Raw genomic sequence first — 111,813 nt, 5'->3', positions numbered from 1 at the left:
GCCACGCCGGGGACGTGCCCGGGTACAACACGTGGAGCATGAGCGACGAAGCCGGCACGCGCGGGATCACGGTCGCGTCCAGCCCCGACCTGAGCGCTTCACCCGCCGCGGCCGCCGGCCGGGTCCTGGCGATGGTGACGGAGTTCTGCACGCCCGCTTCGCCCAGCGCCCAGGCACGCGCTTCGCAGCTCCAGTCCGCGTTGCGCTGACGTACCGCCGGGTGCCGTGAAGACGGCAGGTCGGTGCCCGATCGGCGCGGAAAGTGCCGTCATCGGTCGCGGCGCGCGTCGTCCAGGCGGCGGGCCTCGGCTGCTTGCTCGAACGGGGTGTCGCCCGCCGGGTGGCGGTCGCCGAGGGCCGCGAACAACGCGGCCACCCGGACCGAGTCGTGGTGGGTGGCCAGCTCGGCCAGCTCGGGGTCGGTGGCCCCCAGCACCTGGCGGAACCGCAGCTCCGCCAGCGGGCCGAGCCGGTCGTAGATCTGCAGGAACACCTTCTGGGCCCGGTCGCGCGCCCAGTCCGCGGGCAGCAGCTCGGCGGGCAGGTCGGGGTCGGTCTCGGGGAACCGGCGCCAGTCCACACGCAGCTCGGTGCGGGTGCGCAGGGCCTGCGCCGGGCTGATCAGGCCGGCCGCCAGCCCGGTCAGCACCTGCTCGTAGCGCTCGACGAACTGCTCGTACTCCCGCGCCAGCGGGCCGAGGTCGAACGCCGTGACCGCCGGCGCCGGGCCGGGGGCTTCGGTCGCGCGGAAGACCGTCGCACTGCGGAGGCCGAGCTCGTCCAGCGCCGTGAGGGCGGGCCCGGCCAGGTCGTGCGGGCTGACCCACACGCCGTCGTAGAGGGCGGCGAACCGCAGGACCCGCAGCCGTGACCGCAAAGCCGTGCGCAGTCCCCGGTCCTGTTCCGGCACCGAGAACGTGACCACCGTCCACTGCCCGTCCCATTCGGGCGCGCTGGCGCCGAAGGTCAGCATCCGGTGCGTGCGCTCGATGATCACCTCGGACGTGCGTGCCGGGATGCCGTAGGCCGTGGTCCGGCCGCTGCGCGAGACGGTGAGCAGGCCGCGGGCGGCGAGCCGGCGGATCGCTGCCCGCGCGCTCGCCGGGCTGATGTCGAACTCGCCGAGCAGCTGCACCAGCGCGGCCGAGGGGATGTGCTCGTCGCGCCAGTACCAGAAGTCGCCGAGCAGGGACGTCAGCAGCAGCTGCGGCTCGGCTCCCTGCTGCGAGCGGGGCAGTGGGCCCGAGGACGTCGCTGTCATCGCGCGCCCACCGCGGGTGTCCATGGCCTCCATGGTGTCAGTGCGGTCCGGCCGGTCGCATCGAGGGGTTGAATCACGCGACACATCATGCGACGATCGGCGCTCACTTAGCAACCTATCGCCTTCCGTAGGAAGTAACCGACATGGTTTCCTCACTTCGCCAATGGCGTCGAAGCACGCTCGCCGCGGTTGCCGCGGGACTCGCGCTGGCCGGGTGCACGGTCGACGACGGCGCGGCCTCCGTCCCCACGGCCGCGGCGCTCAGCGCCGACCAGGCGCTGCACGACCAGCTGCCGCAGGCGGTCAAGGATGCGGGCGTCCTCCGGTTCGCCGGCGACTCCCACCCGCCGTACCGCACCGTCGGCCCGGACGGGAAGACGGTCACCGGCATCGACCACGACTTCCAGCAGGCGCTCGGCCAGCTCCTGGGCGTGCGCACGGAAACCACCGTCGTCAGCGGGCTGCCGGCCGCGCTGCAAGGCATGCTCAGCGGCCGGTACGAAGCCTTCAACGGTCCGGTCAAGGCGACCGCCGAACGCGAGAAGCAGTTCGACACCGTCACCTGGATGACCACCCGCACCTCCTACGTGATCCCCGAGGGCTCGGCGGCCGGGGTGAAGGAGGCCGCCGACCTGTGCGGCAAGCGCGTCGCGGTGGTCACCGCGAGCGTGGTGGAGGACCAGCTCGGCAAGCTGTCCGCCTTCTGCGAGAAGGAGAAGCGGCCGGCGGTGCAGGTGGTCGGGCTCGACGACACGAACGCCACCCTGCTGGCCGCGAAGTCCGGCCGGGCCGAGGCTGCCGGCATGACCCAGGCGGCCGCGATCGACGTGACCACCCAGCAGAAGGGGCAGTACCAGTACGTGACGCAGACCGAGGAACAGGGCGCCACGAAGGACAACCTCGCGCTGTACACCCCGAAGGCCGGCAAGCTCGGCCCGGTGCTGCAGAAGGCGTTCGAGGAACTCTTCCGCAACGGCACCTACCAGCGCATCATGCACCAGTGGGGCCTGGACGACGTGACGGTCCCGCAGCCGATCTTCGACGCGGCGTCCGCGAAATGACCACGATGTCCACAGTGGAGGAAACGACGGCCGCGCCGGACGACGTCGCCACCGCCCGCGGCCGCTTCCGCCCGCTGCGCTGGCTGTTCGTGCTCGTGCTCGCCGTGCTGCTCGCCCAGCTGGTCGTGTTCCTGGCCGGCAACTCCCGCTTCCAGTGGGACGTCGTGGCGAAGTACCTGTTCGAAAAGAGCGTCCTGGCGGGGCTGGGCACCACGGTGCTGCTCGCGGTCGCGGCGATGGTGCTCGGCTCGCTGGCCGGCGGCGTGGTCGCGGCGATGCAGCTGAGCGGGTTCGCCCCCGCCCGCTGGGTGGCGACGCTGTGGGTGGGCCTGTTCCGCGGCATCCCGCCGCTGGTCCAGCTGATCTTCTGGTTCAACCTCGCCTACCTGCTGCCCAGGCTGTCGCTCGGCATCCCGTTCGGCCCGGTGTTCGGGAGCTGGGACGCCAACACCGTCATCACGCCGCTGACCGCCGCGGTGATCGGCCTGTCGCTGGTCGAATCGGCCTACCTGGCGGAGATCTTCCGCGCCGGGGTGGCGTCGGTCGACCCCGGCCAGCGCGACGCGGCCCGCGCGATGGGCTACCCGCTGGGCCAGACGCTGCGGCGGATCGTGCTGCCCCAGGCGATGCGGGTGATCATCCCGCCCGCGGGCAGCCAGTTCATCAACGTCCTCAAGGGGACCGCGCTCGTGTCGGTCATCGCGATGTCGGACCTGCTGCACGCGGTGCAGGTGATCTACAACCGCACCTACGAGATCGTGCCGATGCTGCTGGTCGCCTGCTTCTGGTACCTGGTCGTGGTCACCGTCCTGACGGCCGGGCAACGCCGGCTGGAGCGCCGGTTCTCCCGCGGTCACCGGGACGTCCGGTGAGCGCGCCGGTGCTGCGGATCAGCGACGTCCGCAAGGAGTTCGGGCCGGTGCACGCGCTGGCCGGCGTCAGCCTCGACGTGCACGAAGGCGAAGCGGTCGTGGTGATCGGGCCGTCGGGCTCGGGCAAGTCGACGCTCGTCCGCTGCGCCCACCAGCTGGAGCCGATCGACGGCGGCGCGATGTACCTCGACGGCGAACTGCTGGGCCACCGGCGGTCCCCGGCCGGGCTGCGGCCGCTGGCCGAGCGGCGGATCGCCGCCCAGCGGCGGCGGATGAGCATGGTCTTCCAGCAGTTCAACCTGTTCCCGCAGTTCACCGTGCTGCGCAACGTGACCGACGCGGCGATCCGCGTCCACGGCCGCGATCGGTCCACTGTGGAGCGGGAAGCACGGGAACTGCTGGCGCGCATCGGCTTGGCCGGGCGCGAGGACCACTACCCGCGGCAGCTCTCGGGCGGCCAGCAGCAGCGGGTCGCCATCGCCCGCGCGGTGCTGGTCCGGCCGCGGATCATGCTGTTCGACGAGCCCACCAGTGCCCTCGACCCGGAGCTGGTCGACGAGGTACTGGCGGTCCTGCGCAACCTCGCCGCGGCCGGGACGACGATGGTCGTCGTCACCCACGAGATGACCTTCGCCCGCGAAGTGGCCGACCGGTGCGTGTTCATGGAAGCCGGCCGGATCGTCGAAGAGGGCCCGCCGGGCGAGCTGTTCACGCGGCCGCGGACCGACCGGCTGCGTGCCTTCCTGTCCCGCCATCTGTCCGAACCGGAAGGTGTCTCGTGATCACTGTCGGCGCCGTCGGCGACCTCATCCTGGACGAGCCCGACCCGGAATTCTTCCTCGCCCCGGCCGCGCCGGTGCTGACGGGGATGGACCTGGCGATCGGCCACATCGAGGTCCCGCATTCGACCACCGCGGTCCAGCAGAGCACCGACGTGCCCGCACCGCCCGCGGACCCGGCGGCGCTGAAGGCGGTGGCCGGGGCCGGGTTCGCGGTCGTCACGCTGGCGGGCAACCACGTCCTCGACGCCGGGGCCGGGGGACTGGCCGACACCATCGCCTACGCCCGCGCGGCGGGGATGGAGCCGACCGGCGCCGGGCCGGACCTCGCGCAGGCCCGGCGTCCGGCGATCGTCGAACGCGGCGGCCTGCGGATCGGCGTGCTGTCGTACAACTGCGTCGGCCCCAGGGAATCCTGGGCCACATCCCGCAAACCCGGCTGCGCGTACGTGCACGTCCTGACCCACTACGAGCTGGACCACGCCAGCCCGGGCGGGCCGCCGAAGATCTACACCTTCGCCGATCCCGACAGCCTGGCGGCGATGGCCGACGACGTGCGCCGCCTGCGAGCCGAGGCCGACGTCGTCCTCGTGGCGCTGCACAAGGGTGTCGGGCACACCCCGGTCGAGGTCGCGATGTACGAGAGCCCGGTCGCCCGCGCGGCGGTCGACGCGGGCGCCGACGCCGTGTTCTCCCACCACCCGCACATCATGCGCGGCATCGAAGTCCACAGAGGACGGCCGATCTTCCACGGGCTCGGCAATTTCGCCACCGTCACCCACGCCCTCACCCCGGGCGCCGGTGTCGGTGCGGAAGAGCTGCAGGCGTGGGCGGAACGCCGGACGAAGCTCTACGGCTTCGCGCCCGACCCGGACATGCCGTTCTTCCCGTTCCACCCGGAAAGCCGCAACACCGTCATCGCCTTCTGCCGCTTCAATGGGGCCGGGCTGCACGAAGCCGGGTTTGTGCCGTGCTGGATCGACGACCGGGGCCGTCCGGTCCCGGTCGGCGGCACGCCGGAAGGCGAGGCCGTGACGAAGTACGTCGAGGACATCACCCGCGGGGCCCGGCTCAACGGCCGGTTCACCACCCGCGGGAGCGAAGTGCTCGTCGATCTCACCGAGGGGGTTCCCGCATGACCGACCAGCCACTGGCCGGCCGCACCGTCATCGACCTGACCACCGCGCTCGCCGGGCCGTACGCGACCCTGCTGCTCGCCGGGCTCGGCGCGACCGTGATCAAGGTCGAAAACCCCGCCACCGGCGGGGATTCCTCCCGCAACAACGCGCCCTACGTCGGCCGCGACGGGCTGAACCTCGCCCGGCGCCACGACGACGACCTGTCGGTGTCGATGCTGCTGCGCGGCCGCAACAAGCTCAGCGTCACCCTCGACCTGAAGAACCCGCGGTCGCGGGCGGTGTTCACCGACCTCGTCCGGGACGCCGACGTGCTGGTCGAGAACTACAGCCCCGGTGTCACCGGCCGGCTCGGCATCTCCTACGACCACGTCCGCGAGATCAACCCGCGGCTCGTCTACACCTCCATCAGCGGGTTCGGCGCCCAGGGCGGCCCGGGCTCCGGCAAGGCGATGGACTCGATCATCCAGGCGCTGAGCGGCGTCATGATGACCGCCGGCGAGCCGGACGAGGGGCCGGTGCGGTTCGGGCTGCCGATCGGCGACCTCCTCGCGCCGCTGTTCGCCGTGGTCGGCACGGTGTCGGCGCTGCTGCAGGCCGAGCACACCGGCGAGGGGCAGCGGGTGGACGTGTCGATGCTCGGCGCACTGACCTCCCTGGTCGCCTGCGAGCCGTTCGACGCCTTCGACGCGGTCGGCCTGCCGCAGCGCACCGGGTCGATGGTGCCGCGGCTGGCGCCGTTCGGGATCCTGCCCGCCGCCGACGGGTACGTCGCCCTCTGCGCGCCGACCGACGCCTTCGCCCACGGCGTGCTGCGGGCCATCGGCCGCCCCGAGCTGGCCGAAGACGACCGCTACCGGACCCGCGATCAGCGGGTCCGCGCGGCCGACGAGCTGCACGCCCTGATCCGCGAGTGGTGCCGGACCCGGCCCCTGGAAGACGTGCTCGCCGCGTTCACCGCCGAGGGCGTCCCCGCGGCGCAGGTGCGCGAGCCGCGCGAGGCCGTCCGCGACCCCCTGGTGCTGGCGCGCGAGGAAGTCGTGCCGCTGCGGCACCCGCGGCACGGGGACGTGGCCGACCTGGCCGGGACCGGCGTGCCGATCCGCTTCTCCGCGGCCCGCGTCGCGCTCGACCGCCCGGCGCCCGGGCTGGGGGAGCACAACGAGCACGTCTACCGCGAACTGCTCGGCTACACCGAAGCGCAGCTGGCGGACCTGATCGCGGAGGCGGTGATTTGACCGCGGTCGGCTACGTCGGCGCGGACGTCCCGGTCGAGCTGATCACCGCGGCGGGGCTGCGGCCGCTGCGGCTGACCGGGAAGCCGGGCCGGGACAGCACCCTCGGCGACCGCTACCTCGGTCGTGGCGTGGACCCGGTGGCCCGGTCGATCCTGACGCGCATCCTCTCCGGGGACTACGGGCCGCTCGAAGCCATTGTGGTCTCCCGCGACTGCGAGGCGTCCTTGCGCCTGTTCTACGCCCTGCGGGAGCTGAACCGGGTCGAGCCGGCGCTGGGGCTGCCGCCGCTGCGGCTGGTGGACGTGCTGCACCTGCCGCACCACACGACCACCCGGTACGTCCACGCGAAGATCGCCCAGCTGCGCGCGTGGCTGGGCCGCTGGCGGCCGATCGGCGACGACGACCTCGCCGCGGCCATCACCGCCCACGACACCCTGCGGCGGTCGCTCGGCCAGGCCGCCGCTCTGCGCCGCGCGAACCGGCTGAGCGGAACGCGGTTCCTCGAACTCGTCGCCGCGACCACCGCCGTGCCGGTCACCGAGGCCATCGCGCTCGTCGATCGGGTGCTCGCCGACCCGCGCGAAGCCGAAGGCGTTCGGCTGTTCCTCACCGGGAGTTCCCACGACTCGCCGGAGGTGTACGAAACGTTGGAGCGCCACGGTTTCCTCGTCGTGGGGGAGGACCACGACTGGGGTGAGCTGCTGTTCGCCCGCACCTGCGCGGCACCGACGGAACTCGCGCTCGCGGAGCGGTACCAGCACAACGGCCCCGCCGCGCCCCGCGCGTCGATCCGGCAACGGGCCGCGCACACCGCCGCGGCCGCCCGCGCCTGCGGTGCCGAGGTCCTGTTCTCCTACGCGCGGGTCCACGACGACGCGCCGCCGTGGGACTTCCCGGCCCAGGGGGCCGCGACGGGTCTGCGCGCGGTCCTGGCCGAGCGCCAGCCGTACGGCGAGCTGACGGCGGAAGCGCTGGCCGCGCTGGTCCCGGCGGGAGCGAGCGCGTGACCGCCCGGCTCGCGTCGGCGACCACCGCGACCGCCCACCAGCGCGAATGGTTCGCCCGGGTGCGCGAAGCGGGCGGTCCCCTGGCGCTGGTCAACGCGGACGCGCCCCAGGAGATCTTCCGCGCGATGGACATCCCGTACGTGGTCAACCAGTGGTGGGCCTCGATCGTCGCGGCGAAACGCCAGACCCAGCGCTACCTCGGCCTCCTGCGCGACCGCGGCTACCCCGACTACATCGAGCAGTACAGCGCCACCTCACTGGCGTCGGCGTTCGAGGACGACCCGGGCCAGGCGCCGTGGGGTGGCCTGCCGGCGCCGTCGATCGTGCTCGGCGAGACGACCGGCGACGCGTCCCGGAAGATCTTCGACGTCTGGGACGCGCAACCCGGCGTCACCTATTACCCGCTGGAGAGCGCGGCGGAGGACACGGTGCCGGAGCGGTGGTGGGAGCTGATGCCGCACCGCTGGGAAGAGGCCATCGGCCGCGACCGGCTGGACCTGCTGACCGGCGAGCTGACCGGGCTCATCCGGTTCCTGGAGCAGACCACCGGCCGCGTGTTCTCCGAGACGCGGTTCCGCGAGGTGCTGGACCTGGTCAACGAGCAGCAGGAGTGGAACCGCCGCACCCGGGACCTGATCGCGGCGGCCCGGCCGTGCCCGATCGCCGTCACCGACGGCATCCCGAGCGTCATGGTGCCCCAGTGGCACCGCGGCACCGAGTGGGCGCGCGACGCCGCCCGCGCGTTCCACGACGAGGTGCGCGACCGGATCGACGCCGGGGTCGCGGTGTGCCCGGACGAGCGGCTGCGGCTGATGTGGATCGGCCGCGGGCTGTGGTTCGACCTCGAGTTCTACCGCCGGTTCCAGGAATCGCACGGCGCGGTCTTCGTGTGGTCGATGTACCTCGCGATCGCCGCCGACGGCTACCTGCGCTACGGCGACGACCCGCTGCGCGCGCTGGCCGCCCGGTTCGCCGCCTTCGGCGACCAGCTGTACACGCCGCCGTGGTCGGCGGAGTGGTACGTCAAGGAGGCCCGGCACCACGGCGTGGACGGCGTCGTGCACCTCGTGTCCGACGACGCACGCGGCGGCTACTTCACCACCCGAGCGTTGCGCGCCGCGGGGATCCCGGTGCTGGAACTGCACGCGGACAACGTCGACGCCCGCACGGGCGGCGACCTGACCGCGCGGATGACCGAATGGCTCGACGACCTGGCCTGACGTCCGGAAAGGAACCCTGTGCGATCTTCACTTCGCCGACGAAGCCGGAGTGCGATCCTCGCGACCGCGGCCCTCGGGCTGGCCACCGCCGGGTGCACGGTGGGCGCCGGCCCGGCGGCACTGGCCACCGGCACGAACCTCCCGGTGGTGCAGTCCCTGCACGACGCCCTGCCGCCGGCGGTCAAGGACGCGGGGGTGATCCGGTTCGCCGGTGACTCCCACCCGCCCTACCGCACGGTCGCCCCGGACGGGACGGTCACCGGCATCGACGCCGACTTCCAGGCGGCGATCGGCCAGGTGCTCGGCGTCCGGACGCAGACCATCGTCGTCGCGGGGCTGCCGGCGGCGCTGCAGGGCATGCTGGCCGGCCGGTACGACGCGTTCAACGGCCCGGTCAAGGCGACCGCCGAGCGCGAGAAGCAGTTCGACACGATCACCTGGATGACCACCCGCACCGCCTACGTGTTCCCCACCGATTCGACGGCCGGGATCGCGCGGGTCGAAGACCTCTGCGGCAAGCGGATCGCGGTGGTCACCGCCAGCGTCGTCGAAGAGCAGCTGAACAAGCTGTCCCGGTTCTGCACCGACAGCAAGCGGAAGGCGACGCAGACCGTCGGCCTCGAGGACACGGACGCGACGCTGGTGGCCACCCGCTCGGGCCGCGCTGACGCCGCGGGCATGACCGAGGCCGCGGCGATCGACGTCACGCAGCGCCAGGGCGGGAACAAGTACGTCACCCAGACCGAAGCGCAGGGGGCGGCCAAGGACGACCTGGCGCTGTACGTCCCCAAGGCGTCCGGGCTGGGCCCGGTGCTGCAGCAGGTGTTCGAGGAACTGTTCGAGAACGGCACGTACGTCGGGATCATGTCGCGCTGGGGGCTGAACCAGGTTTCGGTGCCGAAGCCGGTCTTCGACGCGGCCACGCGGGGATGACGAAGGGACTTCCGATGCCAAGGGCAATCCTCAAGCCGGTGCTCGCCGCCGCGGTGACGGCGCTCGTCGCGGTCACCGCGGCGAGTGTGCCGGGTCCGTCCGATGTGGACACCGCGGCCCCGCCCGCGCCGCCCGCCGCCGCGGTGTTCCACCCGGTGGTCCGCGAAGGCGCGGCCCGCACGGGCGGCTACGCCGCCGAGTACACCGTCTACCGGCCCGCCGACCTGGACCGGGTGCCCGGCCGGCTGCCGGTCGTGGTGTTCGGCAACGGCGCGTGCCGGCACACGAGCAACGACGAGCTGCTGACCCTCGAAACGCTGCTCGCCGCGCACGGGTTCGTCGTCGTGGCCGTCGGCGGGTTCGACGAGCCCGCGCTGACGGAGAACGGCAGTCCTTCACCGGCGGTCGTCACGGACGCGATCACCTGGGCCGAACGGGAGAACGGCCGCCGGGGAAGCGAACTGCGGGACCGGCTCGATCCCCGGCGCATCGGGGTCGCGGGTCACTCCTGCGGCGGTATCGAAGCGCTCGTGGCGGGCGCGGACCCGCGCGTGCGGTCGGTGCTGTCGCTCGACAGCGGGTTCTTCGCCGACGGCACCCTCGGCTACGGCCGCGAAAACCTGCGGAAGCTGCACACACCCACGTTGTTCGCCGACGGCGGCCCGGACGACGTCGCCTACCCCAACAGCGGCGGGAACTACGACCTCGTCACCGTCCCCGCCGTCCGGGTGACCAATCCCGCCGCGGGCCACACCGGGTTCGTCTACGGCCAGCGTGACGGCAGTCCCGACCCGAGCATCCGCGAAGAAGCGGTGAACGTGCTCGTCAACTGGTTCGACTTCACCCTCAACGGCAACCGGGCCGCGCGGGGCTACTTCCTCGGCGCGGGCTGCGGGCTGTGCGCCACCCCGGGCTGGACCGTCACCGCCAAGAACTTCCGGCAGGAGTGATCATGGGAAACCGAACCTGGCGTTGCCTGGCCGTCGCCACGGCCCTCTTCGCGGGGGTACCGGCGGCCGCCCACGCGGCGGAGCCCGGAACACCCTGCCCGAGCTCGGCGAGGTGCGCCGACGGGCAGCTGACCGACGGCACGCCGTACGCGTTCGCGAAACCGTCCCGGTGGAACGGTGCCGTGCTGGTGGACCTCGACTTCGCGGCGGGCGGCCTGGCGAGCCCGCTGACCGCGAGCCTGCTGGCGCGCGGTTACGCGGTCGGCGGCACCACCCGGACGATCAGCGGCTGGAACATCGCGCGGGCCATCGGGAACCAGGCCGAGGCGCTCGGCCGGTTCGAGGGGGCGTTCGGGCGCGCCCGGTACGCGATCGCCGAAGGGCGTTCGATGGGCGGGATGGTCGCCGCCGGTGTCGCGCAGGTGTACCCCGGCCGGTTCGCCGCGGCGATCCCGATGTGCGGCGGACTCGGCGGCGCGGTGGGGCAGTGGAACCAGAAGCTCGACACCGTTTTCGTGCTGAAGTCCCTGCTGTTCCGCGACACGGCTCTTCCGGTGACCGGCATCCCCGCCGACGTCCCCGGCACGCAGCAGCAGTGGCTCTCGGCGGTGACCGCGGCCCAGTCGACCGCCGCGGGCCGGGCCCGGATCGCGCTGGCGGCGGCGATCGGCCAGCTGCCGGGCTGGGGCCTGGCCGCCGGCGGCACGCCGGCCCCGGTCCCGGACGACCGCGACGCCGACGGCGTCGAGCAGGGGATGTACCTGGCCCTCGCCGGTGGCCCGCTGCCGTACCTGGGGCAGGCGGTCAGCAGCAGGCGGGCGATCGAGCAGCTGGCGGGCGGGAACCCGTCGTGGAACACCGGAGTCGACTACGCGCACCAGCTGACGACGGCCGCGCCCGCCCAGCGCGACGCCGTGCGGCGGCTGTACGAACGCGCGGGGCTCGACCTGCGCGCCGACCTCGGCCGGCTCGCCGCCGAACCCCGCGTGACCGCCGACCCGGCCGCCGTCCGCTACCTGGAGCGGGGCATCGTGTTCACCGGCGACCTCCGGATCCCGGTGCTCACCGTGAACGGCACCGGCGACCAGATCTCGACCGTGGCGCAGCAGCAGTCCTACGGCGCACTGGTCCGCCGCGCGGGCCACGAATCCCTGCTGCGCCAGACGTACGTCCAGGCGGCAGGCCACTGCACCTACACCACCGGCGAACAGCAGGCGGCGATCGACCGCATGCTGACCCGGCTGCGGACCGGACACTGGCCCGGCACGGAACCCCGCACGATGAACGCGCAGGCCGTCGCCGTGGACGGCGTGCCCGGGCGGTATCTGGCCTACACGCCGCCGCGGTTCAACCGGACGTACCCGGCCCTGAGCAGGCCGGCCGGGTAGGCCGTCGCGCACCGGGCGGGGTGCGGAGCCCGGTCGTTGACATCAGACGTCATACGACTTACGTTATTCGAATCCCAGGGTCGACGGAGCACCTGGACAGTCCCCGCGGGGGAGTGTGATCAGCCATGATTCAGCGATGTCGGTGGCTTGCCGTCGTGGCGGCCTTGGCGGTGGCGGGGTGTTCCTCCGCCACGGGAACCGCGCCGAGTGCGGGGAACTCTCCGGGGAAGGTCGGGGGTGACCTGACCATCTGGGTGGACGCGGCGCGGCTGCCGGTGGCGCAGGCCTACGCCAAGGAACACCCCGGCGTCCACGCGAACATCGTCACCTTCGACGGCGACGGCAACGGGGCGACCACGCTGCAGACGAAGATCCAGCTGTGGAACCGGACCGGCAAGGGCTGGCCGGACGTCATCTTCAGCGAGCAGGTCAACGATCCGGTGTGGATGGCGCAGAAGCCGTTCGACTTCGCCGCGCCGGTCAAGGACCTCATCCCGGCGGACGTGCTCGCCAAGTGGCCGGCGAGCTCCACCGCCCAGTGCACGGTCAACGGCACGCAGGTCTGCGTGCAGGACAACCTCGCCCAGGTCGTGCTCTGGGTCAACAAGAAGCTGATGGACCAGTTCCACTACACCGTGCCGAAGACCTGGCAGGAGTGGGCGGCCCTCGGCGACCGGGTCGCCAGGGAACACCCGGGCTACATCGTCGGGAACGCCGGCGAGTCGTTCAGCCACTGGATCTACCTGTGGGGCAACCAGTGCCCGCTCGAGCAGGTGAACGGCACGAACGTGCACATCGACGCGACGGACCCGCACTGCACCCGGGTGGCCGGGCTGCTGGACCCGCTGATCAAGAACGGGTCGGTGCCCCCGCTGAGCGTGTTCACCCCGGACTTCGCCCAGAAGTACGGCGGTGCCGACGACAAGGTCCTGCTGATGCCGGGGCCGTCCTGGTACGCCCAGGCCGTCTTCGACCAGGCGCTGCACGTCCCGGCCAAGCAGATCACCGCCGCGCCGCCGCTGCAGTGGGAGAACGAGACGCCGGTGACCACCGGTCAGGTCGGCGGCGGGCCGTGGATCATGTCGAAGCACTCCACCAACCTCGCGACCGCGGCGGACTTCGTCACCTGGGCCACGACCGTCTTCAACCCGGGCGGCGCCGAAGCCCGGCCCGGCTATCCGGCCTACGCCCCGCTGGCCGACAAGTGGCTGGCGCAGCAGGCCGCGAACGCCTACTACGCCGCCGATCCGACCCCGGCGCTCAAGGCCGCCGCGGACCAGATCTGGCCGGGCTGGAACCTGGTGTCCTACCCGGACCAGCCCGTCTGGTCCACCACCGTGGTCACGGAGCTGGTGGCGGGCAAGCCGCTGGGCTCCTTGCTGGAGCCGTTCGGCAAGGCGCTCAAGCAAGCGGCGCAGGCGGCCGGTTATGCCGTCGACTAGGACCGCCGAAGCGGGCGCCCCAGCCGTGAAACCGGCCGGGGCGCCCGCGCCGCGCAAGCGGGGCCGGCACACCTGGGCCGGTCTCGCGTTCGTCGGGCCCTACCTGCCGTTCCTCGTCGCGTTCGGCATCCTCCCGATGCTCTACGCGCTGAGCCTCGCGTTCACCGACGACGCCGGCGGCTGGGCCGGTTTCCGCAACTTCGGCCGCACCTTCGGCGACTACCGCTTCCTGCCGGCTTTCGGGCACGTCCTGCTCTACACCGGGGTGTGGCTCGGCTCCCTCGTCGTGCTCGTCGTCGGGCTGACGCTGCTGCTGCACGGCCGCGCGAACCGGGTCTCCGCGGCCTTCCGGTTCCTGTTCTACATCCCCGGTGCGCTCGCCGGGGCGTCGTCCGTGCTGGTCTGGCTGTTCATGCTCGACCCGGCCGTCAGCCCGGGTTCGTTCCTGGTGCGGGACGTGTTCGGGTCGCACCTGTTCGTCGAGTCGATCGCGCCCGGCAAGCTGCCCTTCCTCTTCGCGATGATCGCGTTCTGGACCGGGGCCGGCGGCTGGATCGTCATCATGTACGGCGCCCTCAACACGATCCCGCAGGAGCTGGAGGACGCCGCGCGCATCGACGGCGCCGGACCGGTGACGATCGCGCTGCGCATCAAGCTGCCGCTGATCCGCAAGTGGATCGCCTACATGGTGATCCTGTCCTTCGCGACCGGAACCCAGCTGTTCGTGGAGCCGCAGCTGGTGAACCAGGCCAGTCTCGGCCTGGTTCCCGACACGTGGTCGGCCAACCAGCTCGCGTTCCAGCTGGCGTTCCGCTACGCCGACTTCAACGCCGCCGCGGCCATCTCCGTCGACCTGCTCGCGATCGGGCTGCTCGCCGCGGCCCTCATCGTGACGCGCACCGGACTGTTCAGGACGGACGACTGATGCGACTCGCCGCCCGTGGCCTCCGGTTCGTGATCCTCGCCGGCTTCGCCGCGTTCTTCGTGGTGCCGCTGGCGTGGCTCGTCCTCGCGCCGACGAAGTCCGACGAAGCCCTCGTCACCGCCGATCCCCTGGCGTTCGGCAGCTTCGGCCGGCTCGCGCAGGCGTGGCGGCACCTGGACGCCTTCAGCGACCACCTCTACCGCCTGTGGATCGGCAACTCGCTGCTGTACGCGGTGAGCGCGACCGCGATCGTCCTGGTCACCGGGATCCCGGCCGGCTACGGCCTCGCGTTCGGGCGGTTCCCCGGCCGGCGGCTGGTGCTGACGCTGACCCTGGTCGTGATGATCATGCCGGCGGCGGCGCTCGTGCTCCCGATCTTCCTGGAGCTCAACGCCGTGCACCTGATCGGCAACGCGCTTTCGGTGATCCTCCCGTTCGCGTTCTACCCGTTCGGGGTCTACCTCGCCTACATCTACTACACGACCGCGGTTCCCCGCGAACTGCTCGACGCGGCGCGCATCGACGGCTGCGACGAGTGGTCCACGTTCCGCCACGTCGCCCTGCCGCTGGCGAAGCCGGTGGTGGCGCTGGTCCTGTTCTTCAGCTTCGTGGCCGACTGGAACAACTTCTTCCTGCCCTACGCCGTGCTCACGGATTCGGCGCAGTACCCGATCCAGGTGGGCCTGTCGGACCTGCTGTCGTCGACGCCCTCGTTCAACCCCGCGGTCGGGGGCGGCGGCCAGCAGGTGAACATCTTCCGGCCGGAACTGGCGCTCGCCACGCTGCTGGCGGTCATCCCGGTGGCGGTCGTGTTCATGCTGTCGCAGCGCGCGCTGGTGCGCGGGCTGGTCGGCGGTGGGGTGAAGGAATGACCCCCGCCGGTGCGGGGTCAGCCCGCCGGGCGGCGCCGCTGCCAGGACGTCGCGATGTGCTCGGCCATCAGCGCGCCCGCCGCGTCCGGATCGCCGGCTTCGATCGCTTCGAAGACAGCCAGGTGCTGCCGGTTCGACTGGCGGCGGTGCTTGAGGGCGGAGTGCCCGACGTAGCGCGGGCTGCGCCGGGCCTCGGCGTGCACCGTGTGCACGATCGCCCGGCCGAGCCGGTTGCCGGACACGAGCATGATCCGCTCGTGGAACGCCACGTCGATGTCGTCGAGCAGGTCCGGTTCCCCGACCGCCGCGTCCAGCCGGGTCATCAGCTCCCGCAGCTCGGCGACGTCCTCCGGGGTGGCGCGGCGCGCCGCTTCCCGCGCCATGCTCGACTCGAGGGAGGTGCGCACGGCGATGAGCTGGTCGAGGATGTCGTACCGCCGGTCGTGGCGCACGATGGCCGCCAGGAGGGCGGGGTCGAGCAGGTTCCACGACTCCTGGGCCGACACCAGCGTGCCGACCCCCTGACGGGCCTTGACCAGTCCCTTGGCTTCCAGGGACTTGATCGCTTCGCGGACGACGGTCCGGCTGACCCCGAACGTCTCGCAGAGCGCGGACTCGACGGGCAGCAGCTGGTCGGGCCGGAGCACGCCGCTCGCGATCAGCTCGATGAGGTGGTCGACGACGGCATCGGCCCGGCGGCCGCGCGGGTACGGCGCGTCGGGCGGCGGAAACGCGGCCGTGCTCATCGATCACCTCCGGGCGGGCACGAGTCAGCAGGTGTTTTCATAATACGTAGTATGACTGACGGTGTCGATCTCCCCGCTGGCCCCGGGATCCCACGATCGGCTGGTGGAGGACGGACATGCGGATCACCGGGTTCAGGAGCCTGACCACGGTCCAGGAATGGGGCCGTCCGGTCGGGGACGCCAACGGCGTCTACGCGGACGGCGTGGTGCGGGTGCCGTTCGTGCTGCTCGACACCGACGAGGGCATCACCGGTGTCGGGCTGGGGCCGCACCCGCAGATCGGCGAGATCTTCCCGGCGATCGAAGGCGAGGATCCGCGGAGCGTGGCCGCGCTGTACGACCGGATGCTGCGCTGGACCTTCAAAGCCGGCCACGCCGGTGCGGTCTTCGGCACGATCGGCGCCCTCGACTCCGCGTTGTGGGACATCAAGGCGAAGGCGTCCGGGCAGCCGCTGTGGCGCCTGCTGGGCGGTCGCGACCGGTGCGTGCCGGCGTACGCGTCGGGTCTCGACATCGCGTTGCCCGACGAGGAACTCGCGGCCACCTACCGGGCCTACGCCGAGCGCGGGCTGCGCGTCGCGAAGGTCAAGGGTGGCCTCGACGTCGACCGGGACCGGCGGCGGCTGAGCCTGGTCCGCGACGTGCTGGCGGAGTTCTCGCGGGGCGTCCGCCCGGGGCTGATGCTCGACGCCAACGAGGCGTGGACGCGCAAGCAGGCGCTGCGCCACGTCGGCGAGCTGGAGCGGACGCTCGACCTGACCTGGGTGGAGGAGCCGGTGCGCCGGTGGGACGCGGAGGGGCTCGCGGCGGTGGGCCGGGGCATCCGGGCCGCGGTGGCGACCGGGGAGAACCTCACCGGGCTGGAGCAGTTCCGCCCGCTGCTGGCGGCCGGCGCGGTGGACGTCGTGCAGACGGCGACGGTCTGGGGTGTCACGCACTTCCTGCGCGTCGCGGCGGTGGCCCACGCCCACGACCTCCCGGTCAGCCCGATCGGCACCACGCCCGCCGGGCTGCTGCACGCGGCGACCGCGGTGCCCAACCACCTCGTCAGCGAGCTGCAGGACCTGCGGCCGCCCGTCGGCCTGACCGTGGACCACGAGATCGAAGACGGCGCGTTCGTGCTCGGTGACCGCGCGGGCCTCGGCATCCGGGTGGACGAAGAGGCCGTCCGCGCGCTCGGCAGCCTGCCGCCCGCCGACGGGCGGACCACGCCCGGCATCCGGCCCGAACGGGCCGGCCGGCGGCTCCTGGCCGAGCCTGCACCGGGCGAAGCACTTGCGACGCCGGTCGGCCCCGCCTGATTCTCTCGAACCGATTCGACGCCGCCTCGCGCGGATGTAAGTTTCCGGGCGCACCCGGTCTTCTGGCTGGCTGTCCACGATTGCGTTGACCGCTCGTGGACGGCGTTCCTACCATGCTGACGGCTGCTCAGGCGAACCGGTTCGATGTCCGGTGGCCCGGCCCGGCCGGAAAGGGAGACCAGCATGGCCAGCGCACCGCACCGGTTCCCGAGGAGGTGGGTGAGCGTGCCGCTCGCCCTGCTCGCCGTCCTGATCTCCGTCCTGGTGCCCGCGCACCCGGCGCAGGGCGCGGCGAACACGTTCACCCTGGGTGCCGTGCGGACCGACACCGGCGGCCGCGCGCTGCAGCTGCACGGCCTCGGCATCGTCAAGGCCGAGGACACCTGGTACGGCTTCGGCGAGGACAAGACCGGCCAGACCACGGCGAACACCGCGTTTCAGGACATCCCCTGCTACACCTCGGGTGATCTGGCGAACTGGACCCACCAGGGGGTCGCGCTGGCGAGGCAGGGCAGCGGCGACCTCGGGCCGAACCGCATCGTCGAACGGCCCAAGGTCCTCCACAACGCCGCCACCGGGCTGTACGTGATGTACCTGCACATCGACAACACGAGCTACTCCGAGCAGCGGGTCGGGGTGGCGACCAGCCCCACGCCCTGCGGGCCGTACAGCTACCGGGGGAGTTTCCAGCCGCTGGGCAACCAGAGCCGCGACATCGGCCTGTACCAGGACACCGACGGGTCGGCGTACCTGCTGAGCGAAAACGCCGGCCGCAGCCTCCGCATCTACCGCCTGGCCGCGGACTACCTGTCGGTGGCGAGCGCGGTGGCGACGCTGCCGAACTACGAGTCGCCCGCCGTGGTCAAGACCGGCGGGACGTACTACCTGCTGGCGTCCCACCTGACCGGGTGGGCCACCAACGACAACGTCTACGCGACCGCGACGTCGCTCGCCGGGCCGTGGTCGCCGTTCCGGAACTTCGCGGCGACCGGCACGAACACCTACAACAGCCAGACCGCGAACATCATCACGGTCCAGGGCAGCGCGGCGACGACCTACGTCTACGCGGGGGACCGCTGGACGGGCAACGCGATGGGCGACTCGCCGCTGATCTGGCTGCCGCTGACGATCCGCGGCACGACGGTCAACCTGGGCCAGTACCCGAGCTGGAACCTCGACACGGCGTCGGGGACCTGGTCGGCGAACGCGGGCCTGCCGAGTGAGACCACGCACGTGCTGAAGAACGCCGGCAGTTCACAGGTGCTGGACGCTTCGGGCGCCTCGACCGCGGCCGGCGGCAAGATCATCCAATGGCCCGCCCACGGCGGCACCAACCAGCAGTGGCGGCTGACGAAGCTCGCCGACAACGTCTTCATGCTGGTCAACGTCAACAGCGGCCTGTGCCTCGACGTCCCGGGCGGGTCCACGGCGAGCGGAACCCAGCTGCAGCAGTGGACGTGCACCGGAGGGCCGGGCCAGCAGTGGGCGGCCGACCTGGTGGGCAGCCTCACCGGCAGCCAGTACGTCCTGGTCAACATCGGCAGCGGCCTGGTGACCGGGGTGGCGGGGTCGTCGACGGCGAGCGGTGCCCAGGTCGTCCAGCTCGGCGGAACGGGCGCCGCGAGCCAGGTGTGGGCGGTCTCCTGAGCCGGCGTCAGTCCGCGAAGCCGTGCACCGGCACCACAAGCCGGAAGCAGGCGCCCTGCCCGATCGCGGTCTCCAGTTCGACGTCCCCGCCGTGGGCGCGGGCCAGGGAACGGGCGATCGCCAGGCCCAGGCCGGCGTCGGCGCCCGGGGTGCGGGTGCGGGAGCGGTCGGCGCGGTAGAAGCGGGTGAACGCGCGGTGCGCCTGCTCGGCCGTCATCCCCGGGCCCTCGTCGGCCACCTCGAGCACGGCGTGGCCGTCCACCGTGCCGACGCCGATGCGGACGCGCGTGCCCGGGGGCGTGTGGGCGGCGGCGTTGCCCACCAGGTTGGTGACGACCTGCCGCAGCCGGGCCTCGTCGGCGTCGACCGGGGCCGGGCCGGGCGGGCCGGCGCCCCCTGGGCCGGTCAGGGCGACGTCGCGGGTGGGGTCGAGGGCCCGCAGGTCGTGCCGGGCGTCGCCGGCCAGGGTGCGCAGGTCCATCGGGGCCCGGTCGAGCTGCTCCTCGGGCGCCTCGTCGAGCCGGGCGAGCAGCAGCAGGTCCTCGGTCAGCGCGGTGAGCCGGGTGGCTTCGCGGTCGATGCGGCGCATCGCGTCGTCCACATCGGACGGTCCGGGCAGCGCCCCCATCCGGTAGAGCTCCGTGGACCCCTTGATGCCGAACAGCGGCGTGCGGAGCTCGTGGCTGACGTCGGAGAGGAAGGTGCGCATCCGCGCCTCCGACGCGGCCCGGTCGGCGAACGCCCGCTCCAGCTGGCCGAGCATGGTGTTGAGGGACGCCGCCAGGTGCCCGATCTCGGTGCCGGGCGGCGCGAGACCCGGCACGCGCCGGGTGAGGTCGCCGCCGGCGATCGCCGCGGCCGTGTGCTCGATCCGGCGCAGCGGCCGCAGGCCGCGGCCGAGGGCGAACCAGCCGGCCGCGGTCAGCACGACGAGCAGCCCGGCGCCGGTGACCAGGCTGCTGGTCCGCAGCTGGCCGATCGTGGCGTCGGCCTCGGCGAGCGGCGCGGCCGAAACGACCGTGCCGCCCCAGCGGACGGCCGGCCGCGCGACGGCCCGCCACCGCTGGGACCCGTCGGCGGCGGCCACGTCGACGGCCGTCCCGTCGGCCGGGACCGCGCGCAGCGCGCCGGCCGGCGGCAGCGCCGCCCCGGCCACCCGGGAGGAGTGCAGGTCGCCCGCCACCGCGCCGCGCGCGTCGAGGTACACGACGTAGGGGGAGCCGAACAGCTCGAGCGCGGGGTCGACGAGATCGGGGCGCACAGCCGGGCTCGCGGACGGCGGCGGCCCCGCCGCCCGCGAGATCAGCTCGGTCATCGAGCGCAGCTGGCCGTCGAGCCGGTCGAGCTGGAACCGTTCCAGCTGCCCGGAAACCAGCGTGCCGGTGAGCGTCAGGCCGGCCAGCAGCAGGCCCGCGGTGAGCAGCAGCAGCCGGGCCCGCAGGGAAAGCCGCTTCACCGGCGGGGCTCGCGCAGCACGTAGCCGACGCCGTGCACGGTGTGGATCAGCTTCGGTTCTCCGGTGTCGGCCTTGCGCCGCAGGTAGGAGATGTAGGTGTCGACGATGCCGGCGTCGCCGCCGAAGTCCTCGCGCCACACCCGGTCCAGGATCTGCGCCTTGGACACCACCCGCCCGGCGTTCTCCATCAGGTAGCGCAGCAGCCGGAACTCCGTGGCGGACAGCCGGATCGCCCGCCCCGCGCGCGTCACGTGGTGGCCCTCGGCGTCGAGCGTGAGCGCGCCCACCGTGAGCACCGCCGCCGGGTGGCCCGCGGTCCGGCGGAGGATCGCGCGGATCCGCGCGATCAGCTCCGCCAGGTCGAACGGCTTCGTGACGTAGTCGTCGGCGCCCAGGGAGAGGCCGGTGACCTTGTCGGACTGGCGGTCCCGCGCGGTGAGGAACAGGACGGGCACCGGCGCGCCGGGGCCGGGGTGGCGCTCGCGCAGCCGCCGGACCACCTCGAAGCCGTCCATGTCCGGCAGCATGACGTCCAGCAGCACCAGGTCGGGCGGCTCCGCGGCGGCCGCGGCGACGGCTTCGCCCGCGGTGGCCGCCGACGTCACCTGGAAACCGGCGAAGCGCAGCGCGGCGGAGAGCAGCTCGCGGACGGTGGCTTCGTCGTCCACCACCAGCAGCCGGGACGTCATCGCTTCCATGCCCGCGAGGATACGGAGATCCCGTCGGCGAGCAGGGAGCCCGCGAAGCCCGCCACCGCGCCGCCCGCGAGCCCGGCCACCAGCGCGAGCAGCGGGTCCGCCGCCAGCCGCGCGCTGAAGACGGGCAGCGACAGCCCGAACGCGCCGACGGTGACGTCGGCGGAAACCCGCGACAGCAGCGCCACGACGGCGAGCACGGCACCGGCCGCCGGGCCGAACCGCACGGCACTCGCCACGGCCCGGCGCACGGGACTGCCGGGCCGGCGGCTTCGCACCGCGATCCCGCAGGCCAGCAGCACCACCGCCGCCACCCAGGCCGCCGGGCCGCCCGGGGTGAGGTGCGGCGCGCAGGGGAGCAGGCCACTGGTGGTGACCGTCCACGGCACGCCGAGCCCCAGCAGCAGGACGCCGGATACGAGCTGCGGCAGGGCGAGCAGCACGGCCCCGGCCGCGGCGGGACCGCCGGCCGCCCACGCGAGGGTCAGGCACAGGGCGGTGACCCCGCCCGCGAGCCACCCCACCGCGCGCACGGTCCTCGTGGGAGCGGGGTACCGGGCGATGCCCCAGCAGGCTCCGAGCACCAGCACCGTCCCGGCCACCGCACCCGCCATCGCCGGCCCCGCGGACACGGAGAACCCGGCGTCCAGCGCGCCGGAGACGGGCAGCCGCGGGGAACCGCCGCTTCGCGCGCAGCCACCGGTCGCGACACCCTCCGGGAGCGCCAGCTTCCCGTGTGCTGCCAACGCGATCGCGCCCACCCCGAGCGGCAACGCCACCGCGGCCGCCGCGCCGCGCACCAGCAGCCCGCCCTCGCGGCGGCGCAGCAGCAGCCGGCCCAGCACCACCGCACCCGCCAGGGAAACCCCGAGCGGCAGCACGTGGAGACTGCCCCGCACGGCGACCGGGAACCCGGCCGCCGGGACGGCGGCGACCTCCGCCGGGCCGCCCACGGCCAGCGTGACGACGGCCGCGGTCAACGCGCCGGGATCGCGGGCCCCCAGCAGGGCCAGACCGGCCGCGGCGACCGCCGTCATGGCGAGCACCGCGGCGGCGGCCGCGAGCAGGCCCCGGCCTGCCTCCCGCATCACACGTCCCGGCGCCGGAAGACGGCGAACGCCACGGCCAGCACCGCGGCGACCCCGGCGCACATCCCCGCCAGGTTCAGCCACGGGTGCGGGAAGTCCGGATCGGGCACCGTCTTGAGAACCGCGGACGCGCCGAGCGTCGGCCAGTAGAGGAACAGCTGCCGCAGCCAAGCCGGGAAGAGGCCGGCGAGGGCGGGGACCAGGAACACGATCCCGACCAGCGTGGCGAGCGCGCCCGCGGTGGCGCGCATGATCGTGCCGAGCCCGGCCGCCAGCAGCGCGATCGCCGCGAGGTAGAGGCCGCCGCCCGTCACCGCGGAGAGCACGCCCGGCTCGCCGAGCCGGGCGTGCGGCACGCTGTGCGCGGCGAGCACGGCTTGGCCGAGGGAGAAGGCGCCGAACATCAGCAGCTGGCCCGCCACCACGGCGACCGCCACCGCCACGACCAGCTTGGCCGCCAGCAGCCGGTGCCGGCGCGGCGTGGCGAGCAGCGACGTCTGCACCAGGCCGGTCGCGTGCTCGGCCGTGACGACCAGGATGCCGAGCACCCCGATGACGAGCTGCGCGACGAGGTACGACCGCAGGCTGCGATCGGTCGGGTCCCACGGCCCTTCGCCGGGGTACTCCTTCGCGGCGGCGTTCATGGCGAGCACGGTGATGCCGAGCCCGGCGGCGAACAGGCACGCGAGGGTGTACCAGGTGGAGCGCAGGCTGCGGAGCTTGATCCACTCCGCGTGGACCGAACGGGCGAAGGACACGCTCACGCGGCAGCTCCCCGGTAGTCGACGCTGCCCTCGGTCAGCGCCATGAAGGCGTCCTCCAGGGAGACGCGCTGCGGGGTGAGCTCGGCGAGCGCGACGCCGTGGTAGGCCGCGAGCTTCCCGATGTCGGCGCCGGTCATGCCGGACACGACGAGCGACGCCTCGGCGCCTTCGCGCACGGCGGCCCCGGCGGTGGCGAGCAGCCGCGCGAAACCCGGGTCCGGCGTGCGGACGAGCACGGTGCCCTCGCCGCGCACGAGCTCGCTCACGGCCGTGTCGGCGACGAGCCTGCCCCGGCCGATGACCACCAGGTGGTCGGCGGTCTGCGCCATCTCGCTCATCAGGTGGCTGGACACCAGCACCGCCCGGCCCTCGGCGGCCAGCGACCGCATGAGGCCCCGGATCCAGCGGATCCCCTCGGGGTCGAGCCCGTTCACCGGCTCGTCGAAGATCAGCACCCCCGGGTCGCCGAGCAACGCCGCCGCGATGCCGAGGCGCTGCCGCATGCCGAGGGAGAACCCGCCCGCGCGCTTGCCGGCCACGCCGTCCAGCCCGGTCCGGGCGAGCACCTCGCCGACCCGGCGCCGGGGGAGGCCGTTGCTCACCGCGAGGGCCTGCAGGTGGTGGTACGCCTTCCGGCCACCGTGGACGGCCCCGGCGTCGAGCAGCGCGCCCACCTCGGTGAGCGGCACGGGCAGGTCCCGGTAGCGGCGCCCGCCGAGGGTGACCGAGCCCCGCGTCGGCGCGGCCAGCCCCACGATCAGCTTCATGGTCGTGGACTTCCCGGCACCGTTGGGCCCGAGGAACCCGGTCACCTGCCCGGGCCGGACGGTGAACGACAGGTCGGCCACCACGGTGTCGGGCCCGTACCGCTTGGTCAGGCCCCGGATTTCGATCGTCATGCGGCGAGCGTGGCCCACCCGCCTGGCCGGTTCCTGGGAAGTTCTGTGCGAATTCCGAGAGCCCGGCGCTCAGGGGCCGGTCCCGGACGGCGACCACTCCGGAAATCGCAACCGTCAGGGGCCCAGGACGGCGCGCAGGCCGGGCTGGAGCCGATCGCCGTGGGCGCGGACCAGGTCGTCGCACAGCTCGAAGATCCGCTCGACCGGCAACGCGGCTGCCGTCGCCGGGTCGGTCATCGCCGCGTGCCGGACGTGGCGGGGGTCGTCCTCGACGGCCGCCCGCACGACCAGGTCGTTGACGCTCAGGTACGTCCGGTTGAGCGCCGCCAGCTGCGGTGGCAGCGCGCCGATCCGGGTCGGCCGGACACCGGTTCCGTCGACCAGGCACGGCACCTCCACCACCCCGCCGGACGGCAGGTTCTCGATCAGGCCCCGGTTGACGACGTTGCCGTACACCGTCCGCGGCGTACCCGTCAGGACACTGTGGACGATCTGCGGCGCGTATTCGCCCGTGCCTTCCACCGGCAGCGGTTCGCCGGCCGCGATCGCCCGCCGGGTCCGTTCGTACTCGGCTTCGTTCTCCGCGACGATGCCGAGGTAGTCCCCGATCGGCAGCCGCAGGCGCTCGACCTCGCTGTCGTGCTTGAGGTACCAGGGCACGTACTCGGCCGAGTGCTCGCTGGTCTCCGTCGGGTAGTAACCGAGCCGCCGCAGCATGTCGAACCGGACGCGCCGCCGCAGCTGCCCGTCGGACGCGGCCAGCTTGCGCAGCCGCGGGTACAGGTCCGCGCCCGCGTGCTCGAACCGCAGCACCCACGCCTGGTGGTTGACGCCGGCCGCGACGTAGGTGACCTCCTCGAACGGCACCCCGGCGAGCCGGGCGAGCCCGTGCACGGTCCAGTACACCGAGTGGCACAGCCCGACGACCCGGGTCAGCCCGGTGGCCTCGCCGAGGTACTGGACGTTCATCGCCATCGGGTTCGTGTAGTTGAGCAGCCACGCCTGAGGGCAGACGTCGGCGACGTCCGCCCCGAGCGCCTTCAGGAACGGGAAGGTCCGCAGCGCGCGGAAGATCCCGCCGATGCCGAGGGTGTCGCCGATGGTCTGGCGCAGGCCGTAGCGCGCCGGGATCTCGAAGTCGGTGCGCGTGGCCGCCGCCATCCCGATCTGGACCATGTTCACGACGAAGTCCGCGCCCGACAACGCTTCCCGGCGGTCCGCGTGCGCGGTGAGCACTGGTTTGACGCCCCGCACGGCGGCGATCCGCTCGGCCGCGGCCAGCGCGGTGGCCAGCCGGTCCGGGTCGATGTCGTGCAGGGCGACGTGCACGCCGTCCAGCTCCGGGTAGGTGAAGAGGTCGGCCAGGAGGCCCTGGGTGAACACGACGCTGCCCGCGCCGACGAAGGTGATCTTGGGAGGCATGGAAATCCGATCCGGGGTAGGCGGGTCAGCCCTTGAGCCCGCTGGCGGTGACCGACTGGATGAACGTCTTCTGCGCGCCGAGGAAGGCCAGCAGCACGGGCAGCACGGTGATGACGTTGCCCGCCATCACCGCGGCCCAGTTCGTGTGGTGCTGGCCCTGGAACGTGGTGAGCCCCAGCTGCAGCGTGTACGTCGTGTCGTGGTTGACCACGATCAGCGGCCAGGTCAGGTCGTTCCACGTGCTCAGGAACGTCAGCACGGCCACCGTGCTCAGCGCGGGCCGCGACAGCGGGAGCACGATGGTGAACAGCACGCGCAGCCGCGAGCAGCCGTCGATCCACGCCGCTTCCTCGAGCTCCCGGGGCAGCGACAGGAAGAACTGCCGCAGCAGGAACACCGCGAACGGCGTCACCAGCGACGGCACGATGAGCGCGCCGAGGGTGTCGATCAGGCCGAGCTCCTTCATCACCAGGAACGTCGGGATCATGGTCAGCTGGAACGGAACGGCCATCGTCGCGACCATCAGGGCGAGCAGCACCCGCGAGCCGGTGAACCGCATCCGCGCGAACGCGTACCCGCCCAGCGTGCCGAACAGCAGGTTCGACACCACGGTCACCGCCGAGACGATGAGCGAGTTCGTGAACCAGCGCACGAACAACGCGTTCTCCAGGACATAGCGGTACCCCGAAAAGTCCACATGGGACGGCCACAGCGCGGGCGGGAACCGGTTGATCTCGGCGTTGCTCATCACCGAGCTGAGCAGCAGCCACCCCAGAGGTGCCGCGAACACCAGCGCCAGCGGCACGAGCAGCAGGTGCCAGGGACTGAACGGCAGCCGGGGGCGGCGCAGCACGGGCAGCGCGGCGCGCGTGGCCGGCACCTCGAGCCGGGCGGGCCGTGTCGTCGTCATCGGAGGGCCTTCCCGGGACGGCGCAGCACGCGGACGACGACCACGACGGCGAGCAGGGCCAGCGCGAGCACGTAGGCCGACGCCGCGCCGTAGCCGGCGGTGAAGTTCTTGAACGCCTGCTCCCAGACGAAGTAGACGATGACCGTGGTCGAGCCGAGCGGGCCGCCCTTGGTCGTCACGTAGACCAGGTCGAACACCTGCAGCGACGTGATCAGCTGCCACACCACGAGGAACGCCGTCACCGGGGTGACCGCGGGCAGCGTCACGTGCCGCAGCACGCGCCACGTCCCGGCGCCGTCCAGCCGCGCGGCCTCGACCAGCGACGGCGGGACGTCCTGCAGCGCGGCCAGGTACACCACGACGCAGAAACCGGTGCCGCTCCACAGCGTGATGCCGACCAGCACCAGCAGCGCCTGCGCCGGGTCGGTGAGGAAGCCCTGCGGCGACACGCCGAGGTGGTGCAGCAGGGAGTTGGCCGCGCCGAACTGCGGGTCGAGGATGAAGGAGAACAGCACGCCCTGCGCCGTCGCCGAGAGCACGAACGGGACGAACACGAGCGTCCGGTAGACGCCGACCAGGCGGATGCGCCGGTTCAGCGCCTGCGCGAGCAGGAAGCCGAACAGGATGCTGAGCGGGACGTAGAGGACCGTGTACAGCACGGTGTTCCCGACGGCCTGGGCGAAGTGCGGGTCCTGGGCCAGTGCGGCGTAGTTGTCCAGGCCGACCCAGCGGCTCGGCGTCACCAGGTCGTCGGCCTGGAAGGACAGCACGAGCGACCAGGCCACGGGCACCACGCCGAGGCCGAGGATGATGAGCACGGCGGGGGAGATGTAGGCCCACGCGGCCGCGGTCTCGCGGCGCTGCCGGTGTTGTGGTGGTGTGACGGTGACGGGCCTCGGCAGTCCGGGCATGGCGGCTCCCTATCGCGGAATGATCAGGGCGGCGTTCGCGGCCGCGGCGCAGTCGCGCATGGCGTCGGCCGGGGTCGCCCGGCCGAGCAGCACCGCGACGATCGCGGTGCCGAGCGCCGCCGACACCTGGGGGTAGGCCGGGTGCACGGGCCGGACGCGGGCGCTCTCCAGCGCGTCGACGAACACCGGCAGGCCCGGTGTGCCCGCGGTTTTCTCCTGCCAGGCCGGGAGTTGCTGCGTCCGGCGGCTCAGCGGGAGGCTGCCCGCGCCGTCGTCCCAGCGGACGTCCTGCGCCGGATCCGCCAGCCAGGACAGGAAGGTGCGGGCCGCGGCCACGCGTTCCTCGCCGTTGTCGAACAGCGTCCAGGTGTCCGGGCCGGAGATGGTCACCGGACGGCCGCTGAAGCTGGGCAGCGGCACGACCGCGTAGTCGATCCCGGCGTCGGCGATGTCGGGCAGCTGCCACGGCCCGGTCGGGACCATGCCGATGTGCCCGGCCTCGAACGCCTGGTACATCTGCTCGCTGCCGGTCTTCGGGTCCAGGTAGACCGACTTCGCCGTGGCGAGGTCGCGGACCACCTCCAGCGCTCGCACGCCCTGGCCGGCGAAGCCGATGCCGCGCCCGTTCGCGCCGATGACGTCGCCGCCGAGGTCCCACACCATCGGCCACAGCCGCCACACGGTGTCTTCGTCGCCGGTGGCGGGCCAGGCGGTGCCGAAGGTGCCGGTGCCCGGGTCGGTGAGTTTCTTCGCCGTCGCGGTGAAATCGGTCCACGTCCAGCCCTCGGCGGGCAGCGGGATCGCGGCCTTGCCGAACAGCTCCTTGTTGCACACCACGGCGAGGGAGTCGAGCAGCGCCGGGACCGCGCGGACGCGGCCGTTCACGGTGACCGCTTCCCGGGCCGGGGCCCAGAAACCGGGGCCCGCGTCGACGAGGCCGGTGACGTCCACGACGCTGGGACTGCGCGCCACGCTGGCGAGGTCCGAACCGAAGACGTAGGCGATGTCCGGGAAGGACCCCGACGCGAGGGCCGCGGTGATCTTCTGGAGCATCGCGTCGGCGAGGACGCCGCCGCCGAGGTCGATCCGGATCCCGGGATGGGTCCGGTGGAAGTCCGCGACGAGCTCGTCGAGGACCTTCTTGCCGGTGTCGGTCTGGCCGTGCCAGACCTCGACCGTGACCGGGCCCCCGGTGGCCCGCGCCGGGCCGCAGCCGGCGAGGGCGGCACCGAGGGCCAGACCACCGGCGCCGCGCAGGAATCCGCGGCGGTCCATCAGCTCGTCTTGCCGGGGTAAGGGAAAGACATCATCGCCGACTCCGGATGATGGTGGGCACGACCCCGCCTCGGACCACCGGGGTCCTGGCGACTCGGTCCGGGCTCGCGGGGGAACCGACATACCGGCTGGGCGTACCTCTGACGACGGGTTTTCGGCCCGGCGTGGACAGCAGTAAAGCGAGTGCTCCCGAACGTGTCAACCGCGGATCAGCAGGTCTTGCGGACGTACCCGCTCGTGCCCTGCGGCACCACGTACAGGTCGCGCCGGACCATGCTGATCTTGGTCTTCCACTCCGGGCAGCCCTTGCTCATGCCCGAAGCGGTGTACTCGACGTCGACCACCCGGTTGTTGAACGGGCCCGCGTAGGCGTCGCACTCCTCGTATTCACCGCATTCTTCGGTGACGGCGAAGTCGAGGCCGTTGGCGACCCGGTTGCCGGCCAGGTCCGGGGTGTTCTTCTGGGCGATGGCGAGGTTCTTGCCGTGCGCGCGGGCGGACAGGAGCTTGATGTACTCCTGCGCGTGCGTCGTGGTGAGGAGGTTCTTGGACCGCGAGTAGCTGTCGAAGTTGTCGGGCTCGATCGCCTGGTACCCCTTCGAGGCGCACGTGTCGATCCAGCCGCCGACCTTGGCCGCGACGCGGGAGCGCTTGTCGGCCGTGCGCAGGTCGAGCAGCGTCTCCTTCCAGTCCGGGTCGACCACCTTGTTGCCGTTCGCGTCGCGCAGCAGCAGGTCGCTCGGCCAGTCGCCGTCCGCACCCTCCTGCGCCTGGAAAGCGTTGAGGTAGCAGATGTTGTACTTGCCGCTCGCCGGTGCCGCGGACAGGTCTCGGCTGACGATCTGCACGCCCGACGGTGGGGTGTAGGCGCCGCCGATCTGGTAGTCGAACCCGGCGGCCAACGGGGGCAGCGTGACCGCGGCCGACGCCGGTGCGGCGACCGCGGCGAGGGTGCCGGCGGCCAGTGCGCCCGCCGCCGCGAAGGAGGCGATCCGCTTGCCGTGGACGGGGAAGGAACGCTTCATCCGGACTCCATCATCGTCGGGGCTGTTGACGGCGAAAGGTAGGCAGGACGGCCACCGCGGTCAACGAAACGCGCATTCGCGGTGCGCGTTTCAGCGCTCCTTCGCGGGGACGGCCTCGACCACGGTGACCCGGACACCGGCCCGGCGGATCGCCGCGATCGCCCCGGTGTCGGCCGAGGCGTCGGTGATGACCTCGTGCACGTCCTGGATGTCACCCATGCGCGCGAGGGTGGTCCGCCCGAGCTTGCTGCCGTCGGCCAGCACGACCACCCGCCGGGCGCGGCCGAGCATGGCGCGGTTGGTCCGGGCCTCGTTCTCGTCGTGGGTGGTGATGCCCGCCGCCGCGTCGATGCCGTCCACGCCGACGAACGCGGTGCCGACGCTGATCGAGGCCAGCACGTGCTCGGCCCACGGCCCGACCAGCTCGTAGGACTGGGGCCGGGCGACCCCGCCGACGACGACCAGCTTCAGCCGGGGGTGCAGGGCCAGGTCCATCGCGATGTTCAGCGCGTTCGTCACCACCGTCAGGTCCGCCCGGCCCGGCAGTTCCCTGGCGAGTTCGCTCGTGGTGGAGCCGCCGGTCAGGGCGATCACGTGCGGCCCGGTCGGCAGCGTGCGGATCGCCGCCTGCACGATCGCGCGTTTGGCTTCCGGGGACCGGCCTTCCCGGTAGGGCGGCGGCACCTCGCTGGTGCGCCCGCGGGGCCGCGCGCCGCCGTGGGTGCGGGTCAGCAGCCGCTGTTCCTCCAGTTTGGCCAGATCGCGCCGCAACGTGGCGGCGGAGACGCCGAGCCGCGCGCTGAGCTCGCCCACCTGCAGCGAGCCGGTGTCCGCGAGCACCCGCAACAGCTCCGAGAGCCGTTCGGCCCGGGTGGTGCGCCGTTTCCGCGTGGACATGGGCGGAGCTTACGACAGCCGGCGAAACGCTCACTCCGAATGCGCACTTGGCCACCGGACCTTGCCTCCGCGCACCGGCGCGGATGACTCTCCCGGAGAACCACCCGGACATCGGAGGCAGCACCTATGCACAGCAGCGGGCGCGGCTTCGGCGACAGCCGGACCGCGCGGGAGATCGGGCAGCAGCCCGCCACCTGGCTCCGGGTGGCGGAGGCCGTGCGGCGGGCCCGGCCGGAGATCGCCGAGCTCCTCGGGCTCCCCGGACGGCGGATCGTGCTCACCGGCGCGGGCACGTCGGCGTTCGTCGGCGAGGTCGTCGCCCGCGATCTCGCGCGTCACCTCGGCCGGCCGGTGGAAGCGATCGCGACCACGGACATCGTCGCCGATCCGCTCGCCGTGGTGGTGGACGAGCGGCCGATCCTGCTGGTGTCCTTCGCCCGCAGCGGCAACAGCCCCGAGTCCGTGGCGGCGGCGGACCTGCTGGACCGGCTGACCCCCGGGCTGCGGCACCTGGTGATCACGTGCGACCCGGCGGGCCGGCTGGCCCGGCGGTGGTCCGGCGCCGCGGGCGCGGTAGTGGTGGCCCTGCCGGACGAGGTGAACGACCGCGGGTTCGCGATGACGTCCTCGTTCACCGGGATGGCGCTGGCCGCCTTGCTCGCGTTCGGGGTGGACGTCGACGTCGAGGCGCTGGCCCGGGCGGGGACGGCGGTGCTCGAGGACGCCGCCGAACACGCGTCGGCCGTTTCCGGCGCCAAGCCGGCCCGGCTGGTGTTCCTGGGCTCCGGACCCCTGCTCGGGCTGGCCCGGGAGGCCGCGCTCAAGTGCCTGGAGCTGACCCGGGGCGAGGTGGTCGGCATCGCCGATTCCGCGCTGGGCTTCCGGCACGGCCCGAAGTCGGTGCTCGACGAGCGCACCGTCGCCGTCGTCTTCCTGTCCGCCGATCCGCACACGCGGCGGTACGACGCCGACATCGCGCGCGAGCTGGTGCAGTCCCTCGGCGAGGAGCGGGTGGTCGTGGTCGGCGACGGCACCGGGACCGGCGGCGCCCGGGTGTGGCCCGTGCCCTCGCCGTCCCGCGTACCCGTGGCCGGTTACGCGTTGCTCGCCGTGCTCGCGGCGCAGACGACGGCGCTGGCTTGCTCGCTCGCGCTGGGCATCACGCCGGACAACCCGTTCCCGGGCGGGGAAGTGAACCGTGTCGTGCAGGGCGTGGTCATCCACGAGTTCGTTCCGCCGGAGGTGAGCTGACGTGTTCCTCGGTGTCGACGGCGGGGGGACGAAGACGGCGTTCTGCCTGATCGATCCGGGCGGCCGGGTCGTCGCGGAAGCCAAGACCGCAAGCGTGTACTACCTGAGCGAAGGCCTGCAGATCGTGGAACCCCTGTTGCGCCAGGGAATCGGCGAGGTCTGCGCCGCCGCGGGCATCCCGGTCTCGGGGATCGCGTACGCCTTCTTCGGCCTGCCCGCCTACGGGGAGATCAGCGCCGACGTGCCGGAGCTCGACGCGGTCCCCGCCCGGATCCTCGGGACCGGCAACTACCGCTGCGGCAACGACATGATCTGCGGCTGGGCCGGGTCGCTGGGGGCGGTCGACGGCATCAACGTCGTGGCCGGTACCGGCTCCATCGCCTACGGCGAGCACGAAGGCAGGCAGTGGCGCGGGGGTGGCTGGAGCGAGCTGTTCGGTGACGAGGGCTCCGGCTACTGGGTCGCGATCCAGGGCCTCAACGCGTTCAGCCGGATGGTCGACGGACGGCTGCCCGCCGGGCCGCTCGTCGAAGAGCTGCGGGCGGCGCTGGGCCTCGCCGTGGACTTCGACGCCATCGACGTCGTCGTGAACCGGTGGCACGGCGACCGCGGGAAGATCGCGAACCTGAGCAAGGTCGTGACCCGGGCCGCGGACGCCGGCGACGCGGTCGCGACCGGGGTGCTCCGGGAGGCCGGGCGCGAGCTCGCGCTGCTCGTGGACGTCGGCCGGGCGGCGCTGGAATTCGATGCCGCGCACCGGGTTCCGGTGTCGTACTCCGGCGGCATGTTCGGGTCGGCGCACGTGCTCTCGTCGTTCCGCGACGCATTGTCCCTCGAATACGACCTGCGGTCGCCCCTCCTGGAACCGCACATCGGTGCCGCGCTCTACGCGGCGCGCCTGCACGGACACCCGTTGCGGGCCGGGCAGGTCCGCCCGGCCGCGTCCCTGCCTCGCTGAGGAGCCGAGATGACCCGAACTGCGGTGGCCACCCGCACCTGGATCCCGTACGCGGGACTGCTGGTGGTCTTCTGGGGCGTGTGGGGGGCCATTTCCAGCCTGCCCACCAAGCTCTACGCCTACCCCGACCCGATGGTGTACGTGGTCTGGGCGCTGACCATGCTCGTGCCCGCGTGGTTTTCCCTGCGGGGGAAGCGGTTCGACCGCGGCCGGGTCGCCGCCGGGTACGGGCTGCTGATCGGGCTCACCGGCGCGGGCGGTCAGCTCGTGCTGTTCAAGGCGCTGACGATCGGGCCGGCCTACGTGATCTTCCCGATCGTCGCGCTCTCGCCCGCGGTCACGGTACTGCTGGCGTTCGTCGCGCTGCGGGAACGGCTCGGCGGGTGGTCGTGGGCCGGGGTGCTGCTCGCGCTCGTCGCGGTCGTCCTGTTCTCGGTGTCCACAGGGGACGGTGGCGACAGCGGCTGGCTCTACCTGCTCCTGGCCGCGGGAGTCTGCGTGGCGTGGGGCGTGCAGGCGTTCTTCATGCGCAAGGCCGCCCTCGCCGGCGTGGACGACGCTTCGACGTTCGGGTGGATGACGGTCAGCGGCCTGCTGCTGGTCCCGGTCGCCGTGCTGATGATGGGTGGGCTCCCGCTGGGGTTCCCGTGGCAGGCGCCCGCGCTCACCGCGGGGACCCAGCTGCTCAACGCGGTCGGCGCGCTGTTCCTCGTGATGGCGATGAGCCGGGGCAAGGCGTCGATCGTGGCACCGGTGACCAACGCCCTCGCGCCCGTGCTGACGATCGTGCTGTCGCTGCTGTTCTTCGGCGCCGCCCCGACTTGGTTCCAGCTCGCGGGCATCGTGCTGGCCCTGGCCGGCTCGACCCTGATGGTGTACCACACGGAAAAGACCGCCGAGTCGTGACGGCTCGCGTCGTCACGGTCACCCTCAACCCCGCCATCGACGTGACCTACCGGGTCGCAGCACTGCACCTCGGCGGGACCACGCGGATCTCCGACGTCCGGTCGCGCGCCGGCGGCAAGGGCGTCAACGTCGCCGCCGTGCTCCGCGAACTGGGCGGCGAAAGCCTCGTGCTGGCCCTGACCACCACCCGGACGCCGGACGAGTTCCGGGACGGCCTGGACGGGCTGGGGCTCGCCCACCGGCTCGTCCCCGCGCTGCCCGCGGTGCGGCGGACCGTGGCGGTGGTGACCCGCACCGACGGCACGACCATGTTGCAGGAGAACGGCTTCCCGGCCGGCGAGACGGCGGAAGCGGGCATCCTCGACGGCCTCGGCGCCGAGCTGGCGGCCGGCGCGGGAGCCGTGGTGATCTCCGGCAGCGTGCCCGAGGGGCTGGACGCCGACGTGCCCGCGAAGCTGGTCCGGCTGTGCACCCGGCACGCCGTGCCGGTCATCGCCGACGTCTCCGGCGCCGCCCTGCGCCAGGTCGCCGGCAGCGGTGCGGTGCTCATGCCGAACGAGGAAGAACTGAAGGAACTGGGCGGGCCCGACGCCGGTCAGGACCTGGTGGCCGGGGGAGCACCCGCGGTCGTGGTCACCTTGGGCCCCGAAGGCGCGATCGCCGTGACCGCCCGGGGCACCTGGCGCGCCCGGCCCGCCGAGGTCGTCACCGGCAACCCGGCCGGCGCCGGGGACGCGGGCGCCGCCGCGCTGGCCCGGCACCTGATCGGAACGTCCGAAGTGGACTGGCCGGCCGCGCTCGCCGACGTGGTCGCCACGTCGGCCGCCGCGGTGCTGCGGCCGGTCGCCGGCGAGGTCGACGTCGCGGCCAGGGACCGGTGGATGAGTGCGGTGGAAGTGGAGAGGATCCGATGAACTGGGCCGGCTTGCTGGACGACCTGCGGACGCGGCGGCGCGCGATCGGGGCGTTCAACGCCATCCTGATCGAGCACGCCGAAGCCGTCGTGGCGGGCGCGGAACGCAGCGGATTCCCGGTGGTCCTGCAGATTTCGCAGAACGCCGTCCGCTACCACGGTTCGCTCGCGCCCTTCGCGCTCGCCTGCCTGCGGCTGGCCGAGACCGCGAGCGTGCCCGTCCTGGTCCACCTCGACCACATCGAGGACGAGGAGCTGATCCGGGAGGGCCTCGACCTGGGCATCACGTCGGTCATGTTCGACGCCGCCGCGCTGCCCTACGCCGAGAACGTGGCCCGGACGAAAGCCGTCGTCGAACGCTGCCACGCCGCGGGCTGCCGGGTCGAGGCGGAACTCGGCGAAATCGGCGGCAAGGACGGCGCCCACGCCCCGGGCGTGCGCACGGACCCGGCCGAGGCCGGCGAGTTCGTCGCCGCAACCGGCGTGGACTCCCTCGCGGTGGCCGTCGGGTCGTCGCACGCCATGGCCGACCGCAGCGCGGTGCTCGACGAGGACCTGATCGCCACCCTCGCCGACCGCGTCCCGGTGCCGCTCGTGCTGCACGGCTCCTCCGGCGTGCCTGACGAGGGCCTGCGCGGGGCGGTCGCCAGCGGCATCGTCAAGGTCAACGTCGGGACGCGGCTCAACCAGGTGCTCACGGCCTCGGTGCGGTCGGCGCTCGGCGAGCACGCCACCGTCACCGACCCCCGCCGCTACCTGGCCCCCGGCCGGGACGCGGTCCGCGACGAGGTGACCCGGCTGCTCACCCTGCTCGCGAACTGAGGAATGTCGACTGATTGCTGCGCCGGAGCGGGAATTTTGTGGCTGTAGCAAGACGGCGTGCAACGGCGATGCCCATAGGAGGTCGCTGACTCAGGGGGAATCGCGATGCCTTGCTTGCGGATCCATTTCACCGAAGCCGATCTGGGGCGCACGCGGCTCGCCCCGCGCATCGACTACATGTGGGAGATCGTCAGCGCGGTGCAGCTGCTGCAGCACCGCGAGGGCGCCCTCTACTTCGACGGGTGGCGGCGGCGGGTCCGCCAGGAAGCGCTTGCCGATCCCCGGCTGCGGCGGCTGCTGCACACCCTGCCGCGGATCGCTCCGCACGCGGAGTACTTCCCGGACTTCCTGACCCCGCCCGGGGAGTACGACGAACTCGGCGACGCGCTCGACGCCGTGGTCTCGGTGCCGAAAGCCCGGCTGCACGCGGAGATCGCGTTGCTGGGCGACGGGTCGGCGCCGGTGCGGGCCATCGCCGGCGGCGGGGCGCCCGCGCTCCACGGGCTACGCTCCGCGCTGGACCGGTTCTACCGCGCGACCGTCCTGCCGCAGCTGGACGTCGTCAAGACCGCCCTGCACGCCGACCTCGCCCGCCGGATGCACACGTACCTGCACGACGGCGTCGAGGCGATGCTGACCGGGATAGCACCCGGTGCGGCCTGGGAGCCGCCGACGCTGCGCCTGCCGTACGCGCTCGACGGCGACCTGCACCTCGACGGCCGGGGGCTGCGGCTGGTGCCGTGCTACTTCTCCCTGATGCACCCGGTGGCGCTCGCCGACCCCCGGTTGCCGCCGACGGTGGCCGTCCCGATCGATCCCGCCACGCGGCTGCCGGCCGAGCCCCGCCGCGCGGGTGACCACCTCGGTGCGCTGGTCGGCACTACCCGCGCGGCGATCCTGCGGCTGGCGATGGACGGGTGCAGCACCCGGGAGCTGATCCGCCGCACCGGAGTCGCCCCGGCCACGGTCACCCACCACACGGCCATCCTGCGTGACTCCGGCTGGATCACCACCCACCGCGACGGCGCCGTCGCTTCGCACCACATCACCCCGCTGGGCCTGCAGGTGCTGTCCTGGAGCGGGTGAGCGCAACCCGGCCCGGCGTCATCCGGTTCCGGCGGCGAACTCCTCGGTGCCGAGCACCTTGAGCAGCGCGAGCTTCTCCTGGTCGGCACTCCCCGGCGTAGCGGTGAAAACGAGCAGCGACTGCCCCTCGTCGGGTTCGAGCAGGAGCTGGCAGTAGAGGTCGAGCCGGCCGATTCCGGGGTGGACGAACCGCTTGGTCTCGCTGAACCGGAGGCCCACCTCGTGGCGGTCCCACAGCCTGCCGAACTCGTCGCTGGTGCCGCGCAGCGCCGCGACGAGGTCCGCGGCGGGTGATCCGGGGCCGTCGCGGGTGACGGCCGCGCGGAGCTGGGCGACGTTGACGCGGCTGTTCTTGTCGTGGTCGCCCGGGTGGTACCGCTCGCGGGCGGCCGGGTCGGTGAACCAGCGGAACGGCGCGCTGCGGGCGTGGCCGGTGTACTGCGTCTGCTCGCCCAGCAGGGCGACCGCCGCCGGGGTCTGCAGCAGCGTCTCGCCCAGCGGGCCCATGATCTGGGCCGGGGCGTCGGCGAGGCCGTCGACGACGCGCAGCAGCCCGGGGCTCACGTGCCGGGCCCGCAGGTCGCGGCGGGCGGCGCGGTAGCCGGCCAGGAGGAACACGTGGTCGCGTTCGTCGGGGGTGAGCCGCAGGCCACGGGCGACGGCCGCGAGCATCGGCTCGGACGGCTGCGCCCCGTCGCCGCGTTCCAGCCGGGCGAAGTAGTCGGCGGACATGCTGCACAGCTCCGCGACCTCTTCCCGCCGCAGCCCCGGTGCGCGCCGGCGTTGCCCCCGCCGGAGCCCGACGTCTTCCGGTTGCAGCGCCGCCCGCCGGGCGCGCAGGAAGGCGCCGAGGGCGGCGGGGTCGAACGTGCGGTCCATGACCTCATTCTCGCCGGCCCGGCGCCGCCCGGCCACGACCTGCCGGTCAGTGGCTGAGGGTGTCCTTCCTCGTCCCGGCCGCGGTCCGTTGACTGGGGCCATGACCAAGTGGACGGAGAACGAACTCCCGGACCTGACCGGCCGGACCGTGGTGATCACCGGCGCCGGACGCGGGCTCGGCCTGCTCACGGCCCGCGCGCTGGCCCGGGCCGGAGCGCGGACCGTGCTGGGGGTGCGCGACGTCGGCAAGGGACGGCGCGCCGTCGCCGGCCTGCCCGGCACCTTCGACGTCCGGCCCCTCGACGTGGCCGACCTCGGCTCGGTGCGGGCCTTCGCCGACGCCTGGACCGGTGACCTCGACGTGCTGATCAACAACGCCGGGGTGATGGACATCCCGGCCGCGCGGACGGCGGACGGCTTCGACCGGCAGACGGCCACCAACCACCTCGGCCCGTTCGTGCTGACGAACTCGCTGCTCGGGCACGTCACCGACCGGGTGGTGCACGTGACGAGCCAGCTGCACCGGCAGGGCCGGATCGACCTGGCCGACCTGGACTGGCGCACCCGCCGGTACCGCGGGATGGCGGCCTACCGGGACTCGAAACTCGCCGTCGTGCTGTTCTCCCTCGAACTGCAGCGCCGCCTGGACGCCCGGGGCAGCGTGGTCCGCTCGGTGCTGGCCAGCCCGGGGATCGCCCGCACCGGCCTGGCCGCCCACTCGCGGTCGAACATCGTCAACCGGGTCCGGTTCCTCACCAACCCGCCCGAACTGGGTGCGCTTTCGGTGCTCTACGCCGCGACGCAGGACGTTCCCGGCAACGCCTACGTCGGTCCCGGCGGTCTCGGCGGGCTGCGCGGCCACCCGGTCGTCGGCCGGCCGGGCCGGAACGGCCGGGACGAGGTGCTGGCCGGACGCCTGTGGGAAGCGACCGCCGACCTCGTCGGCAGCGCGAGCCGCCGTGCCGGAGCGGGGTGAGCGCCGCCGGCTCAGGTGCCGGCCGGAGGAACCTCGGCCGCCAGCCTCACCAGTTCGCCGAACACCTCGTCGGAGATCTCGCCGAGGGATCGCTCCTCGTCCTCGCGGAGCCAGCGGATGAACGAGATCCCGAACACGGTGACGCCCGACTCCGCGGCCAGCGTGGCCGCGAGCTCGGCCACACCCCGGTCGCGCAGGGCGTCGGCGACCGTCGTGGCCAGGGTGGTCAGCTTGTGCCGCTCCCGCTCCTGCAGCGCCGGGTTCCGGTCGATCACCGACTGGCGCAGGCGGGAGTGCGGGCGGCGGTCGTCGGGGAAGAAGGCCGACGCCGAGCGCAGTGCGGAAGCCACCACTTCGAGCGGTGAAGCCGATGGTGGTGCCGCGGCCACGCCGTCGAGGAACGTCCGGACCAGCAACTCCTGCCCGTGGAACAGGGCTTCGCGTTTGTCGCTGAAGTGGCGGAAGAAGGTGCGCTCGGTCAGGCCGACCGCCTCGGCGATCTCCGCCGCGGTCGTCTGCTCGAACCCGCGGGTGGCGAACAGTTCGAGCGCGGCCTTCTGCAGCCGCTCCGGGGCTCCCGGTTGCCAGCGCACCATGCGGCCAGCCTAGTGATGACAGCGGCTGACATCCAGGCGTAGGGTGGCCATGTCAGCGACTGACGTCGGTCACTGACATCAGCCTCCTAAGGAGTTAACCCATGCACGTTTTCGTCACCGGAGCGTCCGGCTGGATCGGCTCCGCCGTCGTCGGCGAGCTGCTCGAGGCGGGCCACGAGGTCACCGGCCTGGCCCGGTCGGCCGCCTCCGCCGAGCGGCTCGAGGCGAAGGGCGCCCGCGTCCGCCGCGGTGACCTCGACGACCTCGACGGCATCCGCGCCGGGGCGGCCGAGGCCGAGGCCGTCATCCACCTGGCCAACAAGCACGACTTCGCGAACCCGGCCGTTTCGAACGCGGCCGAGCGGGGCGCCGTCCAGACCATCGGCGACGCCCTCGACGGCAGCGGCCGTCCGTTCCTGGTGGCGTCGGGGATCGCCGGCATCGTCCGGGGCCGCCCGGTGACCGAAGCCGACGCCTCGCCGTTCCACGGCCCGGACTCGCCGCGCGGCGGCAGCGAGAACCTCGCGCTCGAGTTCGCCGGCCGCGGTGTGCACCCGGTGAGCCTGCGGTTCTCGCCGACCGTGCACGGCCACCGCGACCACGGGTTCATCGCCGTCCTCGCCGGGATCGCCCGGCAGAAGGGCGTTTCCGGCTACCCCGGCGACGGGGCGAACCGCTGGGCCGCCGTGCACGTGAGCGACGCCGCGCGCATGGTCCGGCTCGGCCTCGAAAAGGCGCCCGCGGGCGCCCGCCTGCACGCCGTCGCCGAAGAGGGCGTGCCGACCCGCGAGATCGCGGAGGCGATCGGCCGCGCGTTCGACCTGCCGGTCGCCTCGATCCCGGCGGACGCCGTCCAGGACCACTTCGGCTGGATCGGCGCCTTCTTCGGCATGGACCTCGCGGCGACGAGCACCGGCACGCAGGAACTGCTCGGCTGGACCCCGGCCGGGCCGACCCTGCTCGAAGACATCGCCGCGGGCGCGTACTCGGCGGGGGAGTAGCGGCGGTCAGCGGGCGCCCGGCGCGCCGCCGTCCGGTTCGTGGTTGAGGGCACCGGACCGGAAGGGGGTGACGGTGACCTCGCCGAACCCGAGGCCCCGCACGGCGTCGAGCAGCCGCCGGTCGTCGCGCACCGCGGCGGCCACCGCCGGGTCGAGCTCGATCCGGGCGGTGCCGCCGAGATCCCGGACCCGCAGGTCGCGGCAGGCCGGCCGGCGGCCGGCGAGGAACGCGCGCACCACCGCCTCGGCCCGCTCCACCCTGGCCAGCGTCGCCGGGGTGATCGGGACGCCGTACCGGACCCGGCTCGCCAGGCAGGGGGCGGCCGGTTTGGCCGCCCAGGCCAGGCCCCAGCTCCGGACGATGGCTCGCACGTCCGGTTTGGACAGACCGAGCGTCCGCAGCGGGGTGTGCACGCCGATTTCGTCGCCCGCGCGGATACCGGGCCGGAACGGGTCCACGGCGTCGTCGGCGTTCGTGCCGGTGGCCAGCGCCCGGAAGCCGTGGGCGGCGGCCACCCCGGCGATCGTCGTCAGCACGGTGGTCTTGCAGAAGTAACAGCGTTGCCGCCCGTTCGCCGCGTACTCCGGAACGGCCAGTTCGCCGGTCGCCGGGGTGAGGTGGCGGACCCCGAGGTCCGCCGCGATCGCCCTGGCACCGGCGAGTTCCGTCGCGGCCAGGCTGGCCGAGTCCGCCGTCACCGCGAGCACATCGGCCGGCCCGAGCGCGCGGACGGCGGCCGCGAGCACCAGCGCCGAATCGGTGCCGCCGGAGAACGCCACCGCCAGCCGCCCGAGACCGGCGAGGGAAGAGACGAGCCTCGTGGCGTTCATCAGCGCCCCGCGGCGATCGTCGCGACGACGCGGGCCGGCAGGCCGAGCTCGCGCGCCGCGGCCACCACGTCGTCGTGCTCGGGTTTCGCCCCGTGCGGCCCGCGCTTGCGCCGCACCGGCACCCCGAGGACGTCGACCGTCTCGGTCTCCCGGACGAGCGCCGTGCGGCGGACCGGGTACTCGCGGAAGCCGAGGCTGCCGGTCCCGGCGAGGACCAGCGCCCCGAGCCGGGTGGCGTGCGCCGGCTCGGCGAGCACGTGCAGGACGTGCGCCGGCCGCCCCTTCTTCATGGTCGCGGGCGTGACCCACGCGTCGAGCGCGCCGGCCGCCAGGAGTTCGCCGACGACGTGGCCGAGCAGCTCGCCGGTGACGTCGTCGAGGTTCGTTTCGAGCACCGTGAGCTCGCGGTGCCCGGTGTCCACCGGTTCGCCGAGGTGCACGACCGCGACGTTCGGCCGGTCCGGCAGCGTCCGGGTGCCCGCGCCGTAGCCGGTGGCCAGCAGGCGGAATTCCGGCGGCGGCTCGAACCGGGCGCCGACGGCCGTCAGCACCGCGGCCGCGGTCGGGGTCACCGTCTCGCCGGTGAGGTCGCTCCCGGCCGTGCGCGCGCCCCGCAGCAGGGCCGCGGTCGCCGGGGCGGGACAGGGGAGGAGGCCGTGCGCGGTGCGGACCGCGCCGCTGCCGAGCGGCAGTGCGCCGCAGTACACAGTGGACACTTGCAGGGCGTCGAGCGCGGCGCAGACCCCGATGACGTCGACGAGCGTGTCGTGCCCGCCGAGTTCGTGCAGGTGGACGTGTTCGGGTGGTTCGCCGTGCAGCCGGCCTTCCGCCTCGGTGATCGCGCGGAGCGCGGCCACCGCACGGTCCGCGACCGGCGCGGGCCGCACCCGCCCGGCCATGGCGATCAGTTCGGCCGCCGGGCGGCTGGTCGCGTCGTCGGTGACGGCCACCTGCGCGCGGGCCGCCGTCAGCCCGTGGGTGAGCAGGGACTCCACGTGCAGTTCCCACCCGGTCAGCCCGCTGGTGGCGACGGCGGCGCGGACTCGCTCCAGCGGTGCGCCGGCGTCCACGAGGGCGGCGAGCAGCATGTCCCCAGCCAGTCCGGTGAACGGTGTGATGACGCAGATCGTCACCGGGACCTCCGCAGCACCTGGGCGAGCCGGAAGGCGGCCATCGCCGCGCCGAACCCGGAGTCGATGTTGACGACGGTGATCCCCGCCGCGCAGGAAGCGTGCATCGCCAGCAACGCCGTGACGCCTTCGAGGCCCGCGCCGTACCCGGTGGAGGTGGGGACGGCGATCACCGGGCCGGCGACCAGCCCGCCCACGGCCGACGCCAGCGCGCCCTCCATGCCCGCGACGACGATGACGACGTTCGCCTCGCGCAGCCGTCCGGCTTCGGCGAGCAGGCGGTGGATTCCGGCGACTCCGACGTCGGTGACCGTCCGCACCGCGAGCCCGATGGCCGCGGCGACCTCCGCGGCTTCCGTGGCGACCGGGCCGTCGGACGTCCCGGCCGCGGCCACGGCGACCGAGAAGGCGGTCACCGGGGCCGGGCGCCAGACCAGCAGCCGTGCGCCGGGGGAGTAGCGGCCGCCGGGCACGTCGGCCAGCACCGCTCGGGCGGGCTCGGCTTCGACCCGGGTGACCAGCACCGGACCGGTGTTGTGCGCGAGCAGCGTCCGCACGATGGCCGCGATCTGCTGCGGCTGCTTCCCTGGCCCGTAAACGACTTCCGGGAGTCCCTGCCGGTGTTCGCGGTCCAGGTCGACGCGCGCGAAACCGAGGTCGGCGGTGCTCACGGCTGCAGGTACGGGATCGTCAGCGGGCCTTCCGGGAGCACGCAGGCCCGCGCACCGGGGCCGGCCCGGTCGAGAGCCTCGGCCACGGTGGCCGCGATGTCGCTGGTGCGGCTCAGGTGCGCGGTGGCGAGGTCGGCCTCGCTCAGCGCCTCGGTGTGCACGACGACCCGGCACTCGTGCTGGATCTTCGCCTGGATCTGGACCTGCCACTGGTCGGGCACGGTGACCGTCCGAGCCGAGATGTCCGCGAGCAACGCGGCGGGGGAACTCGCCGAAGCGAGGACTTCCCGGTACGAGCCGTGGTCGGGGAAGCCGTCGCGGCACTCCGCGGCGCAGACGATCGTCCCGCCCGGCTTGGTGATCCGGTGCGCCGCCGACATCCCTTTGACCGCCTGGTAGAGGTTCTGGTCCAGGGGATACCCGGAGTTGGTCGTGACGACGACGTCGAACGGCGCGGGCACCGGCCGCATGGCGACGTCGCGGGCGGCGCGCGCCGCGGCCGCGTGCATGGCGAGCAGATCACCGCCGAACGCGCCGATGACCGCCTTGTCGCGGTTGAGGATGACGTCGAAGGCGAAGGTGACGCCGGTGGCCGCGGCGATCGCGCGGACGTCGTCGTGCACCGGGTTGCCTTCGGTGATCCCCCAGGTGGCGTTGGCGTGCCCGATCCGGCGGGCGTCGTGCAGCACCAGCACGGTTTCCAGCGCCGCCAGCCCGGGCGCGACCAGCTTGGGGCCGCCCGAAAAGCCCGCGAAGAAGTGCGGTTCGACGAACCCCGTGGTGATCCGGACGTCGGCCGCCACCCACTCGCTGTTGAGCCACACCGGGACGTCGTCGCCGTGGCGGCCCAGCCAGGTCAGGCTCGCGCGGTCGCGGGCGTCGTGGTTCACGATCCGGACCGTGCCGGCGACGTCGTCGCCGAACATCGCGCGCAGCTCGGCTTCGGTGTTGCCGCGGTGGGTGCCGGTGGCGACCAGGATGACCACGTCCTCGAGCCGGACGATCCCGCCGAGTTCGGCGAGGATCGCCGGGATCATCAGTTCGCGCGGCTGCGGCCGGGTCCCGTCGCACGCCGAGATCGCGACGGTCTGCCCCGGCCGCACCCGCTCGCGCAGCGGCGGCCCGGCGACCGGCTCCCGCAACGCCCGGCGCAGCACCACGTCCGCGGCTTCGGTGACCGGGTGGTGCACCGGCGTCACCACGGTGGTGACGTCCGGGTCGATGGCCAGGTCGAGGCCGGTCTCCCCGTACGCGAGCCGGACCGTGGCGGACGTCATGGCGCCAGCCCGTAGACGCGGGACGCGGTCCCGCCGCGGACGGCGTCGCGTTCGGCCGGGCTCAGGTCCGCCAGAAGGCTGTCGGCGGCGGCCATGACTTCCGCGTACGTCCCGGCGAGCAGGCACACCGGCCAGTCGGAGCCGACCATCAGCCGGTCCGGGCCGAACGCGGCGAGCGCGGTGTCCGCGTACGGCCGCAGATCCTCGGGCCGCCAGGGCTTACCGGCTTCCGTCACCAGACCGGACAGCTTGGCGACGACGTTGGGTTCCCGGGCCAGGGTGGCCAGCTCGGTCGCCCACGGCTCCAGCTCCCCGGACGCGATCGGCGGTTTCGCGAGGTGGTCCAGGACGAAGGTGAGGTCCGGCAGTGCCCGGACCGCCGCGGTGGCCGCCGGGAGCTGGTGCGGCACGACGAGCAGGTCGTACACCAGCCCGGCGTCGCGCACCGCCGCGAGCCCGGCCAGGACGTTTTCGCGTTCCAGCCAGCGCGGGTCGGGCTCGGCCTGGACGAGGTGCCGGATGCCCGTCAGCAGCGCGCCGCCGGGCGCCGACCGCAGCCGTTCGATGTCCCGCGCCGGTGAACCGGTGAGGTCGATCCAGCCCACCACCCCGGCGATGATCGGCTCCGCGGCCGCGATCGCGAGGAACTCCACCGACTCGGCCAGCTCCGGCAGGACCTGGACGAGCACCGTCGCGTCGATCCCGTCGGCGGCCGCGCGCAGGTCGGCCGGGGTGAAGTCCCGCCGGATGGCCGCGGTGCCGTCGCCGTCCAGCCACGCGTGGCGGCGGACGGAGGTCTGCCATAGGTGGTGGTGCGCGTCGACGCGCCGGCCGGTCACGCCCGGCCGATCCGGTGCTGCTGGCGGCCGAGGCCGTCGATCTCCACGGTCACTTCGTCCCCTTCGGACAGATAGGGGAAGTCGTTGGCACCGAAGGCGACCCCGGCCGGGGTGCCGGTGTTCACGACGTCGCCCGGCTCCAGCACCAAGAACTGGCTGAGGTACCAGACGACGTGCCGGACGCCGAAGAGCATGTTCTTCGTGGTGCCGTCCTGACGCGGCTGCCCGTTGACGGCCAGGCGCAGGCCGAGGTCCTGCGGGTCGCCTGCCTCGTCCGGGGTGACCAGCCACGGGCCGAGCGGGTTGAACGTCTCGCAGGACTTGCCCTTCGTCCACTGGCCGCCGCGTTCGTGCTGGAATTCGCGCTCGCTGACGTCGTTCGAGACGGCGTACCCGGCGATGACCGCGTCGGCGTCCTCCGGGCTCGCCAGGTACCGCGCCCGCCCGCCGAGCACCACCGCGAGCTCGACCTCGTAGTCGGTCTTGGTGCTGGTGCGCGGGACGAGGACGGTGTCGTCCGGGCCGACGACGGTGTTGGTGGCCTTGAGGAAGACCACCGGCTCCGCGGGCGGCGTGGCCCCGGTTTCGGCGGCGTGGTCGGAGTAGTTCAGCCCGATGCAGGCGAGCAGGCCCGGCCGGGCCACCGGGGCGCCGACGCGCAGGCCCGCCGAATCCAGCACCGGCAGCGTGCCGTCGCTCAGCGCGGCCCGGGCCCGCGCGACGCCGCCGGCGGCGAAGAAGGCGCCGTCGATGTCCGGGGTCAGCGCACGCAGGTCCCGCGCCGCGCCGGTTTCGTCGAGGACCACCGGGATCTCCCGGCCGGGGTCGCCGAGGCGTTGGAAGCGCATGGCGGGACCGTAGCAGACATATGATGTCTTGCTCAAAGGTCAATGCGGTCATCATACGTAAAACCACTATGAGTAGTGATTGATCACGCAAGGTCCACGTTATTGCCGCGTTACGGACTGACTCTGGACAATCCGTGGGCCGACGCGTAGCCATACATATGTTGTCTGCGCCGGATGAGAGGTGGCCACGTTGGCCGAAGTGATCAGTGCCATCGACGCCGTGGACGTCCGCTTCCCGACCTCGCTGAGCCTGGACGGGTCGGACGCGATGAACCCGGAACCGGACTACTCGGCGGCGTACGTGACCATCCGCACGAGCGACGGCGACGAAGGGTACGGGCTCGCCTTCACCGTCGGCCGCGGCAACGACGTCGAGGTCGCCGCCGTCCGGGCGCTCGTTCCGCTGGTGGTGGGCATGCCGGTGGCCGACGCGCTGGCCGACCTCGGCGCGTTCTCCCGCCGGCTGACCGGGGACAGCCAGCTGCGGTGGCTGGGCCCGGACAAGGGCGCGATCCACATGGCCGCGGCCGCGATCGTCAACGCCGCCTGGGACCTCCGCGCCCGCCGCGAAGGCAAGCCGGTCTGGCGGCTGCTGGCCGAAATGCCGCCGGAGGAACTGGTCGACCTCGTCGACTTCCGGTACCTGCAGGACGCGCTGACCCGCGACGAAGCCCTCGACATCCTCCGCCGCGCCGAACCCGGCCGCGCGGCCCGCCAGGCCGAGCTCCTGGAGTCCGGTTTTCCCGCCTACACCACGACTCCCGGCTGGCTCGGGTACTCGCCGGAGAAGCTGGCGGCGCTCTCCGCGGAGGCGGTCCGCGACGGCTTCACCCAGATCAAGCTCAAGGTCGGCGCCGACCTCGACGAGGACGTCCGCCGGCTGCGGCTCGCCCGGGACGTCGTCGGCCCGGACGTCCGGATCGCCATCGACGCCAACCAGGCGTGGGGCGTCGGGCAGGCCATCGAATGGCTGCGTCCCCTCTCCGAGTTCGACCCGTACTGGATCGAGGAACCGACCTCGCCCGACGACGTCCTCGGCCACGCGGCGATCCGCCGCGCGGTGGCGCCGATCAAGGTGGCCACCGGCGAGCACACCCACAACGCGGTGATGTTCAAGCAACTGCTGCAGGCGGAGGCGATCGACGTCCTCCAGCTCGACGCCAGCCGGGTCGCCGGGGTCACCGAGAACATCGCGATCCTGTTGCTGGCCGCGAAGTTCGGCGTCCCGGTGTGCCCGCACGCCGGCGGCGTCGGGCTGTGCGAGATGGTGCAGCACCTGTCGATGTTCGACTTCGTCGCGGTCAGCGGCACGCAGACCGACCGCGTCATCGAGTACGTCGACCACCTGCACGAGCACTTCGTCGACCCGGTGCGGATCGAGCGCGGCCGCTACCTGGCCCCGCTGGAGCCGGGTCTCGGGGCGCGGCTGCACGCGGAATCCGTGGCGCAGTACCGGTTCCCGGACGGCCCGGTCTGGCAGCGGGACGCGGTGGTGGTCGCGTGAGCGGCGGGGAGTTCGACGGCGTCCGGGCCGTCGTGACGGGTGGCGCGTCCGGCATCGGCCTCGCCACCGCGCTGAGGTTGTCCGCGCGCGGCGCTCGGGTCGTCTGCCTCGACCTGAACGACCAGGTCGAGGCCCCCCTGACCGGCGTGCGGGCCGACGTCTCGGACGACGGCTCGGTGCGGGCCGCGATCGCCACCGCGACCGAGCACCTCGGCGGCCTGGACGTCCTGGTGAACAACGCCGGGATCGGCGCGCAAGGCACCGTCGAGGACAACGACGACGCCGAATGGCACCGCGTGTTCGACGTCAACGTCGTGGGCATGGTCCGGGTGACCCGCGCCGCCCTGCCGCACCTGCGGGAATCGGCCGCGGCGGCGATCGTGAACACCTGCTCGATCGCGGCCACCGCCGGGCTGCCGCAGCGGGCTCTCTACAGCGCCACGAAGGGCGCGGTCCTCGCGCTCACCCGCGCGATGGCCGCCGACCACCTGGCCGACGGCATCCGCGTCTGCTGCGTGAACCCCGGCACCGCGCACACGCCGTGGATCGACCGGCTGCTCTCGAAAGCCGACGATCCCGCGGCCGAGCTGGCCGCGCTCGCCGCGCGCCAGCCCACCGGCCGGCTCGTCACCGCCGACGAGGTCGCCGCGGCGATCTGCTACCTGGCCGGCCCGGACTCCGGCGCCACCACCGGCACCGATCTCGCCGTGGACGGCGGGATGTCCGGCCTCCGTCTCCGCCCGAAACCTGTCAACGAGGAGAGGTCATGAAGTTCCAGCACCTGCGCGCCGCGACCGTCGTCACCGCCGGCGTCCTGACTGCGGCCGCCTTGGCCGGCTGCAGCGGCGGCGGCTCCACTGCCGCTTCGGGCGGCAAGACCGTCGTCGGCGTCGACTACCCGCGCTCGGACACCGACTTCTGGAACGCCTACATCAAGTACGTGCCCCAGTTCGCCGGCCAGTTCGGCCTCGACCTCAAGACCACCAACTCGCAGAACGACGTCGCCAACCTGACGGCCAACGTGCAGACGATGATCAGCCAGGGCGTCAAGGGCGTGGTGATGGCGCCGCAGGACACCGCGGCGATCATCCCGACCCTGCAGCAGCTGGCGACCAAGAAGATCCCGGTCGTGTCCGTCGACACCCGCCCCGACCAGGGCAACGTCTACATGGTCGTGCGCGCGGACAACCGGGCCTACGGCGAGAAGGCCTGCCAGTTCCTCGGCACCAAGCTCGGCGGCAAGGGCAAGGTCGTCATGCTGCAGGGCGACCTCGCCTCGATCAACGGCCGCGACCGCACCGAAGCCTTCAACGACTGCATGAAGAAGAACTTCCCGGGTGTCACCGTCTTCGGCGAGGCGACCAACTGGGACGCCAACACCGCGGCCCAGAAGCTGCAGACGCGGCTGACCGCGAACCCGGACATCAAGGGCGTCTACATGCAGTCCAGCTTCGCCCTCTCCGGCACGCTGCAGCTGCTCAAGCAGCGCGGCCTGGCGGTGCCGGCGAGCGACCCGAAGCACGTGTTCATCGTGTCCAACGACGGCATCCCCGAGGAACTCGCCAAGATCCGGTCGGGCGAGATGGACGCGACGGTGTCCCAGCCCGCGGACCTGTTCGCCAAGTGGGCCCTGCAGTACGTCAAGGACGCCATCGCCGGCAAGACACCCACGGCGGGCAAGACCGACCACGACAGCACCATCATCCAGGTCCGCGACGGCCTGATGGAGGACCAGCTGGCCGCGCCGCTGGTCACCGCGGACGGCGCCACGTTCGGGCCGGTGAACAGCGTCAAGGTCGACGACCAGTCCCTCTGGGGCAACAGCAAGAGCTGACGCGCCCGGTAGCCCCGGCTGCCGAGGTCGCGAATGACTCATTGGAGACCTCCCACGTCCCGAATGAGTCATTCGCGACATCAGCCGGCAGCCCCCACTCCCGCGGAGAGGAAGCGAAGCATGAGCACCGTGCCGGTCGTCGAGGCACGCGGGGTGGTCAAGCGCTACGGCGCCACCGTGGCGCTGGACCACGCCGACCTGACCGTCCTCCCCGGACAGACGCACGCCCTGGTCGGGCGCAACGGGGCCGGCAAGTCGACCCTGGTGTCCGTCCTCACCGGACTCACCGAGCCGGACGCCGGCACCGTGCGGCTGAACGGGGAACCGGTCCCGGCCCTGGCCGACCGGGACGGCTGGCGGTCCCGGGTGGCGTGCGTGTACCAGCGGTCGACGATCATCCCCGACCTGTCGGTGGCGGAGAACCTGTTCCTCAACCGGCAGGAGACCCGCGGCGGGTTCGTCCGCTGGGCCGCGCTGCGCCGCTCGGCCGCCGAGCTCCTGGAGCGCTGGTCGGTGGCCGTCGACGTGCACCGGCCGGCCCGGGAGCTGAGCGTCGAACAGCGGCAGTTCGTCGAGATCGCCCGGGCCCTGTCGTTCGGCGCCCGGTTCGTCATCCTCGACGAGCCGACCGCGCAGCTCGACGGGGCCGCCATCACCCGGCTGTTCGGGCACGTCGCCGAGCTGCAGCGCCAGGGCGTCACCTTCCTGTTCATCAGCCACCACCTCCAGGAGGTGTACGAAATCTGCGACACGGTGACGGTGTACCGCGACGCCCGGCACGTCCTCACCGCCCCGGTCGCCGAGCTGCCGAAGGCCGACCTCGTCGCCGCGATGACCGGCGAGAACGCCGTCACCGTGAAGGAACGGGCGTCCTCGGTCCGCCGCGGCGCCGAACCCGTGCTCCGCGTGAACGGCTTGACCCTCGCCCCGCACTTCGAGGACGTCTCCTTCGACATCGCGCCGGGCGAGGTCGTCGGGCTGGCGGGCTCCGGCAGCAGCGGCAAGACCGAGCTCGCCGAGGCCCTCGCCGGGCTGCGCAAACCCACCTCCGGCACGGTCGTCGTCGGGGACCGGCGGCCCCGGCCCGGCGACGTCCCGTCGGCGCTCGCCGCGGGCGTCGGGTTCGTCCCGGAAGACCGCCACCACCAGGGTTTCGTGCCCGAGATGTCCATTGCGGACAACACCACGATGAGCGTCATGGACCGGCTCGGGCCGGGCATCTTCGTCCGCTCCGGCCTGCGCGACCGCCTCGCCGGGACGATGATCACCCGGCTGGCGGTGAAGACGCCGGGCCCGGAGCTGCCGGTGTCCGCGCTGTCCGGCGGCAACCAGCAGAAGGTGGTCATGGCCAGGGCACTGGCGGGCGACCCGCGCCTGCTCGTGCTGATCACCCCCACCGCCGGCGTCGACGTGCGGTCCAAGGAGTTCCTCCTGGGCAAGGTCGCCGAGGCCGCCGCGGCGGGCACCGCGGTGCTGATCGCCTCGGACGAACTCGACGACCTGCGCCTGTGCGACCGGCTGCTGGTCGTGGTGCACGGCCGGCTCGTCACCGAAATCCCCGCCGGCTGGCAGGACCGCGAGGTCGTGGCCGCCATGGAAGGAGTCGACCTCGATGCCTGAAAGCCCCGCCGCGGTGGACGTCCCGCCGCGGACCGCACCCGGCACCGCCCGGCCGCCCCGGCGGATCGCACTGGCCCGCCTGCGCGACTTCGCGCTCGTGCCGGGGATCATCGCGATCGCCGTCGTCGGCCAGCTGGTGAACCCGGTGTTCCTCCAGTACGACAACGTGATCAACATCCTGCAGACGATGTCGGAGATCGCGCTGCTGGTGCTCGCCCAGACGATGGTCCTGGTCGTCGGCAAGATGGACCTGTCGCTGGAATCGACGTTCGGGCTCGCCCCCGGCGTGGCGGCCTGGCTGACGATCGAGGGCGGCCATTCCCTCGGGCTGCTGCCGTCCTGGACCGGGGTCCCGGTCGTCCTCCTCGTCGGGGTCGTCGTCGGCGCGCTCAACGCCCTGCTGATCGTCCGGTTCGGGCTGAGCGGGTTCGTCGTCACCCTCGGCATGCTCATCGTCCTGCGCGGCCTGCTCACCGGCATCTCCGGTGGCCAGACGTTCTTCGGCATGTCCGATTCGATGCTCTACCTCGGCACTACGCTGTGGGCCGGGATCCCGGCGTCGATCTGGATCTGCGTGCTGCTGTTCGCCGGCGGGATCGTCCTGCTCGGCTACACGCGGTTCGGCCGCAGCCTGTACGCCATCGGCGGCAACGAGGACGCGGCGAAGGCCGCGGGCATCCGGACCGACCGGATCGTGTGGATCGTGCTGATCGGCGCCAGCGTCCTGGCCGCGCTCGGCGGCCTGCTGCTCTCGGGGCGGCTCGCGTCGGTCGCCGCGGCGCAGGGCAACGGCTACATCTTCACGGTGTTCGCCGCCGCCGTGATCGGCGGGGTGAGCCTCAACGGCGGCCGGGGCACGCTCTTCGGCGCGTTCACCGGGATCCTGCTGCTGTACATGATCCAGAACGTGCTCACCCTGGCCGGCGTGCCCGCGCAGTGGATCGGCGCGCTCAACGGCGCGATCATCCTCATCGCGCTGGTGATGTCCCGCATCACCAGCGGCAAGCGGCAGACCTGATGGCGGACCTCGGCCTGGGCACCGCGGGCCTGGGCAACGTCTTCGGCGAGGTCGGCGACGAGGCCGCCGCGGAGGTCGTCACCGCGGCGGCCGCCGCCGGGGTCCGGTACTTCGACACCGCGCCCTACTACGGGTCCGGGCTGGCCGAGCGCCGGCTCGGCCGGGCCCTTCCCCCGGGTCCGTTCGCGGTGTCGACGAAGGTCGGCCGGACGCTCGCCGGCGGCGGCTGCTTCTTCGACTTCTCCGCGGACGCTGTGCGCCGGGGGATCGAGGGCAGTCTCGGCCGCCTCGGCCTCGACCGCGTCGACCTCGTCTACCTGCACGACCCCGACGACCACGAAGAGGAAGCCGCGACAGCGGCGTGGCCGGAGCTGTGCCGCCTGCGCGACGAAGGCGTGGTTTCCGCGATCGGCGTCGGGATGAACCAGTGGGAGATGCCCGCGCGGTTCGTCGAACGGCTCGACGTCGACGTCGTGCTGCTCGCCGGCCGCTACACGCTGCTCGACCGCAGCGGCGAGCGCCTGCTCGACCTCTGCGGCGAGCGCGGGGTCGGCGTGGTGCTGGGCGGGGTGTTCAACTCCGGCCTGCTCATCGATCCCCGGCCCGGCGCCTGGTTCGACTACGCCCCGGCCGCGCCGGAGGTGCTGGCCCGCGCCCGGCGCATGCGGGACGTCGCCGCGGAGGCGGGCTACGACCTGGCGGCGTGCGCGCTGGCGTTCGCGGCCGCCCATCCCGCCGTCACCTCCGTGCTGGCCGGCGTCACGAGCGCCGCCCAGCTGCGGGCGAACCTCGCGGCCTTCCGCCGCGAGGTGCCGCCGGATCTGCTGCACCGCCTGGTTTCCGGATAGCTCCCCGCCACCCTCAGAGGAGTGCAACGATGCCCCCTGCCCAGAATCCGTTGTCGCGCCGCCGGTTCGGCGCTCTTGCCGCAGCCGGGCTCGCCGCGGCGGTGGTGCCACCGGCTCTGGCCGGCCCGGCGGCCGCCGCGGCGCCGTGCGAGCGGTACGAACCCACCTGGCCTTCGGTGGACGCGCACCCGCCCGCGCCGGAGTGGTTCCAGGACGCCAAGTTCGGCGTCTACTGGCATTGGGGTGCGTTCACCACCCCGGAGTTCGGCAGCGAGTGGTACGGCCGGAACATGTACGTCCCGGACAGCGGCGAGAACAAGCACCACAAGGCGACCTACGGCGATCCCCGCGAATGGGGCTACGACCGGTTCATCGACGGCGGCACCGACGCCGCCGGGAACCCGGTCCAGTTCGCCCCGAAGCTCGTCTCCCGCGGCGGGCAGTTCGACCCGGAGGAGTGGGCGCGGGTGGTCAAGGCGTCCGGAGCGAAGTTCGCCGGCCCGGTCGCCGAGCACCACGACGGCTTTTCGATGTGGGACAGCAAGGTCAACGAGTGGAACTCGGTCGCGCGCGGCCCGCACCTCGACCTGCTGGAGCTGTTCACCGACGCGATCCGCGGGCAGGGCCTGAAGCTGCTGGTCGCGATGCACCACGCGTTCAACTACAACGGCTTCTACGATTTCGCGCCGCCCCAGCGCACCCCGAGCCTGCGCAAGCTGTACGGCCAGTTGCCGCGCGCCGAGGAAGACGCGCTCTGGCTGGCCAAGCTCAAGGAGGTGATCGACCGCGCGAAGCCCGACATCCTCTGGCAGGACTTCTCGCTGAACTCGCCCGGCTACTGCTTCAACAGCGGCCCGTGCGCGGTGGGGGAGCAGCAGCGCCTCGAATTCCTGGCCTACTACTACAACCAGGCCGAAAACTGGGGCAAGGACGTCGTTGCGACGTTCAAGCACTTCGACCACGGGTTCACGACCCACGGCGAGGTCGCGGACTACGAACGCGGCGGCCCGGCCGACATCGTCACGCCGTACTGGCTCACCGACGACGCGATCTCCAGCAGCAGCTGGAGCTACACCCAGGGCATCGGCTACTACTCGAGCACGCAGATGCTCCACGCGCTGATCGACCGGGTCAGCAAGGGCGGCAACATGCTGCTCAACATCTCGCCGACGCTGGCGGGCACGATCCCGGCCGAGCAGCGCGCGGTCCTCGCGGACTTCGGCACCTACCTCGGGCGCGTCGGCGAGTCGATCTACGCGACGCGGGTCTGGGACGTCTACGGCGAGGGCCCGACCAAGATGGGCGGCGGCTCGTTCGTCTCGCCGAAGGTGGGCACGGCCAAGGACTTCCGGTTCACCCGCGACAAGGCGAGCCGCGTCCTCTACGCGACCGTGCTGGCCTGGCCCGGGGCCACCGCGGACCTCACCACCCTGTCCGCAAAGCGGATCGACCTGGGCAGCCTGAAGCGCGTCGAACTGCTCGGCGCGCCCGGTGCGCTGAAGTACACCCAGGACGCCACCGCCCTGCACGTCACCCTTCCGGCCAAGCCGTACGACTCGCCCGCCTACGTGCTGAAGCTGACGTTCGCGGGCAGGATCCCGGCGGTGGGCCCCGCGTCCGGCGCGAAGGTGTTCGCCGGCCGCGGCTTCCGCGGCGCGAGCGCGGCACTGGGGATCGGCGGCTACACCGCGGCCCAGCTGAAGGCCGCGTTGGCGAAGCCGGTTTCCGCGATCTGGCCCGGCGACGGCTACCAGGTGCTCGGCTACCCGGCCGACGACTTCACCGGGACGCCGAGCCGGTTCCTCGCGGCCACGCCGGACGTGCGTCCGTCCGCGATCGTCTCGCTGCGCGTGGCGTTCGACCCGGCCCGGTGGTTCCGGGTCGTCAACGTCACCAGCGGACTGGCGGTGGACGGCGGCGGCGCGGTCGCGGCGGGCAGCCGGCTGAAGGTCTGGACCCCGGACGACAGCCCCAACCTGCAGTTCGGCATCGAAGACGCCGGTGACGGGTTCGTCAAGCTCACCAACCGCACCAACGGGTTCGTGATCGACGGCGCCGGTGCCACCGCGGCGGGCGGCAACCCCGTGCAGTCGCCGTACACCGGGGCGCCGAGCCAGCAGTGGACCGTCACCGACACCGGCGGCGGGGTGCACGTCATCGCCAACCGGGTGACTGGGCTGGTCCTCGACAGCGGCGGGAACGTGCCGTCGGGGTCCCCGCTCAAGGTGTGGTCCGACGACGGGAGCCCCAACCTCCGCTGGCTGCTCGCGGTGGTCTGACGGCTGTCAGGCGCCTGGCCGGCCGTCGAGCTCCTTCAGGTCGGCCAGGTGCGCCCGCAGCCAGCGTTCGGAGGTGTCGACGTGCATCAGCGCGGCGGCGGTGGCCACCGCCGGGTCGCGGTCGGCGAGCGCGTCGTAGATCGCTTTGTGCTGCGACAGCGTCACGTGCGTGGCGCCCCGCTCGACGGTGCCCCGCCAGACCCGCGCGCGCAGGGTCCGCGACGAGATGCCGTCCAGCAGCGCGGTGAGGGTCTCGTTGCCGGCGGCGCTGACGACCGCGCGGTGGAAGGCGGCGTCGAGCACGGTGAGCCGCTCGACGTCCTCGATCGCCTCGTGCATGGCGTCGAGCAGCTCGCCGACGGCCCGGAGCTCGGCGTCGCCGATCCGGGTGGCGGCCAGGCCGGTGGCGGCGGGCTCCAGCAGCCGGCGCACCTCGGTCAGTTCGAGCACGCTGCCGTCCTGCATGAGCGCCACGGCGCTGCCCAGGCCCTCCAGCAGCAGGCTGGGCGCGAGGCTGGTGACGTACGTGCCGTCACCCCGGCGGACTTCGAGCACGCGGGCGAGCGCCAGCGCCTTCACCGCTTCCCGCGTCGGGCTGCGCGAGATCCCCAGCTCGGTGGCCAGCTCGTGCTCGGGGGGCAGCCTGGACCCCGCGGGGAACCTGCCGGACCGGACGAACTCCCGGATCCGGTCGATCGCCTCGTCGGTCAACGACCTCGCCATCGCACTCCTCGGACCTCGACTCCTCGAGCCACTCTAGCAGTCATATGATGTATCGCCCGTGGATACTCGGTTTCGTGCGTGTCACAGGCGAAGATTTCGCACTTCGCTAAACTAGACGTGTGATGTCTCGGCGGGGCGGCTGGGGCTGTGCCTCCCAGCCGAGGTGCGCGGACACCTTCGCCGCCGCCTCGGCGGTGACGCGGCCCGCCGCGTCGAGGCGTTCGCCGAGCCGTGCGGCGGGCGCGGAAACGTTCACCGCGGCGACGACCCGGCCCCGGAAGTCGCGGATCGGCGCCGAAACCCCGGCCAGGCCCGGTTCGAACTCCTCGCGGACCCGGGCGTACCCGTCCCGCCGGGCCTGCTGGATCTTCGCCCACAGCTCGGGCAGCGAGCGCACCTCGGACCGCGGCCGGTCGTCGGCCAGTGCCGGGAAGCGGACGTAGAGCTCGTCGGGGGTGGCGTCGAGCAGCAGGACGCGGCCGGCCGACGTGCAGTGGGCCGGCACCCCGCGGCCCTCCCAGCCGGGCACCCGGAACGAGTGCCCGGACACCGACAGCAGCGTGAGCACCTCCCGGTCGCGCAGGACGCAGAGGTGGCTGGTCTCCTCGAGCTCGGCCGACAGCTCCCGCAGCACCGGCTCGGCGGCCCGGGCCAGCCGGTCCTCGACCGTCCGGGCGACCAGGGAGAACAGCCGCCAGCCCAGCCGGTAGCCGAGCGTGTCCGGGTCGCGTTCGACGACGCCCTCTTCGGCGAGCGCCTTGAGCGCCCGCGAGACCTGGCTCTTCTCCCGGCCGGTGAGCTGGGCCAGGCGGACGACCCCCAGCTCGCCGGCGCGCTGCGCTTCGGGTGAGGCGAGCGCCTCCAGCAGGTCCAGGTCGCGGCGCAGGCCGTGCCCCCGGTGCCGGGCCCCGTCGTCCGGGCGTGTCATAGCCCCGAAGCTAGCAACCGCGCGAGTTGGCGCCAGCGCAACCCGCATTGCGATGTCCGGCCGGACCTTGCCCGCGGTTTCCGCGCGCTCCTACCGTCGGCAGTCTTCGCCGACCGGGAGCCCGCCGATGAAGATCACCGCCGTCACCCTCGACCGGCTGCGGCTGGACCTGGACCCGCCGCTCGCCGCGGCCTGGGACCCGGAACCGCGGCGGCACTTCGACGCCACCATCGTGCGGGTGCACACCGGCGACGGGATCACCGGCATCGGCTCCGGCGACACCATGGCCGGCTTCGAGGCGGTCGAGCACCTGTTCCTCGGCGAAGACCCCCTCGACATCGTCCGGCACGTCAAAGCCATCGAGACCGCCAACTTCCACGGCGGGTGCTTCTGGCCGCTCGAAGCCGCGCTCTGGGACGTCATCGGCCAGGTCGCGGGCCTGCCGGTGGCGACCCTCTTCGGCAACGCTGCCCGCTCGCTGCCCGCGTACGCCTCTTCGGCCGAGTTGAAGCCGCCGCAGGAACGGGCCGAAACCGCGTTGCGGGCCCGCGAAGCCGGGTTCCGGGCGATGAAGATCCGGATCGACCGGGACCACGCCGACGAGGGCGTGGCCGCGGTGGCCGCGGTCCGCGACGCGCTCGGCCCGGACTTCGAAATCATGGTCGACCTCAACCAGTCCTGGCGGATGGCCGGCGACACCGCGCCCGCGTCCGACCTGGCCGGGACCCGCAAACTGGTGCGGCGGCTGGCCGAGCTCGACGTCTTCTGGGTCGAGGAACCGCTGCCGTACCACGACACAGCCGGCTTCAAGACGTTGCGCGCGGAAAACCCCGGCGTGCGGATCGCGGCGGGGGAGATGCACCACTCGGTGCCGGAGCTGCTGCACTACCTCGAAGCCGACGTCCTCGACGTCTACCAGATGGACGCCGTGCTCGCGGTCGGCATGCACCGCGCCCGGACGCTGGCCGAGCTCGCGCAGCTCAAGCACCGCGCGTTCACCCCGCACAGCTGGACCAACGGCATCGGCGTGCTGGCCAACCTGCACGTCTCGGCCGGCGTCGGCGGCGGCCCGTACTTCGAATTCCCCTGGGACCCGCCCGGGTGGACGCCGGAACGCCGGGACTTCATGCTCACCGAACCGGTGCTGGTCAACGCCCGCGGTGAGCTGGAAGTCCCGCGGCGGCCCGGGCTCGGCATCGAACTCGACGAGGAGGCGGTGGCGCGATGGCGGATCTGACCCACCCGGACGGGACGGCACCCGGCACGAAGATCGGTTTCACCGGCCTCGGCAACATGGGCAGGCACATGGCCCGCCACCTGATCCTGGCCGGCCACGACGTCACCGTCCACGACGTCCGCTCCGAAGCGGCGCTCGAACACCTCGGCCTCGGCGCTCGCTGGGTGGACAGCCCCGCCACCTGCGCGGACGGCGTGGACGTCCTCATCACGATGCTCCCGACGCCCCGCGCCGTCGAGGACGTCCTCCTGCGCGGGGGCGCGGCCGAAGCGCTCGCGCCCGGTGCGCTCTGGATTGACATGTCGACTTCCACGCCCGCGGTGGCCCGGCGCATCGCCGAAGAGGTCCTCGACGCGCGCGGGGTCCGGCGCCTCGACGCGCCGGTCAGCGGGATGGCCCGCGGCGCCGAAGCCGGCACGCTGCAGATCTTCGTGGGCGGCGACGCGGCCGACTTCCGCGCCGCGCTGCCGCTGCTGGCGGTCCTCGGCGACCCGGACAAGATCCTGCACGTCGGCGCGGCCGGGCACGGCTACACCGTCAAGCTGATGATCAACCTGCTGTGGTTCGGCCACCTGGTCGCGGCGTCCGAGGTGCTGGCCATGGGTGTCAAGGCGGGGGTCGATCTCGGCGTGCTGCGCTCGGCGCTGCTGGCCAGCCCGGCCGCGTCGCACTTCCTCGAACACGACCTGCTGTCCGTGCTGGCCGACGGCGACTACGACGACTCGTTCACGATGATGCTGGCGTGCAAGGACCTCGGCCTGGCCGTCGACCTGGGCCGTGACGTCGGCGTGCCGACCGAGCTCGCCGCACTCGTCGAGCAGATCTTCCGCCGCGCGAAGGCGGCCTACGGCGACCTCGCCGGCGAAATGAGCCCGGTCCGCCTCTACGAAGGGTGGGCCGGCCAGGACTTCCGGCTGCCGCTGCCCACCGTTCCGGCCGTCTGAAGGAGACCAGCGTGCGCCTGACCGTCGAGCCGGCCGGCCGGACCGAATACGGCCCCGGGGTCGTCGCCGAGCTGCCCGGCTTCGTCGCCGGCCTGGGTCACCGCCGGGTGTTCGTGGTCACCGACCGGGGACTGCGGGCCACGGGAATCGTCGGGCGCGTCGAGAAGATCCTGGCCGGCGCGGGGCTCGAGCACGCCGTGCACGAGGACGTCGGCCCGAACCCGTCGACCGCGGAACTCGACCGCGGTGCCGCCGCGCTGCGCGGCTTCGGTGACTCGGTGGTGCTCGCGCTCGGCGGCGGCTCGGCCCTGGACGCGGCGAAGGGCATCTCGCTGCTCGCCGGCAACCCGGGTGCCGCGGCCGCGGACGCCGGCCGGCTGTGGGACGCCGGCGGCGGCCTGCCGCTGATCGCCGTCCCCACGACCGCCGGCACCGGCGCGGAAACCAACGGTTTCGGCGTCGCCGAAGACGTCTGCGCCCGCCGGAAGGTCTACATCGGACACTCCTCGGTCCGGCCGCGGATCGCCGTGCTGGACCCGGAGCTCACCCTCGGGCTGCCGGCCCGGATCACCGCCGCGACCGGCCTGGACGCCCTGGTCCACGGCATCGAATCCCTGGCCTCCCGCGGATCCACGCCGTTCTCGGCGGCCTACGCCGCGCAGGCGGTCGGGCTCGTCGGGCGCTGGCTGCCAGTGGCCTACCGCGACGGCGGTGACCTGGCGGCGCGGGCGCAGCTGATGCTCGGCGCGCACCTGGCCGGGCACGCCCTCACGCTGTCCGGCCTCGGCCTGGTCCACGGCATCGGCCACGCGCTGACCGCGCACACGGGCACGCCGCACGGGGTCGCGCTGGCCGCGGTGCTGGAGGAGGTGATGGCGTTCAGCGCGGCCGCCGCGGCGGAGGCGTACGAGACGGCGGCTCGCGCGCTGCACGTGCCATCGGCCGCGGACTGGGCAAGCGCGGCCATCGAGGCCGTCCGCGAAATCTCGGCCGCCATCGAGATCAAGCGCCCGTTGCGGGACCTCGGCGTCACCCGCGCGGACATCCCGGCGATCGCGGCGGACGCGGTCGCCGACGCCGTCACCAAGAACGCTCCGCGCCTGCCGTCCGCAGCGGAGGTCGCCGACCTGCTGCATTCGGTCTACTGAGGACTCATCGCCCCGGCGCGAAGCCGGGTTCGAACAACTGCTGGGCGACGGCCTTGCACACGTCCGCCCCGTACCGGTGCCCGTCGCCCTGGTCCGGGTAGTGCACCAGGACCGCCAGCACCCAGTGGTCCCAGACGGCCAGGCAGCCGACCGTCCACCAGGTCCCGCGCCGGGTCCAGCCGTTCCCGACCGCCAAGTGCCGTCCCGCGAGCGCCGGTGCGTCCGGGATGCCGGACGCGTCGCCGGGCGCGGCCGGGCGCATGAGGTCGAGCAGCTTGGCCCGCCACGGCGGGCTCAAGCCCGGGCCGCGGGCCACGCACCGGCCGAGCAGGGTCGCGTCGGTCGCGGACATGGTGGTCCCGGCCCACCGGCCCGGCTGGATCCGGGTCTCGCGCAGCCCGCACGTCCGGATCATCCGGGCGAGCGAGCGGTCCCCGCCGAGCCGCCGGTACAGCGTCTGCGCGACGCGGTCGTCACCGGCCCGGACCAGCCGGTCCAGCCGGGCCGCGTCCGCCGCGGAGACCCGCGACCCCCGTGCCGCGAGGAAGTCGACGGCGAGCCAGCTCCTGATCACGGCTCCGGCCGTGGTGCGCAGGGTGCCGTCGCCGACCACGGCACCGCTGCCGAGTTCGCGCAACGCCCAGGACCACTCGCCCCGGACGTCGACGGCCACCTTGACCTCCGCCGGATCCGGCACGACCAGCCGCGCACGCGGCGGCGGTGCCGCGGCGGCCGGCGGCGGGTGCGCCGCGGCGGGCGCCTTCGCGGGCCGCAGGCAGGACGCCGCGACGAGCGCGCCGGCGATGGCGCCCACCAGGAGGACGACCACGGCACCACGCATCAGGGACCCTTCCGGAGCGGATCGCCGTGGCCGTGGCGGCTACCGGGTGAGCTGCACGGAGTCCAGCAGCGCCCGGGCGGCCGCCTTGTTCGCGGGCGAGCTGTCGATTTCGACGGTGTAGGCCCCGATCGCCCGGTGCTGGTGCACCGGCAGCGGGTCCTCCGGCGAGGGGCTGTCCCCGGCCCGTTCGGTCAGCGTGAGGAACAGGGAGAAACACCGGCTGTCGAGCGGCGCCCGCATGGTTTCCGGGTCGGGGCAGAGCACGAGCGTGTTGGCTTCGGGCTCACTGGTGAACGTGGCGGCCTTCTGCCCGGCGGGGATCTGCAGCGTCTTCAGCGGCGAATGGACGACCGGCGGCGTGGCGCGGACCTTTCCGAGCAGGCCGAGCATTTCGGCGGCCGTCACCGGCTTCGTGGTCCGCACCCAGATCCACCGGTCCGGGCCGTCCTGCCACATCACCGACTGCGGGTGCGGGAGCTGACCGGCGGACGTGGGCTTGGCCGGCAGCGCATCGCGGGGTGCGGCGCCGTCGCGGACGTCGATCTCGAACGCGTACCGGTGGTCCCGCCCGTAGTGCAAGCTGGCGAAGTGCGGCTGGACGGCCCACATCAGCAGCTGCCACGAACCGTCGTCGAGGCTGATCGACGGCGCGGCGGGGAGCGCCGTGCCGCGGTCCGGCGCCGCGGCGGCCGGGGGATTCGGGTGGGCGGCCGGCGGCACCGCCGCGGGCCCCCGCTCCAGCAGCCCGATGGTCCCGGCACCGACGGCGACCACGGTGAGGGTCACGGCGGCCACCCCGGTGGCCCGGCGCCGCCGGATCCGGCGGGTGGCGGCGGCGAGCACGACGTCCGGATCGGGGGCCAGGGCCTCCTGGGCGTGCAACACGCGGCGCAGCTGGTCGAGGTCGGTCATCACACGCTCTCCTTGCCTTCGGTGAGCCGGACGCGCAGCGAACTCAGGCCGCGCGAGATGTGGCTGCGGACCGTCCCCGGCGCGCAGCCGAGGACGGCGGCGATCTCGTCGTCGTCGCGGTCCTCGTAGAACCGCAGGACGATCGACGCCTGCTGGGCCCGGGTCAGCCCGGCGAGCAGCCCGCTGAGCTGGTCGGCGTCGGCGATCCGCCCGGCCGGATCGGGCTCGGCGGGCTCCCGGAACCGCAGCACGTCCGGCGCGGGCCGCACGGACCGCTGGTACCAGCGCCGCCGCCAGCCGAGGTAGCCGTTGACGACGATCTTCCGCATGTACAGCTCGGGCCGGTCGGCCGCCGCGAGCTGCCGCCAGGCCCGGTGCGCGCGCACGAGGGCGTCCTGCACGACGTCCTGCGCCAGCTCACGGTCCCCGGTGAGGACGGCGGCGAACCGCACCAGTCCGGGCAGCTGCTCGCGGGCGAACTCTTCGAACTGCACACCCTTCAAGATGCCGCTGCCCCCGGGGGCTGTTGCAGGTGCGGCCGAAAAAGTCCGGCGGGTTCCGGCGGTCAGGCGTCGAGCGGCTCGAGGCCCAGGTGGTGGCGGAGGGTGGTGCCGGTGTACTCGGTGCGGTAGGAGCCGCGTTCCTGCAGCAGCGGCACGACCTTGTCGGCGAATTCGTCGAGCCCGCCCGGTGTGACGTGCGGGACGAGGATGAAGCCGTCGCTGGCGTCGGCTTGCACCAGGTCGTCGATCGAGGCGGCCACCGTCGCCGGGGAGCCGATGAACGTCTGCCTGCCGGTGACCTCGATGATCAGGTCGCGGGTCGACAGGTTCTTCGCCTCGGCCAGCTGCCGCCATTCGCGGGCCGTGGCCACCGGGTCGCGGTACATCCGGACGCTGGCGCGGCCCGGCGCGATCGTGGACCCGTCGACCACCGGGTCCGCCGACGGCAGCGGCCCGTCGGGGTCGTGGCCGGACAGGTCGGTGTTCCACACCTGCTCGAGGAACTTGATCGCCGTCTGCGCGCTGACCTGCCGGCGCCGGACGACGTGGGCGCGCTCGTGGGCGTCGGCGTCGGTGTCGCCGAGCACGAACGTCGCCGCCGGCAGGATCACCAGCTGCTCCGGCGTGCGGCCGTACTTCGCCAGCCGGCCCTTCACGTCGGAGTAGAACGCCTGGCCCGCTTCGAGGGTGCCGTACCGGCTGAAGATCGCGTCCGCGGTGGCCGCGGCGAACTCGCGGCCCTCGTCGGAGTCGCCGGCCTGGATGATCACCGGCCGCCCCTGCGGGCTGCGGGGCACCGGGAACCGGCCCTCGATGTCGAAGTGGGCGTCGTGGTGGGCGAACGCGCCCGCGGCCGGATCACGCAGGAACACGCCGGTCCCGGCGTCGGCGGCGAGCTCGCCGCCGCGCCAGGAATCGAACAGTTCCCAGGCCGTGCGCAGGAACGTCTCGGCGCGCTCGTACCGCTGGTCCTGCGGGAGGAACCCGGCGCGGCGGAAGTTCTCGCCGGTGAACGCGTCCCACGACGTCACGACGTTCCACGCGGCGCGCCCGGCGGAAAGGTGGTCGAGCGAGGCGAACTGCCGGGCCACCTCGAAGGGCTCGTTGAACGTCGAGTTGATCGTCCCCGCCAGGCCGAGCCGGTCGGTGACCGCCGCCAGCGCCGAGAGCACCGTGAAGGTGTCGGGACGGCCGACGACGTCGAGGTCGTAGATCTGCCCGTTCTGCTCGCGCAGCCGCAGCCCCTCGGCGAGGAAGAAGAAGTCGAACTTCGCGCGCTCGGCGGTCTGCGCGAGCTTGACGAACGAGCTGAACTCGATGTGGCTGCCGGCTTCGGGGTCGCTCCACACGGTCGTGTTGTTGACGCCGGGGAAGTGCGCCGCGAGGTGGATCTGCTTCCGGGACATCACGGGCCTCCTCAGACGGCGGCGTAGCGGTTGGCGGGGCGGGCGAGGCCGAGCAGCCCGCGCAGGGTGCTCGCCTCGTACTCGGTGCGGAAGGCCCCGCGGGAGTGCAGCTCGGGCACCAGGCCGCGGGTGACGGCGGTCAGGTCGTGCGGGACCGCGCCCGGGCGCAGCCGGAAGCCGGACAGCCCGGCGGCGTGCCAGTCGAGCAGCAGGTCGGCGAGGCCGGCCGGGGTGCCGGTGAAGACGTGGGCGTCGGAGGTGAACTCCTCGCCGGCCAGGTCGTCGAGCCGGGCCTTGCGGTCGGCGGCGGCCTGCTCGGTCTCGCCGAGGAACACGACGACGTCGCCGAAGACGTGCAGGGTCTCGGCGCCGCGCCCGGCCTTCTCCTGCTCGTCGCGCACCTCGGCGACGATCGCACCGGCCTGCCCGCGGTCGAACGGGGTCACGTAGACGACGTCGGCGGAGCGGGCGGCGAGCCGGTAGGGGACGGCGGCGTGGGCCAGCGCGGTGACCGGCGGCTGGCCCTGCGGCGGCCGCGGGGTGATCGACGGGCCCTTGACCGAGAACCAGCGGCCGGTGAAGTCGATGTAGTGCAGCTTGTCCCGGTCGACGAACCGGCCGGTGGCGACGTCGCGGATCTCGGCGTCGTCCTCCCAGCTGTCCCACAGCCGGCGCAGCACCTCGACGTAGTCCGCGGCTTCGTCGAACAGTTCGGCCAGCGGGCTCGGCTTGTCCGGCTCGGCGGCGTCCTCGAGCCGGAACTCGCCGAACTCGCGGCGCCCGAAGTGCCGGTTGTCGTCGGCGCGCCCGGCGACCTGCACGCGCACCCCGGCGCGTCCGGTGCTGACGTAGTCGAGGGTGGCGATGGCCTTGGACAGGTGGAACGGCTCGGTGTGGGTGACCACGGCGGTCGGCACCAGCCCGATGCGCGAGGTCAGCGGGGCGACGCGGGCGGCGACGAGCACGGCGTCGAGCCGGCCCTGGACGATGCCGGTCCGCTCGCCGGGCCGGTCGAGGGGGTGCACGGTCTGCAGCGCCAGCGAGTCTTCGAAGGTGACGAAGTCCAGCTTCCCGGCCTCGGCTTCGCGGACGACGTCGGCCCAGTAGCCGGCGGTGAGCAGCTCGCGGGGCCGGGCGCCGGGTTCGCGCCAGGCAGCGGGGTGCCACCCCGCCCCGTCCAGTGCGACGGCGATCCGCGGCCCGGTTCCTGATGCCATCCCCGCGTTCCCCTTCCTCATCGACTCGCTTCGCAGTGTGCGCCGGATCGCGCCCGCCGGGCGGCCGCGGCCAACTGCTGGGACGAGTGCCGGGCACGGGAATAAAACGCCGGTTCCGCCGGCACCGCCCGGCCGGTGGAACGACTTGACGGCACCGGCCCCGTCGTCGGCACGATGATCGCGGTCCACGAAGCGGACGGAGCCACGCGATGAGATTCCAGGTCCTGGACATCCTGCCCCACCTGACGAACCCGGTGACCGGCCGCCGGGTCCGTACCGACGAGCGCTTCGCGCAGGCACTCGCGTCGGCGCGCCACGCGGAGGAGTTCGGGTTCGACGCCGTCGCGCTCGGGGAACGGCATGCGGGGCAGTTCCTGAGCAGCGGGGTCACCGTGCTGCTCGGCGCGATCGCCGCGACGACCAGCCGGGTGCGGATCCAGACCGGCGTCTCGGTGCTGTCGCTCCACGACCCGCTGCGGGTGGCGGAGGACTACGCCACGGTCGACCAGCTCTCCCGCGGGCGGCTGGAGCTGGTGATCGGCAAGGGCAACGAGCTGCGTCAGCTGCCGATGTTCGGCATCGGGAACGGCGACCAGTGGGACGCCCTCGCGGAGAAGTACGAACTGCTGCGGCGCCTGTGGCGGGAGGAGGACGTCACCTGGTCGGGACGGTTCCGCGGCCCGCTGGACGGGGTGACGAGCCTGCCACGGCCGTTCGCGGGCGCGCCCCGGGTCTGGCACGGCTCGGCGACCACCGAGACGTCGGCCGAACTGGCCGCGAAGTGGGGTGACCCGCTGTTCTCCGCCAACGCCCTCCAGCCGCGGGACCGGTACACCGCGCTGATCGAGCACTACCGCAAGCACTACGCCGGACACGGCCACGATCCGCGGTTCGCCTTCGTCGGTGCGGGCGCGGGGTTCCTGTACCTGGCCGGCACCACGCAGGAAGCGCGGGAGGCGTTCGGCCCGACGTACGAGAAGATCGTCGCCTACTTCAACCAGCCGGGGAACCACACGCCCGGCAACCCGATGGAATTCCCGACCATCGACGACGCCATCGAGCGCGGCCCGGTCCTCGTCGGCAGTCCCGGGCAGATCGCCGAAAAGATCCTGTGGTGGCACGAAGCTTTCGGCCACGACCTGCAGTCGTTCAGCCTGCCCACGATGATCCCGCACGAACAGCAGCTCGACATGCTCGAACGCTTCGCCTCGGAAGTCGTGCCCGTCGTGCGCGCGGCCGCGCCGACGCCACTGTGGACCGGCGACGACCCGTACGGCGGGCGCCCCGCCGTCCACGGGCGTACGGTCGCGGACGCCGCCGGCGTCGTCGAAGGAGCGTGATGACCGGAAAATCCCTGCACTTCAACGCTTTCATCTGGCCGAACGGCTACCACGAATCCGCGTGGCGAGTCGTCGAGGACGACGTCCGCGGGGTGCTCGGGCTGCCGTACTACGCCGACATCGCGCGGATCGCCGAGCGCGGGCTGATGGACTCCGTCTTCCTCGCCGACAACATCGCCATCGCCGAATACCGCGTCACCCACCTCCCGCAGACGCAGTTCGACCCGATCGCCGTGCTCTCCGCGCTGGCCGCCGTCACCGGGAGGATCGGCCTCATCGGCACCGGCTCGACGACCTACAACAAGCCGTGGGAGCTCGCGCGCCGGTTCGCCACGCTGGACCACCTCAGCGGCGGCCGCGCCGGCTGGAACGTCGTCACCACCATCACCCCGCTGGCCGCCGCGAACTTCGGCGAGCCCGCCCACCCGGACCACGCCGACCGGTACGAGCGCGCGCACGAGTTCGTCGACGTAGTCACGCGGGTGTGGGACAGCTGGGACGGCGACGCGATCGTCGGCGACCGCGAGAACGGGATCTGGGCCGACCGCGCCAAGCTGCACGCCCCGCGCTTCCACGGCCGGTTCTACGACGTCGAAGGCGTGCTGCCGTTCCCGCGGTCGCCGCAGGGGCGGCCGGTGCTCGTCCAGGCGGGACAATCGGCCGCCGGGATCGGGCTCGCCGCCCGGTACGCGGAGCTGGTGTTCTCGGGGCCGCCGTCGCTGGCGGCGGCGGTGAAGTTCCGGGCCGAGCTGGACGCCGGGATCGTCGAGGCGGGCCGGGATCCCGCGCGTGTGCGCGTCCTGCCCGCCCTGATGATCACTCTGGGCGGCACCGAGGCCGAGGCGAAGGCCCGGGCCGCCCGGCTGGAAGAGCTGGCCAGCCCGGAGTTCCGCTGGCAGAACGCGCTGTACACCGCGGGCCTCGACCCGGACGCGTTCGACCCGGACGCCCCGCTGCCCGCCGAGCTGCGAACCGGCGGCGGGTCGAGCCGCCTGCAGCAGCTGGCTGCAGCGGCGCGCGAGCGTCCCGGCGCCCCGTTGCGCGAGATCGCCGCGCGGATCACCGGGGGTGCGGGGCAGGTCCACTTCGTGGGCACGCCGGAGCAGCTCGCCGACCACGTGCTCACCTGGCAGGACGCCGGCGCCGTCGACGGGTTCACCATCATGGGCTCGACGCTGCCCGGCGAACTCGCCGCATTCGTTGACCACGTCGTGCCGATCCTGAAGCAGAAGGGCCGGTACCGGACCGGGTACACCGGCTCGACGCTGCGCGCGCACCTCGCCGGCTGATTCCCACGATGTGGTTGGGCAAGGGCGGGGCGCCGATCGTCGTCGCGTCCTTCAACTTCACCGACAGCCAGATCCTCGCCGAGATCTACGCGCAGGCGCTGGAAGCCAAGGGCTATCCGGTTTCGCGCAAGCTGAACCTGGGCTCGCGGGAGCTGATCTACCCGTCCCTGAAGTCCGGTGAGCTGCAATTCATCCCGGAGTACCAGGGCTCGGCGATCGCGGCCGGCTTCGGCAAGGAACCGGTGAAGGACGCCAAGGGCGAGCACGAACAGCTGGCGAAGCTGCTCGAGCCCAGCGGCGTCTCGCTGCTGAACTACGCGGCGGCCGAGGACAAGAACACCTACATCGTCAAGGCCGATCTCGCGCAATCGAAGGGCCTCGCGAGCATCAGTGACCTGAAGAAGCTCGACAAGGTCGTGCTGGCGGGTGGTCCGGAGTGCGAAAAGCGGCTGACGTGCTTCAAGGGCTTCACGGACGTGTACAAGCTGACGAACGCGAGCTTCCGGACCGTCCAGGAGCTCGGGCCACGCGTGCAGCAGCTCGACTCCGGGGCGGTGACGGTCATCCCGGTCGACTCGGTGAGCCCGCTGCCCGGCGACGCGAAGTACGTGGCGCTCAAGGACGATCTGGCCATGGTGCCGACCGAGAACGTCGTACCCGCGGTGAACAAGAAGGTCTTGGACGAGCGCGGCGCGGACTTCGCCGCCGCGGTCGACGCGGTGAGCGCGAAGCTCACGGCGGAGGGGATGCGCGAGCTGAACAAACGGGTCGACTCCGGCGGCGAGCCGGCCGCGGACGTGGCGAAGGACTGGCTGTCGCGGCAAGGCCTCGGCTGACGTCAGGCGGTCAGCAGCGGCAGGAGGGCTTCCGGGCGGTCCAGCGGAATGATGTGGCCGCAGTCTTCGACGAGGTGGGCGGTGAGGTCGTCGGTCACCGGGCGCAGCTGGCGCGCGAGGGCGTCCCCGACCGGCTGGGCGCCGATCGCCACGGTGGGCACGGTGAGCCGGCCGGCCGCGGTGGCGGCGGCGATCTGAGCCGCGGTTTCGGGCATGGCCCGGTAGTGCTCGAAGGCGCAGCGCAGGGCTTCGCGCCCGGTGTAGGCCGCGGTGAAGTGGTCCCGGATCGCGGGCGGCACCCCGCGGCCCCGGGTGCCGGCGTCGAGGAACCACCCGAGGTAGTCCGCCTCGTGCCCGGCGAGGACGGTCTCGGCGAGCCCGGGGACGGCGTGGAACCCGAACCACCACGGCGGTGTCGCGAAGCCCCCGGGCAGCTGCCCGAGCTGTGCCTCCATGAGCACGAGCCGCCGCACCCGCCCGGGCCGCCGCATGGCGAGCAGGAAGGCGGGCGCGGCACCGGCATCGATCCCGGCAACGGTCGCAACCGGCTCGCCCAAGGCGTCGAGCAGCGCTTCGGCGTCGGCGGCGAGGGTGCCGGCGTCGTAGCCCCCGGCGGCGCGGGTGGAGGCCCCGAGGCCGCGCAGGTCCGGGGCGATGACCCGGTGGTGCCGGGCCAGGTGCAGGATGACGGCGGTCCAGAGGCGCCAGGTGTGCGGGAAGCCGTGCAGCAGCAGCAACGCCGGTCCCGCTCCGGCGACGGCGACGTTGATCTCGATGCCGTTCGCCCTGACCCGCTGCTCGCGCACGTTGACTCCTTCGGTGGTTACCATTGGTGACCAGATGAGGCTAGGTAACCAGCCCGGCCACGCCAAGACGGCACTTCGCGAACAGGTGGTGAGCTCCAGGTGACCCCCTCCGGCAAGGGAGACCTCTTCGACCCGGCATGCCCGACCCGCCGCCTCCTGGACCGCATCGGCACGAAGTGGACCTCGATGGCGGTGAAGGTCCTGGCCGAGGCGGGCGAGGACGAGGTGCGGTTCGCCGAGCTGCAGCGCCGCATCCCGGGCGTGTCACAGAAGATGCTGTCGGTGACGCTGCAGAGCCTCACCCGCGACGGCCTGGTGGCCCGCCGCGTGGAGCCGACGGTCCCACCGAGGGTCCATTACCGCCTGACGGTTTTGGGCCAGTCCCTGGAGGTACCGCTCGCGGCGTTGCGCACGTGGGCGGAGGAGAACATGGCGGCGATCGACCGCGCGAACGCCGCCGCGGCTGACTGAGCCCCGCCGGACCCGGTGGGTGCCGTTCCCTGCCCGCCGTCGGAGCCTTCCCACATCCCTTGACCGACCGATGTCTCGACCGGCCGTTCGCGGGACGGTTCACGGCATGAAGGTGAACGGAATCGACCGAACCCATCCGGACCTCCACGAGCTCCCGGACGCCCACGACCAGTGGAACTTCGCGGTGCGCCGCGAAACGCCGGTGCAGCGGCTGGACCGGAACTACGCCGAAATACTGCAGGAAGTGCGAGTGGCGCAGACCGGGGTGCAGCTGCTGCTCGCCTTCCTGCTCACCGTCGCCTTCACGCCGCGGTTCGCGACGCTGACCGACTTCGAGCGGCGCGTCTACGTGGCCGCGCTGGTGCTCGGGGCGGCCGCCACCGCGCTGCTGATCGCGCCGGCCGCCTTTCACCGGCTGGTCTACCAGCGGCGGCTGAAGCGGCAGCTCGTGCTCGCGTCCAGCCGGTTCGCGTTGTGCGGGCTGACGCTGCTGATGCTCTCCATCGGCTCCGCGCTGCTGCTGATCCTCAGCGTCACGCTCGGGCCCGCGCTCGCCGCGTGGTTCACCGCCGGGGCACTGGCGTGGTTCGCGCTGTGGTGGTTCGTCGTGCCGCTGTGGAGCCGGATCCGCCACTCCGGGACGAGCTAGCCCGACGCCGAGTTGCGGGTCGCTTCGCGGGCGATGTCGATGCGGGAGTGCACGCCGAGCTTGGCCAGGATGTGCGAAACGTGGGTGGCGACCGTGCGCGGCGACAGGAACAGCCGCGCCGCGATCTGCGGGTTCGACAGGCCCGCCACCACCAGGCCGGCGATCTTGGTCTCCGTCGGCGTGAGGCTGTCCCAGCCGTGCGTGGCCTGGCGGTGCTTCACCGTCGGGCCGCGCCGGATGCCGAAGCCGCGGAAGCGGGCGCGCAGCCGGGCCACGTCCCAGTGCGCGCCCAGGCTGCCGCACAGGTCCAGCGTGTGCGTGAACGCCGCCCGCGCGGAACCCCGGTCGCCCGCTTCGGCGAACGCGATCGCCGCCGCTTCCAGTGCCTTCGCGCGGGGGAGGGGGCGGCCCGCGTCGCGGTAACCGTCGGCCGCGCGCAGCAACGCCGCCGGGTCCCGGTCGGTCATCCCCTGGCAGTACCGGCCCAGCGCCTTGCGGTGCGGGACGGCCGCCCCGGCCGTGATCGCGCGGACCCGGGCCCCGATCTCCGCCGCGGTGGCGGCGTCGCCGATCTCCACGGCCAGCCGGACGGCGTCCCCGAGCAGGCCCTCGCCTTCGTCCTCGCCGGTCAGTGCGGCGGTCAGCGTGGCGAGCGCCCGCTCCGGTTCGCCGGCCTGCTCGAAGGCGAGGCTGCGCGCCAACGCCAGCGATTCGACCACCCGGCCGCCGATCCGCTCCGCGCACGGGGCCGCCGCCTCCAGGTGCCGGTGCGCTTCGGCCGTCTCGCCGCGGTGGAAGCAGATGATCGCCGCCACGCCGTGGTCGCAGCACGCCACGCTCGGGTCCTTGAGGTCGTCCGGGACGACGTCCACCTCCGCCACGGCGTCGTCCCAGCGGCCGCTGCCCAGCAGCAGCTGGCCGAGCGCGCTCTGCGCCTGGGTCAGCCGCACCACGCTCCCGGCGCGGTCGGCCCGTTCGCGGGCCCGCTCGGCGGCGGCGAGCGCGTCGGGGTAGCGGTCGAGCGCGCCGAAGGTGACCGCCTGGTTGATGCGCAGCAGCAGCCCGAGGTCGGTGAGCGCGGGGTCGCCCGCGGCGGTGGCCATCGCGCGTTCGAACAGCGGCAGCGCTTCGGTCCACTCGCCGCGCATCATCGCGACCAGGCTCAGCACGTGCAGCGCCCACCCGGTCGCCCAGTGGTCCTCGCCCGCGCCGGCCAGCGCTTCGGCGGCGACGCGGGCGGCGGTGTCGACCTCGCCGAGATCGCGGTGCGTCCGCGCGGTGAGCACCAGCAGCCGCGCCCGGTGCCGGGCGGGCAGGCCCGGCGCGGCCGCCGCCCGGTCCAGCGCGGCGAGGGACTCGGCCGAGCGGCCGGTCATCGCCCGGCACTGCGTCACCGTCGTGAGCAGGTCGACGCGCAGGTCCGGGTCGTCGGCCCGGCCGAGCGCGCGCTCGGCGACCCGCTCGGCTTCGGCGAAGTCGCCGACCCGGTAGAGGGCCTCGGCCAGGCGGCAGCTCAGCGCGGCCGCCGTGCTATCGCGCACCGCCCGGCGCAGCAGCGCGACCGCGACCTCGGGGGCCTGGCCGGTCAGCGCGGTGGCGGCGCCGAGCAGCCAGCCGATGACCCAGCCGGGCACCGGTTCGCCGCCGTCCCCGCCGGACACCGTGGGCAGCAGCTGCCGGGCGACCCGCTCGACCGGGGCACCGGCGTCGGCCAGCGCCCGCGCGGCGGCCCGGTGCCACACGACCCGGACCCCGGCGGGCAGCTCGTCGTACAGGGCCTGGCGGATCAGGGGGTGCCGGAAGGCCAGGTCGTCGCCGGCGGCCACCAGCACCCCGGCCGCCCGTGCTTCGTCGAGCGCGGCCAGGAGCACCGGCAGCTCGGCCTCGGCGACGACCGTCAGGTCCGCGACCGAGAAGCCGACGCCGAGCAGCGCGGCCGCCCGCAGCACGGTCCGCGTCCGCTCCGAGAGGAAGCCGAGCCGGTCGGCGATCGCTTCCGGCAGCGAGTCGGGGGCCGGCCCGCCGGTCAGCTCCGCGATCCCGGCTTCGTCGACGGCGAGGCAGGCACCGCGGGCCAGGGCGTCGAGCAGCTCGGTGAGGTAGAGGGGGTTGCCGGCGGCGCCGTCGGCGAGCTGCCCGAGCCGGTCGCCCGGTTTGCCGCCGGCCAGCTCCGCCACCAGCTCGAGCGCGGCCGGGTCGGTGAGCCGCCCGACGCGCAGCCGTTCGGCGGGCCCGACGATCCGCCGCAGCGCGCGCAGGTCGTCGCGGCGCGGGACCGGGCGCAGCACGCCGACCAGGAGCAGCGGCAGCTGCCGGACCGACCGGGCGAGCCTGCCCCACACCGCCACGGTCGCGCGGTCGGCCCACTGCAGCTCGTCGACCACCAGCACCACCGGGCCGGCCTGGCAGAGCTCGTCGACCAGGATCAGCAGCTGCTCGGCGGCCGCCGCGGCGAGGTCCGTCCCCGTGCCGCGCGCGGTGTCGCCGCGCAGGAGCCCGGCGATGGCTCCCCGCCGGGGATCCGGCGCGGAACCGGTGATCCGCAACGCGTCCAGCAGGGGGAGCAGGGGCAGCGCCTGCCCGAGTTCGTCGCCGGCGCCCCGGAAGACCTGGCACCCGGACCGGGCGGCGGCCGCGCAGGCGGCTTGGACGAGGGCGGTCTTGCCGATGCCCGGTTCACCGTCCACCAGGACGGCCCGCCCGCGGCCGGCGGCGACTTCGTGCACCCAGGCGGTCAGCCGGGACAGCTCACCGTCCCGGCCGATCAGGCGGACAGCACCGTCCGTGAGCGGTTGCACACGGAAGATCATAGAAGGCGAACGAATGCTGAACAAGAGGTGTACTCCGCGTAGCGGCCCCGCCGTCCGGCCACCCGCGGTTCGGCTTCCGGAAACGTGCGGTTCGACCCCGGTTCGTGAATTCGCGAGCGCGCGATATGGCCGCCTGGCGTTGGCGGTTTCTTAACCGTCCGTTGTCCGCCGGTTGCGCCGGGCCTGGGAGCGTCCGCAGCGCCCGAAAGTCAGTTTCACCCCGATTGACAACCGGAGGAATGATGCGGGTGCGCCGAGTGGTCGCGACGGTCGCGTTGACCCTCTTCGCGGCTGGTTTCCTGAGCACTTCCGCTGCTTTCGCCGTCACGGCGGAGCAGGCGGCGTCGACGGCGGTTCTCGCCGGCACCCCCGATGAGATGGGGTACAACGGCGTTTCGCCGGACGAAATGGGCTACAACTGAAGGGTTTTCGCCGACCCTGCGGCCGCGACCGGAATACCGTTCCGGTCGCGGCCGTTTTTTGCGGGAAGAACCGGCGGAAAGTGCCGTCAGGGCGTGGTCAGCGCCGCTCGCACCGCCCGCTCGACCAGGATCGGCACGAAGGCGTGGATGCGGGCACCGGCGAACCGGGCGCGTTCGCGGTCGACCATCGCGTGGAGCCGGGTGCGGGCGACGTTCGCGTAGTCCCGGCCCAGCCGGTCCTCGAGCTGGGCGAGGTGCGTGTCGAGCTGCTCGGTGGCCATCGTGTCCAGCGTGCTCATCGTTCACCTTCCGGTCGGCTGCGGTACCGGGAACATGCCCCATGAGACGACCGGGAGATGAACGCGAGGTGAACAAGAAGAATTCACCGGCTAGCGGTCTTCACCGGCGAACCTTCTTGCCAGGTCACGGAGCCGTCCCGCCGCTTCGGCCAGCTCGGCGCCGGTGATGTTCACGCCCGGCATCGGGCCCTGGCCCAGCCGCTCGATCTGCCCGGCGAAGCGCAGGTACTCGCGGTGGGCGTGCTCCCGGCAGGCGAGGCAGGTGACGCTTTCGGGCCGGACCTTGGATGTGCGGATCGCCCTCCCTCATCGGCCCCCGCGCCTTCGTTCGGTCCCCCGGTTTGTGGTGAGTGGTAAGGGGAGTTAGAACTCGCCTTACCACTCACGAGCCCCGACCAGGGTATCGGCCGGGGGTCACGAGCGCCGGAACCGGCGCACCACCCCGCGGACCACCAGCGGCGCGACGATGACCACCGCCAGCACCAGCACCGCCCAGCCGCCGAACCCGGCGTCCGTCCCGTGGTCGTAGGCCGCCGGCGCGGGGTCCCGCCAGTTCTTCGAGCCGCCGTTGGCCAGGTCCTCCCCGGACGACGCCGTCGCGGTCGCGGTGCCCGCCGCCGACGACGGCCCGGTCGGCTTGCCCGGCCCGTCCTGCGCGCCGGGGTTGGTCAGCTTCTTGACGCCGCCGAGCTTCTCGAACGGGTCCGGCGGGCTCGCCGCGCCCGCGCCGAGGCCGCCGTGGAACGTCGGGTTCGCGCAGTTGGCCGCGGTGAGCTGCTTCGGCGGGCGGCCGGTCAGCCGGGCGTTGGCGTTCATCATCTCCTGCGCCAGGTTCGGCGGCAGCGGCGAATACCCGATGCGGGCCATGTTCACCTGGCCGTCGCAGGCGATGTGCTCCAGGAACCCGGTGATCGTGTCGGTCTTGCCCGCCGCGTCGTAGCCGCCGCGGCAGGTGTCGCGGCCGGTCGTGCACGGCATCATCAGGTACGAGTAGGCCGAGATCGGGTAGGTCTTCGGGTCCGGGTTCGCGTAGACGCCGTCGAGCTTCTGGCTCAGGTCCGGCCGCAGGTCCGCCTTCGTCAGCGCGGCCGCGATGTTCTCCGCGAACGGCTGCGTGTACTGGTGGGCCTGGTTCTCGACCCACGCCGTCGGGGCGTTGTACCGCAGCGCGTAGCTGAATTCGTCGTAGCCGATCGAAAACGGCACGCTGCCCTTGCCGACGGCCTGCGCGATCTGCTCGGAGTCGGCGAACAGCTTGTAGAAGTCGGCGTCGGGACCGCTGTAGGGCAGCTGGATCGGCCGGACGCCGTCGGGCAGCGGGCCGATGCCGGTGCCTTCGTTGCGCCGCACGAACGCCTGGTACGGGCCGGGCGCGGTGTGCGCGACGAAGTCGTAGAACAACGCCGTGGTCCCGGACTGCCCGGTCCGGCCGAGCAGGGTGATCGGCTGGTCCGGCAGCGCCTTGCCGCCGTTGGTGGCGCTGATCGCCGGGTCGCTCCAGCGGGTGATGTCGCGGGTGAAGATCCGGCCGATCACCTCGCGGGTCAGGTGCAGGTAGTCGACCTTGTTGCCCGCCGCGTCGGTCACGTTGTACATCACCGCGACCGCGCCGGCGACGTCCGGGACGTACTGGTAGCCCCGCTGCTCGGCCGACTGGCCGCCACCGCCCGCCGCGATGAGCGACGTGATCTCCGCTTCCGTCCCGGCGAAGTCGACCGTCCGGTCGCCGTACTGGTTGACGCCGGTGGGGGAGCCGCGGGTCGCGTAGTTCACCGGGATGCCGCGGGAGTTCGCGCCGTTCTGCCAGTCGGCCATGGCCGGGCCGACGTAGGTCGAGCCGGAGCCGGTGATCTTGTCCAGCGCGACCGCTTCCGGCGCGGCGAACACCAGCACGCTCAGCACGGTCACGGCGAGCGCGGCCGCCTTGCGCGTCACCCGAACCGCCCGGTGACGTAGTCGTGGGTGCGCTCGTCCTCCGGCGAGCCGAAGATCTTCGCCGTCGGCCCGTGCTCGACCACCCGGCCCGGCTCGTTCTCCGCGGCGAGGAAGAACGCGCAGTGGTCCGAAACCCGCTGCGCCTGCTGCATGTTGTGGGTGACGATCACGACCGTGACCTCGTGGCCGATCTCGGCGATCGTCTGCTCGATCCGGCGGGTCGACGTCGGGTCCAGGGCCGAACACGGCTCGTCCATCAGCAGCACGTTCGGCTGCACCGCCAGCGACCGCGCGATGCACAGCCGCTGCTGCTGCCCGCCCGACAGCGCGCCGCCCGGTGCGTTCAGCCGGTCGCGGACCTCGCGCCAGAGCCCGGCGCGCTGCAGGCTCTGCTCGACGAGCGCGGCCTTGTCGTCGCACTTGACGCCGGCCAGCTTGAGCCCGGCGAGCACGTTGTCGCGGATGGACATCGCCGGGAACGGGTTCGGTTTCTGGAAGACCATCCCGATCCGCAGCCGGACGTGCTGGGCGCGGGTGCCGTCGGCGTAGATGTCGGTGCCGTCGAGCAGGACCTCGCCCGCCAGGCTCGCCGACGGCACGAGTTCGTGCATCCGGTTGAGGATCCGCAGGAACGTCGACTTGCCGCAGCCGGACGGGCCGATCAGCGCGGTCACCTCGCGCGCGGGCATGCGCAGCGAGACGTCCTCGAGCACCAGCCGGTCGCCGAACCACGCCGCGACGCCGCGCGACTCCAGTTCGGCGGCGCCCGGCGGCGGGCCGCCCGTCAGCCGGACGGCGGGCGGACTGTCCGGAATGGACACAGTGGTGGTGTCGGTCACCGGGTCTCCTGGGTTCGTTTCGTGCTCCGCCGGGTCCGGCGCTTCGACCGGTCCCGCCCGGCCAGCCGGGCGAGGGCGAACAGGGTGAAGATGAGCAGGATGAGCACGAGCGCGCCGACGTAGCCGCGCTGCTGGACGTTTTCCAGCGGCTCCTTGATGTAGCGGTAGACGAACAGCGGCAGGCTTTCCTGCGGCCCGGTGACCGGGTCGGCGTTGAGGAACACCGCGCCGAACGAGGTGAACAGCAGCGGCGCCGTTTCGCCCGCGACCCGGGCGACGCCGAGGATCACCGCGGTCGTGACGCCGGTCCGCGCGGTCGGCAGCACCACCGACCAGACCGTCCGCGCGCGGCTCGCGCCCAGCGCCAGTGACGCTTCGCGCAGCCCGGCCGGCACCAGCCGCAGCACGACGTCGATGGTGCGGGTGACCGTCGGCAGCATGACCATGGTGAGCGCCAGGGTCGCCATCAGCCCGCTGTAGCTGAAGAACCCGACGCCCGCCTGGATGCCGGGGATGATCAGCGCGGCGTAGACGAACAGGCCCGCCACGATCGAGGGCAGCCCGCTCATCGCGTCGACCATGATCCGGACCGGGCGGCGGAACCTCGACCGCGTCTCGTTGAGGAAGATCGCGGTGAGCAGCCCGAGCGGCACGACCAGGACCAGCGTCAGCGCGGTCTGCTCCAGCGTGCCGACGACGGCGTGCAGGCCGCCGGTGGCGGTGACCGGGTCGGCCGGGCCGACCGTGGACATGTCGTGGCCGAAGAAACCCCAGCGCAGGAACGGCGCGCCGTGCACGACGATGTAGCCGAGCAGGAACAGCAGCGGCACCAGCAGGCCCATGGCGCCGGTGACGACGATGGTCGAGACCAGCCGGTCGGCCGCGGCGAGCCTGCCGAGCCGGTCGCGGGTGACGACGTAGAGCATCGCGAGGTACAGCCCGTAGGCGACGGCGAGGTCGGCGAGCCAGCCGGGCGAGGTCAGCAGCAGGTGTAGCACGAACCAGGTCAGCAGCACCGCCGACACCGCGCAGCCGAGCGCGGCCAGCTGGTCGGCCCGGGTGACCTGCGCCGTCCGGCGCTTCACGAGCGGCCGCGGCCGGGTGCCGGCCGGGCGGGGGAGGGTGGCGGTCATCAGGCGTCCACCCCGGCTCCGGAGCGGCTGCGCGAGATGATCACCGACGCGGTGAAGTTGGTGGCCAGGGTGAACCCGAACAGCACCAGCCCGGCCGCCATCAGCCCGCTCAGCGCCAGGCCGGACGCGCCGGAGTTGTTCGCGATGAACCCGGAGATCGTCGCGCCGCCGAACTGCAGGACGTGCGTGGTGATCTGCGGGACCTGGGGCAGCAGCAGGGAAACCGCGATGGTCTCGCCGAGCGCGCGGCCCAGGCCGAGCATCGAGCCGCCGATGATCCCGCCGCGGCCGAAGGGCAGCACGACCGTCTTCACCATGCCCCACCGGGTGCTGCCGAGGGCGAGCGCCGCTTCCTTTTCGCCGGGCGGGGTCTGGGTGAACACCTCGCGGATGACCGACGTCGTGATCGGCAGCACCATCAGCGACACGATCAGCCCGGCGATGAACATCGAGTTGAGGAACAGCGTGTTGTCCTGGTGCGCGAACGGCGGGAACCAGCCGAAGTTGTGCGTCAGCCACGCCGACACCGGGACGACCTGCGGGCCGAGGAAGCTGAACCCCCACAGGCCGTAGAGCAGGCTCGGGATGGCGGCCAGGAGGTCGACCAGGCCGGTCAGGAACCCGCGCAGCCGCCCGCTCGCGTACTCGGTGATGAACAGCGCGGCCAGGACGGACAGCGGGACGGCGACGCAGATCGCGATCAGCGCCACCACCACCGTGCCGTAGAGCAGGCCCAGCACGCCGAGCACGCCGTTGGCGGCGTCGAACTTGACCGTGGTGAAGAAGCCGAAGCCGCTCGCGTCGAACGCCGGACCCGAGCGGTAGACCAGGAAGAACCCGATCACGACCAGGATCGCGAGCATGGCGAGACCGGCGCCGGTGGTCACCCGCCGGAACACGCGGTCGGCCCGGGACGGCACGTCGGCGACGGCCCGGGGGAGCACGACGGACACAGGTGGCCTTTCGTGGAGAGGGATTCCGCGCAGGAGGCAGCGCCCCTGCCGCGGCCAGTATTTACGGCACCCGCCCGCAGAAGGTGTACGTGCGGGGAACGCCCGACGGGGTGTGCGTGAATGACCTCGCGGACCCCTCGCCCGGCGGCGCGCGGCTCGGGGAGGTTGGGGTGGCACGGCGTGCGCCGTGCCGTTCGCCTGCCCTGAAACCGGGAGTTCTCCGTGTCATTCGTCCTGCTGAGGCGGGCGGGCCTGGCCGTCGCCTGCGGTGTACTGGCGGTGCTGGGAAGCGCTGTCCCGCCGGCCCTGGCCCAGGAAGCCCCGCCCGCGCCCCCCGCGTACACCCTGAAGACGGTGCCCGCCGACCTGTCCCGGGTCCAGGACGGCGACCCGCTGCAGGTCGTCGTCTCCGGGCTGCCGGCCGGCAGCGTCGCGGTGCTGAAGGTCTGCCCGACGCAGCTGCCCGACAACCTGCTCAAGCCCGACTTCGCCACCGGGGCCGTGCAGTGGCTGCCCGACCACGACTTCGGCTCGCGCGTCCGCGGCTACTGCTCCGAGGAGTTCAGCGACGAGCTGACCGGCCAGCGCTCGGGCGCGCACAACGTCACCCGCGTCCGCAGCCGGACCAGCGGTGACGTCGTCTTCGCCGTGACCGTCCCACGTGGACAGTCGAAGCCCGGGTTCGTCGGCTTCGACCCGAAGTACACGAACTTCGACAAGAGCGACAACTTCCCGTGGGCCGACAACCCGGCGGTGTCGGCCGACGGGCAGATCCGCACGCGGTCGTGGTCGTACTCGTGCGACGAGAACAACCCGTGCGCGCTGACCCTCGAGATCGTCGGGGCCGACGCGGCGGGCACCCCGTTCGACGTCTTCGACACCTCGCGCGTCTTCCGGCCGGCCGCGCCGGGGCTCGCGGTGAAGGGCTGCGGCGGGATCGGCGCGGAAACGCTCAACGCCAGCATGCCGGAGCGCTTCGGCCGGACGGCGGTGGCGTGGAACCAGCTGCTGTGCGGGCCGACCGGCGGCTCGCAGCCGGCCACGATCGTCGGCGAGGCCGAGGACGCGGGCCTGAAGGCCTTCGACACCGGCGCGTCCGACCTCGCGGTCACCGGCTCGGGCAGCGCGCTCGCGTCGCAGACCGTGCGGTCGCGCGAGTACGTCCCGGTCGGGCTGAACGCCGCCGTCCTCGCCGCGACCGGCTGGTCGCCCACCGACGCCGACGACAACGGCTCGCCGTTGATCTCCCAGGTCACCGACGGCTTCTCGATGACGTTCGACGAGCTGGCGCTACTGCTCAGCCACGGCGGCCAGAACCCCGACACGACCGGCCGCGGGGGCATCTTCCGCGACGGCTCCGCGTTCGTCGCCCGCAACCCGGCGCTCGGCAAGGTGCAGGCGTCGCCGGTGCCGTCGGAGTTCCTGAACCCGGTGGTCCGCGCGGGCGCCGACCCCACCGCGCTGTTCTGGGGCCTGACCGGCGAGGCGGGGAAGGGCACCGTGCCGGCCGCGATCAGCGGCCTGCTGGCGAAGGTGGCGCCGTCGTCGTGGAAGTTCCAGGACCGCGAGGACATCTACGGCAAGGAGCGGGCCGGCAAGTCACCGGGGGTGGTCACCGAGCTCGGCGCGCTCGACCCCGGCGAGAAGTCGCTGCACAACGTCGACGCCAAGGTCGGGCAGCTCGCCGTCCGCAAGGCCGTCGACAGCGTGATGACCGGGACCAGCTCGGCGTGCTTCGGCGGCTGCCTGAACTGGGTCGTCACCGATCTCGCCACGGCCCGCGCCTACGGCTGGCGGCCCGTCGCCCTGCCGAACGCGAGCGGGACGTTCGTCGAACCGACGGAGGCGAGCCTGCAGGCCGCGGCCGGCAGCATGAAGGAGGGCCCGGACGGCACCCTGCAGCCGGGCACGGCCACCGACCCGGCGGCGTACCCGCTGACCTTCGCGGAATACCTGGCCGCGCCGGTCAACCCGCTCGTCGACGCGAACTGCGCGCCGCTGAAGGCCAAGCAGGACGAACTCGCGACCGTCCTGAAGATGGCGCGGCACGGCGGTCAGGGCGTGCTGGCCCCCGGTCTGGCGCCGCTGACCCCGGCACTGGCCGGGACGGCCGACGCCCGCACGGCGAAGGTCGGCACCGGGACCGCCGCCGAGTCCTGCAAGCAGCGCGACGAGGCGAAGAACCCGCCCCCCGCCAGTGTCACCGGCACGGGCGGCACCGCGACGCCGGTCTCGAACCCGCTGCCCGCCGGGTCGCCGGCGGCGGCGACCGGTCCGGCGCCGGCCGCGGCCCCCACCGCGGCGAGCGTGCTCGCCGCGAAGAACCTCGCCGACGCGACCGCGATCCCGCCGTTCGCCGGCGCCGGGGTGCTCGGCGCGCTGATCCCGTTGCTGGCGTTGCTGGTTCTGGTCACGTTGCCCTCGCTGACGGCGTACGTGACGGCCGGGCGTCCGGTGCCGCCGTGGCTGAGCCGCCTCGCGCGCGGCGCCGCCGCCCTCGCCGGGCGGGTGCGGGCCGCATGAGCACCCCGGTCGAAGAGGCGCAGTTCCTGCGGGTCACGCCGGGGTGGATCGCCGCCACCGTGTTCGCCTGGCTCGTCACCACGGTCGTCGCTTTGACGCTGGTGGTCTACGCGCTGGGCCCGATGGTCCAGGCCGGCGACCAGCGCGCCGCCCTCGGGCGGATCCGCGGCGACCTGGACCGGGCGCTGGGGGCGAGCCAGAGCCTGCTCGGGGCGCCACCCCCGGCGACGCCGGCCGAGTTCGGCGCCCCAGTCGCGGTCCTGGAGGTGCCGAAGCTGAAGCTGCGGCAGGTGGTCCTCGAAGGCGTGTCGAGCGCGGAAACCGCTTCCGGGCCCGGGCACGTGCCGGGCACGTCCGGCCCGGGCCAGCCGGGCAACGCCGCGGTCGTCGGGCGTTACGCCGGCTACGGCCACCCGTTCGCGTCGCTGGCGAGCCTGGCTTCGGGGGACGAACTGGTGGTCGCCACCGCGCAGGGCGTTTCGGTGTACCGGGTTTCCGAGGTGGCCACCCGGGCCCTGGACGAGACCGCGGACTACGGCAAGACGCCGGACGACCGGCTGACGCTGGTGACGTCCGCGTCCTGGTGGCCGCTGGCGGCCACGGAGGCCACCGTCGTGACCGCGAAGCTCGAAGGCCGCCCGTTCCGCCCGACGCCGCAGAACGGGCGGGCGGACGCGCAGGACGGGCGCACCGGGGATCCCGGCGCCTGGGCGGCCCTCGTCCTGGCGTTCGGCGGGTTCGTGGCCGCGGCGGCCGGGGCGACGCTGCTGTACCGGCGGTGGCGCCCGGTGTCGACGTACGTGATCACGGCACCGGTCCTGCTGACGCTGGCGGCACTGGCGGCGCTTGCCCTGTGGCGGTTGTTCCCGGCCTGGGCGTGAGAAACGGCCGGGGTCCGCGCGGACCCCGGCCGTTTCGTTACCGCGTCAGGACTTGGTGCAGGTGAGGGTGCCCGTGCCGGTGATCGTCTTGAAGCCGTACTTGACGATCGTCGCGGCGAGCTTGCCGCCGCACAGCGGGCTGGCCGTGGTGGCCGTGTCGGTCGGGTCGAAGCCCACGCCCCGCTTCGCCGCGCTGTAGGAGCGGCTGCGGGTGTCCAGGACGTGGTAGACCAGCCGCGAACCCAGGAAGGCGTCCGCGAACGCCGGGGTGTAGCTGCCGGCCGAGCCGGACACCGGGGCACCGTCGGAGCCCGCGCCGGTCAGCTTGTTGACGGTGTAGCCGTTGCGCTTGTTCGGCACCACGCCGTTGCCCTGGGCGACCCACGCCGCGATGGAGAACGGCGCGATCGCGGTGGCCTGGTCGGCCGCCGCGATGGAGGTGGCGTCGTGCTCCTGGAAGCGCTTCACCGTGAGGCCGGGGATGGTCGCCGGGTCGAAGCCCAGGACCGTGCCGGTGAAGAAGCTCAGCGTGCCGGAACCCAGCTGCGGCAGGTAGAGCTGGATCGCCGCGTTCGTGCCGCCGACCTGGTTCCAGTTGGTGATGGTGCCGTTGTAGATGTTGCGCAGCTGGGTCAGCGACAGCGTCAGGCCGGCGCCGGCCCCGGTCGACGAGGACGACCAGGTCACGCCGTCCCGCGCGAACGCGTAGTACTCGAAGGTGGACGGGTCCGAAGTGGCCCGGCCGGACGACGACCGCGCGATGTCCACGGCACCGTTGCCGGCGTCGGCCGAAGCCTTCAGCGCCGCCTTGCCCGCACCCGAGCCGTCGGGCGGCAGGTTGCCCGGGTTGGTGTAGGTGATGGCCGGGTTGAACAGGTCGGCCGGGACGGTGAACGAGGCACCGGAGGCCAGCACCGGCGGGACGTTCACGAAGTTGTCCGGGTCGGTGTTCCAGGTCCGCGGGAGCTTGTTGGCGTCGGCGAAGATCGCCCCGCTGATCCCGAAGATCGTGTCGGAGCCGACGGCCGAGACGACCTCCGGGTTCCCGTTCGCCGGCGGCACGGCCGCGGCGGTGCCGGTCATGACGAGGCCGGCCCCGGCGGCCACCGCGGTCACCCCGAGAAGCCGAGTGGTACGAGCACGCATCTGTTGGCACTCTTTCTCTAGTCCCCAAGTCGCCGCGGGATCCCGCGGCCCCTTCATCTCCTCGTGACGGGCTGTCCGGTAAGGCTTTTCCGCGTTCCCGCCCGACGTCGTGGTGGTTAAAGTCCGGGAAACTGCGGCGCATCCGGCCCGGTGAGTGGCGCGGGCGGTGCTCGAGGCAGCTGCGCCGCCCTTCGCTCAAGCGCGGTAGTCCGGTGTGGAGTCGCCGTCCGGGTTCCGGCGGTACTTCTGCCGCCAGTCCACCACCGTCTCGATGTCCTCGACCCCCGCCGTCGCGGCGGCCGCGCGGAACCGGTCCAGTCCACGCTGTGCCTCGATGCGCCGCCCGTACGCGTGCGTCGCCTCCGCCACCGGTTCGCCGTCCCAGCGGAGCACCCAGCGCCACCGGCCGCCGCTGACGTGGCGGAAATCCGCGCTCACCACGTCCAGGCGGGCTCTGAGCAGCTTGATCGCCGTCAGGCACTCCGGTGTTCCCGCGCACTCGGCCACCCCGGCGCCCAGTGAGACGTTGTTGCCGCCCAGCAACCGCCACCGCAGGGTCTGCTGTTCGGTCCGGACGAGCTGGAACCTGGGACCGGTGCGCAGCCGCCCCGCCGTTTTCCCCCGTGTCACAGTGGACTCATCGTCGGGGCCACGCCGTGCGGTTACCGCGTTGTCTTAAGGCGCGACGGCCGGCCGGTGAACAAACCGGGTGCCGCAACGGGTTGCGCCGAACGGCTGCGGGCTTTTTGTTGTGACGCGACAAATTCCGGCTGATTGTGAAGCACCGACGGCCGGATCCTGAACGCCGCGGGAAAACCGGCGCCGGGCGGAAACGCGCGTCGCGATCCCGCCGACAGCCCAGGCGCCAGCGCCGGCTCCCGGCGCTCGAGAACCCTTGGGGACAAACCATGAGTCGTTCCATCGCCCGGTTCGCGGCCGGTCTCGCCGCGGCGGCGGCCGTCCTGACCCTCAGCGCCCTCCCCGCGGCCGCCGACCCGGCCGGCACCAAGCTGACCGCCCAGGCGAGCAGCACCCGCATCGACGCCGGCACCCCGATCACCATCAGCGGGCGCCTGACCAGCGCCGCCAAGCCGGTCGCCGGCGTGACCGTCGGGATCGCCTACTGCACCGATGACTTCTGCGGCGAGTTCGACGCCCAGCCGGTGACCGACGCCAGCGGGCGGTACCGGGCCACCGTGACCCCGGTCCGGTCGGGCCACTACCGGGCCGACTTCCTGCCGGCCGACGAGACCCTCGCCCCGGCCGACGCGAGCACCGCGGACGTCGTCGTGATCCAGCCTGCCGAGGTCACGTCGTTCACCGCCGCCCGGGCGGCGGACGGCACGGTGACCGCGAGCGGCACCCTCGGCTTCCCCCGGTTCACCCCGCCGGCCATCCCGGTCCGGATCGAGTACCGGACCGCGGGCTCGCCGTGCTGGACGACGGCGGCGACCGTCGACGCGCAGTGGACCGGAAGCACTTTCGGGTTCTCGGCCGCCGCGCCGGTGTCCGGCCCGGCCTTCTGGCGGGCGGTCTACGCCGGGGTGCCGGACCAGTTCCGGTCCGCGGTCAGCCAGGTCGTCTTCGTCCGCTGACCCCGCACCCGGGGCGGTCCCGCGCCGGGGCCGCCCCGGCTCACGGCCGCTCGCCCGGCAGGAAGCCGGCGGCCCAGCGGTGCGCCGTCGCGCAGACCTCGGCCTCGGTGCCCCGGACGTGCTCGACGACCTCGCCGCCGGACCACAGCATGAGGGCGACGGTGCCGGGGCGGATCGGGGTCAAGCCGATGAGCCGCCGGTCGCCGTTGCGCTCGACGACCCGCTCGGCGGTGAGCCACTGACCGGTCGTGCCGGTGCGGGTGACCGTCCACGCCGGATCCGCGGCGAGCTCGGCGACCGTCCGGGGCGCGAAGTTTTCAGGCAGTTCGTGGTGCACGCTGCCCAGCCTTGCACGGCTACCCGCCTTCGGGGATCCATGGGTGAATATCGGATGAACAACGGCTGGCCTGGGGTTGATCCGGTGACGCTGACCTGGTTTTTCGGCGCCCACCGGCCGGTCGGCCGAGCGACCCGCGTGCCACCGGTGGTACCCCTGCCCGGACATGATCCACTACGGTGTGCCGGACCTGGGGGCCGCGACCGCAGGGAGCCGCCATGCCGACCCTCACCACCGTGGCCGAATGGACGATCACCGCGTCCGGCGACACCGCGACGTTCACGCACGCCGCCGGCGGCGGCTACTGGGCGCCGCGGGTGTGGAGCAGCCGGGGCCTCGCGATCGCCGAGGCCGACCTGCCGTCGTTGGACAAGGCGCTGGGTGAGGTGCTGAAGCTGCCGGTCTACTGGCTGGCCCGCGCCCGCCGCGGCGACAGCGCGGCCGGGGAGGCGGCGGTCTGGTCGGAGCCGCGCTACGACCCGGAGGACGAGTTCGTGTACCTCGCCGGGCCCTGCCGGACGGACGCGCCCGCCCCGGGGTACCGGCCGGCCTCGGCGTTCGCGATCGACCTGGTGCACCTGCGGGGGCTGCGGATCAGGATCGCCGCGTACCGGGCGGCGGCCGCCTAGGAGCCGGGCAGGAGGACGGCCCGGCCGCGGATCCGCCCCTCCCGCAGGCGCTGGAAGGCGTCGGCGGCGGCGGTCAGCGGGAACGGCTCGGTCTCCACGCGAAGCCGCCCGGCTCTCGCCAGGGCGATCACCTCGCGCAGCTCCCGCGCGCTGCCCCAGAACGGCAGCGACACCGACACCCCTGGCGGAAGCACGCCCGGCTTGGCGATCGTCAGCTTCCCGCCGCCGCTTCCGACGATCACCAGGCTGCCGGCCGGGCGCAGGACACCGGCGCCGAGGGACAGCGTCGGATCGCTGCCGACGAAGTCGAGCACCGCCTCGGCGCCGCCGCCGGTCTCCCTGCGCAGGACGGCGGCCGTGTCCGGTCCCGGGCGCAGCGTCCGGTGGGCGCCGGACCGGGCGGCCAGCTCCAGCGCCTCTTCGCGGACGTCGACCGCGAACACCCGGGCCGGGGTGAGCGCCCGCAGGAGCTGGATCGCCACGTGCCCCAGCCCGCCGGCGCCGATGACCACCGCCGCCGCGCCCTCGGCCAGCGTCAACCCGGCCACCGCGTGGTACGGCGTCAGGCCCGCGTCGGTGAGGGGAGCCGCCTGCGACGCGGCCAGGTCGCCGATCGGGACCAGGTGCCGGGGGTGCGGGACGAGCACGTGGCCCGCCATTCCGCCGTCGCGGCCCAGGCCCGCACCCGAGAAGGCCAGCTCGGCGCGCCGGTGGCAGTAGTTGTCCTCGCCCGCCGCGCACCGGCGGCACTCGCCGCAGCCCCACGGGCCGTGCACGGCGACCCGGTCGCCGTCGGCGACGCCGGTGGCCGCGGAACCCGCGGCCACCACCTGCCCGGCGATCTCGTGGCCGAGGGTGAACGGCAGCCGGTAGGGGAGCGCACCCGGCGCCGCGTCGAGGACGTGCAGGTCGGAGTGGCAGATCCCGGCGGCCTCGACGCGCACGAGCACCTCCGTGCCGCCGGGATCGGGCACGTCGACGTCGGCGAGGGACGGCGGACGGCCCCACGCCGTGAGCCGGAGGGCGGGGGACTTGCGCGGTGCACTCACACCACCGACCATACAAAAATGAACTCAGTTCAGGAAGAGGCACTGGCGGGCCGGGTGGCCCTCGTGACGGGAGCCGGGTCGGGGATCGGGGCCGCGGTCGCGCGGAAGCTGGCCGGTGCGCGGCACCTGGTCCTCGCCGACCTCGATGCCGCCGCCGTGGAGCGCGTCGCCGCGCCGCTGGCGAACGCGCGGGCGGCCGAAGTGGACGTCGCGGACGCGGACCGGGTCGACTGGCTCGTCGCCGGGATCGAACGCGACCACGGCCGGCTCGACGTCGTCGTGCACGCGGCCGGCGTCGACGATCCGCAGGCCAAGCAGTGGATCGCCGACGCGTGGGAGGCCGGGCGCCCGCCGGAGGTCACGGCCGGCCTCGACGTCCGGTCGTGGCGGCGCGTGCTGAGCGTGAACCTCGACGGCACGTTCCACGTCCTCCGGGCCGCGGTCCGGGTGATGGTGCCGCGGCGGGCCGGCTCGGTGGTCGTCGTCGGCTCGTCGTCCGCCTTCGACACCCCGGCCGGCTACCCGCACTACGCCGCGTCGAAGGCCGGGGTGCACGCACTGGCGCAGGCGGTGGCGAAGGAGGTGGTCCCGTTCGGCGTCCGGGTCAACGTGGTGGCGCCGGGGCCGACCGAGACCGGCATGGCCGCGCGGACCCCGGACGCCCTCCGCCGGGCGTTCACCGAGTCCGGCGGCGGTGCGTACGCGACGCCGGACCAGATCGCCGACGTGGCGGTGTTCCTGGCCGGGGAAGGCGCGGCGAACCTGGCCGGCTCGGTGGTGCTGGCCAACGGGGGCCGCTTCACCGCCTGACGGGGTTGCCAGGCTCCGGGCGGGCAGCTACCGTCACCTGAACTGAGTTCACTTCGTCCTCAAGGGAGAGGGTAGACGTGGATCAATTCCTGCTCGTGCTCGTCAGCGGGATCGCCAGTGGCGCGATCTACGGCCTGATGGGTCTCGGCCTGGTGATCGTCTACCGGGCCACGGACGTCGTGAACTTCGCGCTGGCCAGCCTCGCCACGCTGGGCCTTTACGCCGCGATCACGTTCCACGACAACGGCGCCGCGGTGCTCGTCGGCGTGCTCGGCGCGGTCCTGGTCACGGTCGTCGCCGGGCTGCTCGTCCGCGAGGTGGTGATCCGGCCGCTCGGCCAGGGCCGGCTCTTCGCCGCCCTCGTGGTCACCATGGGCGTCGCCCTCATCGCCGAGAGCGTGATCGGCTCGATCTGGGGCACGCAGCCCAAGTCGTTCCCCAGCATCGTCGACGGCACGGTCCGCGCGGGCGGCGTCGCGATCCCCGCGCAGAGCCTGCTGACCATCGCGGTGGCCGGCGTCGCGATGGGCCTGGTCGCCTTCCTGTTCGGCCGGACCACCACCGGCTCGGCGATGCGCGCGGTCGCGGAGTCCGCCGACACCGCGCAGGTCGTCGGGATCAGCGCGCAGCGGATCGCGCGGCTGGCCTGGGCGCTGGGTCTCGGGCTCGGCGCGCTCGCCGCGTGCCTGTACGCGCCGAAGGTCGGCCTCGCGCCCGCCGTGCTGTCCGCGCCGCTGTTCCGGGCGTTCGCCGGGATCTTCCTCGGCGGGCTGAACAGCATGTACGGCGCGGTCGTCGGCGGCCTGGCCGTCGGGGTGCTGGAGAACCTCGGCGCCAGCTACGTCTCGGCGAGCTTCCGCGACACCTTCGTCTTCACGTTCACCGTCCTCGTGCTGCTGATCCGGCCCCAGGGCCTGTTCGGCACGCGCACCTTCCAACGGGTTTGAGGTACGCCATGACCTTCCTCGGCTCCCGGGTGGCGCGAGCCCTCCTCGGGCCCCTCGCCGCGGTCGCGCTGATCGCGGTGCTGAACTCCGGCGTGGTGCCGCCGTACCAGGCGTATTCGGTGGCGCTGGCCGCCGTCTACACGATCGTCGTGCTCTCGGTCGGCCTGCTGGCCGGCTGGTCCGGTGTCTGGTCGGTCGGGCACCCGGCGTTCTTCGCGCTCGGCGCGTACTTCGCCGCCTACGGCAGCAGCCACGGCTGGTCCCTGGAAACCGTCGTCATCGGGACGGTGGCCGCCAGTGCCCTGCTCGGCGGCTTCCTCGGGTACGCCGGTGCCCGGTTCTCGACGCTCTACATCGCCCTGCTCACCCTGGCGTTCAGCCTGGTGTCCCTCGAAGTGATCAACCGCTGGACCGACGTCACCGGCGGCGACCAGGGCGTCCCGGTGGCGCAACTGGGCACCCTGGCCGGGGTCCTGCCGAGCGGCGGATCGGAGGCGCAGACCCTCGCCGTCGCCGCGGCCGGGGTGTGCCTCGCGGTCGCCGTCCTGGCCAAGGGCTCCGCGCTGCGGATGCGCTTGGTGGCCGCGAAGTCGCACCCGCTGGTCGCCCAGTCGATCGGGATCGCGCCCGAGGCCCAGTCGGCGCTCGCGTTCGCTGTGAGCGCCGCGTTCACCGGGTTCGCCGGCGTGCTGCTGGGCCTGCTGAGCGGGTTCGTCAGCCCCGACCCCTTCTCGCTCAACCTGGGCATCTCGCTCATCGCGTCGTGCGTGCTCGGCGGGGTCGGCAGCGTGCTCGGTGCCGTGGTCGGCGGCGGCTACCTCGCCTGGTCGCCGACGCTCGCCTCGTCGGTGGGGCTGCCGCAGCCGGTGGTCCAGGGCCTGGTCCTGATCGCCGCGCTGATCTTCCTGCCGTCCGGGGTGGTGCCGTCGCTCGGCAAACTCCTCCGGAAGCTGGTCCGGCCGCCGCGCCGCCGTCCGGTGACCGTGCCGGAAGCCGACGTCGTGCGCCGGATGCCCGGCCAGGCGCCGTTGCTGACCTTGACGGACGTTTCGGTGCGCTTCGGCGGGCTGAAGGCCCTCGAAGGCGCGTCGCTCTCGGTCCGCCGGGGCGAGGTCCTCGCCGTGATCGGGCCGAACGGCGCGGGCAAGACCACCCTGATGAACGTCCTTTCCGGACTGATCGGCGGCGGCAAGGTCACCGGCAGCGTGGAGTACGACGGCAAGCAGCTGCTGAGCAGCCGTGCCACCGTCCGGCGGCGGCTCGGGATCGGCCGCACCTTCCAGCACGCCGAGACGTTCGGCGAGCTCACCGTCGCCGAGAACGTCCTGTGCACGCACCGCCGGATCACGCCCCGGCACCGCCGGGTCGCCGACGAGCTGCTCGCCCGCGTCGGCCTGGCCGACGTCGCCGACCGGTACCCGGCCGAGCTGCCGTTCGGGCTGCAGAAACGCCTCGACCTGGCCCGGGCGATGGCCGAGGAGCCCGCGCTGCTCGTCCTCGACGAGCCGTTCGGCGGCCTCGACGCCGACGAGCGCGCGACCGCGGCGCAGCAGATCGAACGCCTGCGGGACGGTGGGGCCGCGGTGCTGGTCATCGACCACGTGCTGGACGACCTGTTCGCCGTGGCCGACCGGGTCGTCGCCTTCGACTTCGGCAAGCCGATCGGGGAGGGCGCACCGGACGAAGTCCTGCGCGACCCTGCCGTGCAGGCGTCCTACCTGGGTACGACGACCGCGCGCGCCGCCCTTCCCGCCCGCGTGGAGGACAGCCCGGTCGTGCTGCGGCTGGCCGGCGTCGAGCACCACTACGGCGGGGTCGCGGCGCTGCGCGGCATCGACCTGGACGTCCACGAAGGCACCGTCCTCGGGGTCGTCGGCGCGAACGGCGCGGGCAAGAGCACCCTCGGGCGCGTCCTGCACGGCTCGCTGCGGCCGTCCGGCGGCACGCGCGAGGCGAGCGACACCGGCGTCCGGACGGTGCGCACCAGCCTGGTCCCGGAAGGCCGGGCCCTGTTCAAAACGCTGTCGCTGCGCGAAAACCTCGAGGTCGCCGCGTACTCCGCGGGGCTCAAGGGCGCGAACCTGCGGGCGAAGCTGGCCGAAACGGCCGAGTGGCTGCCGCCGCGGCTGCGGGACCGCCTTTCGGTCCAGGCCGCCGGGCTCAGCGGTGGCGAGCAGCAGATGCTCGCCATCGCCCGCGCGCTGATGGCCGGACCGGACGTCCTGATCGTGGACGAACCGGCGCTCGGGCTCGCGCCGGCCCTGGTCGACGAGGTGTACGCCCGGCTGGGTGAGCTGGCCGAGGGCGGCCTGACCGTCGTCCTCCTGGAACAGCTGCTGAGCCGGGCGATGGCGACCTGCCACGACGTCGTGGTGCTGCACGAAGGCGCGGTGGCCGCGCACGGCCCGGCCGCCGACCCCGCGTTCGCCGCGCGGGCCGAGTCCGCCTACTTCGGCGGCGAACACGCCGTCGCGCTGGGCGTGCGTGACGTGACGACGCTGGAGGCGTGATGCCGATCGATCCGGCCCTGCTGACCGAAACCCCGGAGCAACGCGAACTCCGGGCCGTGACCAGGGACTTCTTCGCCGCGCACGGGGGTGACTGGAAGCGGATGGCCGCCGAGCTGGGCGTCCAGGGCCTGGCGATCCCCGAGGAGTACGGCGGCGCCGGGTCCTCGTTCGCCGAACTGGCGGTGGTGCTGGAGGAAGCGGGGCGCGCGTTGTGCGCGGGGGAGCTGCTCCCGACCGTCGTCCTGGCCGCGCACACCCTGCAGCTCAGCGGCGACGAGCGTTACCTGCCCGGCATCGCGGACGGCTCCCTGCGGGCCACGGTCGCCTTCGACGGCGACGTCCAAGCCCGCGACGGAACGCTGTCGGGCACGGCGGACTTCGTGCTCGACGGTGCGGACGCGGACCTCGTCATCGTGCGTGCGGGGGACCGGCTGTACGCCTGCGAAGCCGTGTCGAGCACGCCGTTGCGGGTGCTCGACGAAACCCGGCCGCAGGCCCGGCTGGAGTTCCGGGACACGCCCGCCACGCCGATCGGGACCGCGGACGTCGTCCCGCGGGTGCTGGACATCGGCCGGGCCGCGCTCGCCGCCGAACAGCTCGGCGGCATCGGGCACGCCCTCGAGGCCACGGTGTCCTATGTGGAGCAACGACGGCAGTTCGGCCGCCCGATCGGATCGTTCCAGGCGGTCAAGCACCGACTCGCGGCGCTGCTGGTGGAGTACGAGGCCGCGCGCTCGGCCGCGGCGTACGCCATCGCCTGCGTGGCAACCGATTCGCCCGAACTCCCGGTGGCGGCCGCGGCGGCGGCCACGGTGTGCACCGACGCCTACCGCCTGGCGGTCGCCGAATACGTCCAGCTGCACGGCGGAACCGGCTTCACCTGGGAACACCCCGCGCACCGGTACGTCCGGCGCGCCCGCGCGGACGAGGTCCTCTTCGGCACCCCACAGGACCACCGCGCCCGCCTCGCCACGGCCCTGGGGCTCGTGAGTGGTAAGGCGGGTTAGAACCCTCCTTACCACTCACGACAACCCGCACCGCACCTTTCGGTGGGTTGACAGCGGACCCGCCTGCCCTATTCAATCAAACTGAAGTCAGTTCAGTTAGGAGAACGAGATGGCCGTGGAAGACGAGATCCAGTTCGAGCGCGACGGGAACGTGGCGCGGGTCTGGCTGAACCGCCCGTGGAAGAAGAACTGCGTCACCGTGCCGATCCTGGAGCGGCTCGACGAGATCATCACCGAGGTCGACAAGGACCCGGACCTGCGCGTGCTGGTCCTGCGCGGCCGCGGTGGCACGTTCTGCTCCGGCTTCGACCTCGACAGCCTGCAGGCCGAGTACATCGGCAGCTCGACGGCGATGGAGGTGGCCGTCATCTCCGCGAAGATCTGCGACCGCCTGTACTCGATGAACACGCCGTCGGTCGCGGTCCTCGAGGGGTACGTCACCGCCGGTGGCTTCGAGCTGATGATCTCCTGTGACTTCGCGATCGCTTCGGACGACGCCAAGATCGGCGACTTCCACATGCGCCGGGGGCTCTTCGGCGGCGCGGGCCCGATCTACCGCGTGCCGCGGATGATCGGCATCCGCAAGACCAAGGAGCTGATGCTCACCGGCAAGCTGCTGTCCGGTGCCGAGGCGGCCGACTTCGACCTGATCAACAAGTCCGCGCCGGCCGACAAGCTGGACGAGACGGTCGAGGAGTTCATCGGCCACCTCACCGACAAGAGCCCGTTCCAGATGCGCATCACCAAGATGACCATCGACCGCAGCCTCGACGCCGACACGCAGTCGCTGATGGTCATGGAGCACCTCGCGGTGGGCGTGACGCTGAACTCCGACGACGCGGCCGAAGGCGTCGCGGCGTTCCTGGAGAAGCGCGAACCCAAGTGGACGGGGCGCTGAGCGATGACGACCGGGGCCGGCCTGGAGGTGACCCTGCCCGCCGAGGGCACGTTGTGGACGTGGACGGTTCAGCGGTTCGCCCCGAAGTCGCCCCCGTACGTCCCGCCGGCGGACGGGTTCCGGCCGTTCGCCCTCGGGTACGTCGAGCTGGACGGCGGCCCGCGCGTGGCCGCCGTGCTCGACGTACCCGGGACTGTCCACATCGGAATGCGCCTGCGGGTCGAAGCGACCGCCGGTGTCCCGCACGCCAAGCCGGTCGAGGAGGATTCGTGACCGACGTCCTGATCTGCGGGGCCGCCCGCACGGCGTTCGGCCGCTCGGAGCGGTCCGGGCGCGACCACGCCGTCGAGGCGGCGACGGCGGCGCTGGCCGACGCCGGGATCCCGTGGTCCCGGGTCGGGGCCGCGTTCGGCGGCAGCGACGCCGCCGGCCTGGCCGACACCCTGGTCGCCGACCTCGGCCTGACCGGGCTGCCGTTCGTCAACGTCAAGAACGGCTGCGCGACCGGCGGCAGCGCGCTCGTCTCCGCGGTGAACGCGATCCGCGGCGGGATGGCCGACGTCGTCCTCGCCGTCGGCTTCGACAAGCACCCGCGGGGCGCGTTCGACCCGCGTCCCGGGGACTGGGGCCTGGACGACGCCTACGGCCGTGACGGCCTGATGGTGACCACGCAGTTCTTCGGCATGAAGATCCAGCGGTACGCGCACGACTTCGGCATCACGCCGCGGACACTGGCGCTGGTCGCGGAAAAGGCGTACCGCAACGGCAGCCTGACGCCGGAAGCATGGCGCCGCAAAGAGATCAGCGCCGACGAGATCCTCGCCTCGGGCATGGTCAACGACCCGCTGACCCGGTTCATGTTCTGTTCTCCGGGGGAGGGCGCGGCGGCACTGGTCCTGTGCTCTCCTTCGGTCCCCACCCGCGACGCCGTCACGCTGCGCTCGGCGGTCGTGCGGACGCGCCGCCGTGGCTCGTTCGAGGTGTTCAGCCCGCTGCTGGAGGCGGGTGAGCCGACCAGCGTCAGCCGGGACGCGGCCGCGGCGGCGTTCGAGGCGGCGGGCCTCGGGCCGTCCGATGTGGACGTGGCCCAGCTGCAGGACACCGAAAGCGGCGCCGAAGTGATGCACCTGGCCGAATGTGGCTTCTGCGAGGACGGCGAGCAGGAGAAGCTCATCGCTTCGGGTGCTACCGGGATCGGCGGGACGCTGCCGGTCAACACCGACGGCGGCTGCATCGCCAACGGCGAGCCGATCGGCGCGTCCGGGCTGCGGCAGGTCTACGAGGTCGTCCAGCAGCTGCGCGGCCGCGCGGGCGCCCGCCAGGTGCCGGGGCAGCCGCGGATCGGGTTCACCCACGTCTACGGCGCACCCGGGGTCAGCGCGTGCACGGTGCTGGCCCGATGACCGGCCCGGCGGAGTTCCGCGCGGCCGCACGCGCCTGGCTGTCCACTGTGGCCAGTCCACGCACCTCGGCCGCCTGGGGAACCGGCGACGACTCGGTCGCCGTCTTCGACAACTGGACCGAAGAGCAGGAACGCACGCACACCGCGCGAGGTCAGGAGTGGGAACGCACGCGGTTCGACGCGGGCTGGGGAGCACTCAGCCGCGCGCCGTCGTCCGGGGGCCGCGGGCTGCCCGCGTTCTACGAGCAGCTCTACCGGACCGAGGAAGCCGCGTTCGACGTCCCGCGGCGCAGCGAGATCTTCCCGGTCACCCAGCACCTGGTTGCCCCGGCGATCGAAATCTGGGGTACCGAGGAGCAGAAACAGCGCTGGCTGCGGCCGATGCTGCGGACCGACGAACTGGCCTGCCAGCTGTTCTCCGAGACCGAAGCGGGCTCCGATCTCGCCGCCGTCCGGACGAAGGCGGTCCGCCGCGGGGACGGCTGGGTCCTCGACGGCCACAAGGTGTGGACCTCCGGTGCCCGGGTCGCCACCTGGGGGGTCGCGGTCTGCCGGACCGACCCCGAGGCGCCGAAGCACGCCGGGATCACGGTGTTCCTGGTCCGGATGGACGCCCCCGGCGTCACCGTGCGCCCGATCCGGCAGATGACCGGCGGCGCCAGCTTCAACGAGGTCTACCTGGACGGCGTGGTCGTGCCCGACGCCGACCGGCTCGGCCCGGTCGGCCAGGGCTGGAAGGTCACGCTCAGCGTGCTGGCCGCCGAACGCCTCGACTCGGGCTCGCTGGGCCTGGACAACGCCGATCGCGCGATCGAGCTGGCCCGGCACCGGGGCGACCTGTCCGGCGCCGAGCGGCAGCAGACCGCGGACCTGTACGTGCGGACGCTCGTCCAGCGGCTCATCGGCCTGCGCGTCACCGCGGCGCTGGCGGCGGGCCGCGAGCCCGGCGCGGAGGCGTCGGTCGGGAAGCTCTACGCGACCGAAACCCTGCGCCGGACCAGCGACCTCGTGGTCCAGCTGCTCGGGCCGCGCCTGGTCGCCGACACCGGCGAGTGGGGCACGTTCGCCTGGACCGAGCACCTGCTCGGCGCCCCCGGCTACAGCATCGCGGGCGGCTCGGACGAGATCCAGCGGACCATCCTCGCCGAGCGGGTGCTCGGCCTGCCGAAGGAGCCGTCGCGATGAGCCTCGCCGAGCAGGTCCGGGCGCGGCTCGGCGGTGAGCTGGAAGTCCTGCCGGGCGGGCACTCCGGGCTGACCTACACGGTCGCGGGCAAGTACGTGGTCAAGGCCGTGCCGCCGGGGCAGAAACCGTTGGGCCGCAACGACGTCCTGCGACAGGCTCGGGTCTTGCGGGCGCTCGAAGGCTCGGCCGTGCCGGTGCCGCGCGTGATCACGACGGACGAGACGTGGTTCGCCATGGAGTTCGCCGACGGCGAGGCGATCGAGCCCGTCCTCGACGAGCACACCCTGCCTCCGCACCTGTGCCGCACGCGGATGCTGGAAGCAGCCCGGCTGCTGCGTCTCCTGCACGACGCCGGGCCGGTGCCGGGCGAACCGGCCGCCACCGCCGCCGGCGAGCTGGAACGCTGGAGCCGCACGATGCACGCGGTCCCGGCCGAACTGCGGCCGGGCGCCGGGGAACTCCTCCGGCTGCTCGCCGCCGATGTCCCCGCCGACCTGCCGCCGGTGCTCGTGCACGGCGACTTCCGGCTCGGGAACGTCCTGTTCGACGGCGAGCGGGCCACCGCCGTCGTCGACTGGGAGATCTGGAGCACCGGCGATCCCCGCACCGACCTGGGCTGGTTCCTGCTCTTCGCCGACCACCGCAATTTCCCGGCCCTGGGCACCCCGGTGCCCGGCCTGCCGACCGAAGCGGAACTGCTCGACTGCTACGGCCGGGCGTTGCCGGAGATGGCGTGGTTCCGATCCCTGGGCCGGATGAAGATGGCCGCGATCATGGGCCACAACCTGCGACGGCACCGCGAGGGCAAGCACCACGACCCGGACCAGGAACGGCTGCCGCCGACCATCGCCGCGATGATCTCCTCCGCCGCGGACCTTCTGAGGAGCTAGCCATGGACTTCGCGTTTTCCGCCCGCGCCACCGAACTCCAGGAGCGGGTGCGATCCTTTGTGGACACCCAGGTCATCCCGGCCGAGCCGGGGTACGACCGGCAGCTCGCCGAGGCCGCCGACCCGCACGCGCTGCCGCCGGTCATGGCCGAGCTCAAGGAGAAGGCCCGCGCCGAGGGGCTGTGGAACCTGTTCCTGGCCCACGGCGGCTGGGGCGCGGGGCTGACCAACCTCGAATACGCCCCGCTGGCCGAGCTGATGGGCCGGTCGATCATCGGCAACGAGGTCTTCAACTGCTCCGCCCCGGACACCGGCAACATGGAACTCCTGTCCCTCCTCGGCACTGCCGAACAGCAGGACCGGTGGCTGAAGCCGTTGCTGGACGCGCGGATCCGGTCGTGTTTCGCGATGACCGAGCCCGACGTCGCCAGCTCCGACGCCCGCAACATCCGCACCCGCATCACCCGCGACGGCGGCCACTACGTCGTCGACGGCCGCAAGTGGTACACCTCCGGCATCCTCGACCCCGACTGCGCGCTCATCATCCTGATGGGCGTCAGCGACCCGGCCGCGCCGGCCTACCGGCAGCAGAGCATGATCCTGATCCCGCGGGACACCCCCGGCGTCACCGTGCTGCGCGACCTGCCGATGTTCGGCTACACCGACCGCCTCGGCCACGGCGAAGTGCTGTTCGAGAACGTCCGAGTACCCGTGTCGAACCTCCTCGGCGGTGAGGGCGAGGGCTTCGCGCTCGCCCAGGGACGGCTCGGACCCGGCCGCATGCACTACGCGATGCGCGCGGTCGGGTTCGCCGAACGGGCGCTGCAGCTGATGTGCGAGAGGACGCTGTCCCGCGTCGCGTTCGGCGGCCCGCTCGCCGACCAGGGTGTCGTGCGCGAGTGGATCGCCCGCAGCCGGATCGAGATCGAGCAGCTGCGGCTGCTGGTGCTCAAGTCGGCGTGGCTGATGGACACCGTCGGCAACGCCGCCGCCCGCCTGGAGGTCGCCGCGATCAAGGTCGCCGCCCTCGACGTCGCCCACCGGGTCGTCGACCGCGCGGTGCAGGCGCACGGCGCGGCCGGGGTCAGCGACGACACCGTGCTGGCCCGGCTGTTTTCGATCACCCGCGCGCTGAAGATCGCCGACGGCCCCGACGAGGTCCACCTGCGCACGGTCGCCCGGCAGGAACTGGCCCGGTACAAGGAGAAAGCGTCATGAAGGTGCTGGACGGACAGGTCGCGGTGATCACCGGCGGTTCCCGCGGGATCGGGCTCGGCATCGCGAAGGCGTTCCGGGCCGCGGGCGCGCACATCGTCATCGCGGCGCGCAAGGCGGACGGGCTCCGGGACGCCCGGGCCGAGCTCCTGCGCGGCGAAGGCACCGGGGACGTCCTGGACGTCGTCGCCAACGCCGGGGAGCCCGAGCAGGCCCAGCGCTGCGTCGCCGACACCATGGTCCACTTCGGACGCGTCGACGTCCTGGTGAACAACGCGGCCACCAACCCGTACATGGGTGATCTGCTCGAGCTGGACCTGCCGCGCGCGGAGAAGACCGTGCGGGTCAATCAGTACGGCATGATCGCCTGGAGCCGCGCGGCCTGGCACGCCTGGATGAGCGAACACGGCGGAGTCATCGTCAACATCGCCTCGGTCGGCGGCCTGATCGTCGACCCGCAGATCGGCTACTACAACGCCACCAAGGCCGCGATGCTGCTGATGACCCGCCAGCTGGCCTACGAGCTCGGCCCGAAGGTCCGGGTCAACGCGATCGCCCCGGGCGTGATCAAGACCGAGCTGGCGCGCGCGGTCTGGGAGGCGCGCGAGCCCGTCCTCACGGCCAAGCTGCCGCTGCGCCGGCTCGGCACCACCGAGGACGTCGCCAACGCGGCGCTGTTCCTGGCGAGCGCGGCGTCGTCGTGGATGACCGGCCAGGCCCTGGTCCTGGACGGCGGCGCGACCGCCCTCCCGATCGCCGTGGACGCCTGATGTTCTCCCTGGCCGGGAAGACGGCGGTGGTGACCGGGGCCTCTTCGGGCCTGGGCGCGCGGTTCGCGTCGGTGCTGGCTTCGGCGGGAGCGACCGTGTACGCCGCCGCCCGGCGCGCGGACCGGCTGGCCGCCCTCGGGCCCGGGATCCACCCGGTGACCTGCGATGTTTCGGTCGCCGCCGACCGGGAGCGGCTCGCCGGGACCGCGGGCCGCATCGACGTCCTGGTCAACAACGCCGGGGTGCCGGGGGAGCAGCGGGCCGAGAAGGAGAGCGCGGCGGATTTCGCGGACGTCCTGGCGGTGAACCTCGTCGCGCCGTTCCACCTGTCGCAGCTGATGGCCGAGAGCGGCGACGGCGGCAGCATCGTCAACGTCGCCTCGATCCTGGGGCTCGTCTCGGCCGCGCCGCTGGGTGGGGCGAGCTACGCGGCGTCCAAGGCCGGGCTGATCGGGCTCACCCGGGAGCTGGCCGGGCAGTGGGGCGGCGCCGGGATCCGGGTCAACGCGCTCGCGCCGGGCTGGTTCCGCACCGAGATGACCGAAGACCTGTTCGCCGGCGAGCGGTCCCGCCGGTGGGTGGAGCGCAACACGATGCTGAACCGCGGCGGCGACCCCGAGGAACTCGACGGCGCCCTGATCTTCCTCGCCTCCGACGCCTCCTCGTACTACACCGGCCAGGTCATGGTGGTTGACGGCGGCTGGACCGCGCGATGAGCGTGTCGGTGGCCGTCGAGGACGGCGTGGCCCACGTCCGGCTGACCCGCGGCCGGGGCAATCCGATCGGCCTCGCGACCGCGGAGGGCCTCCTGGCCGCGGCCCGGCGCTGCGGGGACGCCGGTGCGGTGCTGCTCACTGCGGCCGGGCCGGCGTTCTGCGTCGGCGGCGACCTGCGGGAGTTCGCGGCGGCCGCCGACCTCGGCGCGCACCTGGACCGGGTCACCGGCGCCCTGCACGAGGCCCTGCGGATCTTCGCCGGGCTCGACGCCCCGGTGGTCGCCGCCGTGCGCGGCGCGGCCGCCGGGGCCGGGCTCGGACTCGTGGGGGCCGCCGACCTCGTGATCGCGGCGGAGGACGCCGGGTTCGTCGCGGCCTACACCCGGATCGGCTACACGCCCGACGCGGGCGTCTCGTGGTCGCTGCCCCGGCTGGTGGGCCCCCGGCCGGCGCTGGACCTGCTGCTCACCAACCGGCGCCTGAGCGCCGCGGAGGCGTGCGCGGCGGGCCTGGTCACGAGCGTCGCGGCGGACCCGGAGGAGACGGCGGCCGCGCTCGCGCGGCGGCTGGCGGGGAACCCGGCCTACGGTGTCACCAAGCGCCTGGTCCGCACCGGGGCGGCGGCGTCCTTCGGCGAGCACCTGGACACCGAAGCGCGGGCCATCGCCGAAGCGGCGATCTCCCCGCAGGGCCGCGACGGCGTCGCCGCCTTCCTCGGCGAGCGGTTGTGACATGAATTCAGGTGAGGACTACGCTCGGGGGTCACAACGTGACGCGCACGAGAGGGCAGGCGATGACGGGGGCGAAGCTCGTGGACCCGGACGAAGGACCCCGGTCCAAGCGTGGCGCCATCCTGGCCGCGGCGATCGAATACTTCGGCGAGGCGGGCTACGAGGCCACCAAGTGGTCGGCCGTGGCCGGCCGCGTCGGGATCGGGCAGACCGCCCTCTACCACTACTTCGAGTCCAAGGCGCACTGCCTGCTGACCATCATGCGGCTGGAGCTGCAGCGCTCGCGCGACCAGTTCGTCGAGGCCACCGAGGGCGAGACCGACCCGGTGGCGGCGCTGCGGGCCGCGGTGCGCGCGGCGTTCGCGGTGTCCGAGGCCGAGATCCTCCAGATGCGGATCCTGCAGAACAACATGGTGCTGCTGGCCGGGCCGCGGGCGTCCAAACGCGAGGAAACCGAGCGCCGTGCCGCGCGGGAACTGGTGCAGAGCATCGAGCGCGACTGGACCCGCCTGCTCACCCAGGGCATGTCCCAGGGCGCGTTCCCGGTGCGCGACGCCCACACCCTGGCGCTGGCCCTGCTGGGCCTGATCATCAGCGTCTGGCGCTGGTACCGCCCGACCGGCTCGACGCCACTGGGCGAGGTGCAGGAGCTCATCGAGGGCTGCTGCCTCCGCATGGTCACCGAATAACCGCACGGCACCGGTAGCCGGGAAACCCCTCGATCCACAAAGGACCGGCCGCCGTGGCCCGGGTCTCGTGAGTGGTAAGGCGGGTTCTAACCCGCCTTACCACTCACGACGGGGTCAGCGGTGGCCGCCGGGTGGCGGGATCTCACCCGCCCGCCGCCCATCCGGATAGTTGCCCGCGTCCCTTGTCCGCCCCGGGACCGGCAGCTAAAGTCAAACTGAACTGAACTCAGGTTGCTAGGAGCAGTCATGCGCCTCCGCTCGACGCCCGTCAAAGTTGCCAGCGTCGCCGCCACCCTGGTTCTCGCCGCCACCGCCTGCGCGAGCGCGAACTCGGCCGGAGCGAACGACAAGGAGATCACGATCGGGGCGTGGTACCCGCTTTCCGGCGCGGTCAGCGCCTCCGGCGTCCCGCAGCGCGCCGGCGCGGACGCCTACTTCAAGATGATCAACGACCGCGGCGGCATCAAGGGCCGCAAGGTCAACTGGATCGTCAAGGACAACGCGTTCGACCCGCAGCAGACCGTCCAGATCGCCCGCGAGCTGATCGGCCAGGACAAGGTCTCCGCCATCGTCGCGGCCAACGGGACGTCGCAGGCCGAAGCCGCGTTCCCGTTCGTGCTGCAGCAGTCGAAGGTGCCGATCCTCAACGAGCTCGGCGGCCTCGACTCCTGGTACAACCCGCCGCGCCCGAACCTGTTCGGCACCCAGACCCTGTACGAGGACCAGGCCGCCGCGCTCGGCGACTGGGTGGCCAAGGACGGCCGCAAGAACGTCGTCGTCGTGCACAGCGACCCGGCCGCCTTCGTCAAAGTCGCCCAAGCCGCGCAGAGCGTGGCCAAGAAGTCCGACCCGGCGATGAACGTCAGCCTGCAGCCGGTGAAATTCCAGTCCACCGACTACAGCCCGGTCGTCAGCCAGGTGAAGGGGAAGGCGCCGGACGCGGTCATCCTGATCCTCGCCTCGCCCGAGGCGGCCGCGTTCATGAAGGAGGCCAAGCTGCAGGGGCTCGCCGCCCCGACCTACAGCTACGCGCCGGTCGCCGCGCAGTCCACGCTCACCCTGGCCGGCCCCGCCGCCGAGGGCGCCCGTGCCGTGCAGCTGGTCAAGTCGCCCAACGACACCGACCCGGCCGTGCAGGAGTTCCGGGACGCCATGGCGAAGTACGAACCCGGCCAGCCCGCCGACTTCATCGCCCTCTGGGGCTGGGCCGGCGCCAAGGTCTTCAGCCAGATCGCGCAGACCGTCGAGGGACCGGTGACCGCCGGGTCACTGGCGAAAGCCTACGAACAGGCGAAGAATATCGATCCCGGCGTCGCGCCGGTGATGAACTTCGGCCCGGACCGGCACATCGGCACGCGGGACGTGCAGCGGGTCGTCGTCAAGAGCGGCAAGTGGACTTCCGAAGGGGACTTCTACACCCCGCCCGCCCGCTGAACCACACTCGAGGGAGAGTGACCGTGGCGTTGCGAGAATATCTGTCCCGGATGGACGAGGACCCGGCGAAGGCCCTGGAACTCATGGAACCGGACCTGCGCTTCCTGATCGCGCTGCCCTCCGGTGACGTCGCCGGAAAGTCCAAAGCGGACTTCGCGGCCTATATCGAGGGCCGCAACCCGGTGGACCGGGTGCACGAAGTCCTCCGCTACTGCGCGGACGGCGACACCGAAATGGTCTACGGCGTCGTCACCGAAGCGGGTGAACCCGTCGGCGCCTTCCACTCGGCCGCCGTCGTCTCGCCGAACGGCCTGCTGGCCCGGTACCAGGCGTTCTTCAGCACGACGTTCGCGCTGATCGACTGGCCGAGCCGATGACCGGGGACTTCGACGTCGTCGTCCTCGGCGCCGGGCTCGCCGGGCTGTCGGCGGCCGTCACGGCGGCCACCGCCGGCGCGCGCACCCTGGTCGTGGAACGCGCGCCGGTGATCGGCGGCTCCGCGGCGATCTCCGGCGGGTACGTCTGGGCCATCGAGGACGAAGCTGCCCTGCGCCGGGAGGACCCCGGCCCGTACCAGCGCCACGGCATGCTGGTCGTCGACGGCTACCACGACGCGATCGCGTGGCTGTCGTCGTTCGCGCCGCCGCTCACCGGCGTCGAACGAGCGCTGGCCGGGCGCGGGCACCAGTTCGACCTGCCGGTCCTGCTCGCCCACCTGACCCGGACGCTGACCGCGGCCGGCGGCCAGGTCGTCGTCGACACGCAGACCGACCGGCTGACCCGGGACGGCGGCGGGTACCTGCTCGAACTCACGACCCCGGCCGGGCCGCGGCGGAGCACCACGCGGTCCGTCGTGCTCGCGACCGGCGGCCGCCAGGCCGACCCGGCCGTCCGGGCCGCGCTGGTCGGCGGCGGGTTCGTCCCGCCGCTGCGCGGCAACCCGTGGTCCCGCGGCACCGGCGCGGCCCTCGCGGCCGGGCTCGGCGCGTCGGTCAACACCGCGAACACCGGCTTCTACGGCCACCTGTTCGCCGACGGCGTCGAACCGCTCAGCCCGGTCGACTACATCGCCTTCGCGCTCTACCACAGCGACCACGGCGTCCTGCTCAACCCGGACGGCCACCGGTTCACCGACGAGACCCGCGGCGACCACAACAACGCCATGGCACTGGCCGCCCGCGGCGGCCGCGGCCTGCTGCTGTGGTCCGAAGCCGTCCAGCACGCGGCCGCCGCCGCCCCGTTCGTCCCCGGCAGCCCGTGCCTCGACCGCTGGGCGTTCTCCCGCGACCGCGGCGGCCGCGTCGGCGTCGCGGAGAGCGCCGACGCGCTACCCGTGCAGCTGGACGCCGAAGCCCGCACCCGCCTCGGCGACGGCCGCGTCTTCCACGCCGACGTCGTCCCGGCCATCACGTTCACCTTCGGCGGCGTCGAAGCCGGCCCCGACGGCACCGCCCTCGACCCCGCCGGCGCCCCGATCGACGGCCTCTACCCGGCCGGCGCCGACCTGTCCGATGTGTATAACGAGGGTTACGGCGGTGGTCTCTGCCTCGCTGTCGTGTCCGGCCGCCGGGCCGGCCGGCTGGCGGCCCTCCGAACCGGCAAGGAGGCCCAGCGTGTCTGACGCGCCGTTCCTGACCAAGTGGTTCGAGATCATGGACAGCGACACGCCGTCGCGGATCCTGGACCTGATCGACGACGGCTTCACGTTCTCCATCCTGTTCTCCACCGACGGCCGGGCAACCGACTTCGCGGGTGGCCGCGAGGCGATGGAGGGCTACCTCGCCCAGCGCGAGAAGGGCACGCTCACCCACCACCCCCTTGCCGTGAGCTCGGCCGGGCGCGCCGAGTTCTACCTCGGTGAGGTTCGCCGCGGCGGGGAAGTCGTCGCCAACTACGTGGCCGCGGGCCAGGTCGGCGCGTCCGGCCGGCTGGAACGCCTGATCATCGGCCGCTCGCCCGGCGTCCGGTTCGACGGAGGTGCCGATGTTTAACCTGGTGCTGCTGGCCGCCAAGCCGCCGGACTGGACCCACGAGCGGTTCATCACCTGGTGGCGGACCGACCACGCCGAGCTCACCTACCGGCTGCCGGGCCTGCGCTCGTGGCGCCACACCGAGGTCGAGGCGGCACTGGAGCCGCGTTCGGAAGGCTGGGACGGCGTCTCGATCCTCGGCTTCGACACCGAGGAGGACCTCCGCACGGCCCTCGCCAGCCAGGAATGGGCGGCCGCCGTCGCCCAGGTCGGCGACATGCGCGGCCGCCGGATCGCCGTCCTCGGCACCGAACGGGAGATGTTCGCCGGATGAAGGACGCCGTCCAGGATTTCCGCCACCGCGCCGAGCGGGCCGACTTCGTCGCCGTCATCGACGACGAAGGCCGGCACACCGCGCGCGAACTGCTGGCCCGCGCCGAAGTCCTCGCCGACGTGCTCGGCCCGCGCGCCACCGCGCTGGTCCAGGCCGACAACTCGTGGCGGACGGTCGTCGCGGCGCTCGCCACCGGCCTGACCGGCGGGGTCCTCGCCGTGGTCAACCGGCACACCACCCGCGCCGAGTTCGCCGCCGCGTGCGAGGACATCCGGCCGGACGTCGTCGTCGCCGAACCGTCCGCCATGGCCGAATGGGACGTCGCCACCGTGCGGCCCGGCGGCACCCGGCCCGCCCTCGACAGTTGGTCCGCGGTGTCGGGTGCGGGCCGCGAGGACCCGGCGCGGTGGGACGGCGGCGTCTTCATCGGCCTGACCTCGGGTTCGACGGGACGGGCGAAGGGCGTGGTGCAGTCCGAGGAGGCCCTGCGGTACGCCTGCGCCTGCACGATCGAGATCAACGGGCTCCGGCCCGGCGACGCCGTCGCGGCGATCGTGCCGCTGTCGTCCACCGCGGCGTTCTGCTTCGGCGTCCACTGCGCGCTGCTGCTCGGCGGCCCGCTGGTCCTGACGGCGAAGTGGGACCCGCCGTCCGTCGTCACCCGGCTGGCCGAGACCGGCGCCCGCTGGACAATGTGCGTCCCGACGATGGCGCTGCAGCTGGCGGCCGCGGGCGCGGTGCCGGGCCTGCGGTCGATCACGGTGGGCGGCGGGCCGATGGACCGCGTCGCCCTCGAACGCGCGGAAACCGCGCTGGGCACCAGGATCCTGCGCGTCTTCGGGATGTCCGAATGCCTCGGGCACACCTCGCCGTCGCCGTCGGAGCCCGCCGACGTCCGGCTCGGCCACGACGGGCGGCCGTTCCCCGGGACGGAACTGCGGGCCGTCTCCGCCGAAGGCGCCGTGCTCGGGCCCGGGGAGACCGGCCGCGCGCAGGTGCGCGGGCCGTCGCTGTTCCTCGGCTACGCCCGCGGCGGCCGCGTCGAACCGCCGGAGCTGACCGGGGACGGGTTCTTCCCGACCGGCGACCTCATCGTGTCCGATGTGGACGGACTGGTGACGATCATGGGCCGGGAGAAGGACGTCATCATCCGCGGCGGCCGCAACCTCGACGTCACCGAGATCGAGCGCGCGGTCGCCGGCTACGAGCGGCTGGCGCAGGCGTGCGTGGTGCCGGTCCGCGACGACGTCCTCGGGGAACGGGTGGCGCTGCTCGCCGTCCCGCGCGGCGACGCGCCCGTCGAGCTCGGCGACGTCACCGGCTACCTGCGCGACGCCGGGCTGGCCAAGACCAAGTGGCCGGAGTTCGTGTACCTGGTGGACGCGCTGCCGCAGACGAAGGTCGGCAAACTCGACCGCGCGGGCGCGCGCGAGCTCGCCGAGGGCCTGCACACGGGGGTTTCGTGAGCCTCGACCGCGGCCGGTGGGCCACCGGCGGCCCGGAGCCGGTGGCGCCCGGCGTCCACCGGATCCCGCTGCCGCTGCCGAACGACGGCCTGCGGGCGATCAACGTCTACCTGCTGGAGGAGCCGGACGGGCTGGTCCTGATCGACGCGGGCTGGTCGATCCCGGAGTCCCTGGCGGTGCTCGCGGACGCACTGGCCGGGCTGGGGCACCGGCTCGAGCGGGTCACCGACGTCTACGTCACCCACAGCCACCGCGACCACTACACGCAGGCCGTCGAGCTCCGCCGCCGGTTCGGGACGCGGGTGCACCTGGGCGCGGGGGAGCGGCCGGGGCTGGAGCTGCTGCTTTCCCTCCGCACCGACGTCCCGGTGACGTCGCTGGACGTCCTCCGCCGCGGCGGCGCGCCGGACCTGGCCGCGCGGATGGCGCAGGGGTACGGCGAGTTCGACCCGTCCGGCTGGGAGCCGCCGGACCGCTGGCTCGACGCGGGCACGGTGCCCCTCCGGCACCCCCTGCGGGTGATCCCGACGCCCGGCCACACCCGCGGGCACGTGGTGTACCGCGACGAATCCCGCGGCCTGCTGTTCTCCGGCGACCACGTGCTGCCGCACATCACGCCGTCGATCGGCTTCGAGCTGGGCGAGCCGGGCCTGCCCCTCGGCGACTACCTGGGTTCGCTGGAGCTGATGACGACGTTCCCGGACACGCGGCTGCTGCCCGCGCACGGCCCGGTGGCGGCGAGCACGCACGCGCGCGCGGCGGAGCTCCTGGACCACCACGACAAGCGCCTCGCTGAGACGGAGGCCGCCCTCGGCGCGGGCGCCCGGACGGGTGTCGCCGTGGCCGGCCTCCTGACGTGGACGAGACGGGCGGTCGCGTTCGGCGACCTGAACGACTTCAACCGGATGCTGGCGGTGAACGAGACAGTGGCGCACCTCGACGTCCTGGTGGCCCGCGGCCGGGCCACGGTGTCCGAAGCAGACGGTGTGGCCCAGTACTCGTGAGTGGTAAGGCGAGTTCTAACTCGCCTCACCACTCACGAGGGTCAGCGGGCGGTCCAGCCGCCGTCCACGTACAGTTCCGAGCCCGTCACGAAGCTCGCGTCCTCCGACGCCAGGAACGCCACCGCGCCCGCCACTTCGTCCGTGCGGCCGAGGCGGCCGAGCGGGGTGCCGTCCACCATCGCCGTGTGGCGGGGCGTGCCCTCCTCCCAGAGCTTCCGGGACAACGGCGTCTCGATGAAGCCGGGGTGGACCGAGTTGACGCGCACCCCGCGCCTGCCCCAGTGCAACGCCGCGTTCTTGGTCATCAGCCGGACCGCGCCCTTCGCCGCGTGGTAGGAGAAGTGGGTGCCGAACCCGCCGACCGTGCCGAAGATCGACGCGATGTTGACGATCGAGCCGCCGCCCGCGCGTTCGATCGCCGCGCCCGCGTGCTTCATGCCCAGCCAGACCCCGCGCTGGCTGACGGCGATCACCTTTTCCCAGCCCGCCAGGGTTTCCGTCTCGACCGTCGCCGGTTCGCCGATGCCCGCGTTGTTCACCAGGATCGTCAGCCCGTCCAGCTCCGCGACTGCCGACTGCCAGGCCGCTTCCGACGTGACGTCGAGCGGGAGGGCGAGCGCATCGGGCAGGTCGGCCGCCAGGGCCTCACACCTCGCAGCGTCGACGTCGGTGACGACGACCCGCGCGCCTTCGCCGGCCAGCCGGCGCGTGATCGCCTCGCCGATACCGCCCGTCGCGCCGGTGACGAGCGCGAGTTTTCCCGGCAACCGCATGGATCCTCCTAGGTGAGCAGGTCGAGGCCGGCTTCGACCAGCCGCGGCACGGCCGGCCCGACGTCGTCGTAGCCGTCGCCGACGGACTGCCCGGCCCGGTGGCGGGCGTGGATGCCTTCGGCGATGACGGCGAGCTTGAACCAGCCGAGAGCCTGGTAGAACGGCAGTTCGGCGAGGTCGCGGCCGCTGCGCCGGGCGTACTCCCCGGCGAGGTCCGCCGCGGCGGGGAACCCGGGGTGCGCGGTCGGGACGTGCCGGACGCCGAGCACGGGCGCCACCCGCGGGTCCCAGTACACGAGCAGCAGGCCGAGGTCGGTGAGCGGATCGCCGAGGGCGGCCAGCTCCCAGTCGACGATCGCCGCGATCCCCGCGTCCGGGCCGAGGATCGTGTTGTCCCAGCGGTAGTCGCCGTGCACCAGCGCGGCCCCGCTCTCTGCGGGCGCCGCCTTGACGAGCCGCCCGTGCAGCTCGTCTATTGTGGACAGCTCGCGCGTCGCGACCCGGTCCCACTGGCCGCGCCACCGCCGGAGCTGGCGGCCGAGGAATCCTTCGGGGCGCCCGAACTCGCCGAGGCCGATCTCCGCGGGGACGAGGGCGTGCAGCTTCACCAGCTCGCCGACGAGCGCGCTCGCGTACCGGCCGAAGTCGACGTCCGGCAGGGCGGCGCCGTCGCGCAGCACCGGTCCGTCCACATGTGACACGACGGTGAAGGGTGCCCCGAGTACCGAAGGGTCCGTGCACGAGACGACGGTGCGGGGGACCGGGACGCCGGTCGGCCCGAGCGCGGCCATCACCCGGAACTCGCGGCCGACGTCGTGCGCGGTCGGCGTGAGCGGCCCGAGCGGCGGGCGGCGCACCACCCAGCGGTGGGTCCCGTCGGTGACGGCGTAGGTGAGGTTGGACCGGCCGCCGTGGATCAGCTCGGCCTGCAGCCGGCCGCCGAACCCGGGGACCTCGCGCTCGAAGTAGCGCCGCAGGGCGTCGGTGTTCACCGGAGCGCCGCGCGCGCCTTGACCGCCCGCCTGGCGATCGCCCACCGGTGCGTCTCCGACGGGCCGTCGTAGATCCGGAACGGCCGGACTTCCCGGTACAGCCGGGAAAGCGGGGCGTCCGCGGAAACCCCGAGTGCGCCGCAGATCTGCACCGCGCGGTCGACCACCCGGTGCACGGCCTCGGCGGCGAACGTCTTGGCGATCGACGTGTGCTGCGCGCCGGGACGTCCCTCGTCGAGCTCCGTGCAGGCCCGCCACACCAGCGCGCGAGCCGCCTCGATGTCGATCTCGGAGTCGGCGATCAGCTGCTGCACCATGCCGAGCTCGGCGAGCGGGCGCCCGAACGCGGACCGGCTCGCGGCGCGGTCGAGGGCGACGTCCTGCGCCCGGCGCGCGATCCCCAGCCACCGCATGCAGTGCGTCAGCCGCGCGGGCCCGAGCCGGACCTGGGCGTAGTCGAAGCCGCGGTCGACCTCGCCGAGCACGGCGTCGTCGCCGACCTCGCAGGCGTGGAAGGCGATTTCGCTGTGGCCGCCGAACAGTCCCTCGTCGAGGGTGGCGATGTTCCGGACGATCTCCATCCCCGGGTTGCCGGCGTCGACGAGGAACATCGTCGCGCCGCCCGGGTCGCCGGGTGCGCCGCTCGTGCGGGCCATGCAGATCGCGAACGCCGCCCCGTCGGCGCCGCTGATGAACCACTTCCGGCCGTCGATCCGCCAGCCGCCGGGTACCCGGGTCGCCGTCGTGGCCAGCGCGCGCGGATCCGAGCCGGCGCCCGGGGCCGGCTCGGTCATGGCGAAACAGGACCGCACGTCCCCGGCGGCGAGCGGGGCGAGGTACCGGCGCCGCTGGCGGTCGTCGGCGACCTTGGCCAGCAGGTGCATGTTCCCCTCGTCGGGCGCGGCGATGTTCAGCGCGAGCGGCCCGAGCAGCGAGTACCCGGCGGCCTCGAACACCACGGCCTGGCCACGCAGGTCGAGGCCGGCGCCACCCCATTCCGGCGCGACGTGCGGGGCGAAGATCCCGGCGTCGCGCGCGGCCTGCTGCAACCGCCGCCGGAGGTCTTCCGGCCCGTCGTGCAGCACGCCGTCGCAGGCATACTCCGCGGGGAGCACGGTCTCCCGGACGAAACCGCGGACGCACTCGGCGAGCTCGTCGACACTGATCGGCACCGGCGCCTCCTCTGGCTAATGACTGTTAGCCATAAGACCGCGGGGTTTGATCCGAAGTCAAGACAATGTGGCTAATCAGCGCTAGCCTGACGGCATGAAGGTGGAACGCCCCCATCGCCCCGGCGACGTCACGGCCGGCCTCCCGGCCGACCGCGCCGCGGCCATCCGCCTGGCGGCCCTGCGGCTGTTCGCCGCCCAGGGCTACCGGGCGACGACGATGGCCGACATCGGCGCGGCGGTCGGCATCCGCGGGCCCAGCCTGTACAAGCACGTGTCGGGAAAGCAGGTACTGCTGGCGGAGATCATGCTCGGCACGATGGACACCCTCCTGGCCATGCACGCCGAAGCGGTCGACGGCGTGACGGACGTGACGGAACGCCTCCGCCGCGCGGCCGAGGCGCACGTCCGCTACCACGCCCGGCATCGCTTGGAGGCGTTCGTGGGCAACCGCGAGATCGGCAGCCTCGACCAACCGGACCGGGTCCTCCGCCGGCGCAGCGCGTACGAGCGCGGGTTCCGCGAGCTGATCGAGCGCGGCGTGGCGGAGGGCGTGTTCACCGTCCGGTCGGCCCGGCTGGCGTCGTACTCGATCCTGGACATGGGCATGGGCGTGTCGAACTGGTTCCACGACAGCGGCGAGTTTTCGGTCGACCAGCTGGCGTACCAGTACGGCGACCTGGCGCTGCGGATCGTCGGACGCTAGGGCAGCGCCGACCCCGGTGAAGGCCGTGTTCACCGGCTGGCGCCAGAAACGATCCGTCAGCCGACCGGGAACTTCACCGCGGTCAGCTCCTCCGAAACCGCCCAGAGCCGTCGCTGCACCGCGGCGTCGTAAGACTGCGCGCTGGACGCGACCACCTGCGGGCGCCCCCGGTAGCCACCCGGGCCGGCCGGGCCGTAGTACTGGCCGCCAAGCGCCGCCGGGTCCGTGGCCGCGCGCAGGATCGGGAGTGCGCCGCGCTCCGAGCTCTGGGTGAACAGCGGGGCCACCACGGGGAACAGCGCACGGGCCACCGCCGGGGAGTTCCTCATCAGCTCCGTGCGGGCCACGCCGGGGTGGGCGGCGATCGATGCCGTCGTGCCGTGCGGGGCGAGGCGGCGCTGCAGTTCGTAGGCGAACATCAAGTTGGCCAGCTTGGCCTGCCCGTACGCCGCGACGCGGTCGTAGGAGTTCTCCCACTGCAGGTCGTCGAAGTGGATCGCCGCGCGGATGCGGTGGGCGATGCTGGTGACCGTCACCACCCGGGAGCCCTCGACCGGCAGCAGCAGGTCCAGCAGCAGGCCGGTGAACGCGAAGTGCCCGAGGTGGTTCGTGCCGAACTGCAGCTCGAAGCCGTCGCGGGTGGTCTGGCGCGGCGGGTACATCACGCCGGCGTTGTTGACCAGCAGGTCGACCTTCGGCAGCGTGGCGTGCAGGTCGGCCGCCGCGGACCGGACGGACTCCAGCGACGACAGGTCCAGCTCCTGCACGGTCACGTCGGCGTTCGCGCCCAGCCGTGCGGCCGCCTGCTTGCCCTTGCCGACGTCGCGGACGGCGAGCACCACCGTCGCGCCGCGCTCGGCCAGCACCTTCGCCGTGTCGAAGCCGAGGCCGGTGTTGGCGCCGGTGATCACGGCCACGCGGCCGCGCTGGCTCGGGACGTCGCGCTCGGTCCAGTTCTCGCTCATGGCAGTCCTCCTGGGTCACGGCCCTTTCGGACCGCCGGTCTGTTATGCCTCCGACGTTAAGGAACCGTCGGTCTGCTGTCAAGAGACTGCCGGTCTCCAATCTGGCGGCGGGGGCGTTACGCTGGTCTCATGACGTTCCAGCGGGCGCGCAGCGCGGAGCAGCGGGAGGAGCGGCGCCGCACGATCCTCGACACGGCGCTGAAGATGCTCGACGAGATGCCGGTGGCCGAGGTGAGCCTCAACGAGCTCAGCCGCCGGGTCGGGCTGGCCAAGTCGAACGTCCTGCGCTACTTCGAATCCCGCGAGGCCGTGCTGCTGGAGCTGCTGGACCGCGCGCTGCGGGACTGGCTGGCCGAGGTCGCCGAGGAACTGGCCGCGGGGGTCGACCCGGACCGCACGGCACCGGAGCGGGCCGAGGCGTTCGCGGCGGTGGTCGCCCGCTCCCTGGCCCGCCGCACGGTGTTGTGCGACCTCATCGGCGCGCAGGCGGCCGTCCTGGAGCACAACGTGTCCACCGACGTCGTCGTGCGGTTCAAGCGGTCGGCGGTCGGCGGTCTGGAGACGATGGCCGAGTTCCTCCACCGCGCGGTGCCGGAAGTCGGCGGTGAGGCGACGTCGGTGTGCCTGCTGGCCATGATCCTGACCGGCGGGCTGTGGACGCACAGCCGCCCGTCACCCAGTGCCCAGGCGGCCTACGCGGCGGATCCGGCGCTATGGACATGAAGCTCGAAGTCGTCGTCCTGCCCGTCACCGACGTCGACCGCACCAAGCACTTCTACAAGACCCTCGGCTGGCGCGAAGACGCCGACCTCACCTTCGCCACCTCCCGCGTCGTGCAGCTGACCCCGCCCGGATCGGCCACCTCGATCCACTTCGGGTCCGGCATCACCGACGCCACCCCGGGGTCGGTGCGGGGCACCTACCTGGTCGTCGACGACATCGACGCCGCCCGCAAGGAGCTCGCCGGGTTCGGCGTGGAGGTCAGCGAGGTGTTCCACCGCGACCAGACCGGCGCGTTCGCCCCGGGTGTGCACCCCGACCACGGCACCTACGGGTCGTTCGCGTCCTTCAGCGACCCCGACGGCAACACCTGGCTGCTGCAGGAGATCACCACTCGTTTCCCTGGCCGCGTGACCGGCGCCACCTACGGCTCGACGCAGCAGCTGGAGCAAGCCCTGCGCGACGCCGCGGCCGCCCACGGCGAACACGAAAAGGAAACCGGG

111 protein-coding genes (1 of these 111 only partly in view) are annotated in these 111,813 nt (G+C 73.1%); 68 read left to right on the top strand and 43 right to left on the bottom strand.

Going from position 1 to position 111,813, the window contains the following annotated elements; all coding sequences use genetic code 11:
- On the top strand, positions 1–209 hold part of the coding region annotated (locus OO60_RS42355) for a serine hydrolase domain-containing protein (protein WP_033263510.1) (this coding region is incomplete at its 5' end). 810 nt of the annotated region lie to the left of the window's left edge; 209 of 1,019 annotated nt are visible.
- Between the two features lie 59 nt (positions 210–268).
- Here OO60_RS42355 and OO60_RS42350 read toward each other — a convergent pair.
- The gene (locus tag OO60_RS42350) at positions 269–1,285 is read right to left on the bottom strand and encodes a PaaX family transcriptional regulator (protein WP_004561819.1); all 1,017 of its coding nucleotides are present in this window, start codon (positions 1,283–1,285) and stop codon (positions 269–271) included.
- Between the two features lie 119 nt (positions 1,286–1,404).
- On the opposite strand from OO60_RS42350, the gene OO60_RS42345 reads away from it, so the two are divergent.
- The 13 genes from OO60_RS42345 (at position 1,405) to OO60_RS42285 (ending at position 15,084) form a co-directional block, all read left to right on the top strand.
- Positions 1,405–2,322 carry a transporter substrate-binding domain-containing protein gene (locus OO60_RS42345; RefSeq protein WP_004561820.1) on the top strand — a complete coding sequence of 306 codons (918 nt, stop codon included), beginning with the start codon at positions 1,405–1,407 and terminating at the stop codon, positions 2,320–2,322.
- A 5-nt stretch (positions 2,323–2,327) separates the two neighbouring features.
- Complete coding sequence (locus OO60_RS42340; RefSeq protein ID WP_033263508.1) at positions 2,328–3,194, top strand: amino acid ABC transporter permease; 867 nt, start codon at positions 2,328–2,330, stop codon at positions 3,192–3,194.
- Positions 3,191–3,976: an amino acid ABC transporter ATP-binding protein gene (locus tag OO60_RS42335; RefSeq protein WP_004561822.1), complete on the top strand. Its 786-nt coding sequence runs from the start codon at positions 3,191–3,193 to the stop codon at positions 3,974–3,976. Before OO60_RS42340 ends, OO60_RS42335 begins: the two co-directional genes overlap by 4 nt.
- The gene (locus OO60_RS42330) at positions 3,973–5,112 is read left to right on the top strand and encodes a CapA family protein (protein WP_004561823.1); all 1,140 of its coding nucleotides are present in this window, start codon (positions 3,973–3,975) and stop codon (positions 5,110–5,112) included. Before OO60_RS42335 ends, OO60_RS42330 begins: the two co-directional genes overlap by 4 nt.
- The gene (locus OO60_RS42325; RefSeq protein WP_004561824.1) at positions 5,109–6,347 is read left to right on the top strand and encodes a CaiB/BaiF CoA transferase family protein; all 1,239 of its coding nucleotides are present in this window, start codon (positions 5,109–5,111) and stop codon (positions 6,345–6,347) included. The genes OO60_RS42330 and OO60_RS42325 overlap by 4 nt, the downstream gene beginning before the upstream one ends.
- Complete coding sequence (locus OO60_RS42320; RefSeq protein WP_004561825.1) at positions 6,344–7,354, top strand: 2-hydroxyacyl-CoA dehydratase family protein; 1,011 nt, start codon at positions 6,344–6,346, stop codon at positions 7,352–7,354. Before OO60_RS42325 ends, OO60_RS42320 begins: the two co-directional genes overlap by 4 nt.
- Complete coding sequence (locus OO60_RS42315) at positions 7,351–8,574, top strand: 2-hydroxyacyl-CoA dehydratase family protein (protein WP_004561826.1); 1,224 nt, start codon at positions 7,351–7,353, stop codon at positions 8,572–8,574. The genes OO60_RS42320 and OO60_RS42315 overlap by 4 nt, the downstream gene beginning before the upstream one ends.
- 18 nt (positions 8,575–8,592) lie before the next feature.
- On the top strand, positions 8,593–9,507 hold the full coding sequence (locus OO60_RS42310) for a transporter substrate-binding domain-containing protein (protein WP_033263493.1): 915 nt from the start codon (positions 8,593–8,595) through the stop codon (positions 9,505–9,507).
- Between the two features lie 14 nt (positions 9,508–9,521).
- On the top strand, positions 9,522–10,457 hold the full coding sequence (locus OO60_RS42305; protein WP_156081359.1) for a poly(ethylene terephthalate) hydrolase family protein: 936 nt from the start codon (positions 9,522–9,524) through the stop codon (positions 10,455–10,457).
- A gap of 2 nt (positions 10,458–10,459) precedes the next feature.
- Positions 10,460–11,845, top strand: a complete 1,386-nt coding sequence (locus tag OO60_RS42300; protein WP_155849065.1) for a DUF6351 family protein — start codon at positions 10,460–10,462, stop codon at positions 11,843–11,845.
- 254 nt (positions 11,846–12,099) lie between these two features.
- The gene (locus OO60_RS42295; protein ID WP_004561831.1) at positions 12,100–13,287 is read left to right on the top strand and encodes an ABC transporter substrate-binding protein; all 1,188 of its coding nucleotides are present in this window, start codon (positions 12,100–12,102) and stop codon (positions 13,285–13,287) included.
- Positions 13,274–14,212: a carbohydrate ABC transporter permease gene (locus tag OO60_RS42290; RefSeq protein ID WP_240490929.1), complete on the top strand. Its 939-nt coding sequence runs from the start codon at positions 13,274–13,276 to the stop codon at positions 14,210–14,212. The genes OO60_RS42295 and OO60_RS42290 overlap by 14 nt, the downstream gene beginning before the upstream one ends.
- Positions 14,212–15,084, top strand: a complete 873-nt coding sequence (locus OO60_RS42285; RefSeq protein WP_004561833.1) for a carbohydrate ABC transporter permease — start codon at positions 14,212–14,214, stop codon at positions 15,082–15,084. Before OO60_RS42290 ends, OO60_RS42285 begins: the two co-directional genes overlap by 1 nt.
- Before the next feature lie 17 nt (positions 15,085–15,101).
- Here the strand turns inward: OO60_RS42285 and OO60_RS42280 are convergent, their stop codons facing one another.
- Positions 15,102–15,830, bottom strand: coding sequence for a FadR/GntR family transcriptional regulator (locus tag OO60_RS42280; RefSeq protein ID WP_004561834.1), 729 nt, complete (start codon positions 15,828–15,830; stop codon positions 15,102–15,104).
- Positions 15,831–15,946: 116 nt separating this feature from the next.
- Between OO60_RS42280 and OO60_RS42275 the strand changes: the two genes are divergently transcribed.
- Complete coding sequence (locus OO60_RS42275) at positions 15,947–17,131, top strand: mandelate racemase/muconate lactonizing enzyme family protein (protein ID WP_004561835.1); 1,185 nt, start codon at positions 15,947–15,949, stop codon at positions 17,129–17,131.
- Between the two features lie 183 nt (positions 17,132–17,314).
- A complete protein-coding gene (locus OO60_RS42270; RefSeq protein ID WP_033263491.1) occupies positions 17,315–18,778 on the top strand; it encodes an RICIN domain-containing protein in 1,464 nt (487 codons plus the stop codon).
- A gap of 7 nt (positions 18,779–18,785) precedes the next feature.
- Here OO60_RS42270 and OO60_RS42265 read toward each other — a convergent pair whose 3' ends face one another.
- The 11 genes from OO60_RS42265 to OO60_RS42215 all read right to left on the bottom strand — a co-directional run bounded on the left by OO60_RS42265 (position 18,786) and on the right by OO60_RS42215 (position 30,120).
- Positions 18,786–20,234 (bottom strand): sensor histidine kinase, encoded by a 1,449-nt coding sequence (locus OO60_RS42265; RefSeq protein WP_033263490.1) that lies wholly within the window; start codon positions 20,232–20,234, stop codon positions 18,786–18,788.
- Positions 20,231–20,923 carry a response regulator transcription factor gene (locus tag OO60_RS42260; RefSeq protein ID WP_033263489.1) on the bottom strand — a complete coding sequence of 231 codons (693 nt, stop codon included), beginning with the start codon at positions 20,921–20,923 and terminating at the stop codon, positions 20,231–20,233. Before OO60_RS42260 ends, OO60_RS42265 begins: the two co-directional genes overlap by 4 nt.
- Complete coding sequence (locus OO60_RS42255; protein WP_033263488.1) at positions 20,920–22,017, bottom strand: hypothetical protein; 1,098 nt, start codon at positions 22,015–22,017, stop codon at positions 20,920–20,922. Before OO60_RS42255 ends, OO60_RS42260 begins: the two co-directional genes overlap by 4 nt.
- On the bottom strand, positions 22,017–22,781 hold the full coding sequence (locus tag OO60_RS42250) for an ABC transporter permease (protein WP_033263487.1): 765 nt from the start codon (positions 22,779–22,781) through the stop codon (positions 22,017–22,019). Before OO60_RS42250 ends, OO60_RS42255 begins: the two co-directional genes overlap by 1 nt.
- Positions 22,778–23,680, bottom strand: coding sequence for an ABC transporter ATP-binding protein (locus tag OO60_RS42245; protein ID WP_033263486.1), 903 nt, complete (start codon positions 23,678–23,680; stop codon positions 22,778–22,780). Before OO60_RS42245 ends, OO60_RS42250 begins: the two co-directional genes overlap by 4 nt.
- A gap of 114 nt (positions 23,681–23,794) precedes the next feature.
- Positions 23,795–25,102, bottom strand: a complete 1,308-nt coding sequence (gene melA / locus OO60_RS42240; RefSeq protein ID WP_003067526.1) for an alpha-glucosidase/alpha-galactosidase — start codon at positions 25,100–25,102, stop codon at positions 23,795–23,797.
- 25 nt (positions 25,103–25,127) lie between these two features.
- Complete coding sequence (locus OO60_RS42235) at positions 25,128–26,012, bottom strand: carbohydrate ABC transporter permease (RefSeq protein ID WP_003067523.1); 885 nt, start codon at positions 26,010–26,012, stop codon at positions 25,128–25,130.
- A complete protein-coding gene (locus tag OO60_RS42230) occupies positions 26,009–26,923 on the bottom strand; it encodes a carbohydrate ABC transporter permease (RefSeq protein ID WP_003067520.1) in 915 nt (304 codons plus the stop codon). The genes OO60_RS42235 and OO60_RS42230 overlap by 4 nt, the downstream gene beginning before the upstream one ends.
- Before the next feature lie 9 nt (positions 26,924–26,932).
- The gene (locus tag OO60_RS42225; protein ID WP_003067516.1) at positions 26,933–28,198 is read right to left on the bottom strand and encodes an ABC transporter substrate-binding protein; all 1,266 of its coding nucleotides are present in this window, start codon (positions 28,196–28,198) and stop codon (positions 26,933–26,935) included.
- Between the two features lie 209 nt (positions 28,199–28,407).
- Positions 28,408–29,223, bottom strand: a complete 816-nt coding sequence (locus OO60_RS42220) for an endo alpha-1,4 polygalactosaminidase (RefSeq protein WP_033263485.1) — start codon at positions 29,221–29,223, stop codon at positions 28,408–28,410.
- A gap of 90 nt (positions 29,224–29,313) precedes the next feature.
- Positions 29,314–30,120: a DeoR/GlpR family DNA-binding transcription regulator gene (locus OO60_RS42215; RefSeq protein WP_004562560.1), complete on the bottom strand. Its 807-nt coding sequence runs from the start codon at positions 30,118–30,120 to the stop codon at positions 29,314–29,316.
- Between the two features lie 126 nt (positions 30,121–30,246).
- On the opposite strand from OO60_RS42215, the gene OO60_RS42210 reads away from it, so the two are divergent.
- From OO60_RS42210 to OO60_RS42185, 6 genes are all read left to right on the top strand, one after another.
- Positions 30,247–31,371, top strand: a complete 1,125-nt coding sequence (locus tag OO60_RS42210) for an SIS domain-containing protein (protein ID WP_004562559.1) — start codon at positions 30,247–30,249, stop codon at positions 31,369–31,371.
- 1 nt (position 31,372) lies between these two features.
- Positions 31,373–32,329 carry an N-acetylglucosamine kinase gene (locus OO60_RS42205; RefSeq protein ID WP_004562558.1) on the top strand — a complete coding sequence of 319 codons (957 nt, stop codon included), beginning with the start codon at positions 31,373–31,375 and terminating at the stop codon, positions 32,327–32,329.
- A 9-nt stretch (positions 32,330–32,338) separates the two neighbouring features.
- Positions 32,339–33,235, top strand: a complete 897-nt coding sequence (locus OO60_RS42200) for a DMT family transporter (protein WP_033263484.1) — start codon at positions 32,339–32,341, stop codon at positions 33,233–33,235.
- Entirely contained in the window at positions 33,232–34,149 is a 918-nt protein-coding gene (locus OO60_RS42195; protein ID WP_004562556.1) for a 1-phosphofructokinase family hexose kinase, read from the top strand. Before OO60_RS42200 ends, OO60_RS42195 begins: the two co-directional genes overlap by 4 nt.
- A complete protein-coding gene (locus tag OO60_RS42190; protein ID WP_004562555.1) occupies positions 34,146–34,970 on the top strand; it encodes a class II fructose-bisphosphate aldolase in 825 nt (274 codons plus the stop codon). Before OO60_RS42195 ends, OO60_RS42190 begins: the two co-directional genes overlap by 4 nt.
- Positions 34,971–35,084: 114 nt before the next feature.
- A complete protein-coding gene (locus tag OO60_RS42185) occupies positions 35,085–36,056 on the top strand; it encodes an ArsR/SmtB family transcription factor (protein WP_004562554.1) in 972 nt (323 codons plus the stop codon).
- 18 nt (positions 36,057–36,074) lie between these two features.
- Here the strand turns inward: OO60_RS42185 and OO60_RS42180 are convergent, their stop codons facing one another.
- Positions 36,075–36,935 (bottom strand): helix-turn-helix transcriptional regulator, encoded by an 861-nt coding sequence (locus tag OO60_RS42180; protein ID WP_033263507.1) that lies wholly within the window; start codon positions 36,933–36,935, stop codon positions 36,075–36,077.
- A gap of 100 nt (positions 36,936–37,035) precedes the next feature.
- Between OO60_RS42180 and OO60_RS42175 the strand changes: the two genes are divergently transcribed.
- Positions 37,036–37,911, top strand: coding sequence for an SDR family NAD(P)-dependent oxidoreductase (locus tag OO60_RS42175; protein WP_004562551.1), 876 nt, complete (start codon positions 37,036–37,038; stop codon positions 37,909–37,911).
- Positions 37,912–37,922: 11 nt separating this feature from the next.
- On the opposite strand, the gene OO60_RS42170 is transcribed toward OO60_RS42175, so the two are convergent.
- Complete coding sequence (locus tag OO60_RS42170) at positions 37,923–38,507, bottom strand: TetR family transcriptional regulator (protein ID WP_004562550.1); 585 nt, start codon at positions 38,505–38,507, stop codon at positions 37,923–37,925.
- 101 nt (positions 38,508–38,608) lie between these two features.
- On the opposite strand from OO60_RS42170, the gene OO60_RS42165 reads away from it, so the two are divergent.
- Entirely contained in the window at positions 38,609–39,508 is a 900-nt protein-coding gene (locus tag OO60_RS42165; protein WP_004562549.1) for an SDR family oxidoreductase, read from the top strand.
- A 6-nt stretch (positions 39,509–39,514) separates the two neighbouring features.
- Here the strand turns inward: OO60_RS42165 and larE are convergent, their stop codons facing one another.
- Genes larE through OO60_RS42135 form a run of 6 tightly spaced genes read right to left on the bottom strand, consistent with a single transcriptional unit; the run spans position 39,515 to position 45,104 of the window.
- Positions 39,515–40,339, bottom strand: a complete 825-nt coding sequence (larE, locus tag OO60_RS42160) for an ATP-dependent sacrificial sulfur transferase LarE (protein WP_051767981.1) — start codon at positions 40,337–40,339, stop codon at positions 39,515–39,517.
- On the bottom strand, positions 40,339–41,472 hold the full coding sequence (gene larC, locus OO60_RS42155; RefSeq protein WP_003086313.1) for a nickel pincer cofactor biosynthesis protein LarC: 1,134 nt from the start codon (positions 41,470–41,472) through the stop codon (positions 40,339–40,341). Before larC ends, larE begins: the two co-directional genes overlap by 1 nt.
- Positions 41,469–42,140: a nickel pincer cofactor biosynthesis protein LarB gene (larB, locus tag OO60_RS42150; RefSeq protein WP_003086310.1), complete on the bottom strand. Its 672-nt coding sequence runs from the start codon at positions 42,138–42,140 to the stop codon at positions 41,469–41,471. Before larB ends, larC begins: the two co-directional genes overlap by 4 nt.
- Complete coding sequence (larA, locus tag OO60_RS42145; protein WP_003086307.1) at positions 42,137–43,417, bottom strand: nickel-dependent lactate racemase; 1,281 nt, start codon at positions 43,415–43,417, stop codon at positions 42,137–42,139. Before larA ends, larB begins: the two co-directional genes overlap by 4 nt.
- Positions 43,414–44,256 carry an amidohydrolase family protein gene (locus OO60_RS42140; protein WP_033263482.1) on the bottom strand — a complete coding sequence of 281 codons (843 nt, stop codon included), beginning with the start codon at positions 44,254–44,256 and terminating at the stop codon, positions 43,414–43,416. The genes larA and OO60_RS42140 overlap by 4 nt, the downstream gene beginning before the upstream one ends.
- Positions 44,253–45,104 carry a fumarylacetoacetate hydrolase family protein gene (locus tag OO60_RS42135; protein ID WP_033263481.1) on the bottom strand — a complete coding sequence of 284 codons (852 nt, stop codon included), beginning with the start codon at positions 45,102–45,104 and terminating at the stop codon, positions 44,253–44,255. Before OO60_RS42135 ends, OO60_RS42140 begins: the two co-directional genes overlap by 4 nt.
- A 181-nt stretch (positions 45,105–45,285) precedes the next feature.
- Between OO60_RS42135 and OO60_RS42130 the strand changes: the two genes are divergently transcribed.
- From OO60_RS42130 to OO60_RS42100, 7 genes are all read left to right on the top strand, one after another.
- A complete protein-coding gene (locus tag OO60_RS42130) occupies positions 45,286–46,608 on the top strand; it encodes an enolase C-terminal domain-like protein (RefSeq protein ID WP_033263480.1) in 1,323 nt (440 codons plus the stop codon).
- Positions 46,605–47,378 (top strand): SDR family NAD(P)-dependent oxidoreductase, encoded by a 774-nt coding sequence (locus OO60_RS42125; RefSeq protein ID WP_004560358.1) that lies wholly within the window; start codon positions 46,605–46,607, stop codon positions 47,376–47,378. Before OO60_RS42130 ends, OO60_RS42125 begins: the two co-directional genes overlap by 4 nt.
- Positions 47,375–48,442 (top strand): sugar ABC transporter substrate-binding protein, encoded by a 1,068-nt coding sequence (locus OO60_RS42120; RefSeq protein ID WP_004560359.1) that lies wholly within the window; start codon positions 47,375–47,377, stop codon positions 48,440–48,442. The genes OO60_RS42125 and OO60_RS42120 overlap by 4 nt, the downstream gene beginning before the upstream one ends.
- A gap of 120 nt (positions 48,443–48,562) precedes the next feature.
- A complete protein-coding gene (locus OO60_RS42115) occupies positions 48,563–50,062 on the top strand; it encodes a sugar ABC transporter ATP-binding protein (protein ID WP_004560360.1) in 1,500 nt (499 codons plus the stop codon).
- Positions 50,055–51,080 (top strand): ABC transporter permease, encoded by a 1,026-nt coding sequence (locus tag OO60_RS42110; protein ID WP_004560361.1) that lies wholly within the window; start codon positions 50,055–50,057, stop codon positions 51,078–51,080. Before OO60_RS42115 ends, OO60_RS42110 begins: the two co-directional genes overlap by 8 nt.
- A complete protein-coding gene (locus OO60_RS42105; protein WP_004560362.1) occupies positions 51,080–51,928 on the top strand; it encodes an aldo/keto reductase in 849 nt (282 codons plus the stop codon). The genes OO60_RS42110 and OO60_RS42105 overlap by 1 nt, the downstream gene beginning before the upstream one ends.
- Before the next feature lie 29 nt (positions 51,929–51,957).
- On the top strand, positions 51,958–54,207 hold the full coding sequence (locus tag OO60_RS42100) for an alpha-L-fucosidase (RefSeq protein ID WP_033263478.1): 2,250 nt from the start codon (positions 51,958–51,960) through the stop codon (positions 54,205–54,207).
- Between the two features lie 6 nt (positions 54,208–54,213).
- On the opposite strand, the gene OO60_RS42095 is transcribed toward OO60_RS42100, so the two are convergent.
- Together OO60_RS42095 and OO60_RS42090 are read right to left on the bottom strand one after the other, a co-directional pair.
- Positions 54,214–54,930, bottom strand: a complete 717-nt coding sequence (locus OO60_RS42095) for a FadR/GntR family transcriptional regulator (RefSeq protein WP_033263477.1) — start codon at positions 54,928–54,930, stop codon at positions 54,214–54,216.
- Between the two features lie 106 nt (positions 54,931–55,036).
- A complete protein-coding gene (locus OO60_RS42090) occupies positions 55,037–55,858 on the bottom strand; it encodes an IclR family transcriptional regulator (protein WP_033263476.1) in 822 nt (273 codons plus the stop codon).
- Positions 55,859–55,985: 127 nt separating this feature from the next.
- Between OO60_RS42090 and OO60_RS42085 the strand changes: the two genes are divergently transcribed.
- Genes OO60_RS42085 through OO60_RS42075 form a run of 3 tightly spaced genes read left to right on the top strand, consistent with a single transcriptional unit; the run spans position 55,986 to position 59,187 of the window.
- Positions 55,986–57,095 carry a mandelate racemase/muconate lactonizing enzyme family protein gene (locus OO60_RS42085; protein ID WP_033263475.1) on the top strand — a complete coding sequence of 370 codons (1,110 nt, stop codon included), beginning with the start codon at positions 55,986–55,988 and terminating at the stop codon, positions 57,093–57,095.
- Positions 57,083–58,039 carry an NAD(P)-dependent oxidoreductase gene (locus tag OO60_RS42080; RefSeq protein WP_051767979.1) on the top strand — a complete coding sequence of 319 codons (957 nt, stop codon included), beginning with the start codon at positions 57,083–57,085 and terminating at the stop codon, positions 58,037–58,039. The genes OO60_RS42085 and OO60_RS42080 overlap by 13 nt, the downstream gene beginning before the upstream one ends.
- Before the next feature lie 11 nt (positions 58,040–58,050).
- On the top strand, positions 58,051–59,187 hold the full coding sequence (locus OO60_RS42075; protein WP_033263474.1) for an iron-containing alcohol dehydrogenase family protein: 1,137 nt from the start codon (positions 58,051–58,053) through the stop codon (positions 59,185–59,187).
- A gap of 4 nt (positions 59,188–59,191) precedes the next feature.
- Here OO60_RS42075 and OO60_RS42070 read toward each other — a convergent pair whose 3' ends face one another.
- The 5 genes from OO60_RS42070 to OO60_RS42050 all read right to left on the bottom strand — a co-directional run bounded on the left by OO60_RS42070 (position 59,192) and on the right by OO60_RS42050 (position 64,066).
- Positions 59,192–60,028, bottom strand: coding sequence for a serine hydrolase (locus tag OO60_RS42070; protein ID WP_033263473.1), 837 nt, complete (start codon positions 60,026–60,028; stop codon positions 59,192–59,194).
- Positions 60,029–60,067: 39 nt separating this feature from the next.
- Positions 60,068–60,940: a hypothetical protein gene (locus OO60_RS42065; protein ID WP_081911322.1), complete on the bottom strand. Its 873-nt coding sequence runs from the start codon at positions 60,938–60,940 to the stop codon at positions 60,068–60,070.
- Positions 60,940–61,434 (bottom strand): SigE family RNA polymerase sigma factor, encoded by a 495-nt coding sequence (locus OO60_RS42060; protein WP_003089955.1) that lies wholly within the window; start codon positions 61,432–61,434, stop codon positions 60,940–60,942. Before OO60_RS42060 ends, OO60_RS42065 begins: the two co-directional genes overlap by 1 nt.
- 71 nt (positions 61,435–61,505) lie before the next feature.
- Positions 61,506–62,849 (bottom strand): NtaA/DmoA family FMN-dependent monooxygenase, encoded by a 1,344-nt coding sequence (locus tag OO60_RS42055; RefSeq protein WP_003089952.1) that lies wholly within the window; start codon positions 62,847–62,849, stop codon positions 61,506–61,508.
- An 11-nt stretch (positions 62,850–62,860) separates the two neighbouring features.
- Positions 62,861–64,066 carry an LLM class flavin-dependent oxidoreductase gene (locus OO60_RS42050; protein ID WP_003089951.1) on the bottom strand — a complete coding sequence of 402 codons (1,206 nt, stop codon included), beginning with the start codon at positions 64,064–64,066 and terminating at the stop codon, positions 62,861–62,863.
- A gap of 209 nt (positions 64,067–64,275) precedes the next feature.
- Between OO60_RS42050 and OO60_RS42045 the strand changes: the two genes are divergently transcribed.
- The 3 genes from OO60_RS42045 to OO60_RS42035 are packed head-to-tail and all read left to right on the top strand — an operon-like array spanning position 64,276 to position 67,531.
- The gene (locus OO60_RS42045) at positions 64,276–65,406 is read left to right on the top strand and encodes an LLM class flavin-dependent oxidoreductase (RefSeq protein ID WP_003089948.1); all 1,131 of its coding nucleotides are present in this window, start codon (positions 64,276–64,278) and stop codon (positions 65,404–65,406) included.
- Positions 65,406–66,695, top strand: a complete 1,290-nt coding sequence (locus OO60_RS42040; protein WP_003089945.1) for an NtaA/DmoA family FMN-dependent monooxygenase — start codon at positions 65,406–65,408, stop codon at positions 66,693–66,695. The genes OO60_RS42045 and OO60_RS42040 overlap by 1 nt, the downstream gene beginning before the upstream one ends.
- Positions 66,696–66,703: 8 nt before the next feature.
- Positions 66,704–67,531: an ABC transporter substrate-binding protein gene (locus OO60_RS42035; RefSeq protein WP_081911321.1), complete on the top strand. Its 828-nt coding sequence runs from the start codon at positions 66,704–66,706 to the stop codon at positions 67,529–67,531.
- A gap of 2 nt (positions 67,532–67,533) precedes the next feature.
- On the opposite strand, the gene OO60_RS42030 is transcribed toward OO60_RS42035, so the two are convergent.
- Positions 67,534–68,337, bottom strand: a complete 804-nt coding sequence (locus tag OO60_RS42030) for an alpha/beta fold hydrolase (protein WP_003089939.1) — start codon at positions 68,335–68,337, stop codon at positions 67,534–67,536.
- Between the two features lie 99 nt (positions 68,338–68,436).
- Here OO60_RS42030 and OO60_RS42025 point away from each other — a divergent pair, with 99 nt between their 5' ends.
- Both OO60_RS42025 and OO60_RS42020 read left to right on the top strand, forming a co-directional pair.
- Positions 68,437–68,808 carry a winged helix-turn-helix transcriptional regulator gene (locus OO60_RS42025; RefSeq protein WP_003089936.1) on the top strand — a complete coding sequence of 124 codons (372 nt, stop codon included), beginning with the start codon at positions 68,437–68,439 and terminating at the stop codon, positions 68,806–68,808.
- Between the two features lie 106 nt (positions 68,809–68,914).
- A complete protein-coding gene (locus tag OO60_RS42020; protein ID WP_003089931.1) occupies positions 68,915–69,457 on the top strand; it encodes a DUF6328 family protein in 543 nt (180 codons plus the stop codon).
- Here the strand turns inward: OO60_RS42020 and OO60_RS48305 are convergent.
- The gene (locus OO60_RS48305; RefSeq protein ID WP_033263500.1) at positions 69,454–72,255 is read right to left on the bottom strand and encodes a helix-turn-helix transcriptional regulator; all 2,802 of its coding nucleotides are present in this window, start codon (positions 72,253–72,255) and stop codon (positions 69,454–69,456) included. The genes OO60_RS42020 and OO60_RS48305 overlap by 4 nt on opposite strands.
- A gap of 254 nt (positions 72,256–72,509) precedes the next feature.
- Here OO60_RS48305 and OO60_RS42010 point away from each other — a divergent pair, with 254 nt between their 5' ends.
- Positions 72,510–72,689: a hypothetical protein gene (locus tag OO60_RS42010; RefSeq protein WP_003089927.1), complete on the top strand. Its 180-nt coding sequence runs from the start codon at positions 72,510–72,512 to the stop codon at positions 72,687–72,689.
- A gap of 86 nt (positions 72,690–72,775) precedes the next feature.
- Here the strand turns inward: OO60_RS42010 and OO60_RS42005 are convergent, their stop codons facing one another.
- From OO60_RS42005 to pstC, 5 genes are all read right to left on the bottom strand, one after another.
- A complete protein-coding gene (locus OO60_RS42005; protein ID WP_003089926.1) occupies positions 72,776–72,988 on the bottom strand; it encodes a three-helix bundle dimerization domain-containing protein in 213 nt (70 codons plus the stop codon).
- Between the two features lie 414 nt (positions 72,989–73,402).
- Positions 73,403–74,923: a PstS family phosphate ABC transporter substrate-binding protein gene (locus tag OO60_RS42000; RefSeq protein ID WP_003089921.1), complete on the bottom strand. Its 1,521-nt coding sequence runs from the start codon at positions 74,921–74,923 to the stop codon at positions 73,403–73,405.
- On the bottom strand, positions 74,920–75,738 hold the full coding sequence (locus tag OO60_RS41995; protein WP_425304671.1) for a phosphate ABC transporter ATP-binding protein: 819 nt from the start codon (positions 75,736–75,738) through the stop codon (positions 74,920–74,922). Before OO60_RS41995 ends, OO60_RS42000 begins: the two co-directional genes overlap by 4 nt.
- A gap of 20 nt (positions 75,739–75,758) precedes the next feature.
- Positions 75,759–76,895: a phosphate ABC transporter permease PstA gene (gene pstA / locus OO60_RS41990; protein ID WP_003089916.1), complete on the bottom strand. Its 1,137-nt coding sequence runs from the start codon at positions 76,893–76,895 to the stop codon at positions 75,759–75,761.
- The gene (gene pstC / locus OO60_RS41985) at positions 76,895–77,848 is read right to left on the bottom strand and encodes a phosphate ABC transporter permease subunit PstC (RefSeq protein WP_003089913.1); all 954 of its coding nucleotides are present in this window, start codon (positions 77,846–77,848) and stop codon (positions 76,895–76,897) included. The genes pstA and pstC overlap by 1 nt, the downstream gene beginning before the upstream one ends.
- A 222-nt stretch (positions 77,849–78,070) precedes the next feature.
- Between pstC and OO60_RS41980 the strand changes: the two genes are divergently transcribed.
- Positions 78,071–80,371: a hypothetical protein gene (locus tag OO60_RS41980; protein ID WP_033263469.1), complete on the top strand. Its 2,301-nt coding sequence runs from the start codon at positions 78,071–78,073 to the stop codon at positions 80,369–80,371.
- Positions 80,368–81,252 (top strand): sortase, encoded by an 885-nt coding sequence (locus tag OO60_RS41975; RefSeq protein ID WP_004561561.1) that lies wholly within the window; start codon positions 80,368–80,370, stop codon positions 81,250–81,252. Before OO60_RS41980 ends, OO60_RS41975 begins: the two co-directional genes overlap by 4 nt.
- 45 nt (positions 81,253–81,297) lie before the next feature.
- Here the strand turns inward: OO60_RS41975 and OO60_RS41970 are convergent, their stop codons facing one another.
- Positions 81,298–82,368 (bottom strand): PstS family phosphate ABC transporter substrate-binding protein, encoded by a 1,071-nt coding sequence (locus OO60_RS41970; protein ID WP_004561559.1) that lies wholly within the window; start codon positions 82,366–82,368, stop codon positions 81,298–81,300.
- A gap of 225 nt (positions 82,369–82,593) precedes the next feature.
- Positions 82,594–83,028, bottom strand: a complete 435-nt coding sequence (locus OO60_RS41965) for a YegP family protein (RefSeq protein ID WP_004561557.1) — start codon at positions 83,026–83,028, stop codon at positions 82,594–82,596.
- Positions 83,029–83,306: 278 nt separating this feature from the next.
- On the opposite strand from OO60_RS41965, the gene OO60_RS41960 reads away from it, so the two are divergent.
- Entirely contained in the window at positions 83,307–83,993 is a 687-nt protein-coding gene (locus OO60_RS41960) for a hypothetical protein (protein ID WP_004561555.1), read from the top strand.
- A gap of 40 nt (positions 83,994–84,033) precedes the next feature.
- On the opposite strand, the gene OO60_RS41955 is transcribed toward OO60_RS41960, so the two are convergent.
- Positions 84,034–84,330: a hypothetical protein gene (locus tag OO60_RS41955; RefSeq protein WP_004558678.1), complete on the bottom strand. Its 297-nt coding sequence runs from the start codon at positions 84,328–84,330 to the stop codon at positions 84,034–84,036.
- Positions 84,331–84,548: 218 nt separating this feature from the next.
- Between OO60_RS41955 and OO60_RS41950 the strand changes: the two genes are divergently transcribed.
- A complete protein-coding gene (locus tag OO60_RS41950; protein ID WP_004558677.1) occupies positions 84,549–84,959 on the top strand; it encodes a hypothetical protein in 411 nt (136 codons plus the stop codon).
- Here the strand turns inward: OO60_RS41950 and OO60_RS41945 are convergent.
- Positions 84,956–86,020, bottom strand: a complete 1,065-nt coding sequence (locus tag OO60_RS41945; protein ID WP_004558676.1) for an NAD(P)-dependent alcohol dehydrogenase — start codon at positions 86,018–86,020, stop codon at positions 84,956–84,958. The two genes, OO60_RS41950 and OO60_RS41945, sit on opposite strands and share 4 nt — an antisense overlap.
- A gap of 6 nt (positions 86,021–86,026) precedes the next feature.
- Here OO60_RS41945 and OO60_RS41940 point away from each other — a divergent pair, with 6 nt between their 5' ends.
- From OO60_RS41940 to OO60_RS41840, 21 genes are all read left to right on the top strand, one after another.
- Positions 86,027–86,818 (top strand): SDR family NAD(P)-dependent oxidoreductase, encoded by a 792-nt coding sequence (locus OO60_RS41940; RefSeq protein ID WP_033263468.1) that lies wholly within the window; start codon positions 86,027–86,029, stop codon positions 86,816–86,818.
- Positions 86,819–86,895: 77 nt separating this feature from the next.
- Entirely contained in the window at positions 86,896–87,765 is an 870-nt protein-coding gene (locus OO60_RS41935) for a branched-chain amino acid ABC transporter permease (protein ID WP_004558674.1), read from the top strand.
- An 8-nt stretch (positions 87,766–87,773) separates the two neighbouring features.
- Positions 87,774–90,275 carry a branched-chain amino acid ABC transporter ATP-binding protein/permease gene (locus OO60_RS41930; RefSeq protein ID WP_004558673.1) on the top strand — a complete coding sequence of 834 codons (2,502 nt, stop codon included), beginning with the start codon at positions 87,774–87,776 and terminating at the stop codon, positions 90,273–90,275.
- On the top strand, positions 90,275–91,282 hold the full coding sequence (locus OO60_RS41925) for an acyl-CoA dehydrogenase family protein (RefSeq protein WP_004558672.1): 1,008 nt from the start codon (positions 90,275–90,277) through the stop codon (positions 91,280–91,282). Before OO60_RS41930 ends, OO60_RS41925 begins: the two co-directional genes overlap by 1 nt.
- A gap of 109 nt (positions 91,283–91,391) precedes the next feature.
- A complete protein-coding gene (locus OO60_RS41920) occupies positions 91,392–92,180 on the top strand; it encodes an enoyl-CoA hydratase/isomerase family protein (protein ID WP_004558671.1) in 789 nt (262 codons plus the stop codon).
- Positions 92,181–92,183: 3 nt separating this feature from the next.
- Entirely contained in the window at positions 92,184–92,453 is a 270-nt protein-coding gene (locus OO60_RS41915) for a Zn-ribbon domain-containing OB-fold protein (protein ID WP_004558670.1), read from the top strand.
- Positions 92,450–93,583 carry a thiolase family protein gene (locus OO60_RS41910; RefSeq protein ID WP_004558669.1) on the top strand — a complete coding sequence of 378 codons (1,134 nt, stop codon included), beginning with the start codon at positions 92,450–92,452 and terminating at the stop codon, positions 93,581–93,583. Before OO60_RS41915 ends, OO60_RS41910 begins: the two co-directional genes overlap by 4 nt.
- Positions 93,580–94,767, top strand: a complete 1,188-nt coding sequence (locus OO60_RS41905) for an acyl-CoA dehydrogenase family protein (RefSeq protein ID WP_004558668.1) — start codon at positions 93,580–93,582, stop codon at positions 94,765–94,767. The genes OO60_RS41910 and OO60_RS41905 overlap by 4 nt, the downstream gene beginning before the upstream one ends.
- Positions 94,764–95,657, top strand: coding sequence for a phosphotransferase family protein (locus tag OO60_RS41900; RefSeq protein WP_004558667.1), 894 nt, complete (start codon positions 94,764–94,766; stop codon positions 95,655–95,657). The genes OO60_RS41905 and OO60_RS41900 overlap by 4 nt, the downstream gene beginning before the upstream one ends.
- A gap of 2 nt (positions 95,658–95,659) precedes the next feature.
- On the top strand, positions 95,660–96,874 hold the full coding sequence (locus OO60_RS41895; protein WP_033263467.1) for an acyl-CoA dehydrogenase family protein: 1,215 nt from the start codon (positions 95,660–95,662) through the stop codon (positions 96,872–96,874).
- A complete protein-coding gene (locus tag OO60_RS41890) occupies positions 96,871–97,641 on the top strand; it encodes an SDR family oxidoreductase (RefSeq protein WP_033263466.1) in 771 nt (256 codons plus the stop codon). The genes OO60_RS41895 and OO60_RS41890 overlap by 4 nt, the downstream gene beginning before the upstream one ends.
- A complete protein-coding gene (locus OO60_RS41885) occupies positions 97,641–98,357 on the top strand; it encodes an SDR family NAD(P)-dependent oxidoreductase (RefSeq protein WP_004558665.1) in 717 nt (238 codons plus the stop codon). Before OO60_RS41890 ends, OO60_RS41885 begins: the two co-directional genes overlap by 1 nt.
- Complete coding sequence (locus tag OO60_RS41880) at positions 98,354–99,088, top strand: enoyl-CoA hydratase/isomerase family protein (RefSeq protein WP_004558664.1); 735 nt, start codon at positions 98,354–98,356, stop codon at positions 99,086–99,088. Before OO60_RS41885 ends, OO60_RS41880 begins: the two co-directional genes overlap by 4 nt.
- 62 nt (positions 99,089–99,150) lie before the next feature.
- Complete coding sequence (locus OO60_RS41875; RefSeq protein ID WP_004558663.1) at positions 99,151–99,777, top strand: TetR/AcrR family transcriptional regulator; 627 nt, start codon at positions 99,151–99,153, stop codon at positions 99,775–99,777.
- A 246-nt stretch (positions 99,778–100,023) separates the two neighbouring features.
- Positions 100,024–101,211, top strand: coding sequence for an ABC transporter substrate-binding protein (locus OO60_RS41870; RefSeq protein ID WP_004558662.1), 1,188 nt, complete (start codon positions 100,024–100,026; stop codon positions 101,209–101,211).
- A gap of 23 nt (positions 101,212–101,234) precedes the next feature.
- Complete coding sequence (locus tag OO60_RS41865; protein WP_033263495.1) at positions 101,235–101,588, top strand: hypothetical protein; 354 nt, start codon at positions 101,235–101,237, stop codon at positions 101,586–101,588.
- On the top strand, positions 101,585–102,832 hold the full coding sequence (locus tag OO60_RS41860; protein ID WP_033263465.1) for an FAD-binding protein: 1,248 nt from the start codon (positions 101,585–101,587) through the stop codon (positions 102,830–102,832). Before OO60_RS41865 ends, OO60_RS41860 begins: the two co-directional genes overlap by 4 nt.
- On the top strand, positions 102,825–103,202 hold the full coding sequence (locus OO60_RS41855) for a hypothetical protein (protein ID WP_003083551.1): 378 nt from the start codon (positions 102,825–102,827) through the stop codon (positions 103,200–103,202). Before OO60_RS41860 ends, OO60_RS41855 begins: the two co-directional genes overlap by 8 nt.
- A complete protein-coding gene (locus tag OO60_RS41850; protein WP_033263464.1) occupies positions 103,195–103,515 on the top strand; it encodes an EthD family reductase in 321 nt (106 codons plus the stop codon). The genes OO60_RS41855 and OO60_RS41850 overlap by 8 nt, the downstream gene beginning before the upstream one ends.
- On the top strand, positions 103,512–104,981 hold the full coding sequence (locus OO60_RS41845) for a class I adenylate-forming enzyme family protein (protein ID WP_003083549.1): 1,470 nt from the start codon (positions 103,512–103,514) through the stop codon (positions 104,979–104,981). The genes OO60_RS41850 and OO60_RS41845 overlap by 4 nt, the downstream gene beginning before the upstream one ends.
- Positions 104,978–105,985, top strand: coding sequence for an MBL fold metallo-hydrolase (locus OO60_RS41840; protein WP_003083548.1), 1,008 nt, complete (start codon positions 104,978–104,980; stop codon positions 105,983–105,985). The genes OO60_RS41845 and OO60_RS41840 overlap by 4 nt, the downstream gene beginning before the upstream one ends.
- A gap of 41 nt (positions 105,986–106,026) precedes the next feature.
- On the opposite strand, the gene OO60_RS41835 is transcribed toward OO60_RS41840, so the two are convergent.
- From OO60_RS41835 to OO60_RS41825, 3 genes are read right to left on the bottom strand one after another with little or no spacing between them, the layout of a single operon-like run.
- The gene (locus OO60_RS41835; RefSeq protein ID WP_003083547.1) at positions 106,027–106,758 is read right to left on the bottom strand and encodes an SDR family NAD(P)-dependent oxidoreductase; all 732 of its coding nucleotides are present in this window, start codon (positions 106,756–106,758) and stop codon (positions 106,027–106,029) included.
- Between the two features lie 8 nt (positions 106,759–106,766).
- On the bottom strand, positions 106,767–107,750 hold the full coding sequence (locus OO60_RS41830) for a phosphotransferase family protein (protein ID WP_244885661.1): 984 nt from the start codon (positions 107,748–107,750) through the stop codon (positions 106,767–106,769).
- A complete protein-coding gene (locus tag OO60_RS41825; protein WP_033263462.1) occupies positions 107,747–108,922 on the bottom strand; it encodes an acyl-CoA dehydrogenase family protein in 1,176 nt (391 codons plus the stop codon). The genes OO60_RS41830 and OO60_RS41825 overlap by 4 nt, the downstream gene beginning before the upstream one ends.
- A gap of 94 nt (positions 108,923–109,016) precedes the next feature.
- Between OO60_RS41825 and OO60_RS41820 the strand changes: the two genes are divergently transcribed.
- Positions 109,017–109,625, top strand: coding sequence for a TetR/AcrR family transcriptional regulator (locus OO60_RS41820; RefSeq protein WP_003083545.1), 609 nt, complete (start codon positions 109,017–109,019; stop codon positions 109,623–109,625).
- Positions 109,626–109,681: 56 nt separating this feature from the next.
- On the opposite strand, the gene OO60_RS41815 is transcribed toward OO60_RS41820, so the two are convergent.
- A complete protein-coding gene (locus OO60_RS41815) occupies positions 109,682–110,590 on the bottom strand; it encodes an SDR family NAD(P)-dependent oxidoreductase (protein ID WP_003083544.1) in 909 nt (302 codons plus the stop codon).
- A gap of 129 nt (positions 110,591–110,719) precedes the next feature.
- Here OO60_RS41815 and OO60_RS41810 point away from each other — a divergent pair, with 129 nt between their 5' ends.
- Entirely contained in the window at positions 110,720–111,313 is a 594-nt protein-coding gene (locus tag OO60_RS41810) for a TetR/AcrR family transcriptional regulator (protein WP_081911320.1), read from the top strand.
- Positions 111,310–111,813, top strand: a 504-nt coding sequence (locus tag OO60_RS41805) for a VOC family protein (protein WP_244885660.1), incomplete at its 3' end; no start/stop codon positions are given. The genes OO60_RS41810 and OO60_RS41805, both read left to right, overlap by 4 nt.

It is taken from the genome of Amycolatopsis vancoresmycina (assembly GCF_000716785.1).
GTDB lineage: Bacteria > Actinomycetota > Actinomycetes > Mycobacteriales > Pseudonocardiaceae > Amycolatopsis > Amycolatopsis vancoresmycina.
This window is presented reverse-complemented; position numbering and strand designations above follow the sequence as displayed.

Coding starts and splice junctions, on each gene's coding strand:
- OO60_RS41850 (WP_033263464.1), top strand. CDS start 103,195: ATGTTTAACCTGGTGCTGCTGGCCGCCAAGCCGCCGGACTGGACCCAC.
- larE (WP_051767981.1), bottom strand. CDS start 40,339: ATGAACGCCACGAGGCTCGTCTCTTCCCTCGCCGGTCTCGGGCGGCTG.
- OO60_RS42050 (WP_003089951.1), bottom strand. CDS start 64,066: ATGGCATCAGGAACCGGGCCGCGGATCGCCGTCGCACTGGACGGGGCG.
- OO60_RS41875 (WP_004558663.1), top strand. CDS start 99,151: ATGACGGGGGCGAAGCTCGTGGACCCGGACGAAGGACCCCGGTCCAAG.
- OO60_RS41860 (WP_033263465.1), top strand. CDS start 101,585: ATGACCGGGGACTTCGACGTCGTCGTCCTCGGCGCCGGGCTCGCCGGG.
- OO60_RS42135 (WP_033263481.1), bottom strand. CDS start 45,104: ATGCGCTTCCAACGCCTCGGCGACCCCGGCCGGGAGATCCCGGTGGTC.
- OO60_RS42045 (WP_003089948.1), top strand. CDS start 64,276: ATGAGATTCCAGGTCCTGGACATCCTGCCCCACCTGACGAACCCGGTG.
- OO60_RS42100 (WP_033263478.1), top strand. CDS start 51,958: ATGCCCCCTGCCCAGAATCCGTTGTCGCGCCGCCGGTTCGGCGCTCTT.
- OO60_RS41835 (WP_003083547.1), bottom strand. CDS start 106,758: ATGCGGTTGCCGGGAAAACTCGCGCTCGTCACCGGCGCGACGGGCGGT.
- OO60_RS41960 (WP_004561555.1), top strand. CDS start 83,307: ATGAGTCGTTCCATCGCCCGGTTCGCGGCCGGTCTCGCCGCGGCGGCG.
- OO60_RS41940 (WP_033263468.1), top strand. CDS start 86,027: ATGAACTCAGTTCAGGAAGAGGCACTGGCGGGCCGGGTGGCCCTCGTG.
- OO60_RS42020 (WP_003089931.1), top strand. CDS start 68,915: ATGAAGGTGAACGGAATCGACCGAACCCATCCGGACCTCCACGAGCTC.
- OO60_RS41885 (WP_004558665.1), top strand. CDS start 97,641: ATGTTCTCCCTGGCCGGGAAGACGGCGGTGGTGACCGGGGCCTCTTCG.
- OO60_RS41895 (WP_033263467.1), top strand. CDS start 95,660: ATGGACTTCGCGTTTTCCGCCCGCGCCACCGAACTCCAGGAGCGGGTG.
- OO60_RS42085 (WP_033263475.1), top strand. CDS start 55,986: ATGAAGATCACCGCCGTCACCCTCGACCGGCTGCGGCTGGACCTGGAC.
- larA (WP_003086307.1), bottom strand. CDS start 43,417: ATGACGTCCGCCACGGTCCGGCTCGCGTACGGGGAGACCGGCCTCGAC.
- OO60_RS42300 (WP_155849065.1), top strand. CDS start 10,460: ATGGGAAACCGAACCTGGCGTTGCCTGGCCGTCGCCACGGCCCTCTTC.
- OO60_RS42170 (WP_004562550.1), bottom strand. CDS start 38,507: ATGGTGCGCTGGCAACCGGGAGCCCCGGAGCGGCTGCAGAAGGCCGCG.
- OO60_RS42235 (WP_003067523.1), bottom strand. CDS start 26,012: ATGACGACGACACGGCCCGCCCGGCTCGAGGTGCCGGCCACGCGCGCC.
- OO60_RS42275 (WP_004561835.1), top strand. CDS start 15,947: ATGCGGATCACCGGGTTCAGGAGCCTGACCACGGTCCAGGAATGGGGC.
- OO60_RS42180 (WP_033263507.1), bottom strand. CDS start 36,935: ATGGACCGCACGTTCGACCCCGCCGCCCTCGGCGCCTTCCTGCGCGCC.
- OO60_RS42350 (WP_004561819.1), bottom strand. CDS start 1,285: ATGGACACCCGCGGTGGGCGCGCGATGACAGCGACGTCCTCGGGCCCA.
- OO60_RS42080 (WP_051767979.1), top strand. CDS start 57,083: ATGGCGGATCTGACCCACCCGGACGGGACGGCACCCGGCACGAAGATC.
- OO60_RS42325 (WP_004561824.1), top strand. CDS start 5,109: ATGACCGACCAGCCACTGGCCGGCCGCACCGTCATCGACCTGACCACC.
- OO60_RS42220 (WP_033263485.1), bottom strand. CDS start 29,223: ATGAAGCGTTCCTTCCCCGTCCACGGCAAGCGGATCGCCTCCTTCGCG.
- OO60_RS41920 (WP_004558671.1), top strand. CDS start 91,392: ATGGCCGTGGAAGACGAGATCCAGTTCGAGCGCGACGGGAACGTGGCG.
- OO60_RS41905 (WP_004558668.1), top strand. CDS start 93,580: ATGACCGGCCCGGCGGAGTTCCGCGCGGCCGCACGCGCCTGGCTGTCC.
- OO60_RS42190 (WP_004562555.1), top strand. CDS start 34,146: ATGAACTGGGCCGGCTTGCTGGACGACCTGCGGACGCGGCGGCGCGCG.
- OO60_RS41930 (WP_004558673.1), top strand. CDS start 87,774: ATGACCTTCCTCGGCTCCCGGGTGGCGCGAGCCCTCCTCGGGCCCCTC.
- OO60_RS41815 (WP_003083544.1), bottom strand. CDS start 110,590: ATGAGCGAGAACTGGACCGAGCGCGACGTCCCGAGCCAGCGCGGCCGC.
- melA (WP_003067526.1), bottom strand. CDS start 25,102: ATGCCTCCCAAGATCACCTTCGTCGGCGCGGGCAGCGTCGTGTTCACC.
- OO60_RS41950 (WP_004558677.1), top strand. CDS start 84,549: ATGCCGACCCTCACCACCGTGGCCGAATGGACGATCACCGCGTCCGGC.
- OO60_RS42290 (WP_240490929.1), top strand. CDS start 13,274: ATGCCGTCGACTAGGACCGCCGAAGCGGGCGCCCCAGCCGTGAAACCG.
- OO60_RS42005 (WP_003089926.1), bottom strand. CDS start 72,988: ATGAGCACGCTGGACACGATGGCCACCGAGCAGCTCGACACGCACCTC.
- OO60_RS41820 (WP_003083545.1), top strand. CDS start 109,017: ATGAAGGTGGAACGCCCCCATCGCCCCGGCGACGTCACGGCCGGCCTC.
- OO60_RS42215 (WP_004562560.1), bottom strand. CDS start 30,120: ATGTCCACGCGGAAACGGCGCACCACCCGGGCCGAACGGCTCTCGGAG.
- OO60_RS42105 (WP_004560362.1), top strand. CDS start 51,080: ATGGCGGACCTCGGCCTGGGCACCGCGGGCCTGGGCAACGTCTTCGGC.
- OO60_RS42200 (WP_033263484.1), top strand. CDS start 32,339: ATGACCCGAACTGCGGTGGCCACCCGCACCTGGATCCCGTACGCGGGA.
- OO60_RS42305 (WP_156081359.1), top strand. CDS start 9,522: ATGCCAAGGGCAATCCTCAAGCCGGTGCTCGCCGCCGCGGTGACGGCG.
- OO60_RS42095 (WP_033263477.1), bottom strand. CDS start 54,930: ATGGCGAGGTCGTTGACCGACGAGGCGATCGACCGGATCCGGGAGTTC.
- OO60_RS41925 (WP_004558672.1), top strand. CDS start 90,275: ATGCCGATCGATCCGGCCCTGCTGACCGAAACCCCGGAGCAACGCGAA.
- OO60_RS42255 (WP_033263488.1), bottom strand. CDS start 22,017: ATGCGGGAGGCAGGCCGGGGCCTGCTCGCGGCCGCCGCCGCGGTGCTC.
- OO60_RS42055 (WP_003089952.1), bottom strand. CDS start 62,849: ATGTCCCGGAAGCAGATCCACCTCGCGGCGCACTTCCCCGGCGTCAAC.
- OO60_RS42175 (WP_004562551.1), top strand. CDS start 37,036: ATGACCAAGTGGACGGAGAACGAACTCCCGGACCTGACCGGCCGGACC.
- OO60_RS42065 (WP_081911322.1), bottom strand. CDS start 60,940: ATGACCGACCTCGACCAGCTGCGCCGCGTGTTGCACGCCCAGGAGGCC.
- OO60_RS42345 (WP_004561820.1), top strand. CDS start 1,405: ATGGTTTCCTCACTTCGCCAATGGCGTCGAAGCACGCTCGCCGCGGTT.
- OO60_RS42230 (WP_003067520.1), bottom strand. CDS start 26,923: ATGCCCGGACTGCCGAGGCCCGTCACCGTCACACCACCACAACACCGG.
- OO60_RS41945 (WP_004558676.1), bottom strand. CDS start 86,020: ATGGTCGGTGGTGTGAGTGCACCGCGCAAGTCCCCCGCCCTCCGGCTC.
- OO60_RS42110 (WP_004560361.1), top strand. CDS start 50,055: ATGCCTGAAAGCCCCGCCGCGGTGGACGTCCCGCCGCGGACCGCACCC.
- OO60_RS41890 (WP_033263466.1), top strand. CDS start 96,871: ATGAAGGTGCTGGACGGACAGGTCGCGGTGATCACCGGCGGTTCCCGC.
- OO60_RS42120 (WP_004560359.1), top strand. CDS start 47,375: ATGAAGTTCCAGCACCTGCGCGCCGCGACCGTCGTCACCGCCGGCGTC.
- OO60_RS42165 (WP_004562549.1), top strand. CDS start 38,609: ATGCACGTTTTCGTCACCGGAGCGTCCGGCTGGATCGGCTCCGCCGTC.
- OO60_RS41900 (WP_004558667.1), top strand. CDS start 94,764: ATGAGCCTCGCCGAGCAGGTCCGGGCGCGGCTCGGCGGTGAGCTGGAA.
- OO60_RS42070 (WP_033263473.1), bottom strand. CDS start 60,028: ATGCGTGGTGCCGTGGTCGTCCTCCTGGTGGGCGCCATCGCCGGCGCG.
- OO60_RS41810 (WP_081911320.1), top strand. CDS start 110,720: ATGACGTTCCAGCGGGCGCGCAGCGCGGAGCAGCGGGAGGAGCGGCGC.
- pstA (WP_003089916.1), bottom strand. CDS start 76,895: ATGACCGCCACCCTCCCCCGCCCGGCCGGCACCCGGCCGCGGCCGCTC.
- OO60_RS42010 (WP_003089927.1), top strand. CDS start 72,510: ATGCGGGTGCGCCGAGTGGTCGCGACGGTCGCGTTGACCCTCTTCGCG.
- OO60_RS41915 (WP_004558670.1), top strand. CDS start 92,184: ATGACGACCGGGGCCGGCCTGGAGGTGACCCTGCCCGCCGAGGGCACG.
- OO60_RS42285 (WP_004561833.1), top strand. CDS start 14,212: ATGCGACTCGCCGCCCGTGGCCTCCGGTTCGTGATCCTCGCCGGCTTC.
- OO60_RS42245 (WP_033263486.1), bottom strand. CDS start 23,680: ATGACGATCGAAATCCGGGGCCTGACCAAGCGGTACGGGCCCGACACC.
- OO60_RS42340 (WP_033263508.1), top strand. CDS start 2,328: ATGTCCACAGTGGAGGAAACGACGGCCGCGCCGGACGACGTCGCCACC.
- OO60_RS42280 (WP_004561834.1), bottom strand. CDS start 15,830: ATGAGCACGGCCGCGTTTCCGCCGCCCGACGCGCCGTACCCGCGCGGC.
- OO60_RS41975 (WP_004561561.1), top strand. CDS start 80,368: ATGAGCACCCCGGTCGAAGAGGCGCAGTTCCTGCGGGTCACGCCGGGG.
- OO60_RS42040 (WP_003089945.1), top strand. CDS start 65,406: ATGACCGGAAAATCCCTGCACTTCAACGCTTTCATCTGGCCGAACGGC.
- OO60_RS41880 (WP_004558664.1), top strand. CDS start 98,354: ATGAGCGTGTCGGTGGCCGTCGAGGACGGCGTGGCCCACGTCCGGCTG.
- OO60_RS42260 (WP_033263489.1), bottom strand. CDS start 20,923: ATGACGTCCCGGCTGCTGGTGGTGGACGACGAAGCCACCGTCCGCGAG.
- OO60_RS42270 (WP_033263491.1), top strand. CDS start 17,315: ATGGCCAGCGCACCGCACCGGTTCCCGAGGAGGTGGGTGAGCGTGCCG.
- OO60_RS42090 (WP_033263476.1), bottom strand. CDS start 55,858: ATGACACGCCCGGACGACGGGGCCCGGCACCGGGGGCACGGCCTGCGC.
- OO60_RS42225 (WP_003067516.1), bottom strand. CDS start 28,198: ATGGACCGCCGCGGATTCCTGCGCGGCGCCGGTGGTCTGGCCCTCGGT.
- OO60_RS41870 (WP_004558662.1), top strand. CDS start 100,024: ATGCGCCTCCGCTCGACGCCCGTCAAAGTTGCCAGCGTCGCCGCCACC.
- OO60_RS42035 (WP_081911321.1), top strand. CDS start 66,704: ATGTGGTTGGGCAAGGGCGGGGCGCCGATCGTCGTCGCGTCCTTCAAC.
- OO60_RS42210 (WP_004562559.1), top strand. CDS start 30,247: ATGCACAGCAGCGGGCGCGGCTTCGGCGACAGCCGGACCGCGCGGGAG.
- OO60_RS41845 (WP_003083549.1), top strand. CDS start 103,512: ATGAAGGACGCCGTCCAGGATTTCCGCCACCGCGCCGAGCGGGCCGAC.
- OO60_RS42115 (WP_004560360.1), top strand. CDS start 48,563: ATGAGCACCGTGCCGGTCGTCGAGGCACGCGGGGTGGTCAAGCGCTAC.